The 112,980-nt window shown below is 66.6% G+C and carries 98 protein-coding genes, 1 tRNA gene, 1 other RNA gene and 1 pseudogene (2 of these 101 running past the window's edge); 39 read left to right on the forward strand and 62 right to left on the reverse strand.

All coding sequences use genetic code 11. The annotated features are described in order from the left end of the window. The 3 genes in view from ACUJ46_RS09260 to ACUJ46_RS09270 are tightly spaced (at most 21 nt apart) and all read left to right on the forward strand, a layout consistent with a single transcriptional unit that may run on beyond the window. Positions 1-53 carry the final stretch of a class I adenylate-forming enzyme family protein gene (locus tag ACUJ46_RS09260; RefSeq protein WP_445390197.1) on the forward strand. The gene continues 1,726 nt to the left of window position 1, outside the view, so the window shows 53 of its 1,779 coding nt (coding positions 1,727-1,779); the start codon falls outside the window, past its left edge; it ends in the stop codon at positions 51-53. Further along, positions 53-1,141: a phosphotransferase gene (locus tag ACUJ46_RS09265; protein WP_445390198.1), complete on the forward strand. Its 1,089-nt coding sequence runs from the start codon at positions 53-55 to the stop codon at positions 1,139-1,141. The genes ACUJ46_RS09260 and ACUJ46_RS09265 overlap by 1 nt, the downstream gene beginning before the upstream one ends. Positions 1,142-1,162: 21 nt before the next feature. Next, on the forward strand, positions 1,163-1,969 hold the full coding sequence (locus ACUJ46_RS09270; RefSeq protein ID WP_445390199.1) for an enoyl-CoA hydratase/isomerase family protein: 807 nt from the start codon (positions 1,163-1,165) through the stop codon (positions 1,967-1,969). 91 nt (positions 1,970-2,060) lie between these two features. On the opposite strand, the gene ACUJ46_RS09275 is transcribed toward ACUJ46_RS09270, so the two are convergent. The 4 genes from ACUJ46_RS09275 to ACUJ46_RS09290 form a co-directional block, all read right to left on the reverse strand. After that, positions 2,061-2,537: a hypothetical protein gene (locus ACUJ46_RS09275; protein ID WP_445390200.1), complete on the reverse strand. Its 477-nt coding sequence runs from the start codon at positions 2,535-2,537 to the stop codon at positions 2,061-2,063. 219 nt (positions 2,538-2,756) lie between these two features. Further along, a complete protein-coding gene (locus ACUJ46_RS09280) occupies positions 2,757-3,857 on the reverse strand; it encodes an NAD-dependent epimerase/dehydratase family protein (protein WP_445390201.1) in 1,101 nt (366 codons plus the stop codon). A 92-nt stretch (positions 3,858-3,949) separates the two neighbouring features. Further along, complete coding sequence (locus ACUJ46_RS09285) at positions 3,950-6,694, reverse strand: cation-transporting P-type ATPase (protein WP_445390202.1); 2,745 nt, start codon at positions 6,692-6,694, stop codon at positions 3,950-3,952. 19 nt (positions 6,695-6,713) lie between these two features. Next, positions 6,714-8,459 carry a cation:proton antiporter gene (locus ACUJ46_RS09290; protein ID WP_445390203.1) on the reverse strand — a complete coding sequence of 582 codons (1,746 nt, stop codon included), beginning with the start codon at positions 8,457-8,459 and terminating at the stop codon, positions 6,714-6,716. A gap of 274 nt (positions 8,460-8,733) precedes the next feature. Between ACUJ46_RS09290 and ACUJ46_RS09295 the strand changes: the two genes are divergently transcribed. Beyond that, positions 8,734-9,600, forward strand: coding sequence for a universal stress protein (locus ACUJ46_RS09295; protein ID WP_445390204.1), 867 nt, complete (start codon positions 8,734-8,736; stop codon positions 9,598-9,600). A gap of 42 nt (positions 9,601-9,642) precedes the next feature. On the opposite strand, the gene ACUJ46_RS09300 is transcribed toward ACUJ46_RS09295, so the two are convergent. After that, complete coding sequence (locus tag ACUJ46_RS09300; protein WP_445390205.1) at positions 9,643-10,182, reverse strand: cupin domain-containing protein; 540 nt, start codon at positions 10,180-10,182, stop codon at positions 9,643-9,645. A 227-nt stretch (positions 10,183-10,409) separates the two neighbouring features. On the opposite strand from ACUJ46_RS09300, the gene ACUJ46_RS09305 reads away from it, so the two are divergent. From ACUJ46_RS09305 to ACUJ46_RS09320, 4 genes are all read left to right on the forward strand, one after another. Continuing rightward, positions 10,410-11,060 carry a peroxiredoxin gene (locus tag ACUJ46_RS09305; protein ID WP_445390206.1) on the forward strand — a complete coding sequence of 217 codons (651 nt, stop codon included), beginning with the start codon at positions 10,410-10,412 and terminating at the stop codon, positions 11,058-11,060. 174 nt (positions 11,061-11,234) lie between these two features. Beyond that, positions 11,235-11,753: a ferritin-like domain-containing protein gene (locus tag ACUJ46_RS09310; RefSeq protein WP_445390207.1), complete on the forward strand. Its 519-nt coding sequence runs from the start codon at positions 11,235-11,237 to the stop codon at positions 11,751-11,753. A gap of 134 nt (positions 11,754-11,887) precedes the next feature. Beyond that, positions 11,888-12,976: a phosphotransferase gene (locus tag ACUJ46_RS09315; protein ID WP_445390208.1), complete on the forward strand. Its 1,089-nt coding sequence runs from the start codon at positions 11,888-11,890 to the stop codon at positions 12,974-12,976. A 19-nt stretch (positions 12,977-12,995) separates the two neighbouring features. Then, the gene (locus ACUJ46_RS09320) at positions 12,996-13,832 is read left to right on the forward strand and encodes a PaaI family thioesterase (protein WP_445390209.1); all 837 of its coding nucleotides are present in this window, start codon (positions 12,996-12,998) and stop codon (positions 13,830-13,832) included. A 14-nt stretch (positions 13,833-13,846) separates the two neighbouring features. Here the strand turns inward: ACUJ46_RS09320 and hisD are convergent, their stop codons facing one another. Continuing rightward, positions 13,847-15,136: a histidinol dehydrogenase gene (hisD, locus tag ACUJ46_RS09325; protein ID WP_445390210.1), complete on the reverse strand. Its 1,290-nt coding sequence runs from the start codon at positions 15,134-15,136 to the stop codon at positions 13,847-13,849. Next, positions 15,136-15,786 (reverse strand): ATP phosphoribosyltransferase, encoded by a 651-nt coding sequence (hisG, locus tag ACUJ46_RS09330; protein WP_445390211.1) that lies wholly within the window; start codon positions 15,784-15,786, stop codon positions 15,136-15,138. Before hisG ends, hisD begins: the two co-directional genes overlap by 1 nt. Positions 15,787-15,957: 171 nt before the next feature. On the opposite strand from hisG, the gene ACUJ46_RS09335 reads away from it, so the two are divergent. From ACUJ46_RS09335 to rbfA, 5 genes are all read left to right on the forward strand, one after another. After that, entirely contained in the window at positions 15,958-16,572 is a 615-nt protein-coding gene (locus tag ACUJ46_RS09335; protein WP_445390212.1) for a ribosome maturation factor, read from the forward strand. A 10-nt stretch (positions 16,573-16,582) separates the two neighbouring features. Continuing rightward, positions 16,583-18,133, forward strand: coding sequence for a transcription termination factor NusA (gene nusA / locus ACUJ46_RS09340; protein ID WP_445390213.1), 1,551 nt, complete (start codon positions 16,583-16,585; stop codon positions 18,131-18,133). A 66-nt stretch (positions 18,134-18,199) separates the two neighbouring features. Then, entirely contained in the window at positions 18,200-18,922 is a 723-nt protein-coding gene (locus ACUJ46_RS09345) for a DUF448 domain-containing protein (RefSeq protein WP_445390214.1), read from the forward strand. Next, positions 18,919-21,888: a translation initiation factor IF-2 gene (gene infB / locus ACUJ46_RS09350; RefSeq protein ID WP_445390215.1), complete on the forward strand. Its 2,970-nt coding sequence runs from the start codon at positions 18,919-18,921 to the stop codon at positions 21,886-21,888. The genes ACUJ46_RS09345 and infB overlap by 4 nt, the downstream gene beginning before the upstream one ends. Then, positions 21,885-22,322 carry a 30S ribosome-binding factor RbfA gene (rbfA, locus tag ACUJ46_RS09355; protein ID WP_445390216.1) on the forward strand — a complete coding sequence of 146 codons (438 nt, stop codon included), beginning with the start codon at positions 21,885-21,887 and terminating at the stop codon, positions 22,320-22,322. The genes infB and rbfA overlap by 4 nt, the downstream gene beginning before the upstream one ends. A gap of 91 nt (positions 22,323-22,413) precedes the next feature. Here rbfA and ACUJ46_RS09360 read toward each other — a convergent pair whose 3' ends face one another. The 17 genes and pseudogenes from ACUJ46_RS09360 to ACUJ46_RS09440 all read right to left on the reverse strand — a co-directional run bounded on the left by ACUJ46_RS09360 (position 22,414) and on the right by ACUJ46_RS09440 (position 38,384). Continuing rightward, positions 22,414-23,280 carry a 3-hydroxybutyryl-CoA dehydrogenase gene (locus ACUJ46_RS09360; RefSeq protein ID WP_445390217.1) on the reverse strand — a complete coding sequence of 289 codons (867 nt, stop codon included), beginning with the start codon at positions 23,278-23,280 and terminating at the stop codon, positions 22,414-22,416. A gap of 172 nt (positions 23,281-23,452) precedes the next feature. Further along, complete coding sequence (locus ACUJ46_RS09365; RefSeq protein ID WP_445390218.1) at positions 23,453-23,773, reverse strand: HPF/RaiA family ribosome-associated protein; 321 nt, start codon at positions 23,771-23,773, stop codon at positions 23,453-23,455. A 268-nt stretch (positions 23,774-24,041) separates the two neighbouring features. Further along, on the reverse strand, positions 24,042-24,986 hold the full coding sequence (locus tag ACUJ46_RS09370) for an electron transfer flavoprotein subunit alpha/FixB family protein (RefSeq protein WP_445390219.1): 945 nt from the start codon (positions 24,984-24,986) through the stop codon (positions 24,042-24,044). Next, positions 24,983-25,732, reverse strand: a complete 750-nt coding sequence (locus ACUJ46_RS09375) for an electron transfer flavoprotein subunit beta/FixA family protein (protein ID WP_445390220.1) — start codon at positions 25,730-25,732, stop codon at positions 24,983-24,985. The genes ACUJ46_RS09370 and ACUJ46_RS09375 overlap by 4 nt, the downstream gene beginning before the upstream one ends. 126 nt (positions 25,733-25,858) lie before the next feature. Next, complete coding sequence (locus tag ACUJ46_RS09380; protein ID WP_445390221.1) at positions 25,859-27,277, reverse strand: NAD(P)H-dependent flavin oxidoreductase; 1,419 nt, start codon at positions 27,275-27,277, stop codon at positions 25,859-25,861. Between the two features lie 96 nt (positions 27,278-27,373). Then, positions 27,374-28,063 carry a ribosome biogenesis GTP-binding protein YihA/YsxC gene (gene yihA / locus ACUJ46_RS09385; RefSeq protein WP_445390222.1) on the reverse strand — a complete coding sequence of 230 codons (690 nt, stop codon included), beginning with the start codon at positions 28,061-28,063 and terminating at the stop codon, positions 27,374-27,376. Then, positions 28,012-29,724, reverse strand: a complete 1,713-nt coding sequence (gene yidC, locus ACUJ46_RS09390) for a membrane protein insertase YidC (RefSeq protein ID WP_445390223.1) — start codon at positions 29,722-29,724, stop codon at positions 28,012-28,014. The genes yihA and yidC overlap by 52 nt, the downstream gene beginning before the upstream one ends. Before the next feature lie 53 nt (positions 29,725-29,777). Next, positions 29,778-29,993, reverse strand: a pseudogene (yidD, locus tag ACUJ46_RS09395) (membrane protein insertion efficiency factor YidD); the annotation flags it as partial. Beyond that, positions 29,990-30,439 (reverse strand): ribonuclease P protein component, encoded by a 450-nt coding sequence (gene rnpA, locus ACUJ46_RS09400; RefSeq protein ID WP_445390224.1) that lies wholly within the window; start codon positions 30,437-30,439, stop codon positions 29,990-29,992. The pseudogene yidD and the gene rnpA, both read right to left, overlap by 4 nt. A 19-nt stretch (positions 30,440-30,458) precedes the next feature. Beyond that, positions 30,459-30,593 (reverse strand): 50S ribosomal protein L34, encoded by a 135-nt coding sequence (gene rpmH, locus ACUJ46_RS09405; RefSeq protein ID WP_445390225.1) that lies wholly within the window; start codon positions 30,591-30,593, stop codon positions 30,459-30,461. A 150-nt stretch (positions 30,594-30,743) separates the two neighbouring features. Then, positions 30,744-31,490 carry a peptidase gene (locus tag ACUJ46_RS09410; RefSeq protein WP_445390226.1) on the reverse strand — a complete coding sequence of 249 codons (747 nt, stop codon included), beginning with the start codon at positions 31,488-31,490 and terminating at the stop codon, positions 30,744-30,746. A 47-nt stretch (positions 31,491-31,537) separates the two neighbouring features. Further along, entirely contained in the window at positions 31,538-32,392 is an 855-nt protein-coding gene (locus ACUJ46_RS09415; protein ID WP_445390227.1) for a transglutaminase family protein, read from the reverse strand. Between the two features lie 7 nt (positions 32,393-32,399). Beyond that, positions 32,400-33,341 (reverse strand): alpha-E domain-containing protein, encoded by a 942-nt coding sequence (locus ACUJ46_RS09420; RefSeq protein ID WP_445390228.1) that lies wholly within the window; start codon positions 33,339-33,341, stop codon positions 32,400-32,402. Continuing rightward, positions 33,341-34,807, reverse strand: a complete 1,467-nt coding sequence (locus ACUJ46_RS09425) for a circularly permuted type 2 ATP-grasp protein (protein ID WP_445390229.1) — start codon at positions 34,805-34,807, stop codon at positions 33,341-33,343. Before ACUJ46_RS09425 ends, ACUJ46_RS09420 begins: the two co-directional genes overlap by 1 nt. 101 nt (positions 34,808-34,908) lie before the next feature. After that, positions 34,909-35,919, reverse strand: a complete 1,011-nt coding sequence (locus ACUJ46_RS09430; protein WP_445390230.1) for a DUF6600 domain-containing protein — start codon at positions 35,917-35,919, stop codon at positions 34,909-34,911. 71 nt (positions 35,920-35,990) lie between these two features. After that, a complete protein-coding gene (locus ACUJ46_RS09435; protein WP_445390231.1) occupies positions 35,991-37,130 on the reverse strand; it encodes an acyl-CoA dehydrogenase family protein in 1,140 nt (379 codons plus the stop codon). Positions 37,131-37,175: 45 nt separating this feature from the next. Further along, the gene (locus ACUJ46_RS09440; protein ID WP_445390232.1) at positions 37,176-38,384 is read right to left on the reverse strand and encodes an acyl-CoA dehydrogenase family protein; all 1,209 of its coding nucleotides are present in this window, start codon (positions 38,382-38,384) and stop codon (positions 37,176-37,178) included. Positions 38,385-38,569: 185 nt separating this feature from the next. Between ACUJ46_RS09440 and ACUJ46_RS09445 the strand changes: the two genes are divergently transcribed. Both ACUJ46_RS09445 and queG read left to right on the forward strand, forming a co-directional pair. Continuing rightward, a complete protein-coding gene (locus ACUJ46_RS09445; RefSeq protein ID WP_445390233.1) occupies positions 38,570-39,235 on the forward strand; it encodes a glutathione S-transferase family protein in 666 nt (221 codons plus the stop codon). Further along, positions 39,216-40,253 (forward strand): tRNA epoxyqueuosine(34) reductase QueG, encoded by a 1,038-nt coding sequence (gene queG, locus ACUJ46_RS09450; RefSeq protein WP_445390234.1) that lies wholly within the window; start codon positions 39,216-39,218, stop codon positions 40,251-40,253. The genes ACUJ46_RS09445 and queG overlap by 20 nt, the downstream gene beginning before the upstream one ends. 21 nt (positions 40,254-40,274) lie before the next feature. Here the strand turns inward: queG and ACUJ46_RS09455 are convergent, their stop codons facing one another. From ACUJ46_RS09455 to ACUJ46_RS09465, 3 genes are read right to left on the reverse strand one after another with little or no spacing between them, the layout of a single operon-like run. Next, entirely contained in the window at positions 40,275-41,582 is a 1,308-nt protein-coding gene (locus ACUJ46_RS09455; protein WP_445390235.1) for a serine hydrolase domain-containing protein, read from the reverse strand. Then, the gene (locus tag ACUJ46_RS09460) at positions 41,558-43,954 is read right to left on the reverse strand and encodes a patatin-like protein (RefSeq protein ID WP_445390236.1); all 2,397 of its coding nucleotides are present in this window, start codon (positions 43,952-43,954) and stop codon (positions 41,558-41,560) included. Before ACUJ46_RS09460 ends, ACUJ46_RS09455 begins: the two co-directional genes overlap by 25 nt. Before the next feature lie 30 nt (positions 43,955-43,984). Next, positions 43,985-44,989: a 2-hydroxyacid dehydrogenase gene (locus tag ACUJ46_RS09465; protein ID WP_445390237.1), complete on the reverse strand. Its 1,005-nt coding sequence runs from the start codon at positions 44,987-44,989 to the stop codon at positions 43,985-43,987. A gap of 65 nt (positions 44,990-45,054) precedes the next feature. Between ACUJ46_RS09465 and ACUJ46_RS09470 the strand changes: the two genes are divergently transcribed. Both ACUJ46_RS09470 and ACUJ46_RS09475 read left to right on the forward strand, forming a co-directional pair. Beyond that, on the forward strand, positions 45,055-45,624 hold the full coding sequence (locus ACUJ46_RS09470; RefSeq protein ID WP_445390238.1) for an SH3 domain-containing protein: 570 nt from the start codon (positions 45,055-45,057) through the stop codon (positions 45,622-45,624). 20 nt (positions 45,625-45,644) lie between these two features. Next, positions 45,645-46,223: a GGDEF domain-containing protein gene (locus ACUJ46_RS09475; protein WP_445390239.1), complete on the forward strand. Its 579-nt coding sequence runs from the start codon at positions 45,645-45,647 to the stop codon at positions 46,221-46,223. On the opposite strand, the gene ACUJ46_RS09480 is transcribed toward ACUJ46_RS09475, so the two are convergent. Beyond that, complete coding sequence (locus ACUJ46_RS09480) at positions 46,211-47,689, reverse strand: NAD(P)H-hydrate dehydratase (RefSeq protein ID WP_445390240.1); 1,479 nt, start codon at positions 47,687-47,689, stop codon at positions 46,211-46,213. The genes ACUJ46_RS09475 and ACUJ46_RS09480 overlap by 13 nt on opposite strands. 298 nt (positions 47,690-47,987) lie before the next feature. Next, a complete protein-coding gene (gene rpmE, locus ACUJ46_RS09485) occupies positions 47,988-48,224 on the reverse strand; it encodes a 50S ribosomal protein L31 (protein ID WP_445390241.1) in 237 nt (78 codons plus the stop codon). A gap of 195 nt (positions 48,225-48,419) precedes the next feature. Here rpmE and ACUJ46_RS09490 point away from each other — a divergent pair, with 195 nt between their 5' ends. From ACUJ46_RS09490 to ACUJ46_RS09510, 5 genes are all read left to right on the forward strand, one after another. Next, on the forward strand, positions 48,420-50,000 hold the full coding sequence (locus ACUJ46_RS09490) for a carboxyl transferase domain-containing protein (RefSeq protein ID WP_445390242.1): 1,581 nt from the start codon (positions 48,420-48,422) through the stop codon (positions 49,998-50,000). 2 nt (positions 50,001-50,002) lie between these two features. Beyond that, the gene (locus ACUJ46_RS09495) at positions 50,003-50,776 is read left to right on the forward strand and encodes an enoyl-CoA hydratase-related protein (protein WP_445390243.1); all 774 of its coding nucleotides are present in this window, start codon (positions 50,003-50,005) and stop codon (positions 50,774-50,776) included. Positions 50,777-50,786: 10 nt separating this feature from the next. Beyond that, a complete protein-coding gene (locus ACUJ46_RS09500; RefSeq protein ID WP_445390244.1) occupies positions 50,787-52,718 on the forward strand; it encodes an acetyl/propionyl/methylcrotonyl-CoA carboxylase subunit alpha in 1,932 nt (643 codons plus the stop codon). After that, entirely contained in the window at positions 52,715-53,878 is a 1,164-nt protein-coding gene (locus ACUJ46_RS09505) for an isovaleryl-CoA dehydrogenase (RefSeq protein ID WP_445390245.1), read from the forward strand. Before ACUJ46_RS09500 ends, ACUJ46_RS09505 begins: the two co-directional genes overlap by 4 nt. 151 nt (positions 53,879-54,029) lie before the next feature. Further along, positions 54,030-54,170 carry a hypothetical protein gene (locus tag ACUJ46_RS09510; protein WP_445390246.1) on the forward strand — a complete coding sequence of 47 codons (141 nt, stop codon included), beginning with the start codon at positions 54,030-54,032 and terminating at the stop codon, positions 54,168-54,170. Between the two features lie 134 nt (positions 54,171-54,304). Here ACUJ46_RS09510 and fabZ read toward each other — a convergent pair whose 3' ends face one another. The 13 genes from fabZ to dnaE all read right to left on the reverse strand — a co-directional run bounded on the left by fabZ (position 54,305) and on the right by dnaE (position 69,448). Continuing rightward, positions 54,305-54,742 (reverse strand): 3-hydroxyacyl-ACP dehydratase FabZ, encoded by a 438-nt coding sequence (gene fabZ, locus ACUJ46_RS09515; protein ID WP_445390247.1) that lies wholly within the window; start codon positions 54,740-54,742, stop codon positions 54,305-54,307. Between the two features lie 32 nt (positions 54,743-54,774). After that, complete coding sequence (locus ACUJ46_RS09520) at positions 54,775-55,359, reverse strand: OmpH family outer membrane protein (RefSeq protein WP_445390248.1); 585 nt, start codon at positions 55,357-55,359, stop codon at positions 54,775-54,777. Then, positions 55,359-57,917 carry an outer membrane protein assembly factor BamA gene (bamA, locus tag ACUJ46_RS09525; RefSeq protein ID WP_445390249.1) on the reverse strand — a complete coding sequence of 853 codons (2,559 nt, stop codon included), beginning with the start codon at positions 57,915-57,917 and terminating at the stop codon, positions 55,359-55,361. Before bamA ends, ACUJ46_RS09520 begins: the two co-directional genes overlap by 1 nt. Before the next feature lie 73 nt (positions 57,918-57,990). Continuing rightward, a complete protein-coding gene (rseP, locus tag ACUJ46_RS09530; protein ID WP_445390250.1) occupies positions 57,991-59,133 on the reverse strand; it encodes an RIP metalloprotease RseP in 1,143 nt (380 codons plus the stop codon). A 9-nt stretch (positions 59,134-59,142) separates the two neighbouring features. Further along, entirely contained in the window at positions 59,143-60,324 is a 1,182-nt protein-coding gene (dxr, locus tag ACUJ46_RS09535; protein ID WP_445390251.1) for a 1-deoxy-D-xylulose-5-phosphate reductoisomerase, read from the reverse strand. Then, entirely contained in the window at positions 60,324-61,148 is an 825-nt protein-coding gene (locus tag ACUJ46_RS09540; protein ID WP_445390252.1) for a phosphatidate cytidylyltransferase, read from the reverse strand. The genes dxr and ACUJ46_RS09540 overlap by 1 nt, the downstream gene beginning before the upstream one ends. Next, entirely contained in the window at positions 61,135-61,839 is a 705-nt protein-coding gene (locus ACUJ46_RS09545; protein ID WP_445390253.1) for an isoprenyl transferase, read from the reverse strand. Before ACUJ46_RS09545 ends, ACUJ46_RS09540 begins: the two co-directional genes overlap by 14 nt. A gap of 80 nt (positions 61,840-61,919) precedes the next feature. After that, the gene (frr, locus tag ACUJ46_RS09550; protein ID WP_445390254.1) at positions 61,920-62,489 is read right to left on the reverse strand and encodes a ribosome recycling factor; all 570 of its coding nucleotides are present in this window, start codon (positions 62,487-62,489) and stop codon (positions 61,920-61,922) included. A gap of 15 nt (positions 62,490-62,504) precedes the next feature. Further along, the gene (pyrH, locus tag ACUJ46_RS09555; RefSeq protein ID WP_445390255.1) at positions 62,505-63,227 is read right to left on the reverse strand and encodes a UMP kinase; all 723 of its coding nucleotides are present in this window, start codon (positions 63,225-63,227) and stop codon (positions 62,505-62,507) included. A gap of 111 nt (positions 63,228-63,338) precedes the next feature. Continuing rightward, on the reverse strand, positions 63,339-64,268 hold the full coding sequence (gene tsf, locus ACUJ46_RS09560) for a translation elongation factor Ts (protein WP_445390256.1): 930 nt from the start codon (positions 64,266-64,268) through the stop codon (positions 63,339-63,341). Between the two features lie 209 nt (positions 64,269-64,477). Next, the gene (gene rpsB / locus ACUJ46_RS09565) at positions 64,478-65,233 is read right to left on the reverse strand and encodes a 30S ribosomal protein S2 (protein ID WP_445390257.1); all 756 of its coding nucleotides are present in this window, start codon (positions 65,231-65,233) and stop codon (positions 64,478-64,480) included. A gap of 96 nt (positions 65,234-65,329) precedes the next feature. Further along, positions 65,330-65,971 carry a lysoplasmalogenase family protein gene (locus ACUJ46_RS09570; protein ID WP_445390258.1) on the reverse strand — a complete coding sequence of 214 codons (642 nt, stop codon included), beginning with the start codon at positions 65,969-65,971 and terminating at the stop codon, positions 65,330-65,332. After that, positions 65,972-69,448: a DNA polymerase III subunit alpha gene (dnaE, locus tag ACUJ46_RS09575; RefSeq protein WP_445390259.1), complete on the reverse strand. Its 3,477-nt coding sequence runs from the start codon at positions 69,446-69,448 to the stop codon at positions 65,972-65,974. A gap of 90 nt (positions 69,449-69,538) precedes the next feature. On the opposite strand from dnaE, the gene ACUJ46_RS09580 reads away from it, so the two are divergent. Next, positions 69,539-70,636 (forward strand): hypothetical protein, encoded by a 1,098-nt coding sequence (locus tag ACUJ46_RS09580; RefSeq protein ID WP_445390260.1) that lies wholly within the window; start codon positions 69,539-69,541, stop codon positions 70,634-70,636. Positions 70,637-70,675: 39 nt separating this feature from the next. Here the strand turns inward: ACUJ46_RS09580 and ACUJ46_RS09585 are convergent, their stop codons facing one another. The 8 genes from ACUJ46_RS09585 to ACUJ46_RS09620 all read right to left on the reverse strand — a co-directional run bounded on the left by ACUJ46_RS09585 (position 70,676) and on the right by ACUJ46_RS09620 (position 79,563). Further along, positions 70,676-71,356 carry an ABC transporter ATP-binding protein gene (locus ACUJ46_RS09585; RefSeq protein ID WP_445390261.1) on the reverse strand — a complete coding sequence of 227 codons (681 nt, stop codon included), beginning with the start codon at positions 71,354-71,356 and terminating at the stop codon, positions 70,676-70,678. Then, positions 71,349-72,575, reverse strand: a complete 1,227-nt coding sequence (locus ACUJ46_RS09590; RefSeq protein WP_445390552.1) for a lipoprotein-releasing ABC transporter permease subunit — start codon at positions 72,573-72,575, stop codon at positions 71,349-71,351. Before ACUJ46_RS09590 ends, ACUJ46_RS09585 begins: the two co-directional genes overlap by 8 nt. Positions 72,576-72,592: 17 nt before the next feature. Further along, positions 72,593-73,882 (reverse strand): proline--tRNA ligase, encoded by a 1,290-nt coding sequence (gene proS / locus ACUJ46_RS09595; protein WP_445390262.1) that lies wholly within the window; start codon positions 73,880-73,882, stop codon positions 72,593-72,595. Between the two features lie 336 nt (positions 73,883-74,218). Further along, positions 74,219-74,662 (reverse strand): hypothetical protein, encoded by a 444-nt coding sequence (locus ACUJ46_RS09600; protein ID WP_445390263.1) that lies wholly within the window; start codon positions 74,660-74,662, stop codon positions 74,219-74,221. 157 nt (positions 74,663-74,819) lie between these two features. Next, positions 74,820-76,448 carry a CTP synthase gene (locus ACUJ46_RS09605; protein ID WP_445390264.1) on the reverse strand — a complete coding sequence of 543 codons (1,629 nt, stop codon included), beginning with the start codon at positions 76,446-76,448 and terminating at the stop codon, positions 74,820-74,822. Between the two features lie 77 nt (positions 76,449-76,525). Then, positions 76,526-76,891, reverse strand: a complete 366-nt coding sequence (gene secG / locus ACUJ46_RS09610; RefSeq protein ID WP_445390553.1) for a preprotein translocase subunit SecG — start codon at positions 76,889-76,891, stop codon at positions 76,526-76,528. A gap of 240 nt (positions 76,892-77,131) precedes the next feature. After that, the gene (locus ACUJ46_RS09615; protein ID WP_445390265.1) at positions 77,132-78,367 is read right to left on the reverse strand and encodes an acyl-CoA dehydrogenase family protein; all 1,236 of its coding nucleotides are present in this window, start codon (positions 78,365-78,367) and stop codon (positions 77,132-77,134) included. Positions 78,368-78,468: 101 nt separating this feature from the next. Beyond that, positions 78,469-79,563, reverse strand: coding sequence for an MJ0042-type zinc finger domain-containing protein (locus tag ACUJ46_RS09620; RefSeq protein ID WP_445390266.1), 1,095 nt, complete (start codon positions 79,561-79,563; stop codon positions 78,469-78,471). 218 nt (positions 79,564-79,781) lie between these two features. Here ACUJ46_RS09620 and ACUJ46_RS09625 point away from each other — a divergent pair, with 218 nt between their 5' ends. From ACUJ46_RS09625 to ACUJ46_RS09650, 6 genes are all read left to right on the forward strand, one after another. Next, positions 79,782-80,315 carry a YdcF family protein gene (locus ACUJ46_RS09625; protein ID WP_445390267.1) on the forward strand — a complete coding sequence of 178 codons (534 nt, stop codon included), beginning with the start codon at positions 79,782-79,784 and terminating at the stop codon, positions 80,313-80,315. Then, on the forward strand, positions 80,312-81,016 hold the full coding sequence (locus ACUJ46_RS09630; protein ID WP_445390268.1) for a lysophospholipid acyltransferase family protein: 705 nt from the start codon (positions 80,312-80,314) through the stop codon (positions 81,014-81,016). The genes ACUJ46_RS09625 and ACUJ46_RS09630 overlap by 4 nt, the downstream gene beginning before the upstream one ends. Continuing rightward, a complete protein-coding gene (locus ACUJ46_RS09635; RefSeq protein WP_445390269.1) occupies positions 81,013-81,987 on the forward strand; it encodes a hypothetical protein in 975 nt (324 codons plus the stop codon). Before ACUJ46_RS09630 ends, ACUJ46_RS09635 begins: the two co-directional genes overlap by 4 nt. A 127-nt stretch (positions 81,988-82,114) precedes the next feature. Further along, positions 82,115-82,209, forward strand: an RNA gene (ffs, locus tag ACUJ46_RS09640) — signal recognition particle sRNA small type. 127 nt (positions 82,210-82,336) lie between these two features. Further along, entirely contained in the window at positions 82,337-84,154 is a 1,818-nt protein-coding gene (locus ACUJ46_RS09645) for a DNA polymerase III subunit gamma/tau (protein WP_445390270.1), read from the forward strand. Further along, positions 84,151-84,468: a YbaB/EbfC family nucleoid-associated protein gene (locus tag ACUJ46_RS09650; RefSeq protein ID WP_445390271.1), complete on the forward strand. Its 318-nt coding sequence runs from the start codon at positions 84,151-84,153 to the stop codon at positions 84,466-84,468. The genes ACUJ46_RS09645 and ACUJ46_RS09650 overlap by 4 nt, the downstream gene beginning before the upstream one ends. 83 nt (positions 84,469-84,551) lie before the next feature. Here the strand turns inward: ACUJ46_RS09650 and recN are convergent, their stop codons facing one another. Both recN and ACUJ46_RS09660 read right to left on the reverse strand, forming a co-directional pair. Next, positions 84,552-86,198 carry a DNA repair protein RecN gene (gene recN, locus ACUJ46_RS09655; RefSeq protein WP_445390272.1) on the reverse strand — a complete coding sequence of 549 codons (1,647 nt, stop codon included), beginning with the start codon at positions 86,196-86,198 and terminating at the stop codon, positions 84,552-84,554. Positions 86,199-86,216: 18 nt separating this feature from the next. Continuing rightward, positions 86,217-87,038 (reverse strand): outer membrane protein assembly factor BamD, encoded by an 822-nt coding sequence (locus ACUJ46_RS09660; RefSeq protein WP_445390273.1) that lies wholly within the window; start codon positions 87,036-87,038, stop codon positions 86,217-86,219. 265 nt (positions 87,039-87,303) lie between these two features. Here ACUJ46_RS09660 and ACUJ46_RS09665 point away from each other — a divergent pair, with 265 nt between their 5' ends. Continuing rightward, positions 87,304-89,250 (forward strand): peptidyl-prolyl cis-trans isomerase, encoded by a 1,947-nt coding sequence (locus ACUJ46_RS09665; protein ID WP_445390274.1) that lies wholly within the window; start codon positions 87,304-87,306, stop codon positions 89,248-89,250. 3 nt (positions 89,251-89,253) lie between these two features. Then, the gene (trpE, locus tag ACUJ46_RS09670; protein WP_445390275.1) at positions 89,254-90,795 is read left to right on the forward strand and encodes an anthranilate synthase component I; all 1,542 of its coding nucleotides are present in this window, start codon (positions 89,254-89,256) and stop codon (positions 90,793-90,795) included. 66 nt (positions 90,796-90,861) lie between these two features. Here the strand turns inward: trpE and ACUJ46_RS09675 are convergent, their stop codons facing one another. Further along, on the reverse strand, positions 90,862-92,742 hold the full coding sequence (locus tag ACUJ46_RS09675; protein WP_445390276.1) for a hypothetical protein: 1,881 nt from the start codon (positions 92,740-92,742) through the stop codon (positions 90,862-90,864). A gap of 84 nt (positions 92,743-92,826) precedes the next feature. Here ACUJ46_RS09675 and ACUJ46_RS09680 point away from each other — a divergent pair, with 84 nt between their 5' ends. Together ACUJ46_RS09680 and aroB are read left to right on the forward strand one after the other, a co-directional pair. After that, a complete protein-coding gene (locus tag ACUJ46_RS09680) occupies positions 92,827-93,372 on the forward strand; it encodes a shikimate kinase (RefSeq protein WP_445390554.1) in 546 nt (181 codons plus the stop codon). Then, positions 93,372-94,475, forward strand: coding sequence for a 3-dehydroquinate synthase (aroB, locus tag ACUJ46_RS09685; RefSeq protein ID WP_445390277.1), 1,104 nt, complete (start codon positions 93,372-93,374; stop codon positions 94,473-94,475). The genes ACUJ46_RS09680 and aroB overlap by 1 nt, the downstream gene beginning before the upstream one ends. Here aroB and ACUJ46_RS09690 read toward each other — a convergent pair. After that, positions 94,472-94,921, reverse strand: a complete 450-nt coding sequence (locus ACUJ46_RS09690) for a nucleoside deaminase (protein ID WP_445390278.1) — start codon at positions 94,919-94,921, stop codon at positions 94,472-94,474. The two genes, aroB and ACUJ46_RS09690, sit on opposite strands and share 4 nt — an antisense overlap. Before the next feature lie 196 nt (positions 94,922-95,117). Here ACUJ46_RS09690 and ACUJ46_RS09695 point away from each other — a divergent pair, with 196 nt between their 5' ends. Both ACUJ46_RS09695 and ACUJ46_RS09700 read left to right on the forward strand, forming a co-directional pair. Continuing rightward, on the forward strand, positions 95,118-96,338 hold the full coding sequence (locus ACUJ46_RS09695; RefSeq protein ID WP_445390279.1) for a DUF2254 domain-containing protein: 1,221 nt from the start codon (positions 95,118-95,120) through the stop codon (positions 96,336-96,338). 133 nt (positions 96,339-96,471) lie between these two features. Beyond that, positions 96,472-97,548 (forward strand): hypothetical protein, encoded by a 1,077-nt coding sequence (locus ACUJ46_RS09700; protein WP_445390280.1) that lies wholly within the window; start codon positions 96,472-96,474, stop codon positions 97,546-97,548. A 77-nt stretch (positions 97,549-97,625) separates the two neighbouring features. On the opposite strand, the gene typA is transcribed toward ACUJ46_RS09700, so the two are convergent. Next, the gene (gene typA, locus ACUJ46_RS09705; protein ID WP_445390281.1) at positions 97,626-99,449 is read right to left on the reverse strand and encodes a translational GTPase TypA; all 1,824 of its coding nucleotides are present in this window, start codon (positions 99,447-99,449) and stop codon (positions 97,626-97,628) included. A gap of 447 nt (positions 99,450-99,896) precedes the next feature. On the opposite strand from typA, the gene ACUJ46_RS09710 reads away from it, so the two are divergent. The 3 genes from ACUJ46_RS09710 to tilS all read left to right on the forward strand — a co-directional run bounded on the left by ACUJ46_RS09710 (position 99,897) and on the right by tilS (position 102,854). Further along, positions 99,897-100,715 carry a helix-turn-helix domain-containing protein gene (locus tag ACUJ46_RS09710; protein WP_445390282.1) on the forward strand — a complete coding sequence of 273 codons (819 nt, stop codon included), beginning with the start codon at positions 99,897-99,899 and terminating at the stop codon, positions 100,713-100,715. A 152-nt stretch (positions 100,716-100,867) separates the two neighbouring features. Then, the gene (locus ACUJ46_RS09715; protein ID WP_445390283.1) at positions 100,868-101,866 is read left to right on the forward strand and encodes a tetratricopeptide repeat protein; all 999 of its coding nucleotides are present in this window, start codon (positions 100,868-100,870) and stop codon (positions 101,864-101,866) included. Next, positions 101,826-102,854: a tRNA lysidine(34) synthetase TilS gene (tilS, locus tag ACUJ46_RS09720; RefSeq protein ID WP_445390284.1), complete on the forward strand. Its 1,029-nt coding sequence runs from the start codon at positions 101,826-101,828 to the stop codon at positions 102,852-102,854. The genes ACUJ46_RS09715 and tilS overlap by 41 nt, the downstream gene beginning before the upstream one ends. Here the strand turns inward: tilS and ACUJ46_RS09725 are convergent. From ACUJ46_RS09725 to queF, 4 genes are all read right to left on the reverse strand, one after another. After that, positions 102,844-104,208: a serine hydrolase domain-containing protein gene (locus ACUJ46_RS09725; RefSeq protein WP_445390285.1), complete on the reverse strand. Its 1,365-nt coding sequence runs from the start codon at positions 104,206-104,208 to the stop codon at positions 102,844-102,846. The genes tilS and ACUJ46_RS09725 overlap by 11 nt on opposite strands. A gap of 35 nt (positions 104,209-104,243) precedes the next feature. Further along, the gene (locus ACUJ46_RS09730; protein WP_445390286.1) at positions 104,244-105,416 is read right to left on the reverse strand and encodes a deoxyguanosinetriphosphate triphosphohydrolase; all 1,173 of its coding nucleotides are present in this window, start codon (positions 105,414-105,416) and stop codon (positions 104,244-104,246) included. Between the two features lie 143 nt (positions 105,417-105,559). Continuing rightward, positions 105,560-106,690 carry a CaiB/BaiF CoA transferase family protein gene (locus ACUJ46_RS09735; RefSeq protein WP_445390287.1) on the reverse strand — a complete coding sequence of 377 codons (1,131 nt, stop codon included), beginning with the start codon at positions 106,688-106,690 and terminating at the stop codon, positions 105,560-105,562. Further along, the gene (queF, locus tag ACUJ46_RS09740) at positions 106,690-107,154 is read right to left on the reverse strand and encodes a preQ(1) synthase (RefSeq protein ID WP_445390288.1); all 465 of its coding nucleotides are present in this window, start codon (positions 107,152-107,154) and stop codon (positions 106,690-106,692) included. The genes ACUJ46_RS09735 and queF overlap by 1 nt, the downstream gene beginning before the upstream one ends. A 73-nt stretch (positions 107,155-107,227) precedes the next feature. On the opposite strand from queF, the gene ACUJ46_RS09745 reads away from it, so the two are divergent. Beyond that, positions 107,228-107,303, forward strand: a tRNA-Thr gene (locus ACUJ46_RS09745). 386 nt (positions 107,304-107,689) lie between these two features. Here ACUJ46_RS09745 and ACUJ46_RS09750 read toward each other — a convergent pair. The 3 genes from ACUJ46_RS09750 to ACUJ46_RS09760 form a co-directional block, all read right to left on the reverse strand. Continuing rightward, the gene (locus ACUJ46_RS09750) at positions 107,690-109,012 is read right to left on the reverse strand and encodes an alkaline phosphatase family protein (protein ID WP_445390289.1); all 1,323 of its coding nucleotides are present in this window, start codon (positions 109,010-109,012) and stop codon (positions 107,690-107,692) included. Between the two features lie 50 nt (positions 109,013-109,062). Then, on the reverse strand, positions 109,063-112,293 hold the full coding sequence (locus ACUJ46_RS09755) for a TonB-dependent receptor plug domain-containing protein (RefSeq protein WP_445390290.1): 3,231 nt from the start codon (positions 112,291-112,293) through the stop codon (positions 109,063-109,065). Positions 112,294-112,530: 237 nt separating this feature from the next. Then, positions 112,531-112,980, reverse strand: partial view of a LysR substrate-binding domain-containing protein gene (locus ACUJ46_RS09760; protein ID WP_445390291.1) — the 3' portion only. The gene runs 423 nt beyond the window's last position; 450 of the gene's 873 nt are visible here — the last part of the coding sequence; its start codon lies off the right edge, out of view; the stop codon is at positions 112,531-112,533.

Raw genomic sequence — 112,980 nt, forward strand, 5'->3', positions numbered from 1 at the left:
TGAAACCGGTGCTGCGGCAGGAAATGATCGCAAAAATGGAAGGAACGAAGTGATGGGCGGGGCATCAGCAGGAACGGCAACGGCAGGCACGGCGACGGAAGGTGTCGGCCAGCGGCTGGGTCCGGTGACCGACAAGCACCGCTTCGACGAAGCGGCGCTCGACCGCTGGATGGCGGCCAATGTCGAGGGCTATGCCGGCAATCTTGCGGTGCGGCAGTTCGCGGGCGGGGCCTCCAACCCCACCTTCCTGCTGACATCCGGCAGCAGGCGCTATGTGTTGCGCAAGAAGCCGCCCGGCCAGCTTCTGCAGAGCGCCCATCAGGTCGATCGCGAATATCGGGTGATGGCGGCCCTGGCCGGCACCGGGGTGCCCGTGCCGGTAATGCGCGGCCTGTGCACCGACCAGGAGGTGATCGGCACGACCTTTTACGTGATGGATTTCCTGGAGGGCCGCATCTTCCGCGACGCCACCCTTCCGGGCATGGCGCCTGCCGAGCGCACGGCGATCTATGATGACCTGAACGCCACGCTGGCGAAGCTGCACGGGGTGGACTGGCAGGCCGTGGGCCTTGGCGATTATGGCAAGCCCGGCAACTATTTCGAGCGCCAGATCGCGCGCTGGGCACGGCAGTATCGCGATTGCCCCCTGCCCCCCGTTCCGGCCATGGAACAGCTGATCGCGGAACTGCCGGCACGCATTCCCGCCGACCAGTCGGTCGCCATCGCCCATGGCGACTACCGGCTGGAAAATGTGATGTACCACCCGACCGAGCCGCGCATCATCGCCGTGCTCGACTGGGAGCTTTCCACCATCGGCCATCCGCTCGCCGATCTCGGCTATTCCGGCTTCCTGTGGCACTCGCACGGGGCCAGCTGGGGCTCGCTCGACGGGGTCGATTTCGAGACATCGGGCATCCCGACGGAACAGCAGTGGGTGGATGCCTATTGCCGGCGGACAGGGCGCGACGGGCTGGAGGACTGGAACTTCCTGCTTGCCTTCTCGGTCTTCCGCCTCGCCTCGATCAGCCATGGCGTCCATGCCCGCGCACTCGCCGGGCAGACACCCACGGCGCAGGCCGGGGAAAATGGCTGCCCGATCCTCGCCGAACAGGCGCTCGCCCTGCTGCACCGTTCAGCCTGAACGCCCGGGAGGAGAAACCGCATGACCGACACCACCCCGCAGGACGTGATCTATGCCGTGGCCGACCATGTCGCCACCATCACCCTCAACCGCCCGCACCGGCGCAATGCGCTGAACTGGAATGCCTATGCACAGCTGGAGGCGGCGCTGAAGCAGGCTTCGGCCGATGATGCGGTGCGCTGCGTCATCGTCACCGGCGCAGACCCGGCCTTCTGCTCGGGCGACGATGTGGCCGAGATCATGGCCGGTCCGAAATCCTTCGCCACCAGCCGGTCGGCACTCACCATCGTGAAGCACCAGCCGACACCCGCCGCCATGGCGGCGCTGGAGTGCGAGAAGCCGATGATCGCGGCGGTGAATGGCGCGGCGATCGGCTGGGGGATGGAACTGGCCCTCTATGCCGATATCCGCCTTGCCTCGGAGCAGGCGAAATTCTCGGAAATGTTCATCAAGCGCGGGCTGATCCCCGATGTCGGCGGCTTCTACCGCCTGCCCGCCATCGTCGGCCCGGCAAAGGCCGCCGAGCTGATGTTCACCGGCGACGTGATCGATGCTGTCGAAGCGCTCCGCATCGGGCTGGTGACCGAGGTGACGCCCCATGCCGACCTGCTGCTCCGCGCCCGGGCGCTCGCCGCGCGGATCGCCGCCAACCCGCCGCTGGCCCTGCGCTTCATCAAGGAAGGGCTTTCGCGTTTTTCCCATGGCCATCCGCGCGAGATCGGGGCCTGGGCCATCGAGGCGATCCGCCGCCTGATGGAAACGGAAGATCACAAGGAAGGCGTGGCCAGCTTCCTGGAAAAGCGCGCGCCGAACTTCACGGGCCGCTAGCGCAAGGAAAAACCGGGCCGGGAGATATTCACCCGGCCCGGTTTCAACCTGCCTGCATTCATTCAGCCAGCCAGCCAGCCGTGAGCCCGGTTCAGGCGGGCTGGCGCGCTGTCATGATCTTGCGGCCCAGCAGCACGATGCCGAAGAAATAGACCGAGCCGGCCGCGATCGCCGCCATCACGTGCGGGAAGCTTTCGTTCGCCTGCAGCAGCGGCGCTGCCATGACGGTCAGGTAAAGCATGAAGGGCCGGTTCACGAGGAAGGTGAGCCACCCCTTCAGCTGGCAGAAGATGGCGGCAAGGATCAGCAGCAGCACCGGGACAAGGCCGGTGGGGCCCCAGTTGGTGGCGGCATGCTGCAACAGCCATGCAAGCGCCGTTCCGCCAACCGCGCCAATGATGAGCGGAACCACGGTCGACGGGTTCAGCTCGTCGATCGCGCCCCAGTACCAGATGAGCAGGAAACCCGCGTAAAGCGGCGTCAGGCCGAACCAGGTGGCGAGCGCCACGAAGCCCGCGATCAGCACCGCGATGCCCAGCGTCACCACGATGGCCGTGCCTGTCGGCATGCTTGCCGGCTGGGCGTTTTCAGTCGGTTCCAAAAGTCATTCTCCCCCAAGGATGTCCACGCCGGCGACCGGCTGGCATGGTTCTTTCTTCATCCTCACCCTGTTGTCCGGGTGATTGTTCTCCCGCCGCGCAGACTGACATGACAGCCGGAAGCGCCAAGCTGGCGTTTCGGCATGTTGACCTGAACGGCCATGTCGCCCACGATAATGAATTGTGTGTCAGCCAAATGGCGGGATGACGCGCGCCTCGCCGATCCGGCGCAACCAGCGCGCAAACATTTCCTCCGTATCCTCGCAGTCGCCAAAGCCCGCCTTCCGCAGCTTGATGGTGCTCACCAGCACGAGCGCGCGCTCAGCTTCTTCAGGGGCGTGCACGCCGAACAGCAGGTCGGCATAATGGTGGGATTCCCCCAACAGCCTGTCGAGATCGGGTTCGATCAGGCCATGGCGCCCGGCGATCCTCGCCCATGTCTCGCGGTGCTGCTCCAGAAAGCCGACAAGGCTGAAAGGCGCGCCAAAGGCCGGCTCCATGCCGACTGCCCGCGCAATCGCCGGCCACACATTGGCAAAGGCGAAGACATCGCCGTTGGTGATGTTGAAGGTCTCGTCCCGCGCGGCCGGGCTTTCGGCCGCCCAGCCAAGCGCGCGGGCGATGAGATCGGCATCCACCGCTTCCGAAACGCCACCAGGCCGCCCCGGATAGGCCAGCGGCCTGCCCAGTTCCCGGCAGATGGCGGCATAGGCGCCGATCACCGGAATGAGGTTCATGGCGACCCCCGTGGCGCCGCCGAACACGATCTGCGGCCGCCAGATGGTGAGGCCCCAGCCCGCGCCCCGGCGCTTGTCCTTCAGATAATCTTCCTGCAGCCAGTAGAAATTCTCGTGATTGTCGCGCGGCCTGTCTTCGCGCGCCGGCACCGCGATCTGGTGGACGTGGGCGCCATAGGCCTTGGTGCCCTGAAAGGCGCTGACATGCGAAAGCCCGCCAGCCGCCGCGCACAGCGGCTCCATCAGGTTGCGCATCATCAGCAAATTATGTTCCATCTGGTCGCGCTCGAGCCATCCGGCATAAAGGCCCGGCTTCTCGTAGAGCGCGGCATAGACAAGATGGGTAACCGGCGCGAACTGCCCGGCCGCCGCCGCGCAGGCCCCGGCATCCGTCAGATCGAGCGGCAGATGGGTGAAGCGCGCATCGACCGGCGGCACCCGGCGCGACAGCGCAAGGACATCCCACGCGCCCGATTGCGCGAAATGCGCAACCGCCGTCTGCCCGATCACGCCGCTTGCCCCGGCAATCAGGACCGTTCCGCGTTTTTCCATCCCGTCTCTCCTCCCGTCGCCGGACGGCATCGCCCGGCCTCTCCCGACGGGAAGGCTAGCCGGGCGCCCGGGGCGGAACAACCGGCAGATTGTCAGGCCCGGGCGGCGTCCCCTTCCCTGCCGTCGCCCGCTTCGCCGCCCCGGCCCTGCAGGGCGAGGCGCATCTGTTTCTCGGTCTCGATGATCGCGAAGAACAGGGCGCCCACGCCCACGATCAGGAAACCGTCTGCCAGCGGCACGGATCGGGTGCCGAACATCGCCTGAAGCGGCGGCAGATAGGTAATGGCCAACTGCGCCGCCGTCACCGACAGGATGCAGATCCAGATGATCCGCGTGCCTTTGGCGGCGGCCCAGGTCAGCGAGGTTCCGTGGATGTTGCGGATGAAGAAGAGGTGGAAGATCTCCAGCACCACCAGCATGTTCATGGCCATTGTCCGGGCGAGCGCCTGATCATGCCCCTTGTCCAGCGCATAGGAATAGATGCCGAAGACCGCCAGCAGGAACAGGGTTGAAACCAGTATGATGTGCCAGATGAGGGCGCCTGTCAGCAGCGGCTGGTTCCTGGGGCGCGGCGGCCGGCGCATGGTGCTGCTCTCCGAAGGCTCGAAGGCGAGCGCCAGGCCCAGCGTGATGGCGGTGACGAGGTTGATCCAGAGGAGCTGCACCGCCGTGACCGGAAGGGCAAGGCCGGCCAGCAGGGCGACGATGATGGTCATGGCCTCGCCGGCGTTGGTCGGCAGGGTCCAGCTGATGACCTTGGTGATATTGTCATAGACGGTGCGCCCCTCGCGCACGGCAGCGGCGATCGAGGCGAAATTGTCGTCAGCCAGCACGAGGTCGGCCGCTTCCTTGGCGGCCTCGCTTCCCTTAAGCCCCATGGCGATGCCGGCATCGGCGCGCTTCAGGGCCGGCGCGTCGTTCACGCCGTCCCCCGTCATCGCCACGGTCAGCCCGCGCGATTGCAAGGCTGTCACCAGCCGCAGCTTGTGCGCCGGGGAGGTGCGGGCGAAGATGTCGGTCGAAAGGGCCGCTTCGGCGAGGTCGCCGTCATCCATCGCCTCGACATCGGTTCCGGTCAGCACGCGGTCGCTGTTCTTCAGGCCGATCCTTTCGGCGATGGCGCGCGCGGTCGCGCCATGATCGCCGGTGATCATCTTCACCCGGATCCCCGCTGCATGGCATTCCGCCACAGCCTCGATCGCCTCGGCGCGCGGCGGGTCCATCAGGCCGACAAGGCCGACAAGCGTGAGCTTGCCACTGAGGTCGGAGGCATCGAGGCTTTCCTGCCCGGCGGGAACCGCGCGCACCGCCAGCGCCAGCACGCGCTGCCCTTCGGCGGCCAGCGTCTCGACCTGCTGCTCCCAGTGCGCCGGGTCGACCGGCGCCGTGCCGCCATCTTCGGCGCGCTGGTCTTGGCACAGCGCGATGATCGCCTCGGGCGCGCCCTTGGCGTGGATGAAGGCCTTTCCGCCACCGTCCCGGCTCAGCACCGCCATGTAGCGGTGGGCCGCATCGAAGGGGATGGCATCGAGCCGCTTCCAGCCTGAAAAGGGCGTTGGCCCGTCACCGCTTATCTTTCCGGCCAGGGCCATCAGCGCCCCTTCCATCGGGTCGCCCTCCACCCGCCAGCCATCATCCGCCCGGCGCAGCATGGCGTCGTTGCAGAGGCCGGCGGCAAGGGCGAATTCCATCAGGATCGCGTGGTCGGCCGGGTCGGTATCGGCGTCCTGCCAGCGGATCGCGCCCTCGGGGGCATAGCCATCGCCGGAAATGCCGAAGACATGCCCGGCGGATGCAAGCGAGGCCGCGACCATCTCGTTGCGCGTGAGCGTGCCGGTCTTGTCGGAACAGATGACGGAAACCGAGCCGAGCGTCTCGATGGCCGGCAGGCGGCGGACGATAGCGTTGCGCCGCGCCATGGCCTGCACGCCGACTGCCAGCGTGATCGTGAGGACAGCCGGAAGCCCTTCCGGAATGGCGGCAACGGAAAGACTGACCACCACCATGAAGATTTCGCCGAAATCGATATGATCGACGAAGACTCCATAAGCCAGCAGGGCTCCGGCGACGAGAAGGATGAAGAGGGTCAGCCAGCGTGCGAAGCTGTCCATCTGCTGGACAAGCGGCGTGACAAGCTGCTCCACGCGGGAAAGCATGCCGGATATGCGCCCGATCTGGGTGTTGCTGCCTGTCGAGACGACAAGGGCGCGGCCGGTTCCGGCGGCGACCAGCGTGCCGCTGAAAAGCATGGAGGAGCGGTCCCCCAGCGGCGCGCTGTCCGCCACCGGCGCCACGCCCTTGTCCACCGGCACGGATTCACCGGTGAGCACGGCCTCTTCCACACGCAGGCCGCGCGCCTCCAGAAGCCGCAGGTCGGCGGGCACCCTGTCCCCGGCTTCCACGAGCACGATGTCGCCCGGCACGAGGTCGCTGGCGTCGACACTGATGCGGCATCCATCGCGCAGCACGGCCGAATGCGGGGCCAGCATGCCGCGTATGGCCTTCATCGCATCCTCGGCCCGGCCTTCCTGGATGAAGCCGATGATCGCGTTCACCACCACCACGGCCAGGATCACGCCCGTATCCACCCAGTGGCCCAGCAGCGCCGTCACCACGGCAGCAGCGATCAGCACGTGGATGAGCACATTGTTGAAATGCGAAAGAAAGCGCAGGACCGGGTTTTTGCGCGGCGGTTCCGGCAGGCGGTTCGGGCCATGCTCCGCCAGGCGGCGCGCAGCCTCGGCAGCGGCAAGACCGGACGCATCGGCCTCAAGCCGGCTGAGCGCCTCGCCTGCCGTCAGTGCATGAAAAGGCTGTTGCTTGCCTTCGGCCGCCATGTTTTATCCCTCCGCTGGCTTACGCTCTCTTTCCACGGGATGCGCCCGATCCTTCCGGCTCCTCGGCCGGAATGGATGGTATCGCGATCCTCTCCCCTACGGCCGTGCCGCACAGAAGGTCGACAGCCCTGTCGGCCGCATCCTGGAAGGGTTCCAGAACGACATCGGCACCGGCGCGCAGAAGTTCCTGCGTTTCATTGGATCCGTGCGACGCCATGGCGAAGTGGCCGCTGAACCCCGCGCTCCGGGCCAGCTGGATCAGTGTCTTGCGCGTATCCTCATGGGACAGGCCCCTGGGGTGCGCGGGAATGGTGCAGACGGTCCAGTCTGCCCGGTCCAGCGGCAGTTCCAGAAGAAATTCGGGGTCGGTTGCGTCTCCGAATTCGGCCTCCAGCCCCATTGCGCGCCAGCGCCGCACGGCCTGCGGGTTGAAATCAACCCCGAGCACCCGGATGCCCCGCTTCCTGAGCCTGAGCCCTATCGCCGTACCATAGCGCCCCAGACCGAACAGAATGATGCCGCCCTGCTGTTCAGGTTTCTGCATGGCATCGTGCGGCTCGCGCGGGGTGCCGCGGCGCTCGAACATGCCGAGCACGGGCTCGAATAAGGCGTAGAGCTGGTGCGACCAGGTGATCATGTAGGTCGAGGCCGCGATCGTCACGAGGCCCACCATGGTGACGAGGCCCAGCGCATCCTCTCCGACATGGCCGAGAGAGACACCCATGGCGACGAAGATGAGCGAGAATTCGCTGATCTGCGCGACCGTCAGGCCGGCGAGAAAGCCGGTGCGCTTGCGGTAGCCCATGGCCCCCATGATGGCGAGCACGACCAGCGGATTGCCGATAAGGACGAACAGGGAAAAGATGATCGCGCCCCAGACATGCGTGCCGAGGAGCGACAGGTCGAGCGTTGCGCCCAGCGCGATGAAGAAGAAGAGCAGCAGGAAATCCCGCAGCGGCGCAAGCCTTGCCGCGATCGTCTCGCGATAGGGGGTGGAGGCCAGCGCCACGCCGGCAAGCAGGCCACCGACTTCCTTGCCGAGGCCCGCGTAATCACCGATCGCCGCGAAGATGGCGGCAAGCGCGATCGAAAAGATCAGCAGCAGTTCCGGGGCCATGGCGAGACGCTCGGTCAGCGGATCGGCGATGTAGCGCACGAGGAAGACGACAAGCGCCACAAGGCCGATGCCGGCGCCAAGGGCGGACAGGAGCGACCCCTCCGTGCCGCCATGCCCCCCGGCGCCGATGCCGATGGCGGACAGAAGGATCATCGCCAGCACCACCACCAGATCCTGGACGATGAGGAACCCCAGCGCGATCTGGCCGTGAAGGGAATCGATCTCCCGCTTGTCGGACAGCAGCTTGACGATGATGATGGTGGAGGAAAAGGTAAGCGCCACAGCCACATAGAGGCTGGTTACATGGCCAAGCCCCAGGGCAAGGCCGATCAGGTAGCCAAAGATGGAGGTGAACGCGACCTGCCCCAGCCCGGTGAACAGGGAGACCGTGCCCAGCGAGCGGATGAGCTTCACGTCAAGCTTGATGCCGACGAGAAACAGAAGGACCGCGATCCCGAGTTCGGACAGAAGCGCGATCTGCTCGTCCGACTGGACGAGATCGAAACCGGACGGCCCGGCAATGAGCCCCACGGCGATGAAGCTGACAATGAGCGGCTGCCGGAGCAGGAGGCCCAGAAAACCGATGGCCGCAGCAATGACGAGAAGCCCCGAGACTTCGCCGAAGGGGGTTTGCAGAATCCCTTCCATCAGATCGGAAGCCCCCTGCCTGCCAGGGAAGCTGATGCGATGCACCGGGCGCGTGCGATGACAGGAAAGCCGCCTGCCCTGTCATGGATTGACTGCCCGAAAGCCCTTCTGTCAGTCTCGCCTGTCACCCGTTTATATTCCTGTCTTGCCGAGAAATGAAAGCTGCCGGCAGACCTTGGCCCAGGGAGGAGCTTGCGCGCAACGGCATTTTCCATGCTATGAACCACATATGGCAAACGGATGAATATTCGTGGGCACTGAAAGGATGAAGGCTGTGAAATCGATCATGGTGGCCACGGATTTCTCCGAACGGTCTGACCGGGCGCTCAGGCGTGCAACCCTGCTGGCGCGATCGACCGGCGCATCCCTCAGCCTTGTCCATGTGATCGACGACGACCAGCCCAGACGCATCATCGACAATGACAGGGCGGCGGCAGAGACCCTGTTGCAGGAAGCCGCCGCCACGCTGTCGGCCGTTGACGGGCTGCAGGCTGGGACACGGATCCTGCTGGCGGACCCGTTCGAGGGCATCGCCATCGCCACGCGCGAAGCGCGGCCCGACCTGCTGGTGATGGGACCGCACCGGCGCCACCTGCTGAAGGACATCTTCATCGGCACGACAGCCGAGCGGGTCATCCGTTCGGCGGCCTGCCCGGTGCTGATGGTGAATGCTGCCCCCGTGGCCCCCTATCGCCACATATTGCTGACAACAGACCTGTCGGACATCGCCCTCGACGCTCTCAAGGATCACGCAAGGCTGGGCCTTTGCGACAATGCCGCCCTCTCGGCGCTGCACATCTTCCCGGCCCCGGCCCTGCGCCTCTCCATGGGGTACAGCCTGGCGGCGGAAGGCCGTGCAAACTATCTCGAGGAGGAAAGCCGGGCAGCGGCGCAGAAACTGGCCGGGCATCTGGCGAAGGCCGGGCTGGCCCATGCCCGGCAGATCCTCCGCCCCGAGGAAACAACGGCCGGAAATGACATATTGCGCACCGCCGCCGAAATCGGGAGCGACCTGATCGTCGTATCGACCCATGGCCGGACAGGCATGGCCAAGCTGCTGCTCGGCAGTGCGACCGAACATGTTCTGCGCGCCGCGCCGGTCGATGTCCTTGCCATCCCGCCCGCACCTGCCGCTGCCTGACGCCAGGGCCCGACGATGACATAGGCGCGCATGGCTGCTTGCTCAGGCCTTTGCGAAGCTGGCGCTGGGCGGCTTTTCCCCGGCCCAGCCTGCGCGCTGGCGACGCAGGGTCTCGACGGTCTTGTCCCAGTAGGTCGCGGTCTTGCCAAGGAAGCGGATGTCGAATTCATGGGCGGTGCGGAACTCCAGCACCTCCACGCCGTCCGGCCCGGGCGTATAGGTATAAGGAACATCCGTCCCGACGAAAAAGCCATCACCCGGCCCCAGTTCCTCCGTGCCAAGCTTCAGCGAGCCGGCGATGATGTAATAGAGGCAGTCGGCGTTGTGGCTGTGCAGTGGCAGGGGAAAGCCGCTCTTGAACCAGGCGTAGGTCAGGCTCATGCCGGGCATGGAAAAGAGGAGCTTCACGATATTGCCCTCGGCCGCGCCCTCGGCGGTCGCGCGCTCGATCCCTTCCATGATGACAGGCGTAAGCCCCACCGGCTCCATGCAATCCACCTCGCTGAAATCCGGGGCATCGGCTGCCCGGAAGATGCTGAAACGCGGTGTGTCGCCCTGCTGGCTGACGGCTTCGCTTGCCATGATGCATATCTCCCGCTTCGCCGCCCCTGTCTCCCGATCATGACGGCTGTGCCGGCAGTGGCCGGCCTTCTCTCCACCAGTGATGTTCGTCTGCAGGGCGCAATTGGTCAAGCCTGACGGGACAACCAGCTTCATCGACAAGGCCGATCAGACTGACCGGCCTTTTGATATTCAAATATTATGAAATCATGATATGAGGGATGAAGCCAGAGTGAAGGAGAGCCTGGATGACTGAAACAACCCCCCAGACCCAGTCGATGCCGCGGATCAACGAGCCCGCCCCCGACTTCAAGGCCAAGACGACCCATGGCGAGAAGAAGCTGTCCGACTATCGTGGCAAGTGGCTGATCCTCTTCTCCCACCCCGCCGATTTCACGCCCGTGTGCACCACCGAATTCATGGGCTTCGCGCGCGAGGCCGATACGTTCAAGGCGATGAACACCGAGCTTCTCGGCCTGTCGATCGATTCCAACTATGCCCACATCGCCTGGGTGCGCAGCATCAAGGAAAAGTTCGGGGTCGATATTCCCTTCCCCATCATCGAGGACATCTCGATGAACGTGGCTTCGGCCTATGGCATGGTGCACCCCGGCGCATCCGACACGCAGGCAGTCAGGGCCACCTTCTTCATCGACCCGGAAGGCATCATGCGCGCCATGGTCTATTACCCCATGTCGAACGGGCGCTCTATCGCCGAGTTCGTGCGCCTGATGCAGGCCCTGCAGACAGCCGATGCCAACAAGGTGGCAACGCCCGAAGGCTGGCAACCCGGCCAGGATGTGATCGTGCCGCCGCCGCAGACGGCGCCGGCCGCCGAAGCCCGCGCGGGCGAAGGCTACAACACGGTTGACTGGTATTTCAGCACCCGGAAACTCTGAAACCCCGCTTTCGGGCAGGCGTGGTGCATCCGGCCTTGCGGCCGGGTGCGTCACCCATTTTACGGAACGCAAGGCCGCAGCAGGTCGATGCGCCGCTGGCCCCCAGCCCGACCTGAGCCGGGCCAGAACCGGGCCAGAACCGGTCTTTAGGCAGCAGGCATGGAGGCAGCAGCCATGGACAGGACAAGTCTTCTCGGAATCCTTGCCGAAGCGCTTGACGACGAGCGCAAGGCCGAAGCGACCTATGCGGCCGTGATCGACCGTTTCGGGCCGGTCCGCCCCTTCTCCAACATCATCAAGGCGGAACGCCGCCACGCCGCAGCGCTGATACGCCAGTTCGATCGGCTCGGCGCGCCACCGCCGCCAAACCCCTGGCCCGGCCGCATCGCCCCGCCCGAAAGCCTGGTCGACGCCTGCCGCCAGGCCATTGCAGGCGAAATCGAGAACATCGCCATTTTCGACCGGCTGCTGCCATCGGTGACGGATCCCGCCGCCCGCAAGGTGCTGGAGCGGCTGCAGAACGCATCGCGCGAAAGGCATCTGCCGGCCTTCCGCCGCCATCTCGCCCGGCTGGAAGCAGGTGAAGCGCTGCCCGCCGATGCCCCGGCGTGCGGGGAAGGCGGGGGTCAGGGCTGTGGAGAGGGTCGCGGAAGGGGCCGGCGCCACCGGCATGGCCGCAGACGCCAGGACTGAGCGCTTTCAGGGGCGGGATTTCAGGGGCTGGCTGTCAGAGGGCGCGTTGAAATGCGCCTCTCGGCTTTTGGAGTTTCATGAAATTGGCACAAGCCTAGGATCGTCCTCCTTGGGAGAGGAACGACATGGCGAGAATGCCGGCACCGATTACGGGCGAATTTCCGAAAACGATCAATGAAATGACTGCCGAATGGCTGACAGGCGTACTGCGCACGCGCGGCCTGTTGCGCACGGGCCGGGTTACCGGCTTCGAGACACGCTCGGTCGGCGCGGGGATGCTGGGGGATTCGATCCGCCTCGCCCTTTCCTATGACAATCCCGAGGACGGGCCGGAAAGCCTTGTCGCGAAATTCGCGTCGCCCAGCGAGGAAAGCCGCCAGACCGGGCTGTTCCTGGGCATCTATGAAAAGGAAGTGCGCTTTTACCGCGAACTGGCCCCGACCGTCGACGTTCGGGCGCCAGGCTGCCACTTCGCCGGCATCGTGCCGGAAACCGGAGAATTCCTGATCCTGATGGAGGATCTCTCCCCGGCCCGCGGTGGCGACCAGCTGAAGGGCGGCTCGCTCGACGATGCCCGCCAGGCCATGATCCAGGCGGCCGCCCTGCACGGCCCGCGCTGGAACGACCCGGCGCTCCTGAAGGAAGAATGGCTGGGGGAAAATCTCGCGGTGCGCGAACTGGTTCACGCAAGCCTGCCGGACTGCATCGCCGAGTTCCACCGCCGCTACGAGGGCCAGCTTTCAGCATCCCATATGGCCATCTGCGAGAAAGTGGTGGAAGCATCCCTGACGAGTGCGCCGAAGGAGCCGCGCAACTTCACCATCACCCATGGCGATTTCCGGCTCGACAACATGCTGTTCGACATCAAGGGTGGGGCGGAACCCCTCGCCATCGTCGACTGGCAGACCCCGACACGCGCCCCCGGGGCCGTCGATGTCGCCTATTACCTGACCGCCGGGCTGAGCGTGGACTTGCGACGCCGGCACGAGGACGAGCTTCTGGCGCTCTATCTCGACGAACTCGCCCGCCACGGCGTGCGCGGCTACACCATGGATACGCTGCGGCAGGATTGCCGGGAGCAAGGGCTGCATGGTGCGATGACGGCCGTGTTCGCCTCGGTCAAGACAGGCCGGACCGAACGTGGAGACGCCATGTTCCTGCGCATGGCCGAAGGCGGCTGCCAGTTCATCGAGGATCACGACTGCCTTGCCCTCTTCAACTGACCATCGGCAGGACAAGGCCATGAACACCGCAACCGGAATGTCCCCGGAGCGTGCGCGCCTCTTTGGCTTCACCCCCTTCCAGAATGCAATCGGCCTCGAAACGCTGGAATCGGGCGGCGGCAGGACTGTGGTTCGGATCCCGGCCTCGCCACTGACCGCCACGAGCGCGACGGACGCGCGCCCACACCCCCTTGTGCTGGGCGGGCTGACCGACCAGGGGCTGGCCCATGCGCTTGCCACGGTCATCCCGGACGGGGCCGGCATGTCGACCTATGACCTTCTGATCCGCTTTGCGCCCGGCCCGATGGCCGAAGGGCCGCTCACCATGGATTCGCGGGTGAAGATCCTGACCGACCGCTCCGGCAATGTGGACGGCGACGTACATGACGGCAGCGGCCGGCTCGTCGCCACGGCAAGCGGCCTCTTCCGTGTCGGCGGCTATCCGGGTGGCGCACCGCCCGCTTACGACAGGCTCCGGCCGCTCGACCCGGCAACGCTCGACGGCCCCTTCGAGCAGCTGATCGGCCTGGATGGTGAAGAGGAAGCCCCGCGGCTGCGCGCCGGTAACCGGGCGATCCTCGGCTGGGAAAGCGGCAATGTCGTGCATGGCGGGGCAACGGCTGCCCTGCTGATGGCTGCCTGCGAGGCCGAAGCCCGGCGCGATGGCGAGGCCCGCGACAAATGGCTTTCCACCATCCTCATCCGCTACCTCCGCCCGGTGCTGGGCGCGGAACCCCTGCTTTCGGAAGCCGGCCCCGACCGGCGTGGCCGGGCCTGCAGCTTCATCTCGGCACGCGTCTTCCACAAGGACGGCCCGACTTTGGCCACAGCCCAGGCCAGCTACGCCCAGCCCTGAAGCTTCGGCGGCTGTCAGGCCTCGCGCCGGATCCGCACGGCAAGCGCGTGGGCCGAAAGCCCTTCGGCGTCGGCCAGTGTCGCCGTTGCATCGGCAAGCGCGTCGAAACCGGTCCGCCCGACTTCCAGCCATGTCGTCCGCTTCATGAAGTTGTGGACGCCGAGGCCGCCCGAAAAGCGCGCGCGCCGCCCCGTCGGCAGCACATGGTTCGGCCCGCCGATATAGTCTCCGATTGGCTCCGGCGTGTGGCTCCCGAGGAAGATGGAGCCGGCATGGCGTATGCCTTCGAAGAAGGGCGCAGGGTCCGCCAGCATCAGTTCCAGATGTTCAGCCGCCAGCGCATTGGCGAGCGGAATGGCCTCGCCAAGCTCGGCCACCTCGATGATGGCGCCATAGCCTTCCCAGCTCTCGCGCGCGGTATCCTGCGTTTGCAGCCGGGGCAGCAGCCGTTCCACCCACTGGGCGACGGCATCGGCAAGCGTCGGGCTGTCCGTGATCAGGATGGATTGCGCCACCGGGTCATGTTCGGCCTGTGAAAGGAGATCGGCCGCGATCCAGTCCGGGCGGGCCGATGCATCGGCGATGACGAGGATTTCCGAAGGCCCGGCCACCATGTCGATCCCGACGGTGCCGTATAGCTGGCGCTTGGCCTCGGCCACCCAGGCATTGCCCGGCCCGACGATCATGTCGCAGCGCGGAATGGGCGCCGTGCCATAGGCCAGCGCCGCGATCGCCTGCGCGCCGCCGATGCGGAAAATGCGCGAAACGCCTGAAAGCTCGGCTGCCAGCATGGCCAGCGGGTTGAGCCGGCCATCGGGCGTGGGCGTCACCATCACCAGTTCATCAACACCGGCCACCTGCGCCGGAATGGCGTTCATCAGGACGGAGGACGGATAGGCGGCCCGGCCACCGGGCACGTAAAGGCCGGCGCGATCCACTGCAGTCCAGCGCCAGCCGGCGCGCACACCGGCATCGTCCATATGGGCGCCATCGGCAGGTCGCTGCGCACGGTGAAAGGCACGGATCCGTTCGGCGGCCAGTTCCAGCGCCCGGCGCTGGTCATCCGGCACGAGAGCCATGGCGGCGGCGCGCTCGGCCGGGTTCACCTCGACGCTTCCGGCATCGATCACCACGCGGTCGAACCGGCCCGTCAGCTCGGCGACGGCGGCGAAGCCTTCCTGACGCACCCGGTCGAGAATGGCGGAAACCTGGCCAGAGACACCGCGATCCGGGTCGCGCGTGTCCTCCACCAACGCCCGGAAGCGGGCGGCGAATTCCGGCTGGCGTGTCGACAGGCGCTGCATCAGGCGGCCCTGGCAGGCGCCGCCAGCGCGCGGAAGGCATCGACCAGGCCCACCACGGAAGGCAAGGTTTTGAAGGCGGCGCGGTTGACCACGAGGCGCGACGTCACCTCGAGGATGATCTCGCGCTCGACGAGGCCGTTATCCTTCAGGGTGCGCCCGGTCGAGACGAGATCGACAATGCGCGGCGCCAGGCCGAGAAGCGGCGCAAGCTCCATCGCGCCATTCAGCTTCACGCATTCGGCCTGGATGCCCTGGGCGGCATAATGAGCCTGGGTCAGGTGCGGATATTTGGTCGCCACGCGGACATGGCTTTCCTGCCCCACGGGAGGCGTGCCGACGGGTTCCGCCACCGAGAGCCGGCAGCGCCCGATGCCGAGATCGACGGGCGAATAGAGTTCGGAATAGGCGAATTCCGCAATCACGTCATTGCCGACGATTCCGAGATGCGCTGCCCCGAAGGCGACGAACGTGCCGACATCGAAACTGCGGACGCGGATGATGGAAAGATCCGGCCGGTTGGTGGCAAAGCGCAGCGCGCGGCTGTCCTCGTCGAACAGGGCGGGCTCGGGCTCGATCCCGACGGCTGCCAGCAATGGCAACGCTTCCTTCAGGATACGACCCTTCGGCAGGGCAAGGACAAGAGGTGTCATGACGGAGGCTGCCTTTGCACAGGCAATGCCCTTGCGGCAATGGCCCCGAGCGCGTATATGCGCCGCACTTCCCGAAAGCTTTGCTTCCCGGAACCTTCGGCCAGCCGGCCGGGGGCCAGGGAGGCCATGGCCGATTCGGGGTCGCGCCAACGAAGGACATGGGCAGCCGGTATGACGGATATTGCCGAACTGAAGCGCCTGATCGAGCCGGAGGTGACAGCCGCCGGGTTCGAACTCGTGCGCGTGGCGCTGATCGAGGGGCCGACGCTGACCCTCCAGATCATGCTGGAAGACCCGGCGACAGGCCAGATGCTGGTGGATGATTGCGCCCGTGTCTCGCGGCGGCTGTCCGCCCTGCTCGACGAGGCGGATCCGATTCCGGTCGAATATGTGCTGGAAGTCTCTTCCCCCGGAATCGACAGGCCGCTCACCCGCCTGAAGGATTATGACCGCTGGGCGGGCCATCTGGCGCGAATCGAGCTGGCCGAAGGCATTCCCATGAACGGGGCCGACCGCAAGCGCTTCCAGGGGCCGCTGAAGGGAATCGACGGCACCGACATCCTGATCGTCGTGGACGGAATCGGCGAGGTGCGCCTGCCCTTTTCCGGCATCGCCACGGCAAAACTGCTTCTGACCGACGCCCTCATCGCCGCAACCCAGCCGCTTTCGGCCGAAGGCGCGGACGAGATCGAGGAAATCGACGGCGGATTCGACGAAGACCAGAACGACGAGGATCATGAGGGCGGGGACGGAGCCGCAAGCGCGCCCGGCACGCTCAGGAACTGAGGGACGAACGATGAACCCGATTGCCGCCAACAAGGCAGAACTGATCGCCATCGCCGACGCCGTCGCGCGCGAGAAGTCCATCGACCGGATGATCGTCATCGAGGCGATGGAAGAAGCGATCCAGCGCGCCGCCCGCGCCCGCTATGGCGCCGAAAACGACATCCGCGCCAAGATCGACCCGCGCGGTGGCGACCTGCGCCTGTGGCGGGTTCTCGAAGTCGTCGAGGAACCGGAAGACTATTTCAAGCAGATCAGCCTTGTCGACGCAGCCGAGCGTGAAAAGGACGTGAAGGTCGGCGACTTCATCGTCGACCCCCTGCCCCCGATCGAGTTCGGCCGAATCGCGGCGCAGGCCGCCAAGCAGGTGATCGTCACCAAGGTTCGCGATGCCGAGCGCGAGCGCCAGTATGAGGAATACAGGGACCGTCAGGGCGAACTGATCACCGGCGTCGTGAAGCGGGTGGAATTCGGCCATGTCGTCGTCGACCTTGGCCGTGCCGAGGGCGTCATCCGGCGTGACCAGCAGATCCCGCGCGAAGTGCTGCGCGTCGGCGACCGGGTGCGCTCCATTGTCACGCAGGTGCGCCGTGAAAACCGCGGCCCGCAGATCTTCCTTTCCCGCGCGCATCCGGAATTCATGAAGAAGCTGTTCGCGCAGGAAGTCCCGGAAATCTACGATGGGGTCATCGAGATCAAGGCCTGCTCCCGCGATCCGGGCAGCCGCGCCAAGATCGGCGTGCTCAGCCACGACAGTTCCATCGACCCTGTCGGCGCTTGCGTCGGCATGCGCGGCAGCCGCGTACAGGCCGTGGTGCAGGAACTGGCCGGCGAGAAGATCGACATCATTCCCTGGTCGCCCGACACGGCGACCTTCGTCGTCAACGCCCTGCAGCCGGCACAGGTCTCCAAGGTGGTGATCGACGAGGAGGACAACCGCATCGAAGTGGTCGTCCCGGACGACCAGCTGAGCCTCGCCATTGGCCGCCGCGGCCAGAATGTGCGCCTTGCCGGCCAGCTCACGGGCCACCAGATCGACATCCTGACGGAAGCCGCCGAAAGCGAGAAGCGCCAGAAGGAATTCGTCGAGCGTTCGGAGCTGTTCGAGCGCGAGCTTGAACTGGACGAGACGCTGGCCCAGCTGCTGGTGGCCGAAGGCTTCACCAGCCTCGAGGAAGTCGCCTATGTGGAGACGGATGAAATCGCCTCCATCGAAGGGCTGGACGAGGAAATCGCATCCGAACTGCAGCGCCGCGCCGAAGAAGCGCTGGAGCGCCGCGAAGCCGGCTATCGTGACCAGCGCCGCGCGCTCGGTGTCGAGGATGCGCTCGGCGAGATCCCCGGCCTGACCGAGGAAATGCTGCTGCGCCTTGGCCAGAAGGGCATCCACACGCTCGATGACCTTGCCGACCTTTCCACCGACGAACTGATCGGCAAGGGCGACAAGCGCCGCGACATTCCGGCCGGCATCCTTGCCGCGTTCAACATCTCCGTCGAAGATGGCAACGCCATCATCATGGCCGCGCGCCAGCACTGGTTCGCCGACGAGGAGAGCGCCGCCTGATGCCCGCGCCCCGCTCATACCCCAGGCCGGCCCGCCGACCGCATGTCAGGGAGGGCGCACACGCGCATGGCCTCCGATGACACCCCAGATGCGGTAATCGAAGACCGCCCCGACGAGACATCGGCGTCCCGGCAAGAGCCGGAGCGCCGTTGTATCCTGTCGGGTATCCATGGACCGCGCGCCGGGCTCATCCGTCTTGTCGAGGGGCCTGACGGCGCACTGTGGCCGGACCTTGGCGCCCGCCTGCCCGGCCGTGGCGCCTGGGTTGCGCCGGATCGCCCGGCCCTCGAGGCCGCTATGGCGAAGGGCCGCCTCAAGGGCGCGCTGGCGCGTGCCTTCCGCGCCAGTCCACCGGCAATTCCGGCCGATATCGCGGATCGAATCGCCCAGGGGCTGGAAAGGCGCGCGCTCGACAGGCTTGGCCTTGAACATCGCGCCGGGCACCTCATCTTCGGGTCTGACAGGATCACGGAACATGCGCGCGCCGGAAGGCTGCATCTGCTGCTGCACGCAGGTGATGCGGCCGAAGACGGGACACAGAAGCTGAACCAGGCCTTCCGCAGCGGCGGGGGCGACATGAAGGATGTCACGCACCTGCCATGCGGGCGGGTCGCCTTGTCTCGGGCGCTCGGTCGTGACAATATAGTGCATATAGGCGTCACCGATGGCAAGGCGGCAGCGCGGATCGCAACAGATGTCACGCGCTGGCTGTCCTTTCATGGCAGCGATGGAAATTTGAACGACGGCGGGCATGGGCCCAGCCGGCGGAACGACGAAGGACGGGAATGAGCGAAGAGGAAAAGCCGAAGCTGGGCTTGAGGCCGCAACTCGGGGTGAAACGCACTACCGAGGTGAGCCAGGTGAAGCAGAGCTTCAGCCACGGCCGCACCCACAAGGTTGTGGTCGAAACCAAGAAGGCCCGCGTGCTTCGCAAGCCCGGTGAGCCTGCCCCGGCCAGCGCCGAGGCGGCCCAGCACGAGGATGCCCCGTTCGCCCGCACGGAAACCCCGGCGGCTGAACAGCTGTCGCCTGCGACGCCTGAGGCATCCTCTGTTGCTCCGGCTGTGCCACCGGCCATGCCCAAGGCGCCGCCGCCGCCTTTCCACGTGATGACGGATGATCCGTTGCCGAAGGATGAGCCACGCCCCGCGACCGCGCGTCAGGGCGAAGCGGATGCTGCCGAAGAAGCGGCCACCCCGGCCAGCGAAGCGGCTCCTGCTCCTGCTCCTGAGGTCGGGAAGGCTGCCGAAGTGGCAAAGCCGGAAGCAGCCATGCCCGAGGAACCGGAGACGGAAGCGCCTATGGCTGAAAAGCCGGCCGAGCCTGCCACGCCAGAGCCGGAGGCCGTGACCGGAACACCCGTCGCGAAGACGGAAGAGCCCGCCAAGGCCGCTCCGACCGCCCAGGCCGGGCAGAAGCCGGATGCCGGCAAGCCCGTGGCAAAGCCCGCGCCGGCCCCGAAGGCACAGCCGGCTGCAAAGCCTGCGCCGCAAAAGCCTGAACTGACGGCCTTGCAGAAGGCCCTTTCCAACCCGCGTCTCACCCCGCGCGAGCGCTCGCAACTGCTGATGCGCCTTGCCGAGGAAGAGCGGCTGCAACTCGCCGAGGAAGCCCGCATCCGCGAGGTGCGCGAGCGCGCCGAGCGCGAGGAGGCCGAACGTCGGCGCCTTGAGGAAAAGGCCCGCGCCGAAGCCGAGGAGGCCGCACGCGCCGCCGAGGAAGCAAGGCGTGCAGCCGAAGCTCCGCCCAAGCCGGCCGTCGTCGAGGAAGAAGACACAGCGCGCAGTGGCCCTGCCGGCCGCCTGACCCGGCGCACGCCCGAACCGCCGGCCAAGCCCAGCCGCCCGCGCGTGGATGAGCGCCGCCCCGGCAAGCTCACCATCACGCGTGCGCTCGGCGGCGACGACGGCTTCCGTGGCCGTTCGCTTGCCTCCATGCGCCGTGCGTCGGAAAAGCAGAAGCGTTCCGCTCATGGCGGCGGCAACACGGCCCAGCCCCGCACCCAGCGCGAAGTGCAGGTGCCCGAGGTTATCACCGTGCAGGAGCTTGCGAACCGCATGGCCGAACGCGGCGCCGACCTCGTGAAGGCGCTGTTCAAGATGGGCATGCCCACCACGATCAACGCTTCGATCGATCAGGATACGGCCGAACTTCTCGTCACCGAATTCGGGCACATCATCAAGCGCGTGTCCGACGCTGACGTCGAACTCGGCATCGAGGGCGAAGCCGACCGCCCCGAGGACATGAAGCCGCGCCCGCCGGTCGTGACGATCATGGGCCATGTCGATCATGGCAAGACCTCCCTGCTCGACGCGCTGCGCGGCACCGATGTCGTGGCGGGTGAAGCCGGTGGCATCACCCAGCACATCGGCGCCTATCAGGTGACCCTGAAGTCCGGGGAGAAGATCAGCTTCCTCGATACGCCCGGCCACGAGGCCTTCACCGAAATGCGCGCCCGCGGCGCCAACGCGACAGACATTGTCGTGCTGGTGGTTGCCGGTGACGACGGCATCAAGCCGCAGACCATCGAGGCGATCAACCATGTGAAGGCGGCCAATGTGCCGATGATCGTGGCCATCAACAAGATGGACAAGCCCGGCTCGGATGCCAATCGCGTCCGCACGGACCTCCTCCAGCACGATGTGCAGGTCGAGGCCATGGGCGGCGAAGTCCAGGATGTGGAAGTCTCGGCACTGAAGCGCACCGGCCTCGAGGAGCTGGCTGAAAAGATCCTGCTGCAGGCAGAGCTTCTCGATCTGCAGGCCAACCCGGACCGGATGGCCGAGGCAACGGTCGTGGAAGCCAAGCTCGACAAGGGCCGCGGCCCGCTCGCCACGGTTCTCATCCGGCGCGGGACGCTCCGCACCGGCGACATCTTCGTCGTCGGCACCGAATGGGGCAAGGTGCGCGCGCTGGTGAACGACAAGGGCCAGACGATCAAGGAAGCACCGCCTTCCCTGCCCGTCGAGGTGCTCGGCCTTTCGGGCGTGCCGCAGGCCGGCGATACGCTGAGCGTCGTTGAAAACGAGGCCCGGGCCCGCGAGATCGCGGACTATCGCCAGCAGGTCGCCCTTACCAAGCGCACCGCGGCCCAGCCGGCGAGCCTGGAATCCATGTTCTCGGCCATGGCCGAGAAGAAGGCGATGGAATTCCCCGTTGTCGTCAAGGCCGATGTCCATGGCTCAACCGAGGCGATCGTCTCGGCGCTCAACAAGCTGTCGACTGACGAGATCCGCGTGCGCGTGCTGCATTCGGGCGTGGGTGCGATCACCGAATCCGATGTCACGCTGGCACGGGCTTCGGGCGCCCTCATCATCGGCTTCAACGTGCGCGCCAACGCCAAGGCACGGGAAGCCGCGCATCAGGCCGGCGTACCGCTGAAATATTATGACATCATCTACGACCTGCTCGACGAAGTGAAGGCCGGGATGGCTGGCAAGCTCGGGCCGGAATATTTCGAGAATGTGGTGGGCCGCGCGGATATCCGCGAAGTCTTCCAGGCCGGCAAGTTCGGCAAGGCTGCCGGCTGCCTCGTCACCGAGGGCTATATCAAGCGCAACCTCAAGGCGCGCGTGCTGCGTGACGATGTCATCGTCTACAATGGCTCGATCGCGTCGCTGCGGCGCTTCAAGGATGATGTCACCCAGGTCGAGAAGGGCTATGAGTGCGGCATCGGGCTGGAAAACTTCCAGGACATCCAGGTCGGTGACGTGATCGAGACCTTCGAGGTCGAGGAGCGTCTGCGCAGCCTGTGAAGCACAAGCCAGACAGAGAGGGCCGCTCGGTCCGGACCCTGAAGGTGGGCGAAGCCATGCGCCACGTGCTGGCCGATGTGCTGGCGCGCGGGGATATCCGGGACGATGTGCTGAACCGGCACATCGTCTCCGTCTCCGAAGTGCGGGTATCGCCCGACCTCAGGCACGCGACGGCCTATATCATGCCGGTAGGCGGCTCGCCCGAGGATGAGGCCGCAGTGCTGAAGGCGCTGAACGCCCATGCAAAGCGCCTGAAGGGCGAACTGGCCCGGCGGGTGAACACGAAATATGCCGCCGAAGTCCATTTCCGGGTGGATGAAAGCTTTGCCGAAGCCGCGCGCATCGACGCCCTGCTGCGCGCACCCGCGGTGGCACGCGATCTCGGAGAGAATGCCCCGCCCAGCCTTCTTGACGAAGACGGCGAGATCAGTTGAGCTAGAGCACGCCCGCCGCAGCGTGCATGCAACATGAAAGGGGGCCGGCATCTGCTGCCAGCCCCCTTTCTCTTGCCAGCGAAACAGCGGATCAGCGTGTCGGAACAGGCTTTTCGCCACTGTAGTCGTAGAAGCCGCGCCCGTTCTTCCGGCCATACCAGCCGGCTTCGACATATTTGGTAAGAAGCGGCGCCGGGCGGTATTTCGGATCACCCGTGCTTTCCTGCATCACCAGCATGATGGCGTGCAGCGTATCGAGGCCCACGAAATCGGCGAGTGTGAGCGGCCCCATGGGATGGTTTGCGCCAAGCCGCATGCCGGTATCGATGTCCTCGACACTGCCCACGCCCTCGCCAAGCGCAAAAATGGCTTCGTTGAGCATCGGGCAGAGAATGCGGTTCACGATGAAGCTCGGGCTGTCCTCCGAAAGGATGGCGATCTTGCCCAGCGTCTCGATATAGGCGCGCGCGGCCGTGCGGCTGGCATCCGATGTCGCAAGGCCCGGAATGATCTCCACCAGCTTCATCACAGGCACGGGGTTGAAGAAGTGCAGGCCCAGAAAGCGGTCGGGGCGATCCGTGCTGGCGCCCAGCATGGTGATGGAAATGGAAGAGGTGTTGCTGGCCAGCAGACAGTCAGGCGAAAGCTTTCCGGCAAGGCCGGAGAAGATCTTCTGCTTCAGGCCGACATTCTCGGTCGCCGCCTCGATCACCATGTCGGCAGTGCCGAAGCCGTCCATGTCGCCGGCGGGCGCTATGCGCGCCAGCAGCGCCTGCGCCTCGTCAGCCGTGAGGTTGCCGCGTGCCACCTGGCGGTCAAGCTGCTTGCCGATGGCGGCCTTTCCGGCGTCCGCGCGCTCCTGGGAAATCTCCGACAGCATGACCCTGTGGCCGGCCGCCGCCGAAACCTGGGCAATGCCCTGCCCCATCATGCCTGCCCCGATGATGCCGATAATCATGATTGCGCCCTCGCGTTGCTGTGACAAGGCGCGTGGTAGCGCCCGCACCCGGCCGGCACAACAGCGCTGCGCCGACTGGGCGCGGGGCGGGGCCGGCCACTATCGAGCAGGCCGGCCGCGAGAACAGGCAATCAGGCTGAAGCCGGCTGCAAAGCGGGCTTCAGCCAGTGCCTCAGTGACCCTTGCGGTTGGTGCGCCGGCCCATTTCGCGATCAAAGGCTGTCAGCGCCTTGTCGGCAGCGCCATTGGCCGCAAGATCGACTGTGGCCGCGTCATGGCTCACGCTGATGGGGTCATATCCACGCGGGCGGATTTCCAGCACGGCGCGTTTGTCGGTGCCGCCACGCTGGCCGTTGAAGTCCCTGACGTGCAGTTCGACACGGGTGATGTCTTCGGCGATGCGGGCCAGCTTCTGGCGAATGGATGCCTCGACCCGTGCGCGAACATCATCGTCGCCTGTGATGTCGTTGGCGGTGTTAAACTGGAAGTCCATCGTTTCCGGGCCCTTTCATTTGAACAAGGTGGCAGGCCAGCGGCCTTACGATCCGGACAACGCCATCAAGGAAGCTGCCCTTCCCTTTCATATGGCGACTCATGGGCCTTTTTTCGATGGCTTCCCGGCCTTTTATGCGGGGAAAGGCAGAAACAGAAAGGGCAGCCGCTTGTCACGGCTGCCCTGTCTTCATGATGCTGGCATGCAAGGCTGGTCCTGCATGCCATATGCCTCCGCCCAGCCGTCAGGCCGGGGCTGAGATGGCCTGTCAGAGCTTGGACGTCAGCTCGGGCACGACCTGGAAGAGATCGCCCACGAGGCCGAAGTCCGCCACCTGGAAGATGGGGGCTTCCTCATCCTTGTTGATGGCGACGATGATCTTCGAGTCCTTCATCCCGGCGAGGTGCTGGATGGCGCCCGAGATGCCGACGGCGACATAGAGTTCCGGGGCGACGATCTTGCCGGTCTGGCCGACCTGATAGTCGTTCGGCACATAGCCGGCATCGACCGCAGCGCGCGATGCGCCGACGCCCGCGCCCAGCTTGTCAGCCAGCGGTTCGATCACTTCGGTGAACTTCTCGCCCGAGCCGAGCGCGCGACCTCCCGAGACGATGATCTTGGCGCTGGTCAGTTCCGGACGGGCCGAAACGGTCAGCTCCGCACCCTTGAAGGTGGAAAGGCCGGCATCGCCGGCACCGCTCACGGCTTCGACGGAAGCGGAACCGCCGGTGGCCGCGGCCTTCTGGAAGGCGGTGCCGCGCACGGTGATCACCTTCTTCGCATCCGAAGTCTTGACGGTCGCGATGGCGTTGCCGGCATAGATCGGACGAGTGAAGGTGTCAGCCGCTTCCACCGACAGGATGTCGGAGATCTGGGCGACATCGATCAGGGCCGCAACGCGTGGGCTGATGTTCTTGCCGCGCGAGGTGGCAGGCGACACGAGCGCGTCATAGTTCGCCATCAGGCCGGCCACGAGCGGGGCGACATTCTCGGCAAGGGCGGCTTCATAGGCGGCATCATCCGCCAGCAGCACCTTGGAGACGCCTTCGATCTTCGCGGCTTCGTCGGCCACGCCCGCGCAGCCCTTGCCGGCCACCAGCACATGCACTTCGCCGCCGGCGAAACCGGCAAGCGCGGTGGCAGCCGATACGGCGGCGAGGGTGGCGTCCTTCAGGCTCTGGTTGTCATGTTCGGAAAGGACCAGGATGCTCACGCGATGGCTCCCGCAGTCTTGAGGTTCTGGATGAGTTCGTCGACCGTCTTCACCTTGATGCCGGCCTGGCGCTTCGGCGGCTCGGTCACCTTCAGGGTGCTGAGGCGGGGCGTGACATCGACGCCATAATCCGCCGGGGTCTTGTTGGCGATGGGCTTCGACTTCGCCTTCATGATGTTCGGAAGCGACGCATAGCGCGGCTCGTTGAGGCGGAGGTCGGTGGTGATGATGGCCGGCATCTTGAGCGCGACCGTCTCGAGGCCGCCGTCCACTTCACGGGTGACATTCAGCGTTTCGCCCTCGACGTCGACCTTCGAGGCGAAGGTGCCCTGCGCCCAGCCCAGAAGCGCCGCCAGCATCTGGCCGGTCTGGTTGGCGTCGTCGTCGATCGCCTGCTTGCCGAGGATCACGAGGTTCGGGTTTTCCTCGCCGGCGATCTTCGCCAGCAGCTTGGCAACGGCGAGGCTCTCGGTCGGGCCGTCGACGGTGACGAGAATGCCGCGGTCAGCACCCATGGCCAGCGCCGTGCGCAGCGTTTCCTGCGACTGGGCCGGGCCGACGGACACGACGACGACTTCGGTCGCCACGCCCTTTTCCTTGAGCCGTACCGCTTCTTCGACGGCGATTTCGTCGAAGGGGTTCATGCTCATCTTCACGTTGGCGAGTTCGACACCGGTCTGGTCCGGCTTCACGCGGACCTTGACGTTGTAATCGACGACCCGCTTGACGGGCACGAGTATCTTCATGGGCTTTTATGCTCCCAGGCTGCTTCGCGAGAAATGATGGCTGCTCCATGCGCAACAGGCGCGCCCGAGTCAACGAACAGGGGGGCTGACAGTTGACGCAGGCAGCCCCGGTTCGATGCTGAAGGCTCAGTCGCCCGTCTGGATCCTGTCCACCAGCTGCTTCACCGTCGGGATGAAGCCGTTGGAATAGAAGGGATCGGTGCGGAAGTTGAAGGCGGCGTGGCCGGCGAACATCAGCTCATGCTCCGGATCCTCGCCATGGGCGATCGCCTGCAGCGTCTTCTGGATGCAGAAGCTGCGCGGATCGGCGAGATAGCCGGTGGTGAAGTCGTCATGGTCCTTCCAGGCCGAAAAGGCGCAGTGGCTGAGGCAGCCCATGCAATCGGCCTGGTCCTTGCGGATCAGCTTCGCCTCGGCGGTGCTGACGAACACCAGCGTGTTGTCGGGCGTCTTCAGCGCCATGTCGAAGCCCGCGCCATGCCATTCCCGCGCACGGTTGAGATCATCGCGCGTGACGAAATAACGCTTGCGCCCGACGCCCACGTCCAGTTCGAACTGATGGTCTCCGGCAGCCTCGGTCGAGAAGGCGATCTGCCGTTCCGAGCGCCCTTCGAGGTTGCGAAGGAAGCTGTTGCGCACGGCCGAGGAATAGAAGCCCGTGGGCGAGAAGCGGTGCAGCAGGATGTCACCTTCCTCCAGCAGCGGCAGCCGCGCCTTCCAAGCATCGGGAATCGGGCTTTCCTGCGTAAGCAGCGGCCGCGTGCCGAACTGGAAGGCGATGGTGCCAAGCTCGGGGTTGTCGAGCCAGTGCGCCCAGTCCCGCAGGTACCAGACGCCGCCGGCCATCACGATGGGCACGCTGTCGGGGATGCCGCCCTCGCGCATGACATCGCGCAGTTCCTTCACGCGCGGGTAAGGGTCTTGCGGCTTGCGCGGATCCTCGGCGTTCGAAAGGCCATTGTGGCCACCGGCAAGCCAGGGGTCTTCATAGACAACGGCACCGAGCCATTCGCTGGCCTTGGAATAGGCGCGCTTCCAGAGCGCGCGGAAGGCGCGGCCGGAAGAGATGATCGGATAGTAGTGGACTCCGTGGCGCGCCGCGATCTCGGACAGCTTGTAGGGCATGCCCGCGCCACAGGTGACACCATGCAGCATGCCTTTCGTGCGCTCCAGCACGCCTTCCAGCACCCGCTGGGCGCCGCCCATTTCCCACAGCACGTTGATGTTGAGCGCGCCGCGCCCGGCCCGCAGCTCGTCCGCCGCGAGATCATAGGCCCGCTTCACCTGCTGGACTGCGCCGTCGATGGCATAGGCCACCAGTTCCTCGTGGCGGCCGGGGCGTGTGGGGCTGTGATAGACCTGCGGAATTACATCGCCGTTCTCGTCGTAACTGTCAGCGTTGACGGCGGAAATCGTGCCAAGACCGCCCGCGCGCGCCCATGCGCCGGACGACTGGTGGTTGGTGGCGGATACGCCCTTGCCGCCTTCGACAAGGGGTAGAAACTGGCGTCCGCCGATGGTGAGCGCGTTCAAGGCCTGCATCATGTCTCCTGTATCGGCCCTGCCTTAGCAGCAGGTGCGACGAAATGCTTGCATCAAATTGTCCGGGTTCAGGGGCTCAGCTTTCCGGGGCTCAGGCCCTCAGTCGAAGGCGGCCGCCACCACAGCTGCGCGCAGGTCCGGGATGCCGGCCTTCGTCTCGCTGCTGGTGGCGATGAGCACCGGGTGGGCGGCCGGGTGCCTGCGCGCTTCGGCAGCCACGCCCTCCAGCGTTTCCGCCAGCGCCGTGGGTTTCACCTTGTCGGCCTTGGTCAGGATCAGCTGGTAGGAAACCGCGGACTTGTCCATCAGTTCCATGATCTCGCGATCCACCGGCTTCAGCCCGTGGCGGCTGTCCACCAGCACCAGCACCCGCTTCAGGGTCGGCCGGCCGCGCAGATAGTCTCCGATCAGCCGCGCCCAGGACCTCACCACATCCTTCGGGGCTTCGGCATAGCCATAGCCCGGCATGTCGACGAGGCGCATCACCGGCGGCTGGCCAACCAGGAAGGTGTTCAGTTCCTGCGTGCGCCCGGGCGTGTTGGAGGTGCGCGCCAGGCCCTGCCGCCCTGTCAGGGCGTTGAGCAGCGAGGATTTGCCGACATTGGAGCGGCCTGCAAAGGCCACCTCCGGCAGCACGGCCGGCGGCAGGACATCGAGCCGCGGAGCCGACAGTTCGAAGCCGATCGGGCCGGCGAACAGCTTGCGGGCCTGTTCCAGCCTGTCTTCCGGAAACGCCGTCACTTCGAGGGCGCCGGCGCTGGCGCCGGATGCTTGCGGATGAGCACCCATTGCTGGAGGATGGATACGAGGTTGTTCACGATCCAGTAGATCTGGAGACCGGCCGCGAACGGCGCCATCATGAACATGAAGATCCAGGGCATCCAGGCAAAGACCTTCTGCTGGATTTCATCCATCGGCTGCGGGTTCAGCTTGAACTGGGCGTACATGGTGATGCCGAGCAGGATGGGCAGGACGCCGATGGCGATGATCGCCGGCGGATCGAAGGGCAGCAGGCCGAACAGGTTCAGCGGCGTCAGCGGATCGGGGGCGGAAAGATCCTTGATCCACAGGAAGGCCGGCTCATGGCGGATTTCCACCGAGATGAGCAGCACCTTGTAAAGCGCATAGAAGATCGGGATCTGGATGAGGATGGGCAGGCAGCCGGCCAGCGGATTGATCTTTTCCCGGCGATAGAGCTCCATAAGCTCATATTGCTGCTTCTGCTTGTCTTCCTTGTACTTTTCCTGAATCTCCTTCATTTTCGGAGCGAAGATCCGCATCTTTGCCATGCTGGCATATTGCTTGTTGGCGATGGGAAAGAGCAGCGCCCGCACGACCAGCGTGAGGCCGACGATCGCCAGTGCATAATTGCCGAAAAGCCCATAGAGCCATTGCAGCAGCGCGAAGATGGGCTGGGCGATGAACCAGAACCAGCCCCAGGCCAGTGCCCGGTCGAACAACGGTGCGCCGAGATCGTCGCGCACGGCGTTCAAAAGCCTTGCTTCCTTGGCGCCGGCGAACAGGTGGCTCGTGGCGGTGCGGCTGGCGCCCGGCTCGATGATGCTGGCGGTGTTCAGCCAGTCCACCTGATAGCGGTTGCCTTCGGCTGGCGTGAAGCGCGCCTCGATCTGGCCCTTCTGGTCCGGGATCAGCGCGGCCAGCCAGTGCTTGTCAGTGATGCCAAGCCAGCCGCCACGGCTGCTGATGGTCTGCGCGCCGTCCTTCCGCAGCGTCTCATAGCCGATCTCGCCTTCCTTCAGAGTGCCATCCAGAACCGCGATGGGGCCGACATGCAGGTTGAAGGCATCCTTTTCGGGGCCTTCGCCAGTGCGGTTCACGAAGCCGAAGGAGCGAAGCGCCAGCGGGCTGGCACTGCCATTCGTCACCCGCTCACGCACGGTGAAGATGAAATTCTCGTCCACCGAGAACATGAGTTCGAAGCGGATGGCCGCCGGCGAAGTCCAGCTCAGGGTAACGGGCTTGCCGGGCGAAAGCGTGTCGGCCGATGCCGTCCAGCGCGCATCCGAGGGCGGCGCACCGGGGCCGACCCAGCCGAAGCCGGCGAAATAGGCATTGGCGCTGCCCGAGGGCGCGAACAGGCGCACCGGGGCGGCATCATCGCCCAGCGCAACCCTGTGATCCTTCAACAGCAGGTCGTCGATCCGCGCGCCGACAAGGTTGATCGAGCCGCTGAGGCGCGGCGTCTCGATGCGGACACGCGGCGCTTCGGCAACGACCGCATCCACCGGACGGGGGGCCGTCACAGCGCCGACCGGAACCGTGCCGACAGCCGCCGGGGCGCCACTTGCGGCGGCGCCGGCATCGCCGCCTGCCGCCTGGCTGGTGCTGGCGGGGGGCTGGAGCCATGTTTCCGAGACCCAGGTCCATCCGAACAGGACCAGCGCCGACAGCACGACTGCGAGGAGAAGGTTGCGGTTTTCCTGCGTCACGGATTTTCCTGTGTCATTCGGGACGCCTTCTGGCGCCTGAAGCTGAAGGTTTCTGGAACCGGATCATGGCCATGGCCGCCCCAGGGGTGGCAGCGGCCGATCCGGCGAAGCGTGAGCCACAGCCCGGCCACCAGGCCATGCCGCTTCAGCGCTTCTATTCCATAATGGGAACAGCTTGGCTGGAAACGACACGAAGGCGGCAGGACAAGCGAGAAACTGAGTTGCCACAGACGGAACAGGCCGGCAAGCGCGCGGGCGGCGATGCTCATCCCCGCCTCCCGCCGCCCGGGCGCGGCGCGGCCGCACGGCGCGCCGCCTTGCCAAGGGCCGCTCGCACGTCGTCCATCAATATGGGAAAGGGGCGCTCCTCCGGGAGCGGCCGGGCGATGAAGACATGATCGGCCCCCGGAACGGCATGCTCGGAAAACAGGGCGCGCGCCACTTCGCGCAAGCGCCTGCGCGCGCGATTCCGGGCCACGGAATTGCCGACGCGCTTCGAAACGGTGAAGCCGACACGAGCCTCGCCCGCAGGGCTTGGATTGACCAGAAGGATGAAGGCCGGAGTCGGCACACGAACTCCGGCATTGGCTGCCAGGAAATCCCGACGCCGCTTCAGCCGGCCATCCGCCCAGCCCCAGTTGGATGCTGGCTTCGGCCCGGCGTGCGCCATGTCGCCACGCGCCCCGGTCCCGTCCGCCTCCTGCGGGGGCGGCATGGGGCCGGGCACCATGATCTCAGGCCGACAGGACCTTGCGGCCGCGCGCGCGGCGGCGGGACAGAACCTTGCGGCCACCAACGGTTGCCATGCGGGCACGGAACCCGTGCCGGCGTTTGCGAACCAGCCGCGACGGCTGATAGGTGCGCTTCATCGTGCGAATCCTCGAAAAGAACCAAAGTCGAGCGCCAGCGGAGCGGACCCCGCCGGAAGAGGGCGCGGCATAGCCAAGCCCGCCCCAAAGGTCAACCGCGCAGGCGCAATGGCCGGGCGCCGATGATGCGCCCCGGCCAGGGCCGGAGAATCAGCCCGCCGGCAGGGCGTAGGGCGGATCGGGCAGCGTATCGACGGCGACGGCCAGCGCTTTGGCCCAGCTGTCCCCCAGTTCACGGAAATAGGGGTCATTATATTCGATGCGCGTGAGGCTGGCCGACGAATGGCCCGGTCGCAGGGTCAGGACATCGATGGGCAGGCCCACCCCGAGATTCGAGCGCATGGTCGAGCTCATGCTGAGAAGGCCGATCTTGAGCGCCTTGTCGAGAGGGGTGCGATAGTGGAGCAGCCGGTCGAGAATCGGCTTGCCATATTTCAGCTCGCCGATCTGGAAATAGGGCGTATCCATCCCGCATTCGATGAAATTGCCTTCCCCATAGACAAGGAACAGGCGCGGCGCGCGCCCGTCGATCGAGCCGCCCACCAGCAGCGTCACGCCGATTTCCACGCCCTCCTGGCGGATGGTCTGCTCGATGTCCTTCTTGGCCTCCACCATGGCCTCGCCCACGATCTGGGCGATGCGGAACATGCTGGGCGCGGTTTCCACGAACTCGGGTTCGGTGTGGCCGGGCAGCACCACGCCCTCCTTCAGCCGCGCGATCAGCGCCTGCGTGGTGCTGAGCGAGCCGGCCGAAGCGATGGCGATCACCCGCTTTCCATCCTCTCCGAACAGGCGCAGCTTGCGATAGGTGGAGATGTTGTCGATTCCGGCGTTGGTGCGGGTATCGGCCAGCATCACCAGCCCGTCCTTCACCAGAAGACCCATGCAGTAGGTCATCCTCTCGCCCTTCGTCTGCGGCCTGGGCGCGCCCCGCGCGCCCGGCGTCATTGTGCCTGTGTCTGCGACTGCGACTGCGACTGCGACGAAGCCTTCCGCCCGCGCGCCGTTTCACGCCCATGCACACCAACCGCCAGTGATTCCAGCCCCCCGCCGCGCCGGGAACCCCGGACGGGCGCAGCCTCCAGGCTGTCGAGGCCGATGGCGACCCGCACATGCCCTTCTGTCGCGCAGACGCCGTGGGTCGGATCAAATGCGATCCAGCCCAGGTCATCGATATGGGCCTCTGCCCATGCGTGGGATGCTTCCTGCTCGGGGTGATCGGCCACCGCATAATGGCCCGAGACATAGCGCGCCGGAAAGCCGAGATGGCGGGCTGCGGCAATGAAGATCTGGGCGAGATCCTGGCACACGCCATGGCCGAGCCCGAAGGCCGTATCCGCATCGGTCACGGCCTCCGTGACGCCGGGCTTGAAGACCATGCGGTCGCGGACACCCAGCATGAGCGTGTGGAGCGTATCGAGCCGATCGGCACGGCGGTGCTGCTCGGCGAAGCCAGCAATGGCCGGCGTGATCGTCGTCAGGGCAGTCTGCCGGCGATAGACGAGCGGCGGCAGGCGCTCGGCCGTGCCACGCACCATGCCGGCGCAATCGCCGGTGATGACCGTGCCGCGCACCTCGATCGTGATGTTTTCCACCGGCCGATCAGCGTAGAACATGTGGCAGAGGTTGCCATGCACGTCGGTGAAGGCGCTCACGTGGCCATCGGCGTCGATATCGATCCGCCACTGCACCACCTGCTGGCAATCGGCCTCCTGCGGAGTCAGGCGCAGCAACTGCACGATCCCGGCGGCTGGCTGGGAATAGGTGTAGCGGGTGATATGGTCGATCGCGAGATGCATGGCTGTCTCAGAACAGATACTGCTCGGCGATGGCGTCGCCCAGCCTGTTGTTCGAAACGATGAAGTCCAGCAGGAATTCGTGCAGGCCCGACTGGAAGAGCTTGTCTATGTCGCTCTGGGCGAGATCGCGCAGGGCAGCGGCGGCAAGGCGGTTGGCTGGCCCGCGCCGGCCGCTTCCGGCCGCAAGCTGGTCGAGCAGCCAGACGATATCCTCAAGGCAGGCGATCAGCGATCGCGGCATCGAACTGTTGAAGATCATCAGGTCGGCGACAAGCCAGGGCTTCACGGAATCGCGATAGACCCAGCGATAGGCTGTCAGCGCCGACACGGTGCGCAAAAGCGTCGTCCACTGGAAATAATCAAGGCTTCCACCCACAGGCTCGCTGCGCGGCAGCAGCAGATGATATTTCACGTCCAGAAGGCGCGCCGTATTGTCGGCCCGTTCGATCGTCGTGCCAAGGCGCAGGAACCAGTAGGTCGCCTCGCGCAGCTGGGTGCGGTGCGCCGCGCCATCGAACATCAGGAGCGCGTTGCGGATGCTTTCCGCCACGCGCACCAATGTGCCCCGGTCCGCCTGTGCGCCCTGATGCCGCTGGATCTCGTGCCACGCCTCGTTCACGGCCTCCCATGTCTCGAGCGTGAGCGCGGTGCGGACCGCCCGGCCATTGGTGCGCGCCGCTTCGAGGCAGCGGTAGATGGACGAGGGGTTTTCCGCATCAAGCGCGAGAAAGCGCCCGACATGGGCTTCATCCACCGGAATGTTGCGGGCCCGGAAGGCGTCGGCGACCGTCGCCGAATGGATGGCGCTTTCCCACGCCGCGCGCGCGCCGCCATGCGAGGCCGGCAGCGACGCGAGGCGCACCGTCGCGTCGATCAGGCGGCAGAGGAAATCGGCCCGTTCGAGGTAGCGCCCCATCCAGTAGAGGTTCGAGGCCGAGCGCGAGAGCATCAGCACCCCTCCGGCTCGTCGGGAAGGTCGACCACCCATGTATCCTTGGTGCCGCCGCCCTGGCTGGAATTGACCACCAGCGAGCCTTCCTTCAGCGCCACGCGGGTCAATCCGCCGGGCGCGATGGAAACCCCCTTCGCCCCGGTGAGCACGAAGGGCCTCAGATCGACATGGCGCGGCGCTATGCCGGCTGCCGTCATGGTCGGGCAGGTCGATAGCGCCAGCGTTGGCTGGGCGATGAACTTCGCCGGATGCGCCTTGATGCGGGCGGCATAGTCCTCGCGTTCGGCTTTCGTCGCGTGCGGGCCGACCAGCATGCCATAGCCGCCCGAGCCATCCACTTCCTTCACCACCAGCTCGTGCAGATTGTCGAGCACGTGGGAAAGCGAATCCTGTTCTCGGCAGCGCCATGTGGGCACGTTCTTCAGGATCGGGTCGCGCCCGGTGAAGAAGCGCACGATCTCGGGCATGTAGCTGTAGATCGCCTTGTCATCGGCGATGCCCGTGCCCAGCGCATTGGCGATGGTGAGGTTGCCCGCATGCACCGCCCGCACAAGACCGGGCACGCCCAGCACCGAATCCGGCCGGAAGGCAAGCGGGTCGATGAAATCATCGTCCACCCGGCGATAGAGCACGTCCACCCGCTTCGGCCCTTCGGTCGTGCGCATGTAGAGAATGTCCGAGCGGACGAAGAGATCCGAGCCTTCCACAAGCTCCACGCCCAGCTTGTCGGCAAGGAAACTGTGCTCGTAATAGGCGCTGTTGTGGATGCCGGGTGTCAGGAGCGCGAGGCATGGCTCGCCCGGGCAGCCGCGCGGCGCGACCGAAGCCAGCGTTTCGAGCAGCATGTCCGGATAGGTCTCGACAGGGCGCAGGCCGCCGCCTGCCGACATGGTTTCGATCAGTTCGGGCGCAAGGCGCAGCATGACCTCGCGGTTTTCAAGCATGTAGGACACGCCCGAGGGCGTGCGCGCATTGTCTTCCAGCACATGGAATTCGTCAGGCCCGGTGCGGACGAGATCGACCCCGGCGACATGAACCCAGACATTGGCAGCCGGCCGCCTGCCGACCTGCGGCAAGCAATATTGCGGGTTCAGGAGCACCAGTTCCTCGGGCACGATGCCGGCCTTCAGGCATTCGCGCGGGCCATAGACATCGGCGAGAAACAGGTTGATCGCCTCCACCCGCTGCACCAGCCCGGCTTCCAGCCGGCTCCATTCCGCACCCGACAGCACACGAGGCACGATATCGAAGGGGATCAGCCGCTCCTGGGCATCCGGGTCGCCATAGACGGCGAAGGTGATGCCGATGCGCCGGAAGAAAAGCTCTGCCTGGCGACGACGGGTTTCGAGATGTGCATCGCTGGACGAGGCGAGCCAGCGGGCGACAGCGGCATAGGGCGCGCGGGCGTCTGCCTCTGCGTAGGGCGCGTATCCGAAGGTTTCATCGAATGCAGCCTTTGTCACAGGCGGCATCTTGTGCGCTGCAACAGAGGACCGCAAGAGGCTTTTTCATAGGCCGCCCGGCTTTTTCGCAACGCCCTGCCCGGGCATCGCGAACGCCCCCTTCAGGGTTCGACAGTCCTCGGAGCGGGGTCGCGCTGGCGCGGCGCCTGAGGCCGGGCAGCAGGTTCCGGGCGCGGCGCGCGCGGCGCCGAGATGACAGGCGAGGCCGGACGCGTTGACGGCGCAGTGACCATCGGCCGGTTGCCCGGCGGCCGGGCGGCAGCCTGGGGCGCGCGCCCCTCCTGCCCGGCGCGCGTGCCGGTTCCACTGCGCACGCGATCCGGCGTCGCACGCTGACCGGGCGCCCTTTCACGCTGGGTGCGCGGCTGCCTGCTTTCCTGATTGCCAACACGGGGATTGCCGACGCGGGGATTGCCGCTGCGGGGGTGCGTGCCTTCCACCGACGGGTAGCGCGGCCTTCCGGCCTGCGGCCTGTCAGGGCGCTCGGGGCGCACCACATTGCCGATGCCCGGGCGCGGCCGGTCCTGCCAGCCGGGCCTGACATGCTGGTGCAGGCCCGGCCTCCAGACCTGGCCGACCGGCGCCGTAAGCCACCAGTCATTGCCCCAGCCGCTTGCAGCCCAGCCCGGCGGCGGAAGCGGCGACCAGCTTGCATAGCCGCCGCTCTGGCGCCAGTCGGCCCAGGATGGCCCGAACCGCGTATCGGGCACCCAGAACCAGCCATAGCGGCTGTCACGACCCCAGCGGCCATAATGATAGGTCGCCCAGCCGAAGGGTTCGCGCGAATACCAGCTGCGCCCGAAACGGGGATGCTCACGCCAGTAGCCGACCGAATAGGGGTGCCAGCCCGAACCGATGCCGCCGGGCAGGAAGACACGGCCATAGCGCGGGTGCGAAGCCCAGCTCCCGTAAGGGGAAAGCACGCCGTAGAAGATGTTGATGGAAACCATGTCCCGGCCCCACCAGCCGGACGGGGCACCATAGGGGGTGCCATAGTCGCGCCAGTCGTCCACATAGACGGCGCGTCCGGGCGCTTCGCTCCAGTCAGCGGTGGAAACGCAGCCGCCAAGAGTCGCCAGGAAAAGCAACGGGGCCAGAATGGTCTTTTTCATGGCCCGAAAATGCAACGACGCGGGTGAACGGGGATTGAACCCCCCGTTCACCCGCGCCTGCACGGATTGCCTCAGGCCGCTTCCGCCATCAGCCCCGCTTCAAGCCGGCCGAGATGATGGTCGAGATCGCCCCACTGCGTCTCGATGATGGACAGTCGCTTGAAATAATGGCCCGTCGAAAGCTCGACAGTGATGCCGATGCCGCCATGGATCTGCACGGCCGACTGCCCCACGAAGCGGGCGCCCTTGTTGACCTTGACCTTGCACTGGCTGACCCATTTGGCGCGCTCGGCATCGTCGAGCCGAAGCGTTGCCATCAGGGTCATGGACGCGGACTGCTCCACCTCCATGAACATGTCCACCATGCGGTGCTGCAGAACCTGGAAGGCGCCGATGGGCTGGCCGAACTGCTTGCGCTGCTTGGAGTAATCAAGCGTGATCTCATGCAGCTTGCGCATGGCGCCGACGGCCTCGGCACAGGTGGCGACAGCGGCATGATCGACCAGCTGCTCGATCAGCGGCAGCGCTTCGCCTTCCGCGCCCAGCAGCGCCTCGGGGCCGACAGCCACATTCTCGAAATAGAGTTCGGACGCCATGTAGCCATCGACGCAAGGGTAGTCGCGGCGGACAATCCCCTTCGCCCCCGCCTCGACGAGGAAAAGCGATACACCCGAGGCCTCCATCTGCGATCCGCCGGTACGGACGGTGACGAGATAGTGGCTGGCATAGGGCGCGGCGACGACAACGGCCTTGTGGCCATTGATCACCCAGCCCGCGCCGTCGCGCTTCGCCGTCGTGCGCAGGTTTGCCAGATTGTAGCGCCCCTGCGGCTCGGCATGGGCGAAGCCGAAGACGACATCGCCGGAAATGATTCCGGGAATCATCTGGGCGGCATGCGCGCCACCGGCAGCCAGAAGCGCCTGGCCACCCACCACCACCGTCGGCACATAGGGCTCAACGGCGATCACATGGCCCAGTTCTTCCATCAGCACCATGGAATCGACAGGCCCGCCGCCGAAACCGCCATGCGCTTCGGGAAGCGCCGCACCCAATATGCCAAGCTCGGTCGCCAGCGCCTTCCAGATGCCGGGGTCACGGCCGCCTGGCATCCGCAGCATCGCCTGGCGTTTGTCGAAGTCGTAATTGTCGGCAAGGTAGCGGCGCAGCGTGTCGCGCAGCATGCCCTGCGTTTCGGTGAAATTGAAGTCCACCCGGTCCTCCCTGATCTTGTCCCTGTTGCCGAAGGTCGCCCGGGCTCAGAGCCCGAGGACCATCTTGGCGATGATGTTGCGCTGGATCTCGTTCGATCCGCCGTAGATCGAGGTCTTGCGCATGTTGAAATAGGCCGGCGCGGCGCGGTGGGCGAATTCCGGCCCGATGGGATATTCGTTCGATCCCTCGGGGAACTGGCGGAAATAGGGCGCGGCATAATGGCCGGCCGCTTCCAGCACCAGTTCGGTGATGCGCTGCTGGATTTCGGTGCCCTTCACCTTCAGGAGCGAGGATTCAGGCCCCGGGCCCTTGCCGGAGGCTTCACCGGCAAGCGTGCGCAGTTCGGTGAATTCCAGCGCCGTCAGGTCGGTTTCCAGCTCCGCCACCTTGCGGCGGAAGAAGGGGTTGTGGAGCAGCGGCTCGCCGGCGCCATCCTGCTGGGAACGCGCAATGCCCTTCAGCCGCTCGATGCCGCGCTTCGACCGCGCGACGCCGGCGATGCCGGTGCGCTCGTGCGCCAGAAGGAACTTGGCGCAGGTCCAGCCCTTGTTCTCTTCATGGATGCGGTTCTCTACCGGCACCTTCACATTGTCGAGGAAGACCTCGTTCACCTCGTGGCCGCCATCGAGCGTGATGATGGGCTTCACGGTGATGCCGGGTGTCTTCATGTCGATCAGCAGGAAGCTGATGCCTTCCTGGGCCTTGGCGGTCGGGTTGGTCCGGACGAGGAAGAAGCCCCAGTCGGCATGCTGGGCCAGCGTCGTCCAGGTCTTCTGGCCGTTGACGATGTAATAGTCCTTGCCGTCCTCGGTCACGCGCTCGGCGCGGGTGCGCAGGTTGGCGAGGTCGGATCCGGCGCCCGGCTCGGAATAGCCCTGGCACCACCACACATCACCCGAAAGGATGCCGGGCAGGTGCTTCGCCTTCTGCTCGGGCGTGCCGAAGGTATAGATCACCGGGCCGACCATGTTGATGCCGAAGGGCAGCACGGCCACCGTGTCTGCACGGGCAAGCTCTTCCGAGAAGATGTAGCGCTGGGTCGCGGTCCAGCCGGTGCCGCCATATTCCTTGGGCCAGGCCGGTGCCGACCAGCCCTTCTTCGCCAGGATTCGATGCCATGACAACATGTCCTCGCGGCCGAGCTCGTCACCTTCGTCCTGCTTGCCACGCAGGCTGGCCGGGTAGTTTTCGGCAATGAACGCACGCACTTCCTCGCGGAAGGCAACCTCTTCCGGGCTGAACGCCAGATCCATGAATCTCTCCCTTCTTCCATGCTGTGCTAGCACTGCTGACCGCCATCAGGAAGCGGGGAAAAAGGTTCAAGGCCACATGCCGTCGCACTCGCAGCGCCTTCCCGTGGCACCCCTCCGAAAATCTCCGGGCAGTAAGTCATCCGTTATGCTGGCGCTTGGCGCAAGTGGCGCTAAAAGGGTGATTCATGTGGCGCCTCCACCAGTTTCCCTTGTGCCCCTTTTCGCGCGCGGTCCGCTTTGCGCTGGCTGAAAAGGGTGTCCGGCACGAACTCGTGCTTGCCTACCCGTGGGAACGGGGGGAAACGCTGTCGCGCCTGAATCCCGCCATCCAGACGCCGGTCATGGAAAACGGCAGCCTTGTGCTGTGCGACAGCAGCGCCATCATCGAATATCTGGATGAAACGATCGAGCGCCCGCCGCTCATCGGCGGCAGCGCGGCCGAGCGGGCCGAGGCGCGGCGGCTTGGCGCCTGGTTCGCACAGCGCTTCTATGCCGAGGTGACCGCCCCCCTGCTTGCCGAGCGCATGTACAAGCGCGTCGTGCTGCGCGGCATGCCGGATGGAATCTCGATCCGCAACGCCAACAGGGCCGCCGAACTGCACCTGCAATATGTGGACGACCTGCTCGATGTGAACCGCTGGCTGGCCGGCCCGCTGTTCAGCATCGCCGACATCCACGCCGCCGCCCAGATTTCGGTTGCCGACTATCTCGGCGGGATCGACTGGCGCGGCCACCAGAGCGCCAAGATCTGGTATTCGGCCCTCAAGTCGCGCCCCTCCTTCCGGGCGCTCCTCGTCGACCGGATGGAAGGCATCCGGCCGCCGGCGGATTATGACAAGCTTGATTTCTGAGGCGCTGGCGGCCGAAGCCCGCAGGCTGGGTTTCGCTGCCTTCGGCATTGCACCGGCAGATGCCGCCCCGGAAACCGGCGCGCGGTTGCGCCAGTGGCTGGCCGGTGGCTGCCATGGCGACATGCTGTGGATGGAAGACACCGCCGACCGCCGCGCCAGCCCGAAGGGCCTGTGGCCCGAGGTGCGTTCGGTCGTGATGCTGGGCCTGCCCTATACGCCCGCCCTGCCGCCTTCGCGCAACCTCGCCCTGCCGGAACGGGCGACCATTTCCGTCTATGCGCTGGGGCGGGATTATCATGACGTGGTCAAGCCCCGGCTGAAGCAGCTGGCGAGCTGGCTGGCGCTGCGCACGGGCGAGGATGTGAAGGTCTTCGTGGATACGGCGCCTGTCATGGAAAAGCCGCTGGCCGAGGCGGCCGGCCTTGGATGGCAGGGCAAGCACAGCAATCTGCTCAGCCGCAGGCACGGCAACTGGCTGTTCCTCGGCGCCATCTACACGACGGCAGCACTTCCGCCGCTGGCCGATACGGGCGCGAAGGGCAGTTGCGGCAGCTGCACGGCCTGCATCACCGCCTGCCCCACCGGCGCCATCGTGGCGCCGGGGCGTGTCGATGCGCGGCTGTGCATTTCCTATCTCACCATCGAGCACAAGGGGCCGGTTCCCGAAGCGCTTCGCGGCAAACTCGGAAACCGCATCTATGGCTGCGACGACTGCCTCGACGCCTGTCCCTGGAACCGCTTTGCCCATGTGCCGGCGGATCCGGCCTTCAACCCGCGCGCCGAGCTGAGCGCGCCGCTTCTGGCCGATTTCCTGAAGCTCGACGATGCCGGGTTCAGGCAGGTGTTTTCCGGCTCGCCCATCAAGAGGATCGGGCGCGACCGATTCGTCCGCAACTGCCTCTATGCCGCCGGCAACAGCGGGCTGCCGGCCCTGCGCCCGGCAGTTCTGGCCCTTGTCGACGACCCGGCGCCCCTTGTGTCGGACGCCGCGCGCTGGGCGCTTGCCCGGCTGGGCTGAAACGCCGGGCCTCGGCCGGCCTCAGCCAGTGCCGCCAAGGGCGCGGCGCAGCGCTTCGGGCGATGGGCCATCATCGTCGCCAAAGCTCTGCAGCATCAGCACCACCGCACATCCACGGACGCGATCGACATGGAAAAGCGTGCCGGCAGCCCCGCCCCAGCCCCACAGGCCGGCCGGATCGCCCGTCTTTCCGGGCTCGGGGTCGAACAGCGTCACCCGCCCGCCGCTGGCATGGCCCTCGCCCGCAGCGCTCAGAACGCCGCCCTCGGTCTGGTTGGTCATCGCCATGCGCGCGTGGCCGGGCGCAAGCAGACGGCGCCCTTCGAACATGCCCTCGTTCAGCAGCATCTGGGCGAAACGGGCGTAATTTTCGGCCGAGGATATCAGCCCGGCCCCGCCGGCCAGCATCCGGGGCTGTGCGGCCCATTCGCTTTTCTCCGGCCCGTCGATCAGCACCGGCCGCTCCAGGGGCTTCATCGTCCGGGGATCGCGCCAGGCATAAAGGCCCGCCAGCCGCTCCATCTGGGCGGGGCGCAGCGCGAAGACCGTGTCTGCCATGCCGAGCGGGCGGAAGATCTGCCGTTCGAGCAGCCGGTCGAGGCTCTCGCCCGTCAGCCGTTCCAGCATCGCGCCCGCAACATCGAGCGCCACCGAATAGCGCCATGCAGCACCCGGTTCGGTCCGGAGCGGCAGCGTCGCCAGCCGCTCCATGTAGGTGCGCAGGTCCGGCGCCTCGGCATCGCCCTTCTGCATCAGAAGCCGGGACGACATGGGCAGTAGCCCGAGACGTCGATATTCCCGCTCCAGCGGACCATCGCCGCTGATGGTGTAACCGAAGCCTGCGGTGTGGGTCAGCAGGTGGCGCACGCGGATGGGGCGCGTGGCCGGGCGGGATTCCAGGCTGGTCTCAGGGTCCGTCAGCACCCGCATGGCCCGGAATTCCGGCATTATGTCGGCGATCGGCGTATCGAGCGCGAGCCTTCCATCGGCCACCATCTGCATCACCGCGATCCCGGTGATGGGCTTCGTCATGGAATAGATGCGCCACAGCGTATCGGGGCTGACAGGGCGCCCCCCTTCGAAAAGCGTGCGCCCGGCTGTCAGCCAGCGGGGGCGGAAGCGGCCCGGCTGCATCAGGCCGACGATCGCCCCCGGCACCTTGCCCCCGGCAACATAGCCATCGATCAGCGCCTGTACGGCTGCATGCCCGGCTTCCGGCGACCGCGCAGATACCGGGCCTTTCGCCGTGGCGGCCGCCACAACGCCTGCCGCCATGGCCTTCAGCAGGTCACGGCGGCCGGCCATCAGTGTCTTGCCTGTTGCTCCCATTGCGCCAGCACCCCTTCAAGTTCGTCGAACAGCGGCCCGATGCGGTCGAGATGCGGTCGCTCGGCTGTCAGGATCGCGCGGAAGATCCGCGCCTTCCACGGCCGCGGATCCACATCGGCATCCGGCACCGCGCTCAGCACGATGTCCACCAGCCGCTCTGCCGCGTGCAGCCTGCCCCACAGATAGTCGTTCTCGCGATAGGCGCGGCTGAAAAAGGCGGCAAAGGCGTTGAGCTGCCAGCCCTTCAGGCAGGCCCGCGTGCCGCCATCGCGCAAGGCGCCGGCATCGTCCGGGGAAATGCGGTCCACCTTCAGCTCCTCGAAGCCGCCATCGGCATCTTCCTGCATCAGCGGCAGGATGGCGATGTCATAGAAGGGAAAGCCAAGCCAGGAGCGGATGAGGTCGCGGCGCATGTCGCGGCCGAAGCCCTCGTCCGCGGCGGCCTCTACCAGGATTCGGTCCGCCTCGGCATCGAGCGCGGACAGGCCGAGCACGCCGGCCAGCCGGTCGATGGCCTGGCTGGTGGCAACGACCCGGGATTCCGGCTCCCGCGCCTGCAGCACCGCTTCGACCGCTTCGGAAAGGCCATCCCGGTCGGGAAGGGAGGCAAGACGCCGGCGCGCCTCGAACGGGCCTGTCACGAGATGCAGCCGGGCTTTCAGCCGCTCGGCCCGGTCGCGCTCGACAGGGTCCGATGTGGCGGCGATGCCCGCGGTCAGGTGGCGGAGGAAGAAGCGCAGGCGGCGCACGCGAAAGGCGATGTCCAGCTGACGCAACAGCCTCACATAACCGCAACTCTCGGGTTGGCGGCCCAAGGCCTCGTCATGGGCGTAGGCGCCGCGCGCGGCGGCGGCATCGCCAAGTGCGTCGCGCAGCTTGCCGCGCGCCTCGAACCCAAGGCCCGCCAGATCGCCCAGCATCTGCGCTGTATCGTCGAGCACGTTCCGCAGCTTCAGCTGGGCATAGGCGCCGAAGGCAAAACCGGCCTCGCGCGCGGCATCGGACTGGATGCGCGAGCGCGCCTTCGCCAGCCGCGCCGGGCTGACCGAAAAGAGGAAGAAGCTGCGCCCGATGGCGCGCTGGATGGCGGCTTCCACCGCCGGGTGCATCGCATCGGTCACGGTGCGCATCCGGCGGATTCGCGCCGACAGCGCGTTGATTGCTTCCAGGCTGTCGCGGATCGGCTGTTCACGCGGGATATCGGCCAGCGCGCGCAGTATGGCGGTGAAGAAACCCGGCTCCCGGCCCTCGAGCGCATCGACCACGCCGCCGATACCGGGCTTGGGGTCGATGTAGATGAAGCGGCGATCGACATCACGATGGGCCGGGCGGGTGCGCACGGCTGCGATCGCCGGGCCGAAGGGCGCATTGTTCAGGACCGATCCGTCGATCAGCTGCACCGCCTCGGGCGGGCGGTCGCTTTGCAGCTGCGCATCGATGAAGGCAGCGCGGCCAGGCCAGTCTTCCCCCTTCTTCGCCATCAGCCGGTCCACCTCGAGGATGGTGGCAGGCGGGAAGGCGCCGGGAAAGCTTGCCGTGGCGCGCGCGGCCAGCAACTGCTCGGGCCGCTGGCCGGCTGCCAAGCGCGGCGGCAGGATCATGCCATCGGCCTGGCCCGGCTCGCGGATGACGGCGGGCGAGGAAAAGGCGAACATGCGCCGGTGCTCGCGCTCCTGCACCGAAGCCGGGGAATGGATGGGAAGATCGGCCGAGACGCCCCAGTAATCGGTCACCGTCACATGCAGGTCGAGCGGCAGGCCCGGCGGAATGAGCGGCGGCCCGCGGTCCCCTGCGGCCATGGCGTCCATCGCCCTGTCGAGCATGGCGGTGAGCACATCGCCCGAGAAGGGCGGCTCGAACCAGCGGCTGCGCACGAACCCGGCGAGCTTCAGCGCGACTTCCGCCCGCACCTCGGGCACATCGACGGAGGCAAGGCTGCCGGACTTGCGCGCCGCATACCAGGCGACAGGCTCCTTGTAGAAGGCTGAAAGCCAGCGTGAGACGCCTTCGCGCGGGCGGGCCTCGGGGTCGAGCAGATTCTCGACATCGGCATCCACCAGCCACATCTCGCGCAGCGGCTCCATGTCATGGCCCAGGGTGATGGCGTTGGACAGCAGCACGGCGTTCAGCCCGCCAGCCGATGCCCCCGTCATCACATCGCATATGACGGCGAGATCGGTCGTCTGGCCGATGGCGTCGAGCAGGCCGCGCCAATGCGGCTCGCTGTCACCTTCGGCAGCATGGCCGGAGCGGCGCGCCTCGCTCGCCTTCAGAAGCTTCCACAGCTCCTTGGTGACGGCGTGCATGTAGACGGCAAGGCTGACCCCGCCATAGCAGATGATGGCGAAGCGCAGTTCCTTCTGGTGGATCATCCGCGCGCTCCGCAGGGGCGGCGGCCGGCCTCAGAAATCGGCGAGCACCTGGTCCGGCGGGCGATGGCCATCCGAAAAGACACGTATGTTGGTGATGACCTTCTCGCCCATGTCCTGCCGCCCCTCGAAGGTGGCGGAGCCCATGTGCGGCAGCAGCACGACATTCGGAAGCTCCAGAAGCTTGGGCGCGATGGCCGGCTCATGTTCATAGACATCGAGGCCGGCACCCGCGATCCCGCCGGTGGCAAGCGCGGCGACAAGGGCCGCCTCGTCGACCAGTGCGCCGCGTGCGGCGTTGATGAGATAGGCATGCGGCTGCATCAGCCGAAGCCGGGCAGCATTGATCATGTGCCGGGTTTCGGCGGTTTCGGGGCAGTTCAGGCTGACGATGTCGACACGCTCCAGCATGGCGTCGAGCGTTGGCCACCAGGTTGCCTCGAGGCTGTTTTCCACCGCCTTCGGCAGGCGATGGCGGTTATGATAATGGATCGACAGACCGAAGGCGCGCGCGCGCGCGGCCACCGCCTGGCCGATGCGGCCCATGCCCACGATGCCCAGCCGCTTTCCGGTGATGCGGTGCCCCAGCATGCCCGTGGGCGACCACCCCGGCCAGGCGCCCGAGCGGACGAGTTTTTCGCCTTCAGAAAGCCGGCGCGGAACAGACAGGATAAGGGCCATCACCATGTCGGCCGTATCGTCCGTGAGAACGCCGGGCGTGTTGGTGACGGTGATGCCACTGGCGCGGGCGGCGGAAAGATCGATGTGATCGACCCCGGTGCCGAAATTGGCGATGAGCTTCAGATCCGGCCCGGCCTCGCGGATGAGGGCTGCGTCGATTTCATCCGTCACCGTGGGGGCGAGCACGTCCGCCCTTTTCATCGCATCGGCAAGCTGCTCGCGCGTGAAGGGCGTGTCGGTGAAGTTCAGCTCCACGTCGAACAGCTCGGCCATGCGGGTTTCCACCGCCTGTGGCAGACGACGGGTGACGATGACTCGGAGCTTGCGGTCATATTTGTGGAAGCGTGTTGCCGGCATGGCGCCATCGTAGGCGGGCGGGCGCGGCGCTTGCAAGCCCGCGCGGAGCTTGGCAGGGAGCGACCATGCGCGCCAATCTGCATTTGCTCTGCCTCTTCCCGGCACTCGCCCTGCTTGCCCTGCCGGCCCCGGGCCTTGCCCAGGAAACGGGCGCGGCTGAAAAGGCCGCTGAACAGCAGCCCACCAACCAGCCCACCAACAAGGATGCGCTGAAATATCGCTCCGGCCTGCCGGTTCCGCGCTTTGCCTCGCTGCGGGCCAACCGTGCCTACATGCGCGCCGGGCCTGGCAAGCAATATCCCGTCATCTGGGTGTTCACCCGCCCCGGCGTGCCGCTTGAAGTGACGCAGGAATGGAATGTCTGGCGGCGCGTGCGCGACGCCGATGGCACCGAAGGCTGGATGGACCGCGCCATGCTGTCGACCGACCGCACCGTGCAGATCGTGCGGCAGACGCGCGACCTGCGCGCCCGCCCCGATCTCGGTGCACCCGTGGTCCTGCGGGCCGAAGCCGGTGTCTCGATGCGGGTGACGATGTGCGCCGATCGCTGGTGCCGCGTGGAAGGCCAGGGTCGCAGCGGCTATCTTCTTCGCGAACATGCCTTCGGCACCTACCCAGACGAACCGATCGGCTGACCGGGGCCGGGCGGGTTTCCATGAACACGGCCCTCATGCTTGCCGCCCTTGCGGCCGTGCTGCTGGCCGGGCTGTGCCTCATCCTCTTGCGGCGGATCCGGGCGCTGGAAGCGATGACCGGGCAGGACCAGCTGACGGGCATAGCCAACCGGCGGGCGCTGGAAGCCAGATGGGCCAGCAAGCCGGGCGCACGGGCGCTGATCCTCATCGATCTCGTCGGCTTCAAGGCCGTGAACGACACCCACGGCCACATTGTCGGCGATGCGCTGCTGCGACAGGTCGCCATCCGGCTCTCCGAAGCAATCGGCCCGTCCGGTTTTCTCGCACGCTGGGGCGGCGACGAGTTCGTGGCCCTCGTTCCCCGGCAGGAGGCCGAGGCAGCGCTTGAGCGGATCAGGGCCGCCGGCCTTTCAGGCTATGATCTGGGCGGCGGGCCGGTGCGCGTCCATGTCGGTGCGCGAACGGGCCTGTCGCCCGGCGCGCCCTCGCTGGAGGCGGCCCTTCTCGAAGCCGACCGCCTGCTTCTCGACACGCGCCAGGGAAACAGGCGCGGCGACATTGTGGAAGAAAGCGCGGAAGAAAGCGGTCACGCGGGCTGATCGGGGCCTGCAGCCCGCAGCAGCCCGGCAAGCGCCTCCCGAAACACCGGGCCGACCAGATCCTCGGCGATGAGCCCCGGCCCCAGCTGGCCGGCGACGGCGCCATGCAGAAAGACACCGGCCGCCGCTGCTTCAAACCCCTCCATGCCCTGCGCCAGGAAACCGGTGATGAAGCCAGCCAGCACATCGCCCGAACCGGCGGTTGCCAGCCAGGCGGGCGCATTGGCGTTGATGGCGGCCCGGCCATCCGGGGCGGCGATCACGCAATCGGCCCCCTTCAGCACCACCACGGCCCCGCTGGCCGCCGCCGCCTTGCGGGCGCGCTCCAGGCGGCTGCCCCCGCAATCCGGGAACAGGCGGGTGAATTCCCCCTCATGCGGGGTAAGGACGACAGGCCGTACCCGTGCGCGGACAAGCCCGGACAATGTGCCGGCCTGCCCGGCAAAGGCGGTCAGCGCATCAGCATCGAGCACCAGCGCCCGGCCGGCGCGCAGACCGGCTGCCGCTACCTGCCGCGCCGGGCTGCCGGCGCCCGGGCCGATGCAGGCGGCGCGGATGCGGGGGTTGTCGATGTGGCGCGCAAAGCCCTCGGCCTCCGCCTCGGCCAGCATCACCGCCGTCATGTGCGCGGCATGCACCATGAGCGCTGCGCGCGGCCCGACGAGGGTGACAGCCCCTGCCCCGGCCCGGAGCGCGCCCATGGCCGCCAGCCGCGAAGCGCCGGTCTGAAGCGCCGGGCCGGACCAGACAAGCGCCGCCCCGCGCGCATATTTGTGGCTCCCGGCTCCCGGCACAGCAATGGTCCAGAGGCCGGGGCCATTTTCCCACAGAATGGGTGCCTCCGGCGGTGGCAGGCCGATATCCGCCACGATCAGGCGGCCCGTTTGCAGCCGGCCCGGCAGAAGCAGATGGCCGGGCTTGGCGCAGTGAAAGCTGACGGTCTCTTCGGCATGGATCGAAACACCGGGGCTTTCGCCGCTGTCCGCATTCAGCCCCGAGGCGATGTCGACCGCCAGAACCGGGCGCCCGGCTGCATTCACCCGCTCGACAAGGCTTTGCGCCTCACCTTCCAGCGGGCGCGACAGGCCGATGCCGAACAGGGCGTCGATCACGAGATCATGGGCGGCGGGATCGGCTTCGGCAGCCGGGCGGCCCGGGCCATGCCAGGCGGCAGCCGCGCGGGCGGCATCGCCCGAGAGACGCCCGGGCGGAACCAGCTGCGCCACCTGCACCTGAAAGCCGCGCTCCGCCAGAAGGCGCGCCGCCACATGGCCGTCCCCGCCATTGTTGCCCGGCCCGGCCAACACGAGGATGGAGCCACCCGCCGGCGCCAGCCTGGCCGCGCGTTCCGCAACAGCGGCTGCCGCCACGCCCATCAGGGCAAAGCTGTCATGCCCGGCGGCAAACCAGCGGGCTTCGGCCGCGCGCATGGCATCTGCGGTCAGCAGGGGGCGGGCTGGCGACATCAGCCCTGCCTTTCCGCCGGGCATTTACGACCTTGCGGTTCATGGTGACGGCAGGCGCCGTCCAGGACACCCTCGTGCGGGGCACGGTTCGGCAGTGCGTCGCGGATGCCCATGGAATAATGCCCTCCGCCTGCCGTGATCGCCGCACGGCTGCCCCGCCGTCAAGAGCCCGCCGTCAAGAGCCCGTCGGCAGGCGGCCCAGGATCGAAAAGGCCATGAAAAAGCCCGTGGCGCATTGCGCCACGGGCCTTTCCTGTCTCTTGCGGGCCAGCCCTTGGCCGGCCCCATGCCAGCGGGCTCAGCCCTTCTTGGACATGCTTGCAAGGCCGCCGAAGCGCTTGTTGAAGCGCGCCACGCGACCGCCATCGGAAAGCTTGGCGGCGCCGCCGGTCCAGGCCGGGTGGCTCTTCGGGTCGATGTCGAGCGCCAGCGTGTCGCCTTCCTTGCCCCAGGTGGAGCGGGTCTCGAACACGGTGCCGTCGGTCATCTGGACCTTGATCATGTGATATTCGGGGTGGATGCCCTGCTTGGCCATGAAAATCTGTCCTTCGGTTACGGCTGGTTCCGACCAGCCTTGAAAGTGGCTGCGCCTAACCTTTTCGTCGTCATTGTGCAATGCCCCGCCCCATGTTGCTGCCATGATCGCGCGGAAAAAACGGTAAAGCCATGCGGCAGCGTCAACATGGCTGCCGGGCTTTCCCCGGCCTGCAATCAGCACTAGGTATAAAAAATGCCAGTCATCGGAACCGGGATCACGCCTGACACGGAAACGGACGCCAACCGCCGCGCGCTCGCGGCACAAGTGGCGGATTTGAAGGAAAAGGCGGCACGGATCGCTTCCGGGGGCCCTGAAGCTGCCCGCGCGCGGCATGTCGCGCGCGGCAAGCTGCTGCCGCGCGAGCGTGTGGAGCGTCTGCTCGATCCGGGCACGGCCTTCCTCGAAATCGGCCAGTTCGCCGCCCATGAAGTCTATGGCGAGGAGGTGCCGGCTGCCGGGCTGATCGCCGGCGTGGGCCAGGTCTCCGGCAGGTTGTCGATGATCATCGCCAACGACCCGACGGTGAAGGGCGGCAGCTATTATCCGCTGACGGTGAAGAAGCATCTGCGGGCGCAGGAAATCGCGGCGCAGAATCGCCTGCCATGCATCTATCTGGTCGATTCGGGCGGCGCCAACCTGCCCCGCCAGGATGAAGTCTTCCCCGACCGCGACCATTTCGGCCGGATCTTCTTCAACCAGGCCAACATGTCGGCCGAGGGGATCGCCCAGATCGCCGCCGTTCTCGGCAGTTGCACGGCCGGCGGCGCCTATGTGCCTGCCATGGCCGATCAGTCGATCATCGTCCGCAACCAGGGCACCATCTTCCTCGGCGGGCCGCCGTTGGTGAAGGCGGCAACAGGCGAGGAGGTTTCCGCCGAGGATCTGGGCGGCGGCGATGTGCACGCCCGCATATCCGGCGTGGCCGACCATCTCGCCGAGGATGACGCCCATGCGCTGGCCCTCGTGCGCGCGGCGATGGAAACGGTGCCGCCTGGCCTTGAGCCGCGGCGCGCGCCTGTCGAGCCGCCGCGCTTTCCGGCCGAGGATCTCCATGCGCTCGTTCCCGTCGATCCGCGGCATCCGGTCGATGTGCACGAGATCATCGCCCGCATCGTCGATGGCAGCCGGTTCGAACCCTTCAAGCCGCTTTTCGGCGCAACCCTCGTGACAGGCTTTGCCCGGATCGAAGGGCTGGATGTCGGGATCATCGCCAACAACGGCATCCTCTTTTCGGAATCCGCCCAGAAAGGCGCGCATTTCATCCAGCTCTGCTGCCAGCGCCGCATACCGCTCCTGTTCCTGCAGAACATCTCGGGCTTCATGGTGGGCCGCAGCTACGAGAATGAAGGCATCGCCAAGCATGGCGCCAAGCTGGTGACGGCGGTGGCGACGGCATCGGTTCCCAAGATCACCCTGGTCATCGGCGGCAGCTTCGGCGCCGGCAACTATGGGATGTGCGGCCGCGCCTATTCGCCCCGCTTCCTGTGGATGTGGCCAAACGCCCGCATCGGGGTGATGGGTGGCGAGCAGGCAGCCAGCGTGCTCGCCACCGTGAAATCCGGCGGATTTTCAAGCCGTGCCGAAGAAGAAGCCTTCAAGGCGCCGATCCGTGAGCAATATGAACGGCAGGGCAACCCCTATTATGCCAGCGCCCGCCTGTGGGACGATGGCATCATCGCCCCCGAGGACACCCGCCGCGTCGTCGGGCTGAGCCTCGCCACCGCCCTCAACGCTCCCATTGCCGAAACGCGCTTCGGCCTCTTCAGGATGTAGTCATGCTGGTCACCGAACTCGACAACCGTGGTCTTGCGCGGGTCATCCTGGACCGTCCGGAAAAGCACAATGCCTTCGACGCGGCGATGATCGCGTCGCTGACGGCCACCTTCAAGACGCTAGGCGCCGATCCGCAGGTGCGGGCGGTGCTGCTTGCCGGCAACGGGCCGAGCTTCTGCGCCGGGGCCGATGCCGGGTGGATGCGCGACTCGGCCGATCTTTCCGTTTCGGAAAACCGGGCCGACGCCCTCCATCTGTCCGACATGCTCTGGACCATCGACCGCTGCCCGAAGCCGGTGATCGCCATCGCGCATGGCAATATATTCGGCGGTGGCGTCGGCCTTGTCGCCTGCGCCGACATGGTGATCTGCCGCAGTGATGCGCGCTTCCGCCTGTCTGAAGTGCGGCTCGGCCTCATCCCGGCCACCATCGCGCCCTTCGTGATGTGGAAGATGTGCCCTTCGGCCGCGCGCCGATATTTCATCACCGCCGAGGATTTCGGCCCGGAAGAAGCGCAGTCGATGCGCCTTGTCCATATCGTGAGCGACACGCCCGAGGAACAGGTCGACCGCTGGCACGAGGCCATCCTCCTCGGCGCACCGGGCGCCATCGCGGAAGCCAAGGCTCTTGTCCGCGACGTGACCGGACGCCCCATCAACGCCACGCTTCGCGCGCGCACGGCGGACCGCATCGCCGACAGGCGCGCCAGCGCCGAGGGGCAGGAAGGGCTGAAGGCCTTCATCGAACGCCGCAAGCCGGCCTGGGTTCCGGAATGAGGGCGCGGGCATGAAGAAGATCCTGATCGCCAACCGGGGCGAGATCGCCTGCCGAATCATCCGCACGGCGCGGCGCATGGGCATTGCGACCGTCGCCGTCCATTCCGAAGCCGATGCCATGGCGCCGCATGTGCGCATGGCCGATGAAGCCATCGCCATCGGCCCGGCGCCGGCCGCGGAAAGCTACCTCCGGATGGACCGCATCCTGCAGGCTGCGAAGGACAGCGGGGCCGACGCCATCCACCCCGGCTATGGCTTCCTCTCGGAAAATGCCGCGTTTGCCGAAGCCGTTCGCGCCGCCGGTCTGGTCTTCATCGGCCCGTCGGACCAGGCAATCCGCGTCATGGGCCTGAAGGACAGCGCCAAGACCCGCATGAAGGCCGCCGGCGTTCCGGTGACGCCGGGCTACATGGGTGAGGACCAGTCGCTCGTCCGGCTCGAGCGCATGGCCGAGCTGATCGGCTATCCGCTTCTCATCAAGGCGGTGGCTGGCGGCGGCGGCAAGGGCATGCGCCCGGTGGAAAACAGGGCCGGCTTCACCGAAGCCCTGCTCGCCGCCAAGCGCGAGGCGCAGGCCGCCTTCGGCAATGACGGTGTGATGCTCGAGCGCCTCATCCGCCGGCCACGCCATGTCGAGGTGCAGATCTTCGCCGACAGCCACGGCAACATCCTCCACCTCTTCGAGCGGGACTGTTCGCTCCAGCGCCGCCACCAGAAGGTGATCGAGGAAGCGCCCGCCCCGGGCCTCTCGGACGAGCTGCGCCACATCCTCGGCGTTGCCGCCGTCACTGCCGGCCATGCCATCGGCTATGAAAATGCCGGCACGGTCGAGTTCATCCTCGACATGGACGACTGCGACGAGAGCGGCGACCCGAAATTCTACTTCATGGAAATGAACACCCGCCTGCAGGTGGAACACCCCGTGACCGAAATGATCACGGGCCTCGACCTTGTCGAATGGCAGATCAGGGTGGCGCGGGGCGAAATGCTGCCGCTGATGCAGGATGCGATCGAATGCCGGGGCCATGCAGTGGAAGCCCGGCTTTACGCCGAGAATCCGGACCGCGGCTTCCTGCCCTCGACCGGCACAATTGCAAAACTCGGCTTCCCGGAAGGCGTGCGCATCGACACCGGGGTCGAGGCCGGTTCCGAAGTGACGGTCCATTACGACCCGATGATCGCCAAGATCATCGCCCATGCCCCCACCCGCGCGGAAGCGCTGACAAGGCTGGTGGACGCGCTCGACCGCGTGGAGCTGGAAGGCCCGGCGAGCAACAGGGGTTTTCTCGCGCGGCTGGCGGCGCACCCGGACTTCCGCGCCGGCGCCATCGACACCGGCTTCATCGCGCGCAACGAAGCCACGCTCTTCGACCGGCCGCCACCGCCGCCGGGCGTCGTGGCGGCGGCGGCGGCCCGGCTGCTGCCGGGCACGGCCAGCGGCGCCACCGGCTTCGCACGGCCCTTTCGCCTGAACCTGCCCGCCGCATCGCACTTTGCCCTGTGGGCCGAAAGCGAAACCGGCAGCGGGACCGAACAGCGGATCGTGGCGGGAGACAATGGCCTCTTCGTGAACGGCGATGGCCCGTTTACGCCCGATCCGCGCGCTGTGATCCTGCCCTGCCCCCATGGCGTGGAGGCGCGGCGCGAAGGCGCAAGCTGGCGCTTCCTCGACCATGACCCCGCCTGGGAAGGCCATAGCGCCGCCGGCCCCGCCGATGGCGCCATCGCAGCCCCCATGCCGGGCAAGGTCATCAGCCTGCACGTCAGGCCCGGCGACAAGGTCGCAGCCGGAGACAGGCTGCTGGTGCTGGAAGCAATGAAGATGGAACACCGGCTGACCGCCCCCTTCGACGGCCAGGTCGAGGGCGTGGCCGTTGCCGCCGGTGCACAGGTCAGTGAAGGAACCCTGCTCGTGAGCCTGAAGAAAGCGGAGGCCGAATGACCATTCCCATGCTTGGCTTCGATCATGGCGAAACCATCGCCATGCTGCGTGACAGCGTGCGCGCCTTTGCCGATGCGGAAATCGCGCCGCGGGCTGCCGAGATCGACCGGACGAACAGCTTCCCGCGCGATCTCTGGCCGAAGCTCGGCGCGCTGGGGCTGCATGGAATCACCGTGCCCGAAGCCGATGGCGGCGCGGGGCTGGGCTATCTCGCCCATGTGATTGCGGTCGAGGAAATCTCGCGTGCCTCCGCCTCGGTCGGGCTGAGCTATGGCGCCCATTCCAACCTGTGCATCAACCAGATCGCCCGCTGGGGCACAGAGGCCCAGAAGGCGCGCTATCTGCCGAAGCTGATTTCGGGCGAGCATGTCGGCAGCCTCGCCATGTCGGAGCCGGGCGCCGGGTCCGATGTCGTCTCGATGCGGCTGAGGGCCGAAAAGCGCGGCGACCGTTATGTCCTCAATGGCAACAAATTCTGGATCACCAACGGACCGCACGCCGATACGCTGGTCGTCTATGCCAAAACCGACCCCCAGGCCGGGCCGCGCGGCATCACCGCCTTCCTGATCGAGCGCGGCATGGACGGTTTCTCGACCGCACCCAAGCTCGACAAGCTGGGCATGCGCGGCTCCGACACGTGCGAACTGGTCTTCGCGGATTGCGTCGTTCCCGCAGCCAATATCCTGGGCACAGAGGGGCGCGGGGTCGAGGTGCTGATGTCCGGCCTCGATTACGAGCGCGTTGTGCTGTGCGGCGGCCCGCTGGGCATCATGCAGGCCTGCCTCGACATCGTGATGCCCTATGTCCATGATCGGGAACAGTTCGGCCAGCCGATCGGCACCTTCCAGCTGATGCAGGGCAAGATCGCGGACATGTATGTCGCCCTCAGCACCGCGCGTGCCTATGTCTATGCCGTGGCGCAGGCCTGCGACCGGGGCGAGACCGCCCGCAAGGATGCCGCCGCCGCCATCCTCTATTCCGCGGAGAAGGCGACCTGGATGGCGCTGGAGGCGATCCAGGCGCTGGGCGGCAATGGCTATATCAATGATTATCCGACCGGGCGGCTGCTGCGGGATGCCAAGCTCTACGAGATCGGCGCAGGCACATCCGAAATCCGGCGCTATCTGATCGGCCGGGAGATGTTCACGCAAACAGCCTGACGCCCGCCCGGCCCGCTTCATCGGGCAGGCACGGAACGAGCCTTCCTGATCCCCGTTGCTGTCATGGCTGACCCGTTGCTGCAACGGATCTGCCCCGGAACTGCAACAAGGCGCGTGTAGTGACACGGGCCGAAGGAGGCCTTCGTCCCCCATGGTTGAACTGTTGCCCGAAGCACTGCGCCTGCTGTGGCTGAGCCTTGAGCCGCGCATGGAATGGGCCGTCGGCGCCCTTGTGTTGCTGACGCTTCTGGCGCGCAGTTCCCGGCGCATGAGCCGCAGACGGACAGATTAGGCCAGACCTGTTTTTGCGGGGCGGATTGGGCGGCCGGCCCAAAGGGGCCTTTCACACATGCCTACGCGAAAAGGCCCGGCATAGTGGCCGGGCCTTATCACATCGGGCTTCTGTGCTTGACGAAGGGCTCACCCTCAGGCTGGCGGGTCCGCCATCATGGCGGTGAAGCGGGCCTGCGCGGCCACTTCACCATTGACAAGGGCCTGCCCCTCGAACTTGCAGACACTGGCGCGTCGCTGCACGAACTTCACATCGAGGCAAAGCAGGCACCCCGGCTCGACCGGCTTGCGGAACTTCGCATCCTCGATCGCCATGAAATAGACGAGCTTCCCGATACCTTCGTCCCCAAGGCTTTCCAGCGCGAGAACGCCGGCCGCCTGGGCCAGCGCCTCAACGATCAGAACGCCCGGCATGATCGGGCGCCCCGGAAAATGGCCCTGGAAGAAGGGTTCGTTGATACTCACCGCCTTGATGGCGGCAATCCGCTCACCCTCAACCAGCTCCTCGACGCGATCGACGAGAAGCATGGGATAACGGTGCGGAAGCCGCGCCATCACCGCGCGAATGTCCATGGCAGAGCCTTCCCTGACCTGTGCAGCGCGGCTTAGCGGCGCGGCTGCTGGGCAGGCTGGGCCGGCGGCGTGATGGATACGCGCGGCAGGCTGGTGTTCAGCCGGGTGATCACGTCGTTCGTGACATCGAGCGAAGAGCTGTGCTGCAGCGTTGCCCCCTGCGCCAGCGCGATGGACGCGCCACGCTCGCGCATCACCGTCGTGATGATCGGGTTGGCGGCATCGGTGATCTGCTTGATCACATATTGGCGCGAACGCTGGATGTCGCCCTCGAGGCGGCCCAGTTCCTGCTGCGCCTGTTGCTGCTTCTCACCGAAGGCCTTGGCGCGCGCTTCGAGCGCGGCGCCGGCGAGGCTCTTGTTGGCCTGGCCGGCCTGGATCGCATCGGCATCGGTCTTCAGCTGGTTCTGAAGCGTCGTCGCGCGGCTCTGGAGACCAGTGATCTTGGCCTGGATGTCGGTGCCGGCCTGCTTGCCGGCCGCGCTTTCATTCACGATCCGGTCCATGTCGACAATCACGATCACCGCCGGCGACAGCTGCTGCGCCACGACCGGAGCGGGGGCCACGGCCATGGCGAGCAGCAGGGCGGCGGAGACGGACTTGAATAGCATGTGCATCAGAATTGCGTTCCCACATTGAACTGGAAGATTTGCGTATCGTCGCCTTCGACCTTCTTGAGGGCTTTCGCAAGGTCGAAGCGGAACGGTCCGAAGGGAGAATTCCACGACACACCGATTCCGACCGAGATACGGGGCGAGGATGAATCCCCGAAGGCGAATTCCTTGAAGCCGTTGATGGATTGGACCAGCTGCGTGCCATCCTCGCCGAGGATCGGGTTGCCATCGGCGTCGACCAGCGGAATCTGCTGGTTCGGCTGGTCGATGAGGTCAGGCTGCTTCACGCTCCACAGGGCGCCGATGTCCATGAAGATGGAGGGGCGCAGGCCAAGCTCGCGCCCGCCCGAACCAAGCGGCACCTCGACCTCGACACGGCCGAGATAATAGTTCTTGCCGCCGATGGAATCGTCGAACCAGGTGTCCTTGTCCTCGATGATGGTGCCGTCGCCGGCGCGCGGCTTGCGGATGATGCGCGGGCCGACACCGCGGATGCCGAAGCCGCGCATGCGCGGTTCGCCAAGGTAGAAACGGTCCGTCAGGCGGATGTCGTCGCCCAGGCCCATGATGTTTCCGGCCTCGCCGCCGATGTTGAGGATGAATCCGGCGGGCAGGCGGAAATAGCGGTCGTAATTGACGCGTGAGCGCAGATATTTGACCGTGCCGCCAAGCCCGGCGACATCCTGGTTCAGGATCAGCCGCTGGCCACGGCTCGGTCGCAGGCGGTTGTCGAGCGAATCATAGACGATGCTGTAGCCAAGCGCCGAGGTTGTATAGTTGCCCAGTGCGTCGCACAGGAAACGCCCGGCCTTCAGCGGATCGCATTCGCCATTGGTGAAGAACAGGGCCTCGTCGAGGCCGACGTCATCGACAGTCAGACCGTAGCGCAATTGCGCTGACCAGAATTCGGTGATCGCCGTACCCACGCGAAGCTGGAAACCTGTGGTCAGCTGCTCGTAGGTGGTTTCGCGGTCATTGTTGAGACCATAGCGGAAGCTGTTGTAATCCCGCCGGAAGACATCGAAGCCAAGAGCGAGGTTACGCCCGAAGAGATAAGGCTCGGTGAAGCCCGCCTCGACTGAACGGGAATAGGAGCTGATGTTGGCCGAAAGCCGCAACTGCTGCGCCCGGCCCCGGAAGTTCCGCTCCTCGATGGAGAAGCTGAAGATGAACCGCTCGAGGCTGGAGAAGCCGGCCGACAGCTGGAGCGAGCCGGTCGGCCGCTCCTCGACATCGACCTGCAGGGCCACCTTGTCGGGCGCGGTGCCGGGCGCCTGCTTCACTTCCAGCTTTTCCTGGAAGAAGCCGAGGCTCTGGATACGGTCGCGCGAACGCTTCACCTTCACCGAACTGAAGGCATCGCCCTCGGCAAGGCGGAATTCGCGCCGGATCACTTCGTCGCGGGTGCGGGTGTTGCCGTTGATGGTGACGGATTCGACATAGACGCGCGGCGTTTCATTCACCACGAAGGTGATGTTCATCTCGCGCTTGTCCTTGTCGCGCTCGAAGCTGGGGCGCACGTCGGCAAAGGCATAGCCGAGAAGGCCGACGGCCTCGGTCAGGCCGTCGATGGTGTCTTCCACCTGCTTGGCGTTGTACCAGTCCCCCGACTTCATCGGCAGCAGGCGCTTGAAACTGTCCGCCTTGATGTCGCGAAGCTGGCTTTCCAGTTCCACCTCGCCGAAGCGGTAACGCTCCCCCTCTTCGATGACATAGGTCACGATGAAGTCGCGCCGGTCCGGCGTCAGCTCGGCAACCGAGGAGACGACACGGAAATCGGCATAGCCCTCGGTCAGGTAGAACTGGCGCAGCTTCTGCTGGTCGAAGGCAAGGCGGTCCGGATCATAGGTGTCGTTCGAGCTGAAGATACGCAGCGGCCGCGCCTGCCGCGTGACCATCTCGTCGCGCAGGTCGCCATCGGAATATTTTTCATTGCCCAGGATGTTGATCTGGCGAACCTTGGATTTCGGCCCTTCGGCAATCTCGAACACGAGGTCCACGCGGTTCTGTTCGAGCTGCACGATCTTCGGCTCGACACGGGCGGCGAACCGGCCGGAACGGCGATAGAGTTCCAGGATGCGCGTGACATCGGCGCGGGCGCGCGAACGGGTGAAGATCTGGCGGGGTGCGACCTTGATCTCCTCGCGGATCTTGTCCTCCTTGATCCGCTTGGAGCCTTCGATGATCACACGGTTGATGACAGGGTTTTCCTGCACCTCGAGGGTGATGTTGCCATCCCCGTCATCGCGGATCTTCACATCGGCGAAGAGTTCGGTCTCGAACAGATCCTTCAGGGCGCGGTCGAGGCGGACGCGATCATAGGTCTCGCCGGGCTTCAGATCGACGTAGGAGCGTACCGTCTCGGCCTCGAGACGCTCATTGCCCTCGACGCCAATGCCGCGGATGATCCGCGGCGGCTGCGGCGCCACAACCGGCGGAACCGGCTGCGCGGAGGCCGCGACGGGCGAAGATGTCGGGGCCGTCTGGGCGGCCGCCGGTGCCAGCGCGAGCGGAGCAGCACCCAGAAGAAGTGCTGCCAGCCTGCAAGCCCGGGGGATCATGGTTAACCTGTCGGGGCCTTGCCCGCCTGCCGCCTGAAGTCTCGTCACGTTTAACCCGGTTCCTGCTGCTTGGTCAGCTGATGATGCTGGCGAGCCTGTCCCACAGTCCGACCGATTGCAGATCGTTCCAGGTGAGGAATGCCATGAGCGACATCAGCAAAGCGAATCCCGACATGAACGCCCACTCCTGGACCTTCGGATTGAGCGGACGACGCCGGATTGCTTCCAGCGCGTAGAGGAACAGATGCCCTCCGTCCAGCATGGGGATTGGCAGCAGGTTGATGAACCCGAGGTTTATCGAGATGAGCGCGATGAAGCTGATGAGGGCGGGAAGCCCCAGAGTCGCGCTCTGTCCCGAGAACTGGGCGATCTTGATCGGCCCGCCCAGTTCGTCGACCGCACGCCGGCCGGACACGATCTGGGCCAGCGTGTCCCACATCATGCGCACCGTGTCCCAGGTTTCGATGACAGCCCATTTCACCGAACCGGCAAGCCCGTGATGCTCGACGACGCGCTGCCCGGAAGCAATTCCGAGCATGCCGCGGCGATATTCATTGCCGAAACGGTCGCGCTCTTCCACGATATCGGGAAGGATGGTTTTCGTGATGCTCTGCCCGTCGCGCTCGATGTCCACGCGCATCGGCTGGCCGGGGTTGATGGCGACAATGCGCATCACATCCTCGAAGCGGGCGACGCCCTGGCCATCGATGCTGACGAAGCGGTCGCCGGCCCTCAACCCGGCTTCGGCCGCAGGTGTTCCCGCAACCACCTGCCCGGCGACGGGCGGCGTGATCTGGTGGCCGTAGGTGAGGAAGAAGGCCGCGAAGATGAGAATGGCAAAGAGGAAATTGATGCCCGGCCCGGCGGCGACGACCAGCGCCTTCTGCCACAGGGGCCGGAACATGAAGAGATCGGCCCTGTCCGCCTCGCTCACCCGCGCCTTCAGGCTTTCATCGGGCTGGCTGGCCTCGTTCATGTCACCGGCGAACTTGGCATAGCCGCCCATGGGGATCCAGCCGAGCTTCCAGCGCGTGCCGTTGCGATCTGTCCAGCCGATGACTTCCTTGCCGAAACCGACGGCGAAAGCCTCCACCCGGATGCCGAACGCCCGCGCCATGGCGTAATGACCGAACTCGTGCACGAACACGAGAAGCCCGATGACAAAGATGAAGACGAAGGCGGTGTAAAGCACACCGGGGGCAGCAAGGGTTTCCATGGCTCGAGATTATCCCGCGCGGCGTTTGCCGGCAAACGCTCTTTCGCCACGTTTCGAGACAAATTGTTGCGCGACAGCACGGGCCTCGGCATCGATGGCGGACACATCGTCGAGCGTTTCCGGGCAACCGGGCGCAAGGGCCGCAAGGCTGTCCTCGACCACGGCGGCAATGTCGAGGAAGCCGATTGCGCCTCCCAGAAAGGCTGCGACCGCCACTTCATTCGCGGCGTTCAGAACACAAGGGCGGCATTGGCCGGCGGCAAGCGCTGCCTCTGCGAGCGCCAGCGCCGGGAAGCGGATGCGGTCCGGCTCCTCGAATTCCAGCCGGCCGATGGCGGCGAGGTTCAGCCGCTCGACCGGCGTTGCGATGCGCTCGGGCCAGGCCAGGGCATGGGCGATGGGCACGCGCATGTCGGCCGGGCCAAGCTGGGCCAGAACCGATCCATCCACATATTCCACCAGCCCGTGCACCAGGCTCTGCGGGTGGACCAGCACGGCGAGCTGATCCGGCCGCAGGCCGAACAGGTGCCAGGCCTCGATCAGTTCCAGCCCCTTGTTCATGAGCGTGGCCGAATCGACCGAGATCTTCGCGCCCATCGACCATGTCGGATGGCGGACGGCTTCCGCCGGCGTCACGGCGCGCATCTCGTCGAGGCTCAGGCTGCGGAACGGGCCGCCGGAAGCGGTCAGGGTGATGCGCTCGACCCGCTCCTTCGATTCGAGCACCTGGAAGATGGCGTTATGCTCGCTGTCCACCGGCAGAAGATCCGCACCTGTCCGCCGGGCGGCAGCAGTCATCAGGCTTCCGGCGCAGACCAGCGCCTCCTTGTTGGCAAGCGCCACGGTCGTGCCGGCTTCCAGTGCGGCCAGTGTCGGGGGCAGGCCTGCCGCCCCGACGATCGCCGCCATCACGAGGTCAGCCGGCGCCCGGGCGGCCTCCACCAGCGCCTCCGGCCCGGCCGAAACCGCAATGCCCGTGCCGGACAGCGCGTCCTTCAGCTCGGCATGAAAGGCGGCGTCGGCGATCACGGCCTGCCGCGCGCCACAGGCCTGCGCCACTTCGGCAAGCCGCCGCCAGTCCCGCCCTGCGGTAACAGCCTCGACCGCGAAACGGTCGGGGTTGCGGGCCACGAGATCAAGGGTGGAGGATCCGACCGAGCCGGTGGCCCCCAATATGGTGATGCGCTTCATCAGACGGCAACTCCGGCAAGGGCGGCCCACAGGGCAACGACACAGCTTACAGGCACAAGACCGTCAACACGATCCATGATGCCCCCGTGCGAACCCAGAAGCCTGCCCGAATCCTTCACGCCGGCCCTTCGTTTCAGCCAGCTTTCGAAAAAATCCCCCGCCTGCGCCACCACGGCAAGCGCCGCGCCGACCAGTGCGAGGAGGAGATGCCGGCCTTCCCACAGATAGGTGCCGGCATAAAGCCCCGAGAACAGGGCCGCGCCCAGCGCACCGCCGATCAGCCCGGCCCAGGTCTTGTTGGGGCTGATGGCAGGCCAGATTTTCGGGCCGCCGATGCTGCGGCCGCTGAAATAGGCAAGGCTGTCCGTCACCCAGACGAGGGCCATGGTCCACATCACCAGTGCAAAGCCGTCAGTCTGGCCGCGCATCCAGATCAGCGCGACCGCCGGAAGCCCGGCATAGGCAAGCCCTGTCGAGAGCCAGCGCTTGCCCGGCATGCGCACCATAGCGGAGAGGATGGCAAAGACGAGAATGGACGTGCCCAGCACCAGCAGGGCTTCGACCGGCCGCCCGACATGCGCGAGAACGGCCGTTGCCCCGATCGCGCCCAGGCCCGGAATGCGCCAATGGCCCGGCGTGTGGTGCATCACCGCCCATTCCCAGAAGATCAGGCAGACACCCAGAAGCACCAGTGCCGTGAAGGCTGGCCCGCCCACCCAGATATCGGCCATGGCGAGAACCGCCAGGAACAGGCCAATGACGATGCGGGAGACAAGACCGGAGCGCGCCGCAGGCGGCGGGGTGGCGGGATCAGAGCCCGCCATAGCGCCTTTCCCTCCTGGCGAAGGTCTCGACGGCCTCGCGCAGGACGGCCTCGTCGAAATCGGGCCAGAGGGTCGGGGTGAACCAGAGCTCGGCATAGGCCGCCTGCCACAGCAGGAAGTTGGAAAGCCTCTGCTCGCCCGAAGTCCGGATGATGAGATCGACCGGCGGCAGGGCTGCCGTATCGAGCGCGGCCTCGATCAGCTGCGGCGTGATGGCCGCAGGCGCGATTTCGCCTGCCGCGACGCGGGCAGCGAGCGACTGGACGGCGCGGGTCAGTTCGTCCTGCCCGCCATAGTTCAGCGCCACAACCAGCTGGAAGCGGCTGTTGTGCCGTGTCGCCTCCATGGCGTTTTCAAGCCGCTCGACGATATCGGGCTTGAGGGCGCGCCAGTCGCCAATCAGGCCAAGGCGCGCGCCATTGCGGTCAAGCTCTTCCAGTTCCGCGAGCAGATGGTGCCGCAGAAGGCTCATGAGGTCGGACACTTCCTCGGCCGGACGGCGCCAGTTTTCCGAGGAAAAGGCATAGAGGGTCAGGGTTTCCACGCCGAGCCGGGGTGCGGCACGCACGATGCGCCGCACCGCATCGACACCGGCCTTGTGCCCGGCAAGGCGCGGCATGTGGCGTGCCTTCGCCCAGCGCCCGTTCCCGTCCATGATGATGGCAACATGGCGCGGGCCGCCCGGAATCATCCCCGGAACGGCATCCGGGTCCGCAGCGGACGCAGATCCGTCATCAGCCCTTCGGGCCGGACGAACGGGCGGCAGCCACCTCACTTGCCGAGGATTTCCTTCTCCTTGGCGGCCGAGGCCGCATCGGCGTCGGCAATGCTCTTGTCGGTCAGCTTCTGGATGTCGCCTTCCAGCCGCTTCTGATCGTCCTGGCTGATCTTGCCCTTCTTTTCGGCCGTCTTCAGCATGTCGTTGCCGTCGCGCCGCACGTTGCGGATGGCGATGCGCGCCTTTTCGGCATATTGGGTGGCGAGCTTGGCCAGTTCCTTGCGCCGGTCTTCGGTCAGGTCAGGGATGGGAAGGCGCAGCGTCTGGCCTTCGGAAACCGGGTTGAGGCCAAGACCGGCGGACCGGATCGCCTTTTCCACCATCTGGACGTTCGACCGGTCCCAGACCTGCACCGAAAGCATGCGCGGCTCGGGCGCGGTCACGGTCGCGACCTGGTTGAGAGGCATGCTGGCGCCATAGACTTCGACCGTCACGGGATCGAGAAGCGAAGTGGAAGCGCGGCCCGTGCGCAGGCCCGAAAGGTCACCCTTCAGGGTTTCCACGGCGCCCTTCATGCGGCGCTCGAGATCGGCCAGCGTGGCCTTTGCGTCAAATTCAGCCATGATGATTTCGTTCCCTCAGTTCGCGCCGCCAACGATGGTCGCGCGCCCCTCTCCGGCCAGAACCCGGGCGAGATTGCCTGCTTCCCGGATATTGAAGACCACGATCGGGATGTCATTTTCCCGGCAGAGCGCGATCGCGGCGGCATCCATAACCTTCAGATTGTCGCCCAGAACCTTGCCATAGCTGATGCTGTCATAACGCACGGCATCGGCATGGGCCTTGGGGTCGCGATCATAGACGCCGTCGACCGACGTGCCCTTGAACAGGGCATCGCACTTCATCTCGGCTGCCCTGAGCGCGGCGCCGGAATCGGTGGTGAAATAGGGGCTTCCGGTGCCGGCGGCAAAGATCACGACCCGGCCCTTCTGCAGGTGCCGTTCGGCGCGGCGGCGGATGTAGGGCTCGCACACCGACGCCATGGGAATGGCGGATTGCACACGGGTTTCAACGCCAAGCTGTTCCAGCGCATCCTGCATGGCCAGCGCGTTCATCACCGTGGCCAGCATGCCCATGTAATCGGCCGTGGCGCGGTCCATGCCCTTGGCGGCGCCCGCCATGCCACGGAAGATGTTCCCGCCACCGATGACAAGGCAGAGTTCGTAGCCGGCATCCTTGGCGGCCTTAACTTCGCCCGCCACCCGCTGCACCATGCGCGGGTCGATGCCGAAATCCTGGTCCCCCATCGCGGCCTCGCCCGACAGCTTCAACAGGATTCGCTTGAAGGGCCGGGCAGACATGGAAAGCCTTTGACAGATGTGGAACCGTAAACGGCTTAGCGGCCCGCGCCCCCCGGCTCAAGCCTCCTGGCTCAAGCGGATGGCGCGGGCCGCATCAGCCCGTGAGGTCGTTCAGGCGACGCCCGCAGCGGCGGCAACTTCGGCTGCGAAATCGCTTTCGGCCTTTTCAATGCCTTCGCCCAGCTGGAAGCGCACGAAGCGGCTGACGCTGATGTCGGCGCCAAGCTTCTTGGCCTCGGCGGCGACGACGTCGGACACGCGGGTCTTGCCGTCCATGACGAAGACCTGGCTCATCAGCGCCTGTTCGCCGGCGAACTTCTTCACCGCGCCTTCGACCATGCGCTCGACAATGTCGGCCGGCTTGCCGGAAGCCGCGGCCTTTTCGGCGGCGATGGAGCGTTCACGCTCGAGAAGCGCCGCATCGATATCATCGGCGTTGAGGGCGAGCGGGTTCGCGGCGGCAACATGCATGGCAAGCTGCTTGCCGAGGGCGGCGAGCGCCTCCTTGTCGGCGGCGGTGCTGTCGAGCGCCACGAGAACGCCGATCTTGCCGCGATCAGGCGCAGCGGCGTTGTGGACATAGGATGCAACGACGCCCGTCGCCTCGACGATGGCAGCACGGCGCACGGCCTGCTGCTCACCGATGGTGGCGATGTTGTTCGTCAGCACTTCCTGGACGGTGCCGCCACCGGCGGGATAGGATGCGGCCAGCAGGGCGGCCACGTCTTCGCCGGTTTCGAGCGCGACCTTCGCGACTTCGCCGACGAAGTGCTGGAACTGGGTGTTCTTGGCGACGAAGTCGGTCTCGGAGTTGACTTCGACGACAGCGCCGCGATTGCCCTGGACGACAACGCCGACGAGGCCTTCGGCAGCCGTGCGGCTTGCCTTCTTGGCGGCAGCGGCGAGGCCCTTCGTGCGCAGCCAGTCGACGGCCTGCTCGAAGTCGCCGCCGGTTTCCACCAGCGCCTTCTTGCAATCCATCATGCCGGCGCCGGTGCGGTCGCGCAGGTCTTTCACGAGTGCGGCGGTAATCTCGGCCATGTCAGGCTCCTTGTTTCCTTGAGCAAAGCTCAATGTTTTCTTGAGCGAAGCTCGCTGTTTCCTTGAGCGCTCGCTTGAGCGTTGGCTTCATTGACCGGGAAGGCCGGAACGTCTGGCCCGAAGCCTTCCTGCAGTCAGGGGGGCCGCACGGCTTCGTGCAGCCCCTCCGCTACGGATTTATGACACGCAGGAAACCCGCGTGCGAGACATCAGGCCCCGAGGGCGACCTCGGCCTCGGGCTCGGCCTGGGCGCCGATATCAACGCCCATGGCGGCCATATGGCCCTGCTTGCCGGCGAGCACCGCATCAGCGACCGCATTGCAATAGACCTGGATGGCGCGGCTGGCGTCGTCATTGCCCGGAACCGGGAATGCGATGTTTGCCGGATCGCAGTTGGAATCGAGGATGGCGATCACCGGAATGCCGAGGACCGTCGCTTCCTTGATGGCCAGGTCTTCCTTGTTCACGTCGATCACGAACATGAGATCGGGCAGGCCGTTCATGTCGCGGATGCCGCCGAGCGAGGCTTCGAACTTGTCGCGCTCGCGGGTCATCTTCAGCACTTCCTTCTTGGTGAAGCCGTGCGTGTCGCCCGAAAGCTGCTCTTCAAGCGTCTTGTAGCGCTTGATGGAGGCGGAAATCGTCTTCCAGTTGGTGAGCATGCCGCCCAGCCAGCGATGGTTGACATAATGCTGGCCGCAGCGGCGGGCCGCCTCGGCCAGAGGCTCCTGCGCCTGGCGCTTGGTGCCGACGAAAAGCACCTTGCCGCCGGCAGCCGAAGTGGCGCGCACGAAGTCGAGGGCGCGCGTGAACAGCGGCACCGTCTGCGACAGGTCGAGGATGTGGATGCCGTTGCGCTCGCCGAAGATGTAGGGCTTCATCTTCGGGTTCCAGCGGTGGGTCTGGTGGCCGAAATGGGCGCCAGCTTCAAGCAGCGCCTGCATCGACACGTCTTGTGCCGTCATGATCTGTCTCCTAACCGGTTGATCCTCCGTGGGGGTAAGCCGGGCATGAGGCACGGCACCGGAAGGTTTCCCCCCACGTGTGGAATGGGCGGGCGGTTAGCGCCGCACGTGCCCGGAGTCAAGAACGACTGCCCCGCCCAGCGCCGTGCCGACACCGCGCGCGATGAGCGCCTGGCCGGCAAAATAGAGCCACCAGATGGCATGACCCACCCAGCTTGCACCGGAAAGGCTCTCCATCCGGGCGAAGATCAGGAGATCGGACAGCGTGAAGAGAAGCGCGCCGGCCGCCGCCAGCGGAAAGCGTGACAGAAGCGCCATTGCCGCCATCGCCGCTAGGAACAGCGTGTAGACGGCGACGGGCGCTGCCATGTCCACGCTCGCCAGATGGGCCGCGAGCAGCATGGCGCCGCCAGTGAACAGCCCGGCGAGCGCCACGTCCCGCGCGCCGAGGCCGGACCGACGGTGGCGGGCATAAAGGGTGATGGCGACGACGTGGCCGAGGGCGAAGATCATCGCCCCGGCGATGAAGGCAAGCTCCAGCACCATGTCGGCGATCGACCCAAGCAGCAGCACCAGCACGAGAAGCCGGTGATCGGTGCTTCGCCCGAGGCGCGAGGCCCAGATGGCGAGAAGGCCGACACCCGCCCCCTTCCAGGCAATCGCCGCCCAGTCCGGCAGGCCGAGGCCCCAGCCAAGCGGCAAGGAAAGACCCGCCACAAGGGCTGCGACGTAAAGCATTCAGGCCACCAGCCTGAGCGGCTGGGACAGGGCCGTGACCATGACCTCGGCAACGCCTTCGAGTTCGGCGATATCCGTCTCGGCGCCGGGCGGCAGGGCGAAATCCTGCCCCAGCCGCACGATGGCGCGGCCGCCACCGGCCAGCGGCACACCTGCTTCCACCACACAGCGCCCGCCGCGCGGCAACCAGGCCGCAAGCGAGGGAACCAGGCCGGGGGATGCCCCCGGCGCCAGTTCGATCGTCAGCAGCGCGCGCGCCGATTTCACCATCGCCTGAAGCGGCCTTGCTGACTGGATGGTCAGGCGCGGCGTCTCGTCTCCCTCGCGCCATTGCAGTTCCACGTCGAAAAGCAGCGGTTCGCCAGCGGCCAGGGCCGCTTCCACTTCGGCCTGCGCCTCGGGGTTGAAGACATTGGCGCCCCACTTGCCACTCTGGTCGGTCAGGTCAGCCATCAGGTAGCGGCGGTCAGGCCCCTTGCCCTGCGGGGTGCGCCAGCGCACGGCCTCGACCAGACCCGCCATGCGCTGGTTCAGCCGTGTTCCGGCCGGGGAGCGGCGGGCGAGCGCATCGGTCGCGGTGATCACCTGCATGGCCGCGAGCACGGCGGCATGATTCTCGACCGGATGGCCGGAGAACCAGAAGCCGAAGGCCTCCCGTTCCCTCGCCAGACGCTCGCCCGGCGGCCATGGGTCCACCTGCGGCAGCGGCACGGCCTCGACTGCGCTGTCACCGCCGAAAAGCCCGCCCTGCCCTGTCGACCGCGCATTGGCGGCCCGGGTCGCGGCCGCCATCAGATGCTCGGCTGCGGCATGCACGCGCGCTCGCGCCGGCCCGAAACAGTCGAATGCCCCGGCCGCGGCCAGCGCTTCCATCTGCCGCCGGTTGAGGGCGCGCGGGTCGATCCGGTTGACGAAATCGTCGAGCGAGCGGAACGGCCCGCCCCGCCGGCGTTCGGCCACGATGTCCTCCATCGCGCCTTCGCCCACGCCCTTCAGCGCCCCCAGGGCATAGCGCACCGCTATCCGCCCGTCGGGCAGGTCCTCCAGCGTGAAATCCGACCCCGAGGCGTTGATGCACGGCCCCAGAAGCGGAATGTCCAGGCGGCGCATGTCATCCACGAAGACGGCGAGCTTGTCCGTCAGGTGGATGTCATAAGCCATCGATGCTGCGCAGAAGGCGGCCGGGTGGTGGGTCTTCAGCCAGGCGGTCTGCCAGGCGACGAGGGCGTAGGCAGCGGCGTGGCTCTTGTTGAAGCCATAGCCGGCGAACTTGTCGACCAGGTCGAAGATGAACTCGGCGCGTTCGGGCTTCACGCCATTGGCCTCGGCGCCGCTCACGAAGCGGGCGCGCTGGGCGTCCATCTCCTCCTTCTTCTTCTTGCCCATCGCCCGGCGCAGAAGATCGGCTTCCCCGAGGGAATAGCCGGCCAGCACCTGGGCGATCTGCATCACCTGTTCCTGATAGATGATGACGCCATAGGTGGGCTTCAGGATCGGCTCCAGCATGGGGTGGAGGTAATCCGGCTCTTCCCGGCCCCATTTGCGTGCCGCAAAGCTCGGGATATTGTCCATCGGGCCGGGGCGGTACAGGGCGCCAAGGGCGATGATGTCCTCGAACAGGGTCGGCTTCACCAGCGCCAGCGCGCGGCGCATGCCCTCGGATTCGAACTGGAACACCCCCACCGTGTCGCCGCGCGTCATCAGGGAATAGACCCGCTGGTCATCGAGCGGCAGGTGATCGAGATCAACCACGACGCCGCGCTCCGCCAGCAGCGCCACCGCACGCGCGAGGACGGACAGGGTCTTCAGGCCAAGGAAGTCGAACTTCACCAGCCCTGCATCCTCGGCCCATTTCAGGTCGAACTGGGTGACAGGAAAGTCCGAGCGGGGATCGCGGTAGAGAGGCACCAGCTCCGACAGGGGGCGGTCGCCGATGACGACGCCAGCGGCATGGGTCGAGGAATGGCGCGGCCGGTTCTCGAGCTGGAGGCCGATGTCGATCAGCTTGCGAACCTTGGGGTCGGCCTCGATCTCGGCATTGAGTTCGGGCACCCCTTCGAGCGCGCGTTTCAGATCCCATGGGTCGGCCGGGTTGGCCGGGATCATCTTCGAGATCCGGTCCACCTGCCCATAGGGCAGCTGCATCACCCGGCCCACATCCTTCACCACGGCGCGCGCCTTCAGCGTTCCGAAGGTGATGATCTGGGCCACCTGCTCGCGGCCATATTTCTGCTGGACGTAGCGGATCACCTCTTCGCGACGGGTTTCGCAGAAATCGATGTCGAAGTCGGGCATCGACATGCGCTCGGGGTTCAGGAAGCGCTCGAACAGAAGGCCGAGCGCCAGCGGGTCGAGATCGGTGATCCTGAGCGCCCAGGCGACGGCCGATCCGGCGCCCGAACCGCGCCCCGGGCCGACAGGAATGCCCTGCCCCTTGGCCCAGTGGATGAAATCGGCAACGATCAGGAAGTAGCCGGCAAAGCCCATGCGCCCGATGATGTCGAGCTCGAAGTCGAGCCGCGCATGATAGGGTGCCGGGTCGGTTCCGGGCAGGTCGGCGAGGCGGGCGGCCAGCCCTTCCTCAGCCAGCGTCCGCAGCGTCGCCTTCTCGGCCTCGGGGTCGGCCACGAGCTTGGGCAGGACCGGGTCGCGCTTCTTCAGGGCAAAGGCCGTGCGGCGCGCCACATGGGCGGTCATCTCCAGCGCTTCGGGCAGGTCTGCAAATCGGGCGGCCATCTCCTCGGCGCTGGCAAGATAATGCTGCGGATTGGACCGCCGGCGATCGGCCGATTCGAGATACTGGCCTTCGGCGATGCACAGCATGACATCATGGGCGGCGTGGCCGCCCGGTTCCAGAAAGCGCGCCGGATTGGTGGCGACAAGCGGGGTGCCCAGCGCATGGGCGAGGTCGATCAGACCTTCCTCGCTCGCGGTTTCGACCGGGTCTGCGGTGCGGGAAATCTCGATGTAGAGCCTGTCTGCGAACAGGGCCTGCAGCCGGCGGGCAAGGCTGTCCGCCTCTTCGGCCTGACCCTCGGCCAGAAGCCGCGCCAGCGCGCCGTCCGGCCCGGCGGTAAGCGCGATCAGGCCTTCGGTGCGCCCGGCAAGGCGGTCAAGCGTGCCCGGATCCTTCAGATGCGCATCGGAAACGAGCGACAGGAGATTCTGCCAGCCCCCGGAATCGCGGGCGAACAGCACGAGATGATCGACAGGCGGCTTCGCGCCGGGCCTGAGCGAACCGGGCGGCATGTCCCTGACGACAGGCAGCAGGGTGCCGATGACAGGCTGCACGCCCGCATCCATGCAGGCGTTCGAAAAGGCCATGGCGGCAAAGAGGTTCCCGCGGTCCGTCAGGCCGATGGCAGGAAGGCCGCGCGCACGGCAGGCCTTCGCCAGCGCCTTCACCTCGATGGTCGAATCGAGCATCGAGAAGCAGGATTGCACGCGAAGCGGAATATAAGGGTGGTTGGCCGCCATTGCTTCACAGTGGGGCTTTCAGCCGCTGCCCTCAAGCCCGCACGCTCCGAAAGCTGTGGAGAAGCGGGCTCAGCCGGGCTAGCGGAGACCATGGCCCCAGCTTCCGAACGCCCACCTCAGGATCCTGCACCGGATCCTGCCCCGACCCGCCGCACGGCGCGCGCCGACATGCGCGCCGCACGCGCGCCGGGCCTGGCCGGCCGGCTGCGGGCGCGTATCGACAGGCTGCGGCGTCTGGCCGGCACGCCTGCCGCAGGCCTGCTGGGCAGGCTTGGCGGAATTGCCCTGTCGCTTCTTGTCCTGGGGCTGCTGTTGCGCGCCATCCAGGATGTGGGCTGGCGGTCGATGCTGGCGGTGCTGCCGGCAAGCCCGGCCTACTGGCTTTTCTTCGCCGGCGCCTATTTCCTTCAGCCGCTCAGCGAATATCGCGTCTTCCGGCGCTGGTGGGGCCTTGGCTGGCGCGACCTTTCGTTATTCCTGCGGATGCGGGTGCTGAACGAGGCCGTGTTGAGCTATTCAGGGCACAGCTACCTTGTCGCCTGGGCCACCTTGCGCTTCGGCATCCGGCTCGAAGAGGGCGCCCCGCTCGCGCTCGGACGGGGCGATGGCCCTGGCGCGAACCCGGCCGAAGCCCCCTTTGCCGCCATCAAGGACATGGTCATCACGTCGGGGCTTGCCGGAATCGCTGCAACCATGCTTGCCCTGCTTCTTGCCCTTGCCCTCGACGGGGGCACGATACTTGTGGAGGCGGCCGAACCGGCGATGCTGAAGGCGCTCGCCATCGGCTTCGGCGGGCTGCTGCTGCTCAATGCCGGGCTGCTGCTCTTCCGTGGCCGGGTGCTGAGCCTGAGGGTGGCCGACAATCTCTTTGCCCTGCGGTGGCACTTCCTCAGGGCGGTGGGCACACAGAGTCTCATAACGGCAAGCTGGATCGTCGCCCTTCCGGCGATCCCGCCCGAAGCCTGGGCGCTACTGGCTGCGCTGCGCATGGTGATCGGCCGCCTGCCCGTGCCCAACAAGGAACTGCTCTTCGCCGCGATTGCCATCGCCCTGACCGGTGCGGCAGCGGGAGAGGTCTCGGCGCTGATGGCCTCGCAAGGGGTGCTGCACCTGATGTTCCACGCCCTCTCCTGGGCCCTGGCATGGGGGATCGATGCGCGCGCAAAGGCCATGCCGCCAACCGGCTGAGACCGCCTGAAGTCCCGCCTGAGACCCGCCAAAACCGGCTCAGGCCGGGCGCAACCTGCCTTCGTGCAGCTCGACGACACGGTCGGTCTGTGCCGCCAGCGCCCGGTTGTGGGTGGCGATAAGCGCGGCCGACCCTTGCGAGCGGACAAGCGCGAGAAAGGCCGCCAGGACCTTTGCGGCTGTTCCTTCATCGAGATTGCCCGTCGGCTCGTCAGCCAGCACCAGCACGGGCCGGTTGGCAAGCGCGCGGGCCACGGCCACGCGCTGTTGCTCCCCGCCCGAAAGCTGCGAAGGCCGGTGCTCCAGCCGCGCCCCCAGCCCCAGAGCTTCGAGCAGTTCGCGCGCCCGGGCATGGGCTTCGGCACGGTCCGCGCCCTTGACCAGCTGGGGCAGCACCACATTCTCTTCCGCCGTGAAATCGGGAAGGAGATGGTGGAACTGATAGACGAAGCCGAGCTTGTCACGCCTGAGCGCGGTGCGCGAATCGTCGGAAAGCGCCTGTGCCGCAACGCCGTCGATCGCAATGGCGCCCCCGAAGCCGCCTTCGAGCAACCCTGCCGCCTGCAGAAGCGTCGACTTGCCTGAGCCGGATGGCCCAAGGAGCGCCACGATCTCACCGCGCGCAAGGCTGAGCTCGACGCCGCGCAGCACCGCGATGGTGACACCCCCCTGGGTGAAGCTGCGGGTCAGCCCCGAAAGACGAAGCGCCGGCTCACTCATAGCGAAGCACCGTCACAGGGTCGGTCGAGGCAGCCTTCCACGCCGGATAGAGGGTGGCAAGGAAGGACAGCACAAGCGCAAGGATGACGATGGCCACGATTTCCGCCGGGTCGGTCCGCGCGGGAAGCTCGGCAAGATAGCGGATCGAGGGATCCCACAGGTCCGTGCCCGTCAGCGCCGATACGGAACTGACGATCTGCTGGCGGAAGTGCAGCACGGTGAAGCCGAGAATCAGGCCAAGCAGAACACCAAGCCCGCCGATGGTGGTGCCCACCATCACGAACACCCGCATCAGCGCCGCCCGGCTTGCCCCCATGGTGCGCAGGATGGCGATGTCGCGCGTCTTGGCGCGCACCAGCATGATGAGGGAGGAGAGGATGTTGAACACGGCGACGAGGATGATGATGGAAAGAACCCAGAACATCACCACCTGCTCCACCACCAGCGCCTCGAACAGCGCCGAATTGAGCTGCCGCCAGTCGGTGATGAGGGCGGACAGGCCGATCTTCGCCGCCAGCGGCTTCAGGATTTCCCCCACACGGTCGGGGTTGGATGTCGTGATCTCGATCATGCCGACATCGCTGCCGAGCCGCAGCAGGGTCTGCGCCTCGCCCAGCGGCAGCAGCACGAAGGCCTTGTCATAATCATAGACGCCCACTTCGAACACCGCGCCCACTTCATAGGAAACGATGCGCGGCACCGTGCCGAAGGGCGTGACATTGCCGTCCGGCGAGATGAGGGCGATGCGGTCGCCGACACGCACGCCAAGATTTTCCGCCAGCCGCGCGCCGATGGCGGCCACCGCCTCCCCCTCGCTCAGGCGATCGAGGGAACCGGAAACCACATTGCCGGCGATGACCGGCGTCTCGCGGATGTCCTCTACCCGCATGCCGCGCACCAGCACGCCCTCGACGCGGCTTGCGGCCGTCGCCATCAGCGGCTGCTCGACAAGGGGAATCGCCGCTGTCACGCCCGGAGTCCGGCGCGCTTCCTCGACGATGCTTTCCCAGTCGGGCAGGCGGCCGCCATAGCCCTGCGCCACGGCATGGCCGTTCAGGCCCTGGATGCGGTCGAACAGTTCGGCGCGGAAGCCGTTCATCACGCTCATCACCGCGATGAGGGCGGCAACCCCCAGCGCCACTGCGACAAGCGAAATGCCGGCCACCAGAAAGATGAAGCGCTCGCCATGGCCGGGCACGAGATAGCGCCCCGCCACCATGCGCTCATAGGCGGTGATCACCCGAGGATCCGCGCCAGCGCCGATTCCGGCGAAAGCTCATGCTTCTCGCCCGTCGCGCGGCGCTTCAGCTCGACCGTGCCGGCCGCCAGCCCCTTGGGGCCAAGCGTCAGCTGCCAGGGCAGGCCGATGAGATCCATGGTCGCGAACTTCTCGCCCGGGCGCGCGTCGCGGTCGTCGTGCAGCACGCTGCGGCCAGCGGCTTCCAGCTTTTCCTGCATGCCGGCGGCAGCGGCCGCGCAGCCCGCATCATCGGGCCTCAGATTGATGAGGCCGACATCGAAGGGGGCGACGCTGTCGGGCCAGATGATACCCTGCTGGTCGTGCCCGGCCTCGATGATGGCGCCCATCAGGCGGGATACGCCGATGCCGTAGCTGCCCATCAGCGGGGTGAGCTGGCTGCCGTCCTTCGCCTGCACCTGAAGCCCCATGGTCTCGGAATATTTGGTGCCGAAGAAGAAGATGTGGCCCACCTCGATGCCGCGCCGGCTGGCCAGCCGGTCTGCGGGGACGGGGCAATCCGTCACCTTCGCATGCTCTTCCGCCTCCATGGCATAGAGGCCGCGCAGGCGAGCAGGTGCGTCCGGGTCCGCGAGGTCGACATCGTCGAGGGCTGCGTCATAATAGACCTCGCTCTCTCCGGTGTCGGCAAGGATGTGGAACTCGTGGCTCAGGTCGCCGCCGATGGGGCCCGTGGGCGCGCGCACCGGCACCGCCCGCAGCCCGAGCGCCGCGAATGTTCTGAGATAGGCGGTGAACTGCGCATCATAGCTGGCGCGGCCGCCTTCCTCGTCCAGGTCGAAGCTGTAGGCATCCTTCATCAGGAACTCGCGGCCGCGCATCACGCCGAAGCGGGGGCGCACCTCGTCACGGAATTTCCACTGGATGTGATAAAGGGTGCGCGGCAGGTCACGGTAGCTTTTCACGCAGTCGCGGAAAAGCGCCGTGATCATTTCCTCGTTGGTGGGGCCATAAAGCATTTCCCGGTCGTGCCGGTCGCGGAAGCGCAGCATTTCCGGGCCATAGGCATCATAGCGGCCCGACTGGCGCCACAGGTCTGCCGGCTGGATCGTCGGCATCAGCAGCTCGATGGCGCCGGCGCGGTCCTGCTCACGCCGGACGATGCGGGCGATGTTCTCAAGGACACGCAGGCCCAGCGGCAGCCAGGCATAGATGCCGGCAGCTGTCTGGCGGATCAGCCCGGCGCGCAGCATCAGCTGGTGCGAGACGATCTGCGCGTCGGCTGGCGTTTCCTTCATCACGGGCAGAAGGTAGCGGCTGAGCAGCATGAAAAGGATCCTCGGATGGCGTGTGCGGACGCCGGTTGCGACGTGCGGCGCTTAGCCGATGCTGTGGCACTGCCGCAACAGCCGCCAAGGGAATCATGGCAAGGCCTTGCAGTTTGATGACAGCCCGCCACCTGCCCCCTACTGTGCTCCTACCAAGGTTGGGCAACCGGCCAGGGTTCAGGGAAAGGCCAGGCGGCGGCATGCCCGCACGCCACAAGAGCCACAAACGGGAAATGATCTGCGGGCCTGTGCCAGTCCGCCCGCACCACAGGAAAGAGCCGCCGGGTCGCCCCGGCGGCTTTTTTGTGCCTCCATGCCCGGGCGGGGGCAGAGGGATCAGGGCAGAAGGCTCACATCGACCTGGATCATGTAGCCGCCCTCTTCCGCTGCCGAGACGGCAATCTGGCCGCTTTCCACGCCCTGCCCCTGGAACAGCAGGCGGCCATCAAAAAGCATGGAGTCATTGACATCATAGCCGCCCGCCACGAGGGCTTCCTTCCAGCGGGGGAATTCGGCGGCGGGATCGTCCGGCACGACGATCTGGAGAAGGTGGGTGTTCGCCCCGATCTTCATGTCCTGCAACACGCTGTGCGGCTCTGGCAGGGCAATGGCTGCCGGCATCCACGCGCGGTTCGCGGCCGGCGGATCGGCAATGGCCGAGGACGCATCGACAGCCGGGGCGTCATCGCCTGCCCCGGGCGTGCTTCCGCCCTGCCCGCATGCCGCCAGCATCACGAGCGCTGTGCCGGCCAGCAGGCCGGTCAGACGGGTTTTCAACATGCCACTCTCCCTTATGGCGCGAACATCGCGCGGCTGAAAAGGCTATCCCGTGATTGTGGCGGCGCATTGCGGGCCTGTCACGAAACTATTTTTCAGTCTTCGTGCCGGAACCGGGACAGCGACCCGGCAAGGCAAAGGGCAGGCGTTACCGGCTCTCCTAGACCAGCCGGCTTTGCCGAAGTGCGGCCGCGATGAAGCTCCGGAACAGCGGATGCGGCGCGAAGGGCTTGGACTTCAGCTCCGGGTGGAACTGGGTGCCGACAAACCAGGGGTGGTCCGGCCGCTCGACGATTTCGGGAAGCTCGCCATCTGGCGACAGGCCGGTGAAGACGAGGCCGCCGGCTTCCAGCTGCGCGCGATAGGCGATGTTCACTTCATAGCGGTGGCGGTGGCGCTCACTGATTTCGGTGGCGCCATAGGCCGCGGCCGAAAGGCTGTTGCCGGCAAGTTTCGCCGGATAGGCGCCCAGCCGCATGGTGCCGCCCTTGTCGGACGTCTCGTCACGCATGTGGCGCTTGCCGCCGGCTTCCCATTCGGTCAGCAGGCCGACAATCGGGTGCGGCGTCGGGCCGAATTCGGTGGTGGAGGCGCCTTCGAGGCCGGCCGTGTTGCGGGCCGATTCGACGCAGGCCATCTGCATGCCGAGGCAGATGCCGAAGAAAGGCACCCGATGCTCGCGGGCAAACTTCACCGCCGCGATCTTGCCCTCGCTGCCGCGTTCCCCGAAACCGCCGGGCACGAGAATGCCGTGGCAGGGCTCGAGCATGGCGGCGACATCGCCGCGTTCGAAATCCTCGGCGTCGATCCAGCGCAGCTTCACATCGACGCGGTTGGCGATTCCGCCATGCACCAGCGCTTCGGTCAGCGATTTATAGGCATCCTTCAGGCCCGTATATTTGCCGACGACCCCGATATGGACGGTTCCCTCAGGCGTGCGCAGCCGCTCGACAATGTCTTCCCAGCGCGAAAGATCGGGCGCGGGGGCATCGGTGATGCCAAACGCGCGCAGCACTTCGGAATCGAGCCCGGCGGCATGATATTGCAGCGGCACGGCATAGATGGAATCGGCATCGAGCGCCGGAACCACGGCTTCCTTGCGGACATTGCAGAACAGCGCGATCTTCGCCCGGTCGCTTTCGGGAAGTTCATGTTCCGACCGGCAGACGAGGATCTGCGGCTGGATGCCGATGCCGCGCAGCTGGGCGACGGAATGCTGGGTCGGCTTTGTCTTCAGCTCGCCGGCGGCAGCGATGAAGGGCACCAGCGTGGTGTGGATGAACAGCGCGCCTTCCGGCCCCAGTTCATTGCCCATCTGGCGGATCGCCTCCAGGAAGGGCAGGCCCTCGATGTCCCCCACGGTGCCGCCGATCTCGCAGAGCACGAAGTCGAGATCGTCCGTCTCGGCGCGGGCAAAGGCCTTGATGGCATCGGTCACATGCGGGATCACCTGCACGGTCCCGCCCAGATAGTCGCCGCGCCGCTCCTTCGTGAGGATATCGAAATAGATGCGGCCCGAGGTGATGTTGTCGGACTGGCGCGAGGCGACCCCGGTGAAACGCTCATAGTGGCCGAGGTCGAGGTCGGTCTCGGCGCCATCGTCCGTCACATAGACTTCGCCATGCTGGGTCGGGCTCATGGTGCCCGGATCGACGTTCAGATAGGGATCGAACTTGCGGATGCGCACGCGATAGCCGCGGGCCTGCAGCAGCGCACCGAGCGCCGCGGCCATGAGCCCCTTGCCAAGCGAAGACACCACGCCGCCGGTGATGAAGATGAACCGCGCCATGGGAGAAAACACCTATCCTCTGGCGCGCCCGCTGTCACGCGGGACGCACCTCTTTGTCTCAAGAAAAAAACGAATGATCAGTTGGCGACGGGCACGCTGTCGTCAGGCTGGGCCGGCGCCAGGCCCGGAAGCGCCGGCGGCGCGGCCGGCGCCGGCGCGCCAAGGGGGCCGACAGGGGGCGCCTCGCGGGCGAGCGTGGTGTCGATCGTCTTGGGGCGGTTTGAATGGCCTGCAAGCCAGGCAAGACCAAGGGACGAAACGATGAACAGCGTCGCCAGAATCGCGGTCGAGCGGGTCAGGAGGTCGGCCGCGCCGCGTGCCGAAACAAGCCCGCCGCCCGATCCGCCACCGACAAGCCCCCCGCCCTCGGACTTCTGGAGCAGGATGACGCCGACAAGCGCCAGCGCCAGAAGGCCATGAACAACGAGGAGAAAGGTCATCAGCACGTTCGGAATCTCGCGAGCAGCAGTGTCGGGACAGGGGGCACATAGTGTGCGGCGGCGCACAAGGCAAGAAAAGGCGCAGCAGCGCAGCCATCGCGAATCTGCGCGACCGCCCATGGCGTGGGCAAGCATGCCGCCCGCACAGGGGGCCTGAAGAGGCCGGACGCCCTTGCCGGAGCCTGGACATGAAAACGGGCGGGGACATGGCCCCCGCCCGCTTCAATCCGGAACGACCGCGCCTCAGTTGTAGCGGCGCAGCTCTTCCTTGGCGATCGTCTGCCGGTGCACTTCGTCCGGGCCGTCGGCCAGGCGCAGGGTGCGCTGGCCGGCATAGGCGGCCGCCAGACCGTAATCCTGGCACACGCCGCCGCCGCCATGGGCCTGGATCGCCATGTCGATCACCTTGGTGGACATGTTGGGCGCAATCACCTTGATCATGGCGATCAGGGCCTTGGCGTCCTTGTTGCCCACGGTGTCCATCATGAAGGCGGCCTTCAGCGTCAGAAGGCGCGCCTGCTCGATCTCGATCCGGGAATTGGCGATGCGCTCGTGCCAGACGCCCTGGTCAGCCACCGGCCGGCCGAAGGCGACGCGGGACTTCAGGCGCTTCACCATCTTTTCCAGCGCCCGCTCGGCCGAGCCGATGGAGCGCATGCAGTGGTGGATGCGGCCCGGCCCGAGGCGGCCCTGCGCGATCTCGAAGCCACGGCCTTCGCCGAGAATGATGTTCTCGACCGGCACGCGGACATTTTCCAGCAGCACTTCGAAATGGCCGTGGGGCGCATCATCATAGCCGAAGACGTGGAGCGCGCGGACATTGGTGATGCCCGGCGTGTCGAGCGGCACGAGAATCTGCGACTGCTGCAGGTGCTTGGGCGCCGATGGATCGGTCTTGCCCATCACGATGGCCACCTTGCAGCGCGGATCGCCCACGCCGCTCGACCACCATTTGCGACCGTTGATGACATAATGGTCGCCATCGCGCACGATCGAGGTTTCGATGTTGGTGGCGTCGGACGAAGCGACGGCCGGCTCGGTCATGAGGAAGGCCGAGCGGATTTCGCCGCGCGACAGCGGCAGCAGCCACTTTTCCTGCTGCTCCTTCGTGCCGTAGCGGGCCAGCACTTCCATGTTGCCGGTATCGGGCGCGGCGCAGTTGAACACCTCGGAAGACCAGCCGACGCGGCCCATTTCCTCGGCCAGCGGCGCATATTCGAGGTTGGTGAGCGGCGTGCCGTCGAACTCGAAATGATGGACCGGGTCGCCGCCCGCATGCACCGGCGGCACGAACATGTTCCAGAGGCCGGCGGCGCGCGCCTTGGGCTTCAGCTCCTCGATGAGGGGAATCACCTTCCAGCGTTCGCCTGTGTGGGATTCCTGCTCGTAGCGGGCCTCGTTGGGGTAGATATGCTCGTCCATGAAGGCGCGCAGCCTCTCGAGCATCTCCTTGGTGCGCGGCGAATATTCGAATTGCATTCCAGTCTCCCCTCGGCCTGTTGGACCATGTTGATGGCCAAGCTTAGCCCGGAAGACGACCTGCGCAACCTGATGGATTGAGAGAGGGCCGGCAAAAAATCTCAGAGTCGTCCGATCTCGGCCGGTTTCAGCCGCAGGCGCAGCCGCTCGGCCTTTTCAGGCGGATCGATGGCCGTTGTCTCGATCATGGTGACTTCACCCGCGGACAGGCTTGTGACATCCGGGCGCACCGTCCAGCGGCCGAGCACCTGGCCCGATTCGTCGAGGAGGGCAGCCTCAACCGGTGGCACGGGCTGGCGCTTGCCGGTCGGGTTCAGGATGCTTGCCTTCACGTCCCACACTTCGCGCCCGCCCGGCAGCTGGCGCTTCACCGCCTCGGCCTCGATCGTCAGCGGCGGGGGCGCCGCACGAGGCAGGCTGATGGGCTTCAGGCCGATACCCGCCGGATTGGCCCAGGCAGGAAGGCCGGAAAGATCGAGAGGCGGCAGGCCATGATCTTCGGGTCGGATTCGCCCCGTGAGCACCAGGGCTGCCAGCAGCAGAAGCCCGGCCAACAGCGCGAGCAGGATCCAGGGCCAGCGCCTTGCCCTGCCCTCCCCGTCACTCTCGTCACCCTCGTCACCCTCGTCATACTGGAAATCATCGTCTTCCGAAGCCGCATCCTGCCGGGCGCGGGAAACCGCCTCCAGATCCTCGGCCGAGCCGAGGGCGGCAGGCCCCGGAAGCCTTGGCCCCGTTCGGGCATCGGGCCTTCCGCCAGCCGGCCTGCCTTCCCCCCGCGAGGTCGGGAAGGAAGATGAGGAAGCAGCGGTATCCGGCGTCGCGGGCTGGAACTGCACCGGCGGCGCATCCGCCGTGCCGATCGCGGGGCGTTGCGGAAAGGCCGGCGGCTGCTGGAACTGCATGATCGGCTCGGCGTCGGGGTCGGGAAGCGGCGGCTCCGCCATGCGCTGCGACGACCAGCCGCCAACTGCCGTCCAGGCGGCTTCGGCCGGGCGCGGCCCTTCGTCCGGCGGCAGCGGATCCTGAAGCTCCAGCGCTTCTTCCTCGGGCACGCCGAACCAGACCTCGCGGCAAAGCTTGCAGCGAACCTTGCGCGGCTTGAAGGCCAGCTCCCCGTCGGGGCCGGGTTCGGTTGGCCAGCCGCTCACGTCGATGCGGTAGCGCGCCCCGCAGCTCGGGCATGTCAATTGCATGCATCTTCCTTTCCACAGGTAACGGGGTAACGGCAAGCACCGCGCCGGAATGCCGTGAATGAAACTTTTGTCCGTGAACCAGAGCATGGCCAGCATCGCGCTGGTACGGGTTTGCCAAACGCCGGGGCCGGGCCTAAGGCGCGGCAATGGCCCGGCCGCAGAAGACACCCCGTAGCCGCAGACAGACCGCGCGCCCCGCCGGCCGGATGGCACGAACCATGGCGCGCATTTCAGGGCTGGTCTTCCTGCTTTGGGCAGGCGGCTTCATCCTCTTCGTCCTCGCCCAGCATGGTCCGGCACCGGCCGGCACCCGCACCGATGGCGTTGCCGTGCTGACCGGCGGGCCGGGCCGGCTGGCGCGCGGGGTTGAGGTGCTGCAGGCCGGAGAGGCCCGGCGCATGCTGATCTCGGGCGTGGACCAGAGCGTCAGCCCGCGGGAACTTCAGGCCGCCGCCAGAATCCCGCCCAGCCTCTTCCGCTGCTGCACGGACCTCGGTTTCCGGGCGGACAGCACCCGTTCCAACGCCGAGGAGGTCGCCGAATGGGTGGAGCGCCATGAGTTCCGGTCGGTCAGGCTGGTGACGGCCGGCTACCACATGCCCCGTGCGCTTGCCGAACTCGACAGCAGACTGCCCAAAGGCGTGACCATCGTGCCCGATGGCGTGTCGGCGGGGCTGCCGTTGCCGGCGATGCTGTACGAATATGCGAAGTTCCAGGTGGCATGGCTCAGGCTGAGGGTGCGAGCAGCATGATCGGGATAATCCGCGCCATCGTCTTTCACATCATCTTCTACCCGATCTCGGCGCTGATCGCGATGATGATCGCCTTGGTTGCCCCCTTCTCGACACAGTGGGTGCGGCGCGGATCGAAGCTGTGGGCGCAGTGGTTCGTCTGGTCCGCGCGCATGTTCCTCGGCATCCGGCTGGTCGTTCGGGGCCGCATTCCCGACGATCCGGTGATCGTCGCCTCCAAGCACCAATCCGCCTATGAAACGATCCTCACCCTCTATCTCTTCCACTGGCCGGCGGTGGTGATGAAGGCGGAGCTGCGGCGCATTCCGGCATGGGGCCTTGCGGCTGAAAAACATGGCAGCGTCTTCGTGGAGCGGGAAAAGGCCGGCGCGGCGCTGAAATCGATGATTCGCCAGACCCGTGCACGCGCAGCCGAAGGCCGGCCGGTCTTCATCTTCCCGGAAGGAACGCGCGTGCCTGTGGGTGAGGCCCCGCCGCTGAAAGCCGGGCTTTTTGGTGTCTATCAGGGGCTGAAGGCGCCGATCATCCCCGTCTGCCACGATGCCGGCCATGTCTGGACACGCGGCTTCGTGAAGAAGCCCGGCACCGTCACCCTCTGCTTCATGCCGCCCATTCCGCCCGGCCTCCCCCGCGAAGAGATGGAAGCCCGCGTGCACGCCGCGATCAACCAGGATCCGAAATCCGCCGAGGTGCTTTCATGAAACGGCGGATCCCGCTGTGGATGACGCTGCTGCCGCTCGTTGCCGGGCTGGGGCTGTGGGGCCTGATGTGGACCAGCCAAGCAAATGACCTGCGCGCGGATTTGAAGGCCATTCTGCCCCAGGCCGGCGATGTCCCCGTAGGCGGCTTTCCCTACCGGCTGCAGGCACATGTCGCCCCGGTTGCCGTAAACCACATGGACAGTGCGCTCACGGCGCGGATCGACGCCCCGGACATGACGGTGAACCGTGTGCCATGGCAGCGCAGCCGCCAGGTGCTGAACCTGAGCCGGCCGGAAGCCGAAATCGCGCTCCGGCCGCTGCGCGGCGCCAGGCTCCTTATCCGTTCGGAAACGGCGCAGGCGTCGCTGCGGCTGGACGATGCCCGCATCGCCCGCCTTTCGGGCGTGTGGGAAAAGGCCCGGATCGAAACCGGGCTGCTGCCCGTTTCTGCCACCGCCGACAGGTTCGAGGCGCATCTGCGCGAAACCCCGTCGCTTGATTCCGCAGCCGAACCGCGCAACCCGCGCCTTCCCACCCAGGCGCAAATCGTGCTGGGCGCCCAGGCCCTGCGCCTTGGCGATGGCGATGCGCTGGGCCTTGCCATGGACATGGAACTGACCGCCGCATCCCGCATCCAGAGCCTTGCCGGATGGCTCGACCGCGGCACGGTCGAGATCGAGCGGATGAGCCTGAAGGACGCCACCGGGGAAGTCGCCCTGATGAGGGCGACCATCGTGCCCGATGGCGCAGGCGGGCTGCGGGTGGCCGGCACGATCGAGACGGTCTGCCCGGCCAATGTCCGCGCCACCCTCGCGGGGCAGCCGCCGCTATCGGAAAAGCGGGCGCGCCGGGCCGAAGTCATCGCCTTTTCGGGCCTGCTGCCGGGCGAGGTGACGGCAGAGCCGCGCGACCCGTCGAAACCACCACCCCCGGTGCGCGGACAGGAGCCGCCCTGCCCCCGCCTGCGCTGACAGGTAATGGCAGCCACAAGCCGGCGCTTGCGCTTTCCGGCGGTCCTCAGAAGCCGGCGCTTGCGCTTTCCGGCGGTCCTCAGAAGCCGGCGCTTGCGCTTTCCGGCGGGCATCGCCATATGCGCGGCGGGAGCCGGAGCGGACGGACCGCTCGCCAACCCGGTCAGGTCCGGAAGGAAGCAGCCGTAACGATCCCGGCCCGGGTCGCCCCGGCTCCCACCCAATCTCTCCACCACATCTCTGGCTCCACCCAGGCTCCGGCACAGTCCATCGCCGCGCGTGGAATTTCGCCCCTTTCCGGCGCTGTCCGCCCCTTGCCATTCGCCACGCGCCGGGCCACTCAGGGCGCATGAGTCTCTTCCCCGAGGATGCCCCCTATCGGGTGCTGGCGCGCAAGTACCGGCCGGCCGGCTTCGATGCGCTGATCGGGCAGGATGCCGTCGTCACCACGCTTGGCAACGCGATCGCGCGCAACCGTCTTGCACAGGCCTGGCTGCTGACGGGCGTGCGCGGTGTTGGCAAGACATCGACGGCCCGCATCATCGCCAAGGCGCTCAACTGCATCGGGCCGGACGGCAATGGCGGCCCCACCATCAACCCCTGTGGCGTCTGCGCCAACTGCGTCGCCATCTCCGCCGGCCAGCACATGGACGTGATCGAGATGGACGCGGCCTCGAACACCGGGGTCGACAACATCCGCGAGATCATCGAGGCGGTGCGCTATGCCTCCGTCTCGGCGCGCTACAAGGTCTATATCGTCGACGAAGTGCACATGCTCTCGAAAGGGGCCTTCAACGCGCTTCTGAAAACGCTGGAAGAACCGCCGCCGCATGTGAAGTTCATCTTCGCGACGACGGAGGTGCAGAAGGTTCCGGCCACCATCCTGTCGCGCTGCCAGCGCTTCGACCTGAAGCGTGTGCCGGCCGATCTTCTGGCCAGCCATTTCGCGAAGGTGACGGCCGCCGAAGGCGCGGAAGCGGAGGATGAAGCGCTGCGGCTGATCGCCCGCGCCGCCGAGGGAAGCGTGCGCGACGGCCTGTCCATCCTCGACCAGGCGATCGCCCAGGCCGGGGACGGCCGCGTGACGGCAGCCGCCGTGCGGGACATGCTGGGCCTTGCCGACCGTGGCCGCATGACGGGGCTTCTGGGCGCCATACTGGAAGGCGATGCGGGTGCAGCACTTGCGGCCCTCGAATCGGCCCATTCCGCCGGAGCAGAGCCGCAGGCGCTGATCGCCGGCCTTCTCGACATGGTGCACGGCATCACCCGCGCGAAAATGTCCGGCATGGCGGACCCTGCCCTGTCGGACAGCGACCGCGCCGCGCTCATCGGCTGGGCGCAGCGGCTGTCCTTCCCGGCGCTTCACCGCCTGTGGCAGCTGCTGCTGAAGGGGCATGCCGATGTGCGGGACGCCCCCGTGCCGCAGCAGGCCGCCGAAATGGCCGTGCTGCGCGCGATCCATGCCGCGGACCTGCCCGATCCCGGCGAACTGCTGAAGCTGCTGGGCGAAGGCGGGGCTGGGCTGAACCCTGCCGCCGCCGATTCACCTGCTGGTTCTTCCGCTGGCCCGGCACGCGCGGCCAAGACGCCAGACCCGGCGCCAGCAGGCAAGGCGCCGGCGAACATTGCCGCCACACAGGCGCCAGCCACGCAGATCCCGGCACAGGCGGAAGAACAGCCTGCCGCAAGGGACGCGGGTCCTGATGTCTTCGTGCGTGATGTCTTTGGGCCTGACGCAGCCGCTTCGCGGCAGGAAGCGGCAGGCGCGCCGATGGATGCTGCAAGCCTCGTCAGCCTGTTTGCCGACCAGCGCGAACCCTTTCTCGCCAAGCAGCTGCATGACGATGTCGCTATCGTGGCGATCCGGCCCGGCGCGTTGCGGCTTGGCCGAATCGGCACGCTGCCGGCGGATTTCGCCGCCCAGCTGCGCGGCTGCCTATCCGCGTGGACCGGCCAGCCCTGGGAGGTGGAGCTGCATCCGGCGCAGGCCGGCGAGGAAAGCCTGCTGCAGATCGAGCGCCGCCAGCGCGAAGGGATTCGCGCCGCAGCGCTGGAAGACCCGATGGTCAAGGCGTTGCTGGCGGCATTTCCCGATGCCGAACTCGAAGAAGTCCGGCTTCCCGATGGTCTGACGGCCGGAAAGACGAAAAGGAGTGCAATTGCATGAAAAGCATCGACGACATCATCAAGATGGCGACGAATGTGCAGGCGGAACTGGCCAAGGCGCAGGAAGGCCTCGACCAGATCGAAGTCGAGGGTGTGTCGGGCGGCGGCCTCGTGAAGGTGGTGGCGTCGGCCAAGGGGCGGATCATCAGGATCGACATCGACCCCTCGCTTCTGTCGGCTGACAGCAAGGAAATGACGGAAGACCTGCTCGTCGCCGCCTTCAACGATGCCCGCGCCCGCGCCGATCAGGTGGCAAGCGCCGAAATGCAGAAGATGACGGCCGGCCTGCCCCTACCGCCGGGCTTCAAGCTCTGATCCGGGTCTGCTGACTCCGGCCCTCCGATCCTGGCCTTCCAATCCTCGCTTGCCGATGGTCAGAGGGGTGGTTCGCCGCCCCTTCAGCCTTCGCCCAGAAGCCGCTCGGCCTGGGCCAGCGCCTCGGCCGTGATTTCCGCGCCGGAAAGCATGCGCGCGATTTCCGCCACCCGCTCGGCCCGGTCGAGCGGGCGGATGTCCGTGCGGCCCGAGGCCTTGCTGATGCGGGCGTGAAAGGCGCCGGCAGCCGCCACCTGCGGGCTGTGTGTCACCACCAGCACCTGCGCGCCATTGGCCACATGAGCAAGGCGTGCGCCGATTGCGCTGGCGGTTGCGCCGCCAACGCCCCGGTCGATTTCGTCGAAGATGAGCGTGCCCGCCGTTCCCGCGCTTGCAAGCGCCACCTTCAGGGCAAGGACAAAGCGGCTCATCTCCCCGCCCGAGGCAATGCGCGTCAAGGGGCCGAAACCGGTTCCGGCGTTGGTCGCCACCTCGAACTGGACCTGATCGGCCCCGGTCGCGGCAAGCGGCGCAGGCGCAAGCGCCGTACGGAAGCGCGCCGCTTCCAGCTTCAGGGCCGGTAGCTCGGCATTGACGGCGGCATCGAGCCTGAGCGCGGCGTCCGCCCGCGCCGCCGTCAGCCGCGCGGCAACCCCTTCCAGCCTTTTCAGGGCCTCGCCTTCGGTATTCGCAAGCCCGGCAATCCCGTGGGCGGCATCGTCAAGGGCAGTCAGCCGCGCCTTCAGCTCGTCCGCCAGGGCGGGCAGCGCTTCCACTTCGATACGGTGCTTGCGCGCCATGGCGCGCAAGTCGAACAGGCGGGCTTCGGCGGCCTCCAGCGAATCGGGTGAAACCTGCGTGCGGGCGCGCACCGTGGCCAGCGCCGCCTCCACGGCATCGCCTTCCACCAGCGCCCGGTCCACTGCATCCAGCGCTGCCTGAAGCTCGGGCTCGGCATCTGCCACACGCTCCAGCCGGCGGGCTGCCTGCCGCAATTGCGACAGGGCGCCATCGGCTGCCGACACCAGCGTTTCTATCGCCTCCAGGCTTTCCGCCAGCCGCGCGCCCTTCTGCATGGTGGCGCGCAGTTCGGAAAGCTCAGCCTCCTCGCCGGGCAGGGGCTTCAGCGCGGCGAGTTCGGCGGCTGCATGCTCCAGCCATTCCCGGTCGCGCTGGTCGGCTTCGGCGCGCGCCTCGGCGGCCTCGCGGGCAGCCCTTGCCGCCCGCCAGTCGGCATGGGCCTCGGCCACCTCGGCCAGCAATGCGCCATGGCCGGCATAGCTATCGAGAAGGGCCATGTGGCCGCGCGGGTTCAGCAGGCCGCGCTCGTCATGCTGGCCATGCACCTCCACCAGCAGCGCGCCCAGCTGGCGCAACAGGCCGATTGAGACGGGCTGGTCGTTCACATGGGCGCGGCTTCCGCCATCGGCCTTCAGCGTGCGCCGCAGGAGGATGAGGCCCGGCTCGTCGATGGCGAGGTCGTTTTCCGCCATCAGGGCAAGGGCCGGGTGATCCGCTTCCACGCGGAATTCCGCCGTGGCGCTGGCCTGGGCCGCGCCCTTGCGCACCATGGCGGCGTCCGCCCGCTCCCCCAGCGCCAGGCCAAGGCCATCCAGAAGGATGGATTTGCCGGCCCCGGTCTCCCCCGTGAGCACGGAGAGGCCCGGCCCCAGTTCGAGCGCGGACTGCTCGATCAGTACGAGGTCACGGATGGCCAGCCTGAGGAGCATGGGCGCGCCCCGCCGGGTTCAGCCGGCGCCGTGCGCCCGCGCCAGGCGATAGGCCCGGTCATACCATTTCGACCCCGGGTAGTTCGCCCCCAGCACCGCTGCATAGCGCCTTGCTTCTTCCGGGATGCCCAGCGCCAGATAGGCTTCGACCATGCGGTAGAGCGCCTCGGCCGTGTGGCTGGTGGTCTGGTACTGATCGATCACGGCGCGATAGCGGACGGTCGCCGCGATCCACTGGCGGTTCCGGGCGTAGAAACGGCCGATGTCCAGTTCCTTGCCCGCCAGATGGTCGTTCACGAGGTCGATCTTGAGGCGCGCGTCGGCCGCGTAGCGGCTTTCCGGGTAGCGGCGCACCAGTTCCTGCAGCGCCTGCAGCGCCTGCTGGGTGATCTTCTGGTCCCGGCTGACATCGGCGATCTGCTCATAATAGCTGAGCGCGATGATGTAGTAGGCGTAGGGCGCATCCTTGTTGCCGGGGTGCAGCGACAGGAAGCGCTGGGCCGACATGATCGCCTGCGGATACTGGCGGGCCGCATAATAGCTGAAGCCCGACATCAGCTGCGCCCGGCGCGCCCAGACGGAATAGGGGTGCTGGCGTTCAACCTCGTCGAACATCAGCGCCGCCATGCGGTACTGGCCATCCTCCAGCGTGTCGCGGGCGAGGGTGTAGAGCGTCTCCACGTCGCGCGCGATATAGGCCTGATCCTTGGGCGCCTTGTCGCGGTTGCGGGCGCAACCGGCCGTGAAGGCAAGCGAGAGGATCAGAAGGGCCGAAGCCAGCATCCGGCCCCTGCGAAGGGCGCCGGGCTCGCTGCGGGCGGGAAGATCGGAAAGGGTCATGGTGCCGCGTCTTACCGGCGGAAGGGAAAGGCGACAAGCGGCGTCCGGAACGGTTCGCCGATTTGATGCCCACGCCGGCCGGGCGCAGCATCCGCCGGCACGCCCGCTTCCGGCCGCCAGCCCGCTGGCCAAAGCCCCGCCATGCAGCTAACAGGAACCCTCTGCCCGCGCCCGGCATATCGCCGGCGGGCGCCAATGTTTCCATGTTCCGGCCCGGCCCCGGCGGCAACGCCACGGGCCGGGGCGCCATGCTAGAAGGACGGGAATGCTCGCTTTTCTGCGCAAATCGGTCACCTCCTGGGTCGGCATCCTCATACTCGGCCTCGCGCTCGGCGCGCTGGTCTTCACCCTGTTCCAGCCGACAGGGCCCGGCGGCACGGCAGCAGGCGGCGGGCAGCTGCTCGCGACAGTCGGCAAGGAACAGATCACCGAGCAGGACTATACCCGCCTTCTCGATCGCGCCGTCGCCCGCGAGCGCGAAGCGAACCCCCGCATCACCAACCCCGATTTCATCGCCGCCGGCGGCGGTGAACTGGTGCTTCAGCAGCTGATCGCCAGCAAGGCGCTTGCCAGCTATGGCGATGCCAATGGCCTGATCGTCTCGCGCCGCATGATCGATGGCGAGATTGCGAGCATTCCCGCCATGCAGCTGAACGGCAAGTTCGACGAGGGCACATACCGCCGCCTTCTTGCCGAACAACGCCTGAGCGAAGCGGAACTGCGCGAAAGCATCCGCTCCGACCTGCTGCGCCGCCAGCTGCTTCTGCCCGTGTCGCTGGGCCAGATCGTGCCGCGCGGCCATGCCGAGCCCTTCGCCGAGCTTCTCCTCGAAGTGCGCAAGGGCCGCATCCTGCCGGTGCCGTCGGCTGCCATGGCCGACCCCGGCAAGCCAACCGATGCGCAGCTGAAGGCATTCCATGCCGAGAATGCCCGAGCCTACACCATCCCCGAGCGGCGCGGCTTCCGCTTTGCCGAACTCGACATGAAGGGGCTGGCCGAAAAGGCCAGGCCCGAGGCTGCCGCAGTCCGCAAATATTATGACGAGAATCCGCAGGAGTTCGGCGGCCTCGAAACCCGCCTGGTCAACCAGATCATCCTGCGCGATGCCGAAAAGGCCCGCGCCTTCGTCGCCGCCGTGCGCGGCGGCACCTCCTTTGCCGCAGCCGCTGCAAAGGAAGGCTTCTCGGCCGAAGACATCGCCCTTGGCACCCGCACCCAAAGCGGCCTTGCCGACGAAACGACCGACACGCTGGCAAAGGCCGTCTTCGCGCTGCAGCCTGGCGCCGTGACGGACCCTGTCGAAAGCCGCCTCGGTTTCCATGTGGCCGAAGTCGCGCGCGTCATCCCGGCATCGCCGCAGGCCTTCGAAACGGTCAGCGCCGCCATCACGAAGAAGCTTCAGGATGAAGCGCTTCTCGATCTCGTCGCCGATACGGTCGCCAGTGCCGAAGACCGGCTTACGGGCGGCGAATCCCTTGCCGATGTCGCGAAGGACCTGGGCATCGAGATCCGCGAATCCCCGCCGCTCACGGCCGATGGCCGCCAGTTCGACGCGGACTATGCCGTCACCGCCGTGGCGCAGCCGCTGCTTCCGGCAGTCTTCGCCGCGGATGCCGCCGAAGGGCCGCAGGTGACCGAAATCGAGGGCAACCGCTACGTCATCTTCGAGGTGACCGACGTGCTTCAACCGACCCTGGTGCCGTTGGACAAGATCCGCGAGGATGTGGCGCTGGCCTGGGAAATCAAGGCACGCTCCGACGCCGCCAGGGCCGAAGCAGAACGCATAGCCCAGGCCCTCGGCAAGGGCGAGGCGCTCGACAGGCTGGTGGCCGGCCGCAACCTGCCGGCGCCGCAACCGCTGACCGTGCGCCGCCTCGAACTCACCCAGATGGCCCAGCGCGGCCAGCAGGTGCCACCGCCCGTGCTGCAACTGCTGACAACCCCGAAGGGCCAGGCGCGCGTTCTGCCAGCCCCCGGCGGGCAGGGCTGGTTCGTGGTCATGGTAGACAGCATCGAGCCCGGCACGCTTTCGGAAGCGCCGCAGCTTGCCGAAGCCGTGCGCCAGTCGATGCTGCGCGACACGAGCGACGAGATGGTCGAGACCTTCGTTCGCGCCATCGAGCGCGAGGCCGGCGTGGTGCGCCGGCCCGATCAGCTGAAGGCCGTGAACCGCCGGCTCACTGGCGAGACCATCGGCGAGACCATCGACTAGGCCATGGCGATTGCAGACACAGCGGCCGGCAATTCCGGCCAGCAGGCCATTTCCGGCACTGATGCCGATGCCCTGAAGGCAGGCCGCCACGCCTGCCGCCATCTCGTGCTCGACGCCGATACCGAAACCCCGGTCTCGGCCTGGCTCAAGCTCTCGCAACCCGGGCGCGGCGATTTCCTGCTGGAATCTGTGGAAGGTGGCCGCACGCGCGGGCGCTATTCCATCATCGGCCTCGATCCCGATCTCGCCTTCCGCGCGCAAGGCTCCGCCGCCGAGGTGAACCGCCAGTGGCGCACGGATCCGGCCGCCTTCCGGCCCGAAACGGCGCCAAGCCTCGATGCCCTGCGCGCCCTCGTCGCCTCCATCCGCATGGATGTGCCGGCAGGCCTTCCGCCCGCGCTTCCCTTCCTCGTCGGCTATTTCGGCTATGAAACGGCAGGCCTTGTCGAGCGTCTTCCCGTGCCGGCGCAAGATCCGCTCGCCGTGCCCGACATGATGTTCGTGCGGCCGGGCCTCATCCTCGTCTTCGACCGGCTGGCCGATACGATGACGCTGGTGGCCCCCATCTATGCCGACAGTGGCCTCAAGCCCGGGGATGCGATCGCCCAGGCGGACGAGCGGATCGGGGCTGCCGCCGCGCGCCTTTCCCGCCCGCTTCCGGCGCGTCCGTCAGCCGTGGTGCTGCCCGAGGTTTCGCCGGACCCGGCAGTCGACCCGGCGCGCTACCGGGCGATGGTGGAACGGGCAAAAGCCTATATCGCGGCCGGAGACATCTTCCAGGTCGTGCTGGCGCAGCGCTTTTCCCTGCCCTTCCCGCTCCCGCCCTTCCAGCTCTACCGGGCGCTGCGGCGCATCAACCCCTCGCCCTTCCTCTACCATCTCGACCTGCCGGGCTTCTCGGTCATCGGCTCCAGCCCCGAGATCCTTGTGCGCGCACGCGACGGCGAAGTGACGATCCGTCCCATCGCCGGCACCCGCCCGCGCGGCCGCACCGAGGACGAGGACGAAGCGAACCGCCAGTCGCTTCTGGCCGACCCGAAGGAACTGGCCGAGCATCTCATGCTCCTCGATCTTGGTCGCAACGATGTCGGCCGCGTGGCCGAAGCCGGAAGCGTGCGCGTGACCGAGCGCTTCACCATCGAGCGCTACAGCCATGTCATGCACATCGTCTCGAACGTGGTGGGGCGGCAGAAGACCGGCACGGATTCGATCGACGCCCTGCTGGCGGGCTTCCCTGCAGGCACGGTTTCGGGTGCGCCCAAGGTCCGGGCGATGGAAATCATCGCCGAACTGGAATCCGAAAAGCGCGGCCCCTATGCCGGCGGTGTCGGCTATTTCGCGCCCGATGGCGGCATGGACAGCTGCATCATCCTGCGCACGGCCGTGGTGAAGGATGGCGTGATGCACGTGACGGCCGGCGCCGGAATCGTCGCCGACAGCGTGCCGGAAATGGAACAGCGCGAATGCGAGGCCAAGGCCGGCGCCCTCATCGCGGCGGCACGCGCGGCGCTCGCCGCTGCGGGTGAGCCCGGCTTCGGCCAGTAAGCCGGCAGGGCTGCCGCCAGCCAGCCCGAACCCCGCCAAGGATGCGCTGAAGATGCGCCGAGGCCATCAGCCCCGGTTGGCGGCCTCGGCGACGATGTGGCGGGCTTCGTCCGCATGGCCGGTCGCCGCCAGCGCGGCCACGATACGGCGCAGGTGATCGGGGGCGACTTCCGCCCAGCTTCCCTTCAGACCGGTCGCCGCCAGCACCATCACCTCGCCGGCACGGCCGGCCGACACGGCGCGATCGAGGGCGCGGGTCCAGTCATTCTCGAGCGCCGGATAGGTCGCTTCGAGGCCCGCGCGACCAAGGCCGGCAAGGCCCGCTGCCAGAAGTGCTGCACGATGGGCTGAAACACGCCCGCTCCAGCTGTCGTACAGGCCCTGGTCCAGCGGCACGGCATCGGAAAGGGCAACGACATGTGCCCAGACCGTGGCCCGCAGATCCTCATCGGCATCGTCCATCGCCGGCCACCAGCGCAGGGCGGAACTGCTGTATCCGGCTGCGTTCAGGCTCGCGACGATGGCGGGCGCATCCGCGGCAAGTCCGCCAGACGCGGGAATCGCCTGCGCAACCGATGCCGCCGCCGCCTGCAGGCCATAATGGCCGGGGGTGCCGGGCCGGGCGCGCGACCAGAGCGCCTTGAGCGCCGCCAGCCGGTCCTTCATGTCAGGCGCGACAGCGGCCCGGCGCAGCTGGCCACCGGGGCTTCCGCCGGCGGCCGAGGATTCGAGCGTTTCCACTTCGGCGGCAAGGATGCGCGCGATTTCTGCTGCGCTGATCGCACCGGTCGCCGCGACCTCCGGGGCCAGAGCGGCCCGGCGGCCAATGGAGAGGGTGGGCAAACGCACCATCCAGGCTTTCTGGGCCGGGCTTGCGCCATCCACGAGGTCTTGCGGAAGCTCCAGCCCGGCGGCGGCGGAAAGGCCGATGCGCCATGCCGTCAGCCTGCCGCCGGCTTCGGCCCATTCCGGGTTGGCGCCCCGCCTGCCGCCGCCGGCGGCGGAGGACAGGCGCTCGGCAAGACCGATGTCGAAGCTGTTGGCCGCATTGCGGCTGCGCATCCGGTCGAAGAGGACGGAGGCCCCGACTTCATCGCCCAGGATGGAAAGGCACATGGCGTCAGACAGGACCCAGGTGGGCGTGCGCAGGACGGCCCGCGCCGTCGGCGAAAGCGGGCACAGGGCCATGGGATCTGCACTGGCGAGGGCCGTCTGGGCGGCAACGGCATAGAGGCGCTCGGTGTAGCGATCGATGGCGATGCGGGAAACGAGACGATGGGCATCGGCGCCCGCCCCCATGGCGGCAAGGGCAGCGCCGCGCGCGGCCACCCAGTCGGCCGGGTTGACCGGACCGGGCGCGGTCGCACGCGTCAGCAGCGCGCGTTGCAGCATCACCTGCGCCCAGCGGCTGGCGAGCGGCGAATCGATGCGGTGCAAAAGCGTGGCCAGGAAACGCGCGTCGGAGCCTTGGAACAGGTCGGGCCTGTAGCCACCCGAAGCCGGTGAAAGGATGCCGGCATTTTCGGGCTGTGACAGCGGCCCGATGAGCGCCGCCATCGGATCATCGGCTTCTTCCCCGGCCTCTTCCTCCTCGGGCGCATCGCCGCTGCTGGCGCCGAACACGCCGAAGGGGTCCTCGTCGAGCGCCGGGACTTGCCGGTCGGCCCGATCCTCTCCGCCCGGCGCCGGGGCGGTGGGTGCGGGAAGCGGAAGCGGGGCAGGCGAAGGCGCCGGTGCGGGGGCGGGCAGCAGATCATCCGGCAGGAGCGAACGCGGGCCGCGCGGCTGCGCCTTTTCCTGTGCCGGCTGGACGGCTGGCTGGGTGGCAGGCTGGGCGGTTCGCCCGGCCGGAGCGGCCTGCCCGGCCACCAGCGGAGCATGGGCGGCAAGAGCCATGCCGAGCGCGCTGGCCAGCAGAAGGACGTGGGGGTTTGCAAGCCTCGGCATGCCAACCCTATAGCGGCGGGCGTGAAGACTGTGGAAGCCCCCCCGGCACCAGCCGCGCCCGAGTCCGGCGGCGCAGCGGTGCCCATGCTGCGCCCCGACTGGCGCAAACGCCCGATCGTGCTCGTCGGCCTGATGGGCTCCGGCAAGTCCACCGTGGGCAAGCGGCTTGCCGCCCGGCTGAAATGGCCGTTCGTCGATGCCGATACGGAAATCGAAGTGGCTGCGGCCATGCCGATCTCGGAAATCTTCGCGCGCTTCGGCGAGCCGCATTTCCGCGACGGCGAGCGGCGGGTCATCCAGCGGCTGATGGAGGGCGGGCACAAGGTGATCGCGACCGGCGGCGGCGCCTTCGTCGACCCGGAAACGCGCGCGCTGATCCTGGCGGAAGGCACGGCCATCTGGCTCGATGCGCCGATCGACGTGCTGGTGCAGCGGGTTGCCAAGCGGGATCACCGGCCCCTGCTCGTGGGCCGGGACCCGCATCAGGTGCTCAGCGAATTGATGGCCGTGCGCGCACCCTGCTACAGTCAGGCGCCCATCCGCATCGTGTCTGGCAACGGCCCGCACGAACTGGCGGTGGAAGCGATACTCCAGGAACTCAACCGCCGGGAACCGAAGGCGCATAATTGATGATCGACGTTCATGTGGGCCTCGGCGCCCGAAGCTACAGCATTTCCATCGGCTCCGGCATCCTTGCCGAAGCCGGCGCGCGCCTTTCGAACCTGGCGAAGCCACGCCGTGTCGCCATCGTGACCGACGCGCATGTGGCCGCCCTGCACCTGCCCCGGCTGATGGAAGGGCTGAAAGACCATGCGCCCACGCCCATCATCCTGCCGCCCGGCGAAGGCTCCAAGGGCTTCGCCCAGCTTGAACGGCTGGTCGACGAACTGCTGGCGCTGGAAGTCACCCGCTCGGACGTGCTGGTGGCGCTGGGCGGCGGTGTCATCGGAGACCTGACAGGCTTTGCCGCAGCGATCGTGAAGCGCGGCATGAACTTCATCCAGGTGCCGACGACCCTTCTGGCGATGGTGGACAGCTCTGTCGGCGGCAAGACCGGGATCAATACGCGCGCCGGCAAGAATCTGGTGGGCGCCTTTCACCAGCCCATCGCCGTCTGGGCCGACATCGACCTGCTGGAAAGCCTGCCGGACCGCGAGATGAAGGCCGGCTATGCCGAAATCGTGAAATATGGCCTGATCGCCGACCCGGCCTTCTACGCCTGGTGCGAAGCCAATGCCGCCCACCTGCTCAAGGGCAACCGGGAAGCGATTTCCCATGCCGTGGCGCAAAGCTGCCGCGCCAAGGCCGCCATCGTCGCCGCCGACGAACGCGAGACGGACGACATCCGCGCGCTTCTGAACCTGGGCCACACCTTCGGCCATGCGCTGGAAGCGGAAACCGGCTTTTCCAGCCGCCTGCTGCACGGAGAGGCCGTGGCGATCGGCATGGCGCAGGCCTTCCGCTTCTCGGCCCGGCGCGGCCTTTGCCCGCCCGCCGATGCGGAACGGCTGACGGCGCATCTGCAATCGGCCGGGCTGATGGCCTTCCCCGGCGAGGCCGGCATCGCCCCGGATGCCGCCGACAGGCTCGTCGCCCACATGCTGCACGACAAGAAGATGACCTCTTCCGGCCTGCCCTTCATTCTGGCGCGCGGCATCGGAGATGCCTTTGTCGCCAAGGGCGTGCCGCTCGAAGAGGTCACGGCCTTCCTCGTGGAAGACCTTGCGCGCTAGCGCCGGCTGGCGAAGAAGCCACGCAGGATTTCGGCTGCGGCGCTGGCTGAAATGCCCGCCACGATCTCGGGCACATGGCGCGTGTGGGCGAAGATGCGCGGGCCATGCTCCACACCGCCACCCTTGGGATCGGGCGCGGCATAGACCAGCCGCTTCACCCGCGCCTCGGCGATCGCGGCGGCGCACATGGGGCACGGCTCCAGCGTGACCCACAGGGTCGAATCAAGCAGCCGTTCGTTGCCAGCCACGCGCGCGGCCGCCCGCAGGGCAAGCATCTCGGCATGGGCGGTCGGGTCATGATCGGTGCGTGTGCGGTTATGCGCTTCGGCCAGGATACGGCCATCCCCGCCCACCAGCACCGCGCCGACAGGCACTTCACCGGCCCCGGCCGCCTGCCGGGCAAGTTCGAGCGCGCGGGCCATGTGCGGGGAAGGTGGAAAGGGCATGGGCAGGCCATGCCGGGCGCGTGCGCACGGGGCAAGAGGGCAAGGAACATGGAGTCAGGGCCAAGTTCCGGCTTGCCGCATGGCAGCGCCACAGCCAATCATGGGTCCGCGCACGAGACAGCAGGCGGGACCAACGACATTGAGCCGGAAACCCAGGACACTGACCGGAAAGCTCGCCTTCCGTTTCCAGGAGCTCATGGAACAATTGTGGGTGCGCTCCGGCCTTTTCAGCCTGGCCGGGGTGGTGACGGCCGTGCTCGCCATCTTTGCCGGGCCCTATATCCCCGACAGCTTCGAGATCGAAGTGGCCGCGCGATCCGTCGATTCCATCCTGGAGATCCTGGCGTCGAGCATGCTGGCGGTGACCACCTTTTCGCTGTCGGTCATGGTCTCGGCCTATGGGTCTGCAACATCGAATGTCACGCCCCGGTCCATCCACCTGCTGATCAGCGACCCGGTCGCGCAGAATACGCTGTCCAGCTTCATCGGCGCATTCCTGTTCAGCATCGTCGGCATCATCGGCCTGAAGGCTGGCATCTATGACAAGGGCGGGCGCATCATCCTCTTCCTCGCCACGCTGGTGGTCCTGTTCATCATCACCTACCAGCTGCTGCGCTGGATCAACCAGCTGAACCATTTCGGCCGCGTGGCCGACACCGTGCGCCGGGTGGAAGAGGCCGCCATCGAGGCCGCACGGCTCTGGGGAAACCGCCCGGCGCTCGGCGGCATGCCAGCGACCGATGCAGCGCCCGATGTGATTCACCCGGTATGCGCAGGCACGAGCGGCCATGTCCGCCATGTCGACCTGGGTGAACTGGACGAGGTGGCGGAAGAAGCGGATCTCTCCATCCATGTCTGCGCCATGCCGGGCAGCTATGTGCATGCCGGCGATACGCTGCTGCTGCTGAACCGCAAGCCGGACAAGGACATGGCTGCCCGCCTGGCAAGCCATGTCACAATCGGGCGCCAGCGTGAATTTTCGCAGGATCTGCGCTACGGGCTGGTCGTGCTGTCCGAAGTCGCGTCGCGCGCCCTGTCCCCGGCCGTCAATGATCCGGGTACCGCCGTCGATGTCATCTATGCCGGCGGGCGGGTGCTGCGCACCTTTCTCGATGCCCGCCCCGAGGCGGATGCACCCGACTGCAGGCGCGTGACGGCACGGGACATCGACCTGGTGGAAACCGTGGCCGATTTCTTCGCGCCCATCGCCCGCGACGGCGCCAGCATGCTGGAAGTGCAGACGGTGCTTCAGCGCACGCTTGCCAGCCTTGCGTCCGTGGCGCGGGAACAGGGGCTCGACCAGCCTTTCCTGGTGTCTGGCATGGCGGCAGGCGAACATGCGCTTCACATGCTCGTCAACCACGACGAAAAGCGGCGCATGCGAAGCGAAATGCTCTGGCAGACGATGAACCGCTGAGCGGAAACTTGCCTGGCCGCACAGCGTGGTTCCGATGGGTGATGCACAACATGGAATAGCATTCTGTCATCCATCGGGACAGTATCCCGGAAAACGACTCGGGCGTGTCCGGGCGTGAATCGGGGGGCAAGGCATGGCAAGGCAGGCACGGCTGCTCTGGCAGGTGGTGAAACCGGGGCAGAAACCCGTATCCGAGGCAATTGCCGGCAGCGTTGGCGTAGCCGGAGACCTTGCCAATATGGTGACGGATTCTGTCGAGGCATGGCTGCTCGCCGCGCTCTTCGCGGGCGGCACGGTCGTTGCCCTCTTCTTCTGCCTCAGGCAGGTCGCGCCCGCCTCGGCCGCCGGGCCTGACATGGACGAAAGGATGAAATGCCTGCCCTGCGACATCGGGCATTTCATGGCCCTGTCGGCTGTCGTCTTCTCCCTTCTGTGGATGATCGGCGGCGGTAATTCCGGCATCGAGGCCATCGGCCAGAGGCTCGGCCTGATCGAGCAGCGGGTGGAAATCATCCAGCAGGATGTCGGCGACCTGAGGGACGCTGCGAACATGCAGATCCCGATCAGCCGGCCGAAGACAGCCGCGGACCATTTCCACAACGCCTTCCTGCACCACCAGTTCCGAAACGACAGCAAGGCTGCCTGGGAAAGCGCCCAGGCCATCTATGCGGGCGCCGCGCCGCGCAGGCTCGATGCAGCGCAGATTTTCTATGACGCCGGATCGGCAGCGATCGGCCAGACGGAAACCCTTGTCCGGATGCAGGCCATCGCGGACGGGCTGAAGGACCCGTCGCTGCTGGTCATCATGGCGCGTGCGGAACCGGACGGAAGCCGCAAACAGGCGCTGGTCGACCGGTTGCGCGGCGAGGCGCCCGATTACCCCTTCAGCTGGTGGGATCCGATGCGCCCCGAAACACTGAAGTCGTCGGGGTTCACGAAGACGGACATCAGAAAAACCGCAGCCGAACTGGATGGGCAGATCGAAAGGCTGCGCAAGTTCCGCACCCTCTATGCCGCGCGGCCCGCATCGGAATGGTTCTTCCGGCCGAACTTCCAGGGCAATCTCGTCGACGTTGCAGGTTCGATGGAAACCAGCCTGACGGCGACGCGCCGGAACTATGACCAGATCCTGAGCGGCGAACTGGAGCGCAAGGCGCGGGAAGACGCAAGGCGCAGCATGGCCGAAGCCCGGGCGGCGCTGCAGGGCTGAACGCCCCGTAGCGTCTGCCGGTTACGGCATTGAGGCAAAGGCCGGTTCTGGCTGCTGCAGCGCCTCAGCCAGCAGCCTCAGCCAGCAGCCTTCAGGGCACGCGACTGGCGCTTGCGCTCGTGCGGGTCGAGCCAGCGCTTGCGGATGCGGATGGATTTCGGCGTCACCTCGACGAGTTCATCCTCATCGATATAGGCGATGGCCTGTTCCAGCGTCAGCCGCTTGGGCGGGGAAAGCCTGAGCGCATCGTCCTTGCCGGACGCGCGGAAGTTGGTGAGCGCCTTCGACTTCAGCGGGTTGACCTCGAGGTCGTCAGACTTCGCATTCTCGCCCACGACCATGCCGGCATAGACCGGTTCGCCCGGCGCCACCATCAGCAGGCCACGCTCTTCCAGATAGCCCAGCGCATAGCCCACGGCTTCGCCCGTCTCGGTCGAGATGAGGACGCCATTGGCCCGGCCGGAAATCGGGCCCTTCCAGGGACCGTAACGATCGAACAGGCGGTTCATGATGCCGGTGCCGCGCGTGTCGGACAGGAATTCGCCATGATAGCCGATCAGCCCGCGCGACGGTGCGGTGAAGGTGAGGCGCACCTTGCCGCCGCCCGAGGGGCGCATGTCGGTCATCTCGCCCTTGCGGCCGGCCATCTTCTCGACGACGGTACCCGAAAAGGCCTCGTCCACGTCGATGACGACAGTTTCATAAGGCTCGTTGCGGTTGCCCTGGTCGTCACGGCGGAAGATGACCTGCGGCCGGCCGATGGAAAGCTCGAAGCCCTCGCGGCGCATCGTCTCGATCAGCACGCCAAGCTGCAGTTCGCCACGCCCGGCAACATCGAAGCTGTCCTTGTCGTCGCTTTCCGTGATCTGGATGGCGACATTGCCTTCCGACTCGCGGAACAGGCGGTCACGGATCATGCGGCTCGTGACCTTGGAACCTTCCTTGCCCGCGAAGGGGCTGTCGTTCACCGAAAAGCGCATCGACAGCGTCGGCGGGTCGATCGGCTGGGCCGGGATCGGCTCGGCGATCGCCGGGTCGGCAATGGTGTTGGCAACGGTCGCCACCTGCAGGCCGGCGATGGAGACGATGTCGCCCGCCAGGGCTTCCTCCACCGGCACCCGCTCCAGGCCGCGGAAGGCCAGGATCTTGGTGGCGCGGCCTTCCTCGACCACCTTGCCCGAGGAATCGAGCGCGCGGATCGGCGCGTTCATGCGCAGCGTGCCCTGCTGGATGCGCCCGGTGAGCACGCGGCCGAGGAACTGGTCGCGATCGAGCAGCGAGACGAGAAAGGCAAACGGCGCTTCCGTGTCCACCACGGGGGCCTTCACATGCGAGACAATGGTCTCGAAAAGCGGCGTGAGATCGCCCGAGCGGACTTCGGGAGTCGTGCCGGCATAGCCATTGCGGCCCGACGCATAGAGGGTGGGGAAATCGAGCTGGTCGTCATTGGCGCCAAGCGCCACGAACAGGTCGAACACCTCGTCCAGCACTTCCTGCGGCCGGCCATCGGGGCGGTCGATCTTGTTCACCACCACGATCGGCTTCAGGCCGAGGGCCAGCGCCTTGGATGTCACGAACTTGGTCTGCGGCATCGCGCCTTCGGAAGAATCGACCAGCAGGATGACGCCATCGACCATCGAGAGGATGCGCTCGACCTCGCCGCCGAAGTCGGCGTGGCCGGGCGTGTCGACGATGTTGATTCGCGTGCCCTGCCACTCGACCGAGGTGCATTTGGCGAGGATGGTGATCCCGCGTTCGCGTTCCAGATCGTTGGAATCCATGGCGCGTTCGGCGACGCGCTGATTGTCTCGGAAGGTGCCGGACTGGCGGAAAAGCTGATCGACGAGGGTGGTCTTGCCGTGATCGACGTGGGCGATGATCGCCACATTGCGAAGCTGCATCGAGGTTCCGAATACTGAAGAAAGGTGTGCGCCCATAGCGCATCTGCTGCAATGCAACAAGCAAAAGCGCCGATCCCCTGTCGGAAACCCGCGCGGACAGCTTGCCGGAAATGGCCCGGAGGCCGGCGGAGCGCCCCCCGCCGGTTGACTTTGACGGGGCCGGAGTCCAATCCGGTTAACGGGAACGAGACCGGGAACGGGGCCTTTCAGACCCATTCCGGGAACCGCCCTTTCCGGGCCGGTTTCCGTCAGTTGCTCTGTCGAGGCGCAGGTTCCCGCACATGAAAGGCTCCGCCTCAGGAGCGTCCGGCAAGAGGACAGGACGTGGACGACGCGAACGGCGTGCCCCAGGAACGGAACACACCCGAACCGGCCACGGCAGGGACAGAGCCTGCCGGCGCCCCCCGCATTGCTGCCGCAGGCCCCGCGGGACATCCGGGCAGCGCCATGACTGTCGGCGCGAAACTGAAGCACGCCCGCAAGGAATCCGGCCTTTCGCTCGACGAGATTGCCGCGCGCACCAAGGTCCGCCCCGGCATTCTGGCCGATATCGAGGCCGACGCCCATGACCGCTTGCCTGCGCTCACCTACACGCTGGGCTTCGCCAAGGCCTATGCCCGCACCGTCGGCCTCGATCCGGCCGCCATCGCCGAGCGTTACCGCCAGGAATCCATGAAGGGCGACCCGGTGCCCACCATGGTCGACCTGGAGCCGCTGGAGGAAAAGCGCCTGCCGTCCGCCCGGCTTGTCGCCATGGCGACGACCCTGATCCTTGTCATCATCGGGCTGTTCTGGGCCTGGGGGGCCGGCTGGCTCACGCCATCGCCGCCCAGGGAGCCGGAGACGACCGCACAGGCCGGCGCTGCGGAAGAGTCAGGCACGCCCGGTCCGGCCGCGCCCGCAGAACCGGCGGCAAGCCCCGCCGCGCCTGCTGCGGATGCACCGGTTGAACTGGTGGCGCGGGAGGACGTGTGGCTTCGAATCACGGACGGGGGCGAAACCTTCTTCCAGGGCATCCTGAACCCCGGCCAGACGCTCAGCCTGCCACCGGGCCGGGCCTGGAAGCTGCGCACCGGCCGTGCCGGCGCCCTCGAGGCGAAGATCGGCGGGCGGGTGACGCCGCCGCTGGGTGGGCCCGCCCAGCAGCTTTACGATTTTCCGCTCGACCCGCAGGCGCTCGCCCAAAGGCTGGCCCCGGCGCTGCCCCCCGCGCTGCCCCCCACTGCGGCCGCCGGGTCTGCACAGGCGCGACCGCCGCAAGGCTGACCGGCCGATGACCCGCCCTTTTGACAGATACGGCAGCAGGTCCGGTTAAGGTTCCCGCAAGACCGGGCAGGCTTCAATGGGCTATGACCCTTGGCCACGCCATTGGGCCCACCCGCGATCCTTTCGCCAGAGACATGAGGCATGACATACCGATGATCGCCCGTTCCATCCTGATTGCCGCCCTTCTTGCAGGCCCGGCCACCGCGCAGGGCGTCGTGGCCGCATCACAGGCACAGGTGACCCAGATCGACAAGCGCGTGACGACGCTCGAGGGCCAGATGCGCGCCGTGCAGCGGCAGGTCTTCCCCGGCGGGGACAAGCGCTTCTTCGCCCCCGAGGTCACACCCGAACAACCAGCGGCTGCCGCCCCCGGCACGCCGGCGACAGCGCCCCTCGTCGACCTGACACAGCGTGTGACCGCGCTCGAAACCCAGCAGCGTGACCTCACGGGGCAGATCGAGCGGCTGCAGTTCCAGATCCGGCAGATGGAAACGGCGCTGACGAAATTGCGCGGCGACACGGAATTCCGCCTCGATGCCCTTGAAGGCAAGGGGGCGGATGGCACGGCAACGCCCGCAGCCGGTGGGACTGGGACTGGGACTGGGACCGGGGCTGGAACTGTGGCCTCTGCCACGGCAGCCTCGCCTGCAAAGGCTGGTGGCGCCGCAACTCCCGTGCCTGCCGCACGCGCGCCTGAAAAGGCGGCGACAGCAACGACAGCGGCGAATACTGCAACGGCGGCAGCCACCCCCGCCGAAGACCCCGGCGAAGCTGCCTATGTCAGCGGCTATCAGCTTTACACCAAGGGGGATCATGCCGGGGCCATCAAGACGCTCACGGCCTTCCTCGAAGCCAATCCGAAGCATCGCCGCGCCTCCAACGCGCAATTCTGGATCGGCCGCTCCATGATGGCGCAGGACAAGACGGCTGAGGCCGCGAAGGCCTTTCTGAGCGGCTACCAGAAATATCCGCGCGGGGACCGCGCCCACAACAGCCTGCTCTGGCTCGGCAAGGCCCTGCTCAAGCTGAAGCAGCCCAAGGCCGCCTGCCAGGCGCTCGACCAGCTGCAGACCGCCTATCCCGACCGGCTGACCGGCCAGGTGGCCGTCGATGCCAAGGCCACCCGCGCCGAAGCCGGATGCGGTGCCTGATACGCCAGCGCCGCTGAACGAAGACAGTTTCGCGCACAGGCTCGAACGGCTGGGCGGGGCATGGGTCGCGCCGCCGGCACGCATCGCCCTCGCCGTCTCGGGCGGTGGGGACTCGCTTGCTCTGCTGTGGCTGGCGGCGCGGGCGCTCGGCCCGCGTGCCGTGGTCCTTAGCGTCGATCATGGCCTGCGCCCCGAAGCGATGGCAGAATGCGCCGCCGTCGCCGCCATTGCCGCAGGATCGGGGCTTCCGCACGCCACCATCCGGCTGGAAAGCCCACCCGCCGGCAGCAGCCTGCAGGCGCAGGCGCGCGCGGCCCGCTATGCCGCCATGGCCCGCTGGTGCCATGCACGGGGCATTAAAGTGCTGCTGACTGCCCATCATGCCGATGACCAGGCCGAAACCCTGCTGCTGCGACTGGCGCGCGGCAGCGGCATGGCGGGGCTGTCGGCCATCCGCCCGGCACAGCGGCTGGAAGGGCTGCTGGTGCTGCGCCCCCTTCTGGGCTGGCGCCGCGCCGAGCTGCGCGCCTGCATCGAGGGCACGGGCTGGCCGGTTGCCGACGACCCTTCCAACAGCGATCCGCGCTTCGACCGCACCCGCGCACGCGCGCTGCTGGCGCAGACTCCATGGCTCGATGCCGGCCGGCTGGCGGCGAGCGCCGCGCATCTCCAGCAGGCCGAAGAGGCGCTGGCCTGGGCAGCGGAGCGCGCGGCTGCATCGCGAATCGAAGCGGATGGGCCTGCCCTGCTGGTCGATCCCGAAGGGCTGCCGGCCGAACTGAAGCGCCGTCTGCTGCTGGCGGCCATCGCCCGCCTCGGGGCAGTCCAGCCGCGCGGCCCCGCCCTTGCCCGGCTGCTCGACCGGCTGGAGAGCGGCGGCGCGGGCACGCTGGGAACCGGCACGGATGGCCCCTGCAAGGCGGAAGCCCTGAGGGACGGGCGCTGGCGCATTTCCGCAGCGCCTACGCGCCGCCCGGTTAACGGCTGAGGGCCGCGATCACCTCCCGCGTGAAGGCCGCGCCATCAAAGGAAACGCCGGCCGGGTCGAAACCGCGGCGGACGACAATGAGCCTTTGCGATGGCACGATAATCGCGATCTGCCCGCGGTTGCCCAGAAAGGCGAAGCTGTCTTCCGGAAGGCCCTGCTTTTGCCCCATCAGCCAGATGGCCCTGCCATAGCCGAGGCCGCGCCGGTCCTCCGGCTGCGGGCCGAGGGGCGTCAGCGCATCCTGAACCCAGGCTTCGGGCAGCAGCCGCTGGCCTGCGAAAACACCATCGTCTAGGTGAAGAAGCGCCAGACGCGCCATGTCGCGCGCGGTCATCCACACTTGCGAAGACAGGACCGGCGCGCCCTGCCAGTCGCTCTCGATGGTGGTGCGGGTCATGCCAAGCGGCCACAGGAGCCGGCTGTAGGCATAGGCTGGCGCTTCGTCGCCCAGCCGGGCCATCAGCACACGGGCGGCCAGCAGCGTGTCGTTGTTGGCATAATGAAAACGGCTGCCCGGCGCCATGTCCAGCGGCGCGACAGCCGCCGTTTCCGCAACGCCCGCGCCACCGAAATAAAGCGCATCGGTGCGGTTTCCGGGGCCGTCCGTCCATAGGCCGGACTGCATCCTGAGCAGTTGGTCGACCGTGATCGCCGCGCGCGGGTCGCCCGGCCAGGACCATTCGGGCACGCCAGCCGGCGCCAGTGGATCGACAAGGCCATCGCGCGCTGCAACGCCCAGCAGCGCCGATGTGAGGGATTTGGCGACAGACCATGTCCGCTGCGGCGTGTGCATGCCGATTCCGCGGGCATAGCGCTCGGCGATGATGCGCCCGTCCTTCACCAGCAGCAGGGCGCTGGTGCGGGCGCCCGCGCCATAGCGCGCGCCGTCGAGAGCGGCAGCCAGCAGCGGCTCCAGCGCGCGGGCCTGCTGGGCCGGCAGCCGGGAAAGCGCGCCCCGGTCGCCAAGCGGCCAGGGCCGGGCGTCACTCCGGGCCAGGTCAGGACCGCCCGTCATCTGCGGCGGCGGCAGCAGGCGATCCGGGTCGGCGCCGATCGGCGCCTGCACGCAGCCGCGCCCCGGAACAAAGCGGGAGACGCGGGGCGGAAGCGCCGGATCGAAGGCCACCTCGACCTGGCGGCGCCCAGTCAGGATGCGGGCCTGCAGCCTTGCCAGATGGGGCTGCAGCTCGGGATAGCCGCCCTCAAGGTCATTGGCGGCAATGTCCGCCTCGGCCATGCCTGCGACGAACAGGCCCGAGCACAGGAAGCCTGCCTTCCAGCCCGCCGCCAGCGCCAGCGTGCGCGCATCGGGCGAGGCGGCGGCCTGAATCGTGGCAGGCGGGGGGGCGGCCATGGCCGCCCCCGGAAGCGCCAGCGCAACCAGCGCTGCTAGAAGAGGCTTTCGTCCGGCATGGGGCTTCGGCCTGTCAGCCGGCGATGTTCGCGGATGGCGAACCGGTCCGTCATGCCCGCCACATAGTCCCCCACGATCCGTGCGCGCCATGGCTCTTCCCTTCCCTGCGTTTCCAGCCGCTCCCGCCAGCGTTCCGGCAGCGCGGCCGGATCCTCGTGCAGGGTGGCGAACAGTTCCTCCACCACCTGCTCGGCCGGCTTCCTCAGCCGCGCGACGGTGGGGCTGGTGTACATCGTTTCGAACAGGTGGCGGCGAAGCGGGCGCAGCGCCTCGGACATGCCCTGCCCGAAGGCCGCCAGCGGGCGGCCCGCCATGCGGACATCCTCCGCCGAGCCGGGCCTTGCTTCGGCAAGGCGGGTGCGCGTTTCGGCCAGCAGGCTTTCCACCATAACGCCGATGATATCGCGGACAAGCTGCGGCACCAGCCTGCCGCGCCGCGCTTCGCCCGGCCAGCGGGCCTTCACGTCGCGCCACAGCGCATCCACCAATGGCACCGCCGCGCACACGGCATCGAGATCGAGCAGGCCGGCGCGCAGGCCATCATCGAGGTCATGGGCGTTGTAGGCGATATCGTCGGACAGGGCCGCCACCTGCGCCTCGAGGCCGGGCTGGCTCCACAGGTCCAGCGGCTGGATGGCATCCTGCGCCTGCAAGGCCCAGCCCGGCGCGGCCACCGGGCCATTATGCTTGGCAAGGCCTTCCAGCACCTCCCAGCTGAGGTTCAGGCCGTCATGATCGGGCGTGCGGCTTTCCAGCCGGGTAAGGATGCGGATGGCATGGCCATTGTGATCGAAGCCGCCATGGGGCCGCATCGCGCGTTCCAGCGCATCCTCTCCGGAATGGCCGAAGGGCGGGTGGCCAAGATCATGGCCAAGCGCCACGACTTCGGCGAGATCCTCGTCCAGCCCGAGTACGCGGGCGATGGTGCGGGCGATCTGCGCCACTTCGAGACTGTGCGTGAGGCGCACGCGGAAATGGTCGCCATCGGGCGCCACGAACACCTGTGTCTTGTAGCGCAGGCGGCGAAAGGCGGTGGAATGGATCAGCCGGTCGCGATCGCGCGCAAAAACTGTGCGCAGCGGGCTTTCCGGTTCGGGATGCAGGCGGCCGCGCGAACGGGCGGGATCTGTGGCATAGGGTTGCGGCATGGGTCCGCGCTCGTCGTGCAGGCCGCATAAGTCAAGCCGGCGGGCGGCGGCTGCCCCCGCGCGCCGGATAGCGGGGGCCTGCCGACGGCAGACCCCCAAATCGCTCAGCGGCCCAGTTCACCGGCCCAGTTCACCGGCCCAGTTCACCGGCCCAGTGCGCCCGCAGCCTTCAGCCCGGCGATGCGGCCGGCATCATAGCCAAGCCCGGCCAGCAGCGCTTCCGTATCCGTTCCCGGCATGGGGGCGGCCGAAGGCGTGCCCGAGGGCGTTGCGGAATAACGCGGCGCCGGCATCGGCTGGGTCATGCCACCGATCTCGGCGAAGGTGCCGCGTTCGGCATTGTGCGGGTGGGATGGCGCCTCGGTCAGGGAAAGCACGGGCGCGAAGCACACGTCCGTCATCTCCATCAGATTGCACCAGTCGTCGCGTGTGCGGGTCTTGAACAGCGCGGTCAGCTTGTCCTTCAGCGGCCCCCACTTCGACTTGTCCATCTGGGCGTCAAACTCAGGGTCGGCGTCCAGGCCCGTCAGTTTGCGCAGTTCGGCATAGAATTGCGGCTCGATGGAACCCAGCGAGATGAACTTGCCGTCCGCGCATTCATAGGTGTCATAGAAATGGGCGCCGGTATCGAGCATGTTGACCCCGCGCTCGTCCACCCAGGCGCCAAGGCCCTTGAAGCCCCAGATCATCGCCATCAGCACGGCCGCGCCATCGGTCATGGCGCAATCGATCACCTGGCCCTTGCCGGTCTTCTGGGCGGAAAGCAGGGCGCACACCATGCCATAGGCCAGCATCATGCCGCCGCCGCCGAAATCGCCCACCATGTTGATCGGCGGGGTCGGCTTTTCGCCGGCACGGCCATAGGCATGCAGGGCGCCAGCCAGCGCGATATAGTTGATGTCGTGGCCGGCGGCCTGGGCATAGGGCCCGGTCTGGCCCCAGCCGGTCATGCGGCCATAGACAAGCTTCGGGTTGTCGGCCAGCAGCACGTCCGGCCCCAGGCCAAGGCGCTCCATCACGCCGGGGCGCAGCCCCTCGAAGAAGCCGTCGGCCGATTTCACGAGGTCACGCACGATGGCGATGCCCTCGGGGGTTTTCAGGTCCACCACGATCGACTTGCGGTTGCGGCCCAGCACCGGTTCCGGCGAAGGGCGGCCGGGACGGTCCACGCGGATCACCTCGGCGCCATGATCGGCCAGCATCATCCCGGCGAACGGCCCCGGGCCGATGCCTGCCATCTCGATGATGCGAATTCCCTGAAGCGGACCTGCCATTAACCTCTCCCTCTATATGGTTGAACGCCCTGATCGGGCAGCCACAGGCCCGCAGGCGGCGGGCCGGATTGCCAGAACACATCGATCGGGATCCCGCCGCGCGGATACCAGTAGCCGCCGATTCGCAGCCACTGTGGCTGCATCTCGTCGAACAGGCGCTTGCCGATGCCGACGGTGCAGGCCTCGTGGAAGGCGGCGTGGTTGCGGAAGGACCCGAGAAAAAGCTTAAGCGCCTTCGATTCGACAATCCGCTCTCCCGGCACATAATCGATGACGAGATGCGCGAAATCGGGCTGGCCGGTCACCGGGCAGAGCGAAGTGAACTCGGGCGCGACGAATCGCACGAGATAGAGGGCGCCCGGGTGCGGATTGGGCGGATAATCGAGCCGCGCCTCTTCCGGCGTGGCGGGCAGCCCGGATGCCTGGCCCAGGTGGGCGGGTGTATAGCTGGAGTCGGCGCTCATGGAAAAAGCGCCTAGACGTCTACCCTCTTGAATTAAACCCCCCGATGCTGCTAAGCGCCCCACCTCGCTGGAGGCCGCTTTAGCTCAGCCGGTAGAGCACATCATTCGTAATGATGGGGTCAGGTGTTCGAGTCACCTAAGCGGCACCAGCGTTCCACACACTATTGAGACGCCCCGAGACGAGGACAAGCGGCCCGGTTTCCGCTCGCAGATTCAGATCTTGCCCCCCGCCCGACAAGCCTTCTCATTGACGGAGACGTTTGTGGCGCCTGCCGGCAGGCGTTTTCTAACCGAAATCTCCCGGGGCCACTTACGCGACCCCGGCGATGCGCCTGCGATTTCGTGAACGCGGCGGTTCGGGTTAGCTGAATCCGAGCGCCTGCCGCTGCTTCGCCCGGTCTAGCGGAATGCGCGCCATCTTCATCAGGACCGTGCGGCTCTGATTCAGGAACGGAGACCTTTCGAGGATGCGCGCCTTTGTGTCAGGCGCAACCTCTCCGCTGCGCCGGCAGATATCGGCAACCCTTGCAAAGCCCTACTCACTCCTTGAGGAAAGCTCTGGCTCAGACCAGTGTATTGCCGGCTTTTCGGCCTGGGGCAGCGCAAGACCAAGATAGCCTGCAACAGTCGGGGCAACCTGACGTATATCCATGATCCCCAGATCCCGGCCAGCCGGAACGCCCTTTCCGGCAATGATGAAAACCCCGTGCATGTCCGGGCGCACCCCGGCCTCGGTAAAGGCGCCATGGGCGCCGCCCTTGAATGGAATGCGCAGATCGCCTTCCATGTTGTTGCCCATATGGTGACCCTCCTTCAGGGCAATCACATAGTGGGCCTGATCGGAAAGGCCCCTGCCCTTCAGTTCCTCGGTGGAATAGATGCGGGCAATGCCTGCCTCAGGACGCCTGGCCAGCTTGCCAAGGAAATCTTCCACTTCCCGGCGCAGCGCCTTGTCGGCCGGGTCCTTCAGCACGACCATCGACATCCCGCCGACATACCAGGCAAAGGCGCGCCAGTCCTTCACCTCGGTCTGCGGGCCGCTCTTGTCCAGGGTGATCAGGCCCGCTTCCACGAACGCGCTATTGAGGTGGACACGGTAATCAACCTCGAAAAATCCGTGATCCGACGTGATGACCACAAGCGGATCCTCGTAAATGCGGCGTTGCGCTGCAATCAGATGGCCGACAGCAGCATCAATGCGCTCGAGTGCGGCAAGACCTTCACGCGACCGTGGCCCGAATTCATGCTGGGCGCCATCATGCGACACATAATGCACTGTCATCAATTCAGGTTTTGCGCGCTCCATTGCGGAGATGGCATCGCGCGTGATCTGGTCGTCATCTTTCGATGACCCATCGAGAATATTGATGTCGATGTCATCGGCGTTTCGGGTGACCGGCCAGTAAAGGCTGGCAGTCCCGAGGCCGGCCGACTTGGCCAGGGACCAGAGCGTCGGCACCTTTATCGCGCTGTATTCACGATATCCTTGCGGCAGACGTGCGGCCGGCACGAACGGCCGGTTGTTGAAAATGCCATGCGCACGTGGTGAAACCCCGGTGACCATGGTCGTATGGTTCGGGTTTGTTACCGTCGGGTTGATATTCCGCATGCGCTGCGCCGTCGCGCCTTCGCGCATCAACTGCCGCAGAACCGGAATGTGCAGGCCCAGCCTGTCTGCCTCGAACAGGCTTTCCGGCGACAGTCCGTCGATCGAGATCAGGAGAACGGGGCGAACGGACCGGGCCTGCTCCGCCCTGGCGGCATGGGCCGGAGACGTTGAAGCGAAAGCCCCCGGCCCACCCAGCGCAATTCCAAGGGCGCAAAGCATGAGTGCACAGAATTTGCGGCGCGTTTTCATGTTCGGCCTTTCAGGAATTGTCACCGGCTGGTCCGGGGCAAGCGGCATTTTTAGAAACGATGCTCGTATTTCACGCGGAACTGGCGTCCGCGCGGGTTGGCGGAGCCCACGAAATAGCCGTTGGTTTCATCCGCGACCGGCGGAATGGCATCAAAGAGATTGTGCACCGTCAGCGTCAATGAATGTGGCGCACGGTTGCTGTCATCGTGGCGGCCAAAATTGTAGCTCACCCGCAGGCTGTGCTGGATCGAGGCCTTGACCTTGAAATAATAGCGGTCAATCCCGTTGTCGTTGAAGACATTGATATAATCCGGCTTGCCCAGCGCCTCGTAGATTGCCTTGGTCGTGGAAGCGGACGTGTCCGAGAAGGACCCGTAATAGCTTGTATACCAATCAGCCGACCAGTTGTCCCTGGCCCAGCCGAGGCGCACATTCCCGATCCACTTTGCATAGCCATTCCGGCCCAGCTGGTCCACGATGATGCCCTCATCCTGCATGTCCTCGTCACGCTGCAGGTTACGGGTGGCTTCGGCACGCACAGCAAAGCGCCCGAGCCGTGTTTCCGGTGACCGGTACTGGATACCGAAGTCGATGCCGGACAGGGTGCGCGAGCCCATGTTCACATAGTCATTCACGAGGCTGACGATTTCGCCCACCACACCCCGCTTGGTGTCGTTGCTGGTCTGGGCGGCATTATAGGCGTTGAAGGTTGCGATATCGGCTGCCGTCGGCGCCATGCGCACCACACGGCTGTTGCCCAGATAGCCAGGCGTGCCCGACCCGACATCGATCTGATCGATCGGTATTCCCTTATCCAGGGCCGCCTGTGTCGCCAGATCCAGCGCCAGTTCGTCCATCGCCAGAACTTGGGAATTGCCAAGTGCGGTAATCGCGTCGCGCTGCTTCATGCGCCAATAGTCAGCCGTGATCGACAGGCCGCGCACAAAGGGCACATCCATCACCAGACCGGCGCCGAAATTCTGCGCCCGCTCAGGCTTCAGCAATTCATTGCCCTGGCGGAAGGTGCGGCGCGGACCACTGCTGTCGATCGCCGCCTGCGTGACGAGATAGCGATAGGGATCGGACGAATAATTCACCCGCAACAGGGGCGAGGTATTGGTCTGGGCCAGGTTCGGGGCCCGGAAGGATTCATTGTAAGAAGCCCGCAGGTTCAGCCATCTGGCGGGGCTCCACAACATGCTGAACTTCGGCGTGGTGCTGTGGCCATGGATCGAGAAACGCTCGTGCCGCACGGCAGCGCCCAGTTCCAGGCGATAGATCAGCGGCAGCGCGTTCTTCGGCGTGATCAGCGGCAGGCCGATTTCCGCATAAGCCGAATCCACGCGCTGACTGGCCGAAATATCGATGTTCGGGCTCATCGATGTGAAATCATTGTCGTTATCGCGAAGATAGGGGAACAGTGCGCCCGAGCCTTCCGGGTTGATGCCGGCATAGGGCGCCTTCCAGGCATCATAATTTTCCCAGCGCACTTCGACACCGCCGGCCACCTGCACGCGGTCACCACCGAATGGCAGTTGCCACAGATCTCCGGCCAGCTTGGCGTCCCAGGTGATGATACGGGTTTTGCCGTAGCGGTTGTCGGTATCGTACATCGGCCCCGTAACGATGTCCGGGTTCAGGTAGGGCTTGTCGACAACCACCTTGTCGTCCACCACCTTGAAGGTGACGGGGAACGGATTGTAAGCCAGCATGTCGGTGCGATCGAGCGCCATGCGGACCAGGGATTCCCGGTAGATGTTGGTTTCGGTTTCGTGGCTGTAGGCGCCCGAAATCAGAAGTCCGCTTTCCCAGGACCAGTTGTCGCCGAATGTCCCGCGCAGACCGGCGAGGCCGCGATAGAAGCTGGAATTCACCTGAATATAGCGGTTGCGCGTTCCCGGCGTGATCAGGCCGGCCGTGATCGTCACATCGGCCGGGGCGCCCTGGATGCGCGGCGTGCCATCGTCATTGGGCAGGCCGTCGATATTGTAGAAGCGATCGCCGAACGGATTGTAGGGGTTGGCGGCCGGAATGTAGATGCCCGGTTCGTTCACATTCTGGATGTTGGCGGATTCCCTCTGGCTCCTGGCGCGCGAGCCCGAATACAGCAGGTCACCGAAGAAGGTCAGGCGATCGCTGAACTCATGCTCGATGAAGACGGCGGCGTTGATCCGCTCGATACCGGGAATCTGGATCCGGTGTTCGGCCTGGTTGTCGTAATAATCATTTTCCGGATTATCGAGATCGCGCGACGGGGTTGTCTGCTTGAACCGGATGCCGCCATTGCCATCCGGCACGAGGAAGAAGGTGCCGTTGCTGGCCATGGTCGCGACACCGCCGTCCGGGCTGTTCTGCAGCAGGATGCCGGCATTACCGTCCGGGCGCGAGCTCACGAACGTCAGATAATCCGGCTGGATATAGCCGCGGCGATACTGGCCGAAATGATTGATGGTGCCACTGTTGTCGAAATCATTGTCGATTGCGAAGGGCGTTCCGGTTTCCGGGTTCATCACGGCAACGCCATCCCACGGAGCAGGCAGATCGCGCGTGCGGCGCAGATCCATGTCGCTGCTCCATTCGCGATCCCGCATCAGCATCTTCTCGCGCTTGAACAGATCCAGCGACACCCCGATCGACGTGCGGCCGAACTTGAAGGTGTCGGCTGCCGTCAGGCGGAATTCCTCGGCGCCGCCGTGCTGGGTCAGCGCGGTTTCCACGCCGATGCGGCCGCCCTCGGTGGTCGGGGTGATGATGCTGTTGATCACGCCGGCGGCAGCATCCGCCCCGTAAATGGCCGAAGCGCCATCGCGCAGGATTTCCACACGCGACAGCAGGGCCGTCGGGATCACATTGGCGTTCGGCGAAAGCGCCGGCACACCCTGGTCGGTGCCCGAAAGCGGATGGGCGGCATAGCGGCGGCCGTTGATCAGCATCAGGGTGCTGCCGGCGCCGATGCCACGCAAGTCGATCGAGGCCACATCCCCGCGCGCGGCCTGCGAACCGATCACGGATTCATTGATCGACGGCAGGCCGGCCATCGGCAGGCTGGCAAACAGATCAGCCCCGGTGGACCCGCCGCGCAGCGTGATATCCGACTGATCCAGCACGGTGACAGGCAGCGCGCCCTCGATCTGGGTGCGGCGCAGGTTGGTGCCGGTCACGACGATCGTCTCGACAGCGGCACCATCAGCATCTGCTTCCCCGGCGACAACGGCCTGCGAGGGGACTGCCATGAGGGCGAGGAGCGCGGTGCCGCACAAGGCGGAATGTCGATAGGTCACGTGAAACCCCTAATCTTGTGCCGGGAATGGCCATGAACTTCAGTCGGCAACAGCATCAGTGGCTGGCAGGAAGCGCCGTTCACGCGTTGCCTTGCAGCGTGAATTAGGGGGCGGCGATGACTCTTATGCGGCGATTTTCCACATGCCCCGCCGATAAAACCACCGAATATTTCGATGGAAGGGCGCCGAAGACGAACCGGCAGGAAAATATCAAGACGCTGTTTTAAATGATTTTTTCTATGTTCTTTGCAATGCCGCATCGAGAAATGCCGCAATCAGCAGGCTGCGGCGACGTTCTCTCAGGCAGCACAGGTAGATATGCGTCTCCACTGTGACGCCGGTGATCCGCAGCGGCACCAGCCTCGTGTCCGGCACATATTCCGACTGAGAAACCGTCCCGATCCCGAGCTCCCTGATGACGGCCTCACGCACCGCCTCACGGCTTCCGATTTCCATGGCTATCCGTGGTTTTGCCCCGATCGTGGCCATCGCATCTTCCAGCGCGCGCCGCGTGTTTGATCCTGCCTCGCGCATCAGGAGCGGCTCCCTGGCCAGTTCGGCCAGATCAATCTCCGCGCGCGAGGCCAGCCTGTGCCGATGGTGCACGAAGGCAACAACGGGATAACTGGCATAGGCCTGCATGTGGAAGCGGTCATCATGGTCAGCACGCGCGACCACCCCGACATC

It is taken from the genome of Sandaracinobacteroides sp. A072 (assembly GCF_052616365.1).

What these genes read in the sequence shown, in the direction of transcription:
- aroB (WP_445390277.1), top strand. Translation starts at nt 93,372, where the DNA reads ATGATCGACGTTCATGTGGGCCTCGGCGCCCGAAGCTACAGCATTTCC.
- ACUJ46_RS09360 (WP_445390217.1), bottom strand. Translation starts at nt 23,280, where the DNA reads ATGATTATCGGCATCATCGGGGCAGGCATGATGGGGCAGGGCATTGCC.
- ACUJ46_RS09620 (WP_445390266.1), bottom strand. Translation starts at nt 79,563, where the DNA reads ATGCAATTGACATGCCCGAGCTGCGGGGCGCGCTACCGCATCGACGTG.
- dnaE (WP_445390259.1), bottom strand. Translation starts at nt 69,448, where the DNA reads ATGGCGGCCAACCACCCTTATATTCCGCTTCGCGTGCAATCCTGCTTC.
- rpmH (WP_445390225.1), bottom strand. Translation starts at nt 30,593, where the DNA reads ATGAAGCGCACCTATCAGCCGTCGCGGCTGGTTCGCAAACGCCGGCAC.
- ACUJ46_RS09440 (WP_445390232.1), bottom strand. Translation starts at nt 38,384, where the DNA reads ATGGATCTGGCGTTCAGCCCGGAAGAGGTTGCCTTCCGCGAGGAAGTG.
- rpmE (WP_445390241.1), bottom strand. Translation starts at nt 48,224, where the DNA reads ATGGCCAAGCAGGGCATCCACCCCGAATATCACATGATCAAGGTCCAG.
- ACUJ46_RS09315 (WP_445390208.1), top strand. Translation starts at nt 11,888, where the DNA reads ATGCCGGCACCGATTACGGGCGAATTTCCGAAAACGATCAATGAAATG.
- tsf (WP_445390256.1), bottom strand. Translation starts at nt 64,268, where the DNA reads ATGGCCGAGATTACCGCCGCACTCGTGAAAGACCTGCGCGACCGCACC.
- ACUJ46_RS09520 (WP_445390248.1), bottom strand. Translation starts at nt 55,359, where the DNA reads ATGCACATGCTATTCAAGTCCGTCTCCGCCGCCCTGCTGCTCGCCATG.
- ACUJ46_RS09650 (WP_445390271.1), top strand. Translation starts at nt 84,151, where the DNA reads ATGAAAAGCATCGACGACATCATCAAGATGGCGACGAATGTGCAGGCG.
- ACUJ46_RS09420 (WP_445390228.1), bottom strand. Translation starts at nt 33,341, where the DNA reads ATGCTCTCGCGCTCGGCCTCGAACCTCTACTGGATGGGGCGCTACCTC.
- ACUJ46_RS09455 (WP_445390235.1), bottom strand. Translation starts at nt 41,582, where the DNA reads ATGGGAGCAACAGGCAAGACACTGATGGCCGGCCGCCGTGACCTGCTG.
- ACUJ46_RS09545 (WP_445390253.1), bottom strand. Translation starts at nt 61,839, where the DNA reads ATGATTCCGGGCGGCCCGCGCCATGTTGCCATCATCATGGACGGGAAC.
- ACUJ46_RS09410 (WP_445390226.1), bottom strand. Translation starts at nt 31,490, where the DNA reads ATGACCTACTGCATGGGTCTTCTGGTGAAGGACGGGCTGGTGATGCTG.
- ACUJ46_RS09335 (WP_445390212.1), top strand. Translation starts at nt 15,958, where the DNA reads ATGACGGATATTGCCGAACTGAAGCGCCTGATCGAGCCGGAGGTGACA.
- frr (WP_445390254.1), bottom strand. Translation starts at nt 62,489, where the DNA reads ATGGCTGAATTTGACGCAAAGGCCACGCTGGCCGATCTCGAGCGCCGC.
- ACUJ46_RS09600 (WP_445390263.1), bottom strand. Translation starts at nt 74,662, where the DNA reads ATGTTGAAAACCCGTCTGACCGGCCTGCTGGCCGGCACAGCGCTCGTG.
- ACUJ46_RS09380 (WP_445390221.1), bottom strand. Translation starts at nt 27,277, where the DNA reads ATGATGCAGGCCTTGAACGCGCTCACCATCGGCGGACGCCAGTTTCTA.
- ACUJ46_RS09490 (WP_445390242.1), top strand. Translation starts at nt 48,420, where the DNA reads ATGCCAGTCATCGGAACCGGGATCACGCCTGACACGGAAACGGACGCC.
- proS (WP_445390262.1), bottom strand. Translation starts at nt 73,882, where the DNA reads ATGCTGCTCAGCCGCTACCTTCTGCCCGTGATGAAGGAAACGCCAGCC.
- nusA (WP_445390213.1), top strand. Translation starts at nt 16,583, where the DNA reads ATGAACCCGATTGCCGCCAACAAGGCAGAACTGATCGCCATCGCCGAC.
- ACUJ46_RS09285 (WP_445390202.1), bottom strand. Translation starts at nt 6,694, where the DNA reads ATGGCGGCCGAAGGCAAGCAACAGCCTTTTCATGCACTGACGGCAGGC.
- rnpA (WP_445390224.1), bottom strand. Translation starts at nt 30,439, where the DNA reads ATGCCGCCCCCGCAGGAGGCGGACGGGACCGGGGCGCGTGGCGACATG.
- ACUJ46_RS09510 (WP_445390246.1), top strand. Translation starts at nt 54,030, where the DNA reads ATGGTTGAACTGTTGCCCGAAGCACTGCGCCTGCTGTGGCTGAGCCTT.
- hisD (WP_445390210.1), bottom strand. Translation starts at nt 15,136, where the DNA reads ATGCAGCGCCTGTCGACACGCCAGCCGGAATTCGCCGCCCGCTTCCGG.
- ACUJ46_RS09505 (WP_445390245.1), top strand. Translation starts at nt 52,715, where the DNA reads ATGACCATTCCCATGCTTGGCTTCGATCATGGCGAAACCATCGCCATG.
- pyrH (WP_445390255.1), bottom strand. Translation starts at nt 63,227, where the DNA reads ATGTCTGCCCGGCCCTTCAAGCGAATCCTGTTGAAGCTGTCGGGCGAG.
- ACUJ46_RS09375 (WP_445390220.1), bottom strand. Translation starts at nt 25,732, where the DNA reads ATGAAGATACTCGTGCCCGTCAAGCGGGTCGTCGATTACAACGTCAAG.
- ACUJ46_RS09680 (WP_445390554.1), top strand. Translation starts at nt 92,827, where the DNA reads ATGCTGCGCCCCGACTGGCGCAAACGCCCGATCGTGCTCGTCGGCCTG.
- ACUJ46_RS09715 (WP_445390283.1), top strand. Translation starts at nt 100,868, where the DNA reads ATGATCGCCCGTTCCATCCTGATTGCCGCCCTTCTTGCAGGCCCGGCC.
- ACUJ46_RS09590 (WP_445390552.1), bottom strand. Translation starts at nt 72,575, where the DNA reads ATGGTGGCGGGGCGCTATCTCGTGCCCGGCCATGGCGAGCGCTTCATC.
- ACUJ46_RS09540 (WP_445390252.1), bottom strand. Translation starts at nt 61,148, where the DNA reads ATGGCGGGCTCTGATCCCGCCACCCCGCCGCCTGCGGCGCGCTCCGGT.
- ACUJ46_RS09310 (WP_445390207.1), top strand. Translation starts at nt 11,235, where the DNA reads ATGGACAGGACAAGTCTTCTCGGAATCCTTGCCGAAGCGCTTGACGAC.
- ACUJ46_RS09660 (WP_445390273.1), bottom strand. Translation starts at nt 87,038, where the DNA reads ATGACCCTTTCCGATCTTCCCGCCCGCAGCGAGCCCGGCGCCCTTCGC.
- rpsB (WP_445390257.1), bottom strand. Translation starts at nt 65,233, where the DNA reads ATGACGGCACAAGACGTGTCGATGCAGGCGCTGCTTGAAGCTGGCGCC.
- infB (WP_445390215.1), top strand. Translation starts at nt 18,919, where the DNA reads ATGAGCGAAGAGGAAAAGCCGAAGCTGGGCTTGAGGCCGCAACTCGGG.
- ACUJ46_RS09270 (WP_445390199.1), top strand. Translation starts at nt 1,163, where the DNA reads ATGACCGACACCACCCCGCAGGACGTGATCTATGCCGTGGCCGACCAT.
- ACUJ46_RS09365 (WP_445390218.1), bottom strand. Translation starts at nt 23,773, where the DNA reads ATGGACTTCCAGTTTAACACCGCCAACGACATCACAGGCGACGATGAT.
- ACUJ46_RS09475 (WP_445390239.1), top strand. Translation starts at nt 45,645, where the DNA reads ATGAACACGGCCCTCATGCTTGCCGCCCTTGCGGCCGTGCTGCTGGCC.
- ACUJ46_RS09430 (WP_445390230.1), bottom strand. Translation starts at nt 35,919, where the DNA reads ATGAAAAAGACCATTCTGGCCCCGTTGCTTTTCCTGGCGACTCTTGGC.
- ACUJ46_RS09665 (WP_445390274.1), top strand. Translation starts at nt 87,304, where the DNA reads ATGCTCGCTTTTCTGCGCAAATCGGTCACCTCCTGGGTCGGCATCCTC.
- ACUJ46_RS09700 (WP_445390280.1), top strand. Translation starts at nt 96,472, where the DNA reads ATGGCAAGGCAGGCACGGCTGCTCTGGCAGGTGGTGAAACCGGGGCAG.
- yihA (WP_445390222.1), bottom strand. Translation starts at nt 28,063, where the DNA reads ATGGGTGCTCATCCGCAAGCATCCGGCGCCAGCGCCGGCGCCCTCGAA.
- tilS (WP_445390284.1), top strand. Translation starts at nt 101,826, where the DNA reads ATGCCAAGGCCACCCGCGCCGAAGCCGGATGCGGTGCCTGATACGCCA.
- ACUJ46_RS09690 (WP_445390278.1), bottom strand. Translation starts at nt 94,921, where the DNA reads ATGCCCTTTCCACCTTCCCCGCACATGGCCCGCGCGCTCGAACTTGCC.
- ACUJ46_RS09625 (WP_445390267.1), top strand. Translation starts at nt 79,782, where the DNA reads ATGGCGCGCATTTCAGGGCTGGTCTTCCTGCTTTGGGCAGGCGGCTTC.
- ACUJ46_RS09280 (WP_445390201.1), bottom strand. Translation starts at nt 3,857, where the DNA reads ATGGAAAAACGCGGAACGGTCCTGATTGCCGGGGCAAGCGGCGTGATC.
- ACUJ46_RS09735 (WP_445390287.1), bottom strand. Translation starts at nt 106,690, where the DNA reads ATGGCAGGTCCGCTTCAGGGAATTCGCATCATCGAGATGGCAGGCATC.
- ACUJ46_RS09730 (WP_445390286.1), bottom strand. Translation starts at nt 105,416, where the DNA reads ATGCCGCAACCCTATGCCACAGATCCCGCCCGTTCGCGCGGCCGCCTG.
- ACUJ46_RS09710 (WP_445390282.1), top strand. Translation starts at nt 99,897, where the DNA reads ATGACTGTCGGCGCGAAACTGAAGCACGCCCGCAAGGAATCCGGCCTT.
- fabZ (WP_445390247.1), bottom strand. Translation starts at nt 54,742, where the DNA reads ATGGACATTCGCGCGGTGATGGCGCGGCTTCCGCACCGTTATCCCATG.
- ACUJ46_RS09300 (WP_445390205.1), bottom strand. Translation starts at nt 10,182, where the DNA reads ATGGCAAGCGAAGCCGTCAGCCAGCAGGGCGACACACCGCGTTTCAGC.
- ACUJ46_RS09580 (WP_445390260.1), top strand. Translation starts at nt 69,539, where the DNA reads ATGGCCCCAGCTTCCGAACGCCCACCTCAGGATCCTGCACCGGATCCT.
- ACUJ46_RS09635 (WP_445390269.1), top strand. Translation starts at nt 81,013, where the DNA reads ATGAAACGGCGGATCCCGCTGTGGATGACGCTGCTGCCGCTCGTTGCC.
- ACUJ46_RS09320 (WP_445390209.1), top strand. Translation starts at nt 12,996, where the DNA reads ATGAACACCGCAACCGGAATGTCCCCGGAGCGTGCGCGCCTCTTTGGC.
- ACUJ46_RS09345 (WP_445390214.1), top strand. Translation starts at nt 18,200, where the DNA reads ATGGCCTCCGATGACACCCCAGATGCGGTAATCGAAGACCGCCCCGAC.
- typA (WP_445390281.1), bottom strand. Translation starts at nt 99,449, where the DNA reads ATGCAGCTTCGCAATGTGGCGATCATCGCCCACGTCGATCACGGCAAG.
- ACUJ46_RS09265 (WP_445390198.1), top strand. Translation starts at nt 53, where the DNA reads ATGGGCGGGGCATCAGCAGGAACGGCAACGGCAGGCACGGCGACGGAA.
- queF (WP_445390288.1), bottom strand. Translation starts at nt 107,154, where the DNA reads ATGAGCGCCGACTCCAGCTATACACCCGCCCACCTGGGCCAGGCATCC.
- ACUJ46_RS09695 (WP_445390279.1), top strand. Translation starts at nt 95,118, where the DNA reads ATGGAACAATTGTGGGTGCGCTCCGGCCTTTTCAGCCTGGCCGGGGTG.
- ACUJ46_RS09275 (WP_445390200.1), bottom strand. Translation starts at nt 2,537, where the DNA reads ATGCCGACAGGCACGGCCATCGTGGTGACGCTGGGCATCGCGGTGCTG.
- ACUJ46_RS09500 (WP_445390244.1), top strand. Translation starts at nt 50,787, where the DNA reads ATGAAGAAGATCCTGATCGCCAACCGGGGCGAGATCGCCTGCCGAATC.
- ACUJ46_RS09465 (WP_445390237.1), bottom strand. Translation starts at nt 44,989, where the DNA reads ATGCCGGCAACACGCTTCCACAAATATGACCGCAAGCTCCGAGTCATC.
- ACUJ46_RS09585 (WP_445390261.1), bottom strand. Translation starts at nt 71,356, where the DNA reads ATGAGTGAGCCGGCGCTTCGTCTTTCGGGGCTGACCCGCAGCTTCACC.
- ACUJ46_RS09305 (WP_445390206.1), top strand. Translation starts at nt 10,410, where the DNA reads ATGACTGAAACAACCCCCCAGACCCAGTCGATGCCGCGGATCAACGAG.
- recN (WP_445390272.1), bottom strand. Translation starts at nt 86,198, where the DNA reads ATGCTCCTCAGGCTGGCCATCCGTGACCTCGTACTGATCGAGCAGTCC.
- hisG (WP_445390211.1), bottom strand. Translation starts at nt 15,786, where the DNA reads ATGACACCTCTTGTCCTTGCCCTGCCGAAGGGTCGTATCCTGAAGGAA.
- ACUJ46_RS09480 (WP_445390240.1), bottom strand. Translation starts at nt 47,689, where the DNA reads ATGTCGCCAGCCCGCCCCCTGCTGACCGCAGATGCCATGCGCGCGGCC.
- ACUJ46_RS09415 (WP_445390227.1), bottom strand. Translation starts at nt 32,392, where the DNA reads ATGCATCTCGCGATCGACCATATCACCCGCTACACCTATTCCCAGCCA.
- ACUJ46_RS09615 (WP_445390265.1), bottom strand. Translation starts at nt 78,367, where the DNA reads ATGCAATTCGAATATTCGCCGCGCACCAAGGAGATGCTCGAGAGGCTG.
- ACUJ46_RS09495 (WP_445390243.1), top strand. Translation starts at nt 50,003, where the DNA reads ATGCTGGTCACCGAACTCGACAACCGTGGTCTTGCGCGGGTCATCCTG.
- ACUJ46_RS09290 (WP_445390203.1), bottom strand. Translation starts at nt 8,459, where the DNA reads ATGGAAGGGATTCTGCAAACCCCCTTCGGCGAAGTCTCGGGGCTTCTC.
- ACUJ46_RS09470 (WP_445390238.1), top strand. Translation starts at nt 45,055, where the DNA reads ATGCGCGCCAATCTGCATTTGCTCTGCCTCTTCCCGGCACTCGCCCTG.
- ACUJ46_RS09750 (WP_445390289.1), bottom strand. Translation starts at nt 109,012, where the DNA reads ATGAAAACGCGCCGCAAATTCTGTGCACTCATGCTTTGCGCCCTTGGA.
- ACUJ46_RS09645 (WP_445390270.1), top strand. Translation starts at nt 82,337, where the DNA reads ATGAGTCTCTTCCCCGAGGATGCCCCCTATCGGGTGCTGGCGCGCAAG.
- ACUJ46_RS09725 (WP_445390285.1), bottom strand. Translation starts at nt 104,208, where the DNA reads ATGGCCGCCCCCCCGCCTGCCACGATTCAGGCCGCCGCCTCGCCCGAT.
- ACUJ46_RS09630 (WP_445390268.1), top strand. Translation starts at nt 80,312, where the DNA reads ATGATCGGGATAATCCGCGCCATCGTCTTTCACATCATCTTCTACCCG.
- ACUJ46_RS09445 (WP_445390233.1), top strand. Translation starts at nt 38,570, where the DNA reads ATGTGGCGCCTCCACCAGTTTCCCTTGTGCCCCTTTTCGCGCGCGGTC.
- rseP (WP_445390250.1), bottom strand. Translation starts at nt 59,133, where the DNA reads ATGGAAACCCTTGCTGCCCCCGGTGTGCTTTACACCGCCTTCGTCTTC.
- ACUJ46_RS09605 (WP_445390264.1), bottom strand. Translation starts at nt 76,448, where the DNA reads ATGGCGCGGTTCATCTTCATCACCGGCGGCGTGGTGTCTTCGCTTGGC.
- dxr (WP_445390251.1), bottom strand. Translation starts at nt 60,324, where the DNA reads ATGAAGCGCATCACCATATTGGGGGCCACCGGCTCGGTCGGATCCTCC.
- bamA (WP_445390249.1), bottom strand. Translation starts at nt 57,917, where the DNA reads ATGATCCCCCGGGCTTGCAGGCTGGCAGCACTTCTTCTGGGTGCTGCT.
- ACUJ46_RS09675 (WP_445390276.1), bottom strand. Translation starts at nt 92,742, where the DNA reads ATGCCGAGGCTTGCAAACCCCCACGTCCTTCTGCTGGCCAGCGCGCTC.
- trpE (WP_445390275.1), top strand. Translation starts at nt 89,254, where the DNA reads ATGGCGATTGCAGACACAGCGGCCGGCAATTCCGGCCAGCAGGCCATT.
- ACUJ46_RS09460 (WP_445390236.1), bottom strand. Translation starts at nt 43,954, where the DNA reads ATGATCCACCAGAAGGAACTGCGCTTCGCCATCATCTGCTATGGCGGG.
- queG (WP_445390234.1), top strand. Translation starts at nt 39,216, where the DNA reads ATGACAAGCTTGATTTCTGAGGCGCTGGCGGCCGAAGCCCGCAGGCTG.
- ACUJ46_RS09570 (WP_445390258.1), bottom strand. Translation starts at nt 65,971, where the DNA reads ATGCTTTACGTCGCAGCCCTTGTGGCGGGTCTTTCCTTGCCGCTTGGC.